Annotated in this window: 111 protein-coding genes, 2 tRNA genes and 2 pseudogenes (1 of these 115 cut by a window edge); 42 read left to right on the top strand and 73 right to left on the bottom strand. The window is 51.3% G+C overall.

Annotated features, from left to right (window positions below; genetic code table 11):
- The first annotated feature begins 772 nt into the window (after window positions 1–772).
- From HV229_RS13575 to HV229_RS13565, 3 genes are read left to right on the top strand one after another with little or no spacing between them, the layout of a single operon-like run.
- On the top strand, window positions 773–1795 hold the full coding sequence (locus HV229_RS13575) for an ATP-binding cassette domain-containing protein (RefSeq protein WP_142417868.1): 1023 nt from the start codon (window positions 773–775) through the stop codon (window positions 1793–1795).
- Window positions 1788–2456, top strand: a complete 669-nt coding sequence (locus tag HV229_RS13570; RefSeq protein WP_016152914.1) for a methionine ABC transporter permease — start codon at window positions 1788–1790, stop codon at window positions 2454–2456. Before HV229_RS13575 ends, HV229_RS13570 begins: the two co-directional genes overlap by 8 nt.
- A 21-nt stretch (window positions 2457–2477) precedes the next feature.
- The gene (locus tag HV229_RS13565; protein ID WP_003029358.1) at window positions 2478–3290 is read left to right on the top strand and encodes a MetQ/NlpA family ABC transporter substrate-binding protein; all 813 of its coding nucleotides are present in this window, start codon (window positions 2478–2480) and stop codon (window positions 3288–3290) included.
- A gap of 74 nt (window positions 3291–3364) precedes the next feature.
- On the opposite strand, the gene ttrA is transcribed toward HV229_RS13565, so the two are convergent.
- The 3 genes from ttrA to ttrB are packed head-to-tail and all read right to left on the bottom strand — an operon-like array spanning window position 3365 to window position 8186.
- Window positions 3365–6436, bottom strand: a complete 3072-nt coding sequence (ttrA, locus tag HV229_RS13560) for a tetrathionate reductase subunit TtrA (RefSeq protein ID WP_080858724.1) — start codon at window positions 6434–6436, stop codon at window positions 3365–3367.
- Window positions 6429–7451 carry a tetrathionate reductase subunit TtrC gene (ttrC, locus tag HV229_RS13555; RefSeq protein WP_080858725.1) on the bottom strand — a complete coding sequence of 341 codons (1023 nt, stop codon included), beginning with the start codon at window positions 7449–7451 and terminating at the stop codon, window positions 6429–6431. The genes ttrA and ttrC overlap by 8 nt, the downstream gene beginning before the upstream one ends.
- Complete coding sequence (gene ttrB / locus HV229_RS13550; RefSeq protein ID WP_019076686.1) at window positions 7452–8186, bottom strand: tetrathionate reductase subunit TtrB; 735 nt, start codon at window positions 8184–8186, stop codon at window positions 7452–7454. It lies immediately after the preceding gene.
- A 227-nt stretch (window positions 8187–8413) separates the two neighbouring features.
- Between ttrB and ttrS the strand changes: the two are divergent.
- The 9 genes and pseudogenes from ttrS (at window position 8414) to ydhT (ending at window position 17344) form a co-directional block, all read left to right on the top strand.
- Window positions 8414–10146: pseudogene (gene ttrS / locus HV229_RS13545) on the top strand (tetrathionate respiration histidine kinase TtrS).
- Window positions 10121–10705 (top strand): tetrathionate respiration response regulator TtrR, encoded by a 585-nt coding sequence (gene ttrR / locus HV229_RS13540; RefSeq protein WP_019076688.1) that lies wholly within the window; start codon window positions 10121–10123, stop codon window positions 10703–10705. The pseudogene ttrS and the gene ttrR overlap by 26 nt, the downstream one beginning before the upstream one ends.
- A gap of 92 nt (window positions 10706–10797) precedes the next feature.
- A complete protein-coding gene (gene fumD / locus HV229_RS13535) occupies window positions 10798–11007 on the top strand; it encodes a fumarate hydratase FumD (RefSeq protein ID WP_003029345.1) in 210 nt (69 codons plus the stop codon).
- Window positions 11008–11489: 482 nt separating this feature from the next.
- Window positions 11490–12116 (top strand): ferredoxin-like protein, encoded by a 627-nt coding sequence (locus tag HV229_RS13530; RefSeq protein WP_016152920.1) that lies wholly within the window; start codon window positions 11490–11492, stop codon window positions 12114–12116.
- Window positions 12117–12234: 118 nt separating this feature from the next.
- Window positions 12235–14337 (top strand): aldehyde ferredoxin oxidoreductase, encoded by a 2103-nt coding sequence (locus HV229_RS13525; RefSeq protein WP_019076689.1) that lies wholly within the window; start codon window positions 12235–12237, stop codon window positions 14335–14337.
- Between the two features lie 10 nt (window positions 14338–14347).
- Window positions 14348–15013 carry a YdhW family putative oxidoreductase system protein gene (locus tag HV229_RS13520; RefSeq protein WP_046274687.1) on the top strand — a complete coding sequence of 222 codons (666 nt, stop codon included), beginning with the start codon at window positions 14348–14350 and terminating at the stop codon, window positions 15011–15013.
- A 64-nt stretch (window positions 15014–15077) separates the two neighbouring features.
- Window positions 15078–15746 (top strand): 4Fe-4S dicluster domain-containing protein, encoded by a 669-nt coding sequence (locus HV229_RS13515; protein ID WP_016152923.1) that lies wholly within the window; start codon window positions 15078–15080, stop codon window positions 15744–15746.
- Entirely contained in the window at window positions 15743–16528 is a 786-nt protein-coding gene (gene phsC, locus HV229_RS13510; RefSeq protein ID WP_181545660.1) for a thiosulfate reductase cytochrome B subunit, read from the top strand. The genes HV229_RS13515 and phsC overlap by 4 nt, the downstream gene beginning before the upstream one ends.
- A gap of 3 nt (window positions 16529–16531) precedes the next feature.
- Window positions 16532–17344 (top strand): protein YdhT, encoded by an 813-nt coding sequence (ydhT, locus tag HV229_RS13505; protein WP_016152925.1) that lies wholly within the window; start codon window positions 16532–16534, stop codon window positions 17342–17344.
- 9 nt (window positions 17345–17353) lie between these two features.
- On the opposite strand, the gene HV229_RS13500 is transcribed toward ydhT, so the two are convergent.
- From HV229_RS13500 to HV229_RS13480, 5 genes are all read right to left on the bottom strand, one after another.
- The gene (locus HV229_RS13500; RefSeq protein ID WP_181545659.1) at window positions 17354–18031 is read right to left on the bottom strand and encodes an ABC transporter permease subunit; all 678 of its coding nucleotides are present in this window, start codon (window positions 18029–18031) and stop codon (window positions 17354–17356) included.
- Window positions 18021–18806, bottom strand: coding sequence for an amino acid ABC transporter permease (locus HV229_RS13495; protein WP_181545658.1), 786 nt, complete (start codon window positions 18804–18806; stop codon window positions 18021–18023). The genes HV229_RS13500 and HV229_RS13495 overlap by 11 nt, the downstream gene beginning before the upstream one ends.
- Window positions 18806–19624, bottom strand: a complete 819-nt coding sequence (locus HV229_RS13490; RefSeq protein ID WP_181545657.1) for an amino acid ABC transporter ATP-binding protein — start codon at window positions 19622–19624, stop codon at window positions 18806–18808. Before HV229_RS13490 ends, HV229_RS13495 begins: the two co-directional genes overlap by 1 nt.
- Before the next feature lies 1 nt (window position 19625).
- Window positions 19626–20459, bottom strand: coding sequence for an ABC transporter substrate-binding protein (locus HV229_RS13485; RefSeq protein WP_047417771.1), 834 nt, complete (start codon window positions 20457–20459; stop codon window positions 19626–19628).
- Between the two features lie 204 nt (window positions 20460–20663).
- Window positions 20664–20804, bottom strand: coding sequence for a hypothetical protein (locus HV229_RS13480; protein ID WP_016152930.1), 141 nt, complete (start codon window positions 20802–20804; stop codon window positions 20664–20666).
- 331 nt (window positions 20805–21135) lie between these two features.
- On the opposite strand from HV229_RS13480, the gene HV229_RS13475 reads away from it, so the two are divergent.
- Complete coding sequence (locus HV229_RS13475) at window positions 21136–22617, top strand: APC family permease (RefSeq protein WP_016152931.1); 1482 nt, start codon at window positions 21136–21138, stop codon at window positions 22615–22617.
- A gap of 21 nt (window positions 22618–22638) precedes the next feature.
- Here HV229_RS13475 and HV229_RS13470 read toward each other — a convergent pair whose 3' ends face one another.
- Together HV229_RS13470 and HV229_RS13465 are read right to left on the bottom strand one after the other, a co-directional pair.
- On the bottom strand, window positions 22639–23337 hold the full coding sequence (locus HV229_RS13470) for a cache domain-containing protein (protein WP_181545656.1): 699 nt from the start codon (window positions 23335–23337) through the stop codon (window positions 22639–22641).
- 24 nt (window positions 23338–23361) lie between these two features.
- The gene (locus HV229_RS13465) at window positions 23362–24087 is read right to left on the bottom strand and encodes a GntR family transcriptional regulator (RefSeq protein WP_016156385.1); all 726 of its coding nucleotides are present in this window, start codon (window positions 24085–24087) and stop codon (window positions 23362–23364) included.
- A gap of 314 nt (window positions 24088–24401) precedes the next feature.
- Between HV229_RS13465 and HV229_RS13460 the strand changes: the two genes are divergently transcribed.
- From HV229_RS13460 to HV229_RS13445, 4 genes are all read left to right on the top strand, one after another.
- Window positions 24402–25829, top strand: coding sequence for a gamma-aminobutyraldehyde dehydrogenase (locus HV229_RS13460; RefSeq protein ID WP_016152934.1), 1428 nt, complete (start codon window positions 24402–24404; stop codon window positions 25827–25829).
- Window positions 25830–25840: 11 nt separating this feature from the next.
- On the top strand, window positions 25841–26314 hold the full coding sequence (locus HV229_RS13455) for an ester cyclase (RefSeq protein WP_052733163.1): 474 nt from the start codon (window positions 25841–25843) through the stop codon (window positions 26312–26314).
- Window positions 26315–26402: 88 nt separating this feature from the next.
- Window positions 26403–28295 carry an NAD(P)/FAD-dependent oxidoreductase gene (locus tag HV229_RS13450; RefSeq protein ID WP_181545655.1) on the top strand — a complete coding sequence of 631 codons (1893 nt, stop codon included), beginning with the start codon at window positions 26403–26405 and terminating at the stop codon, window positions 28293–28295.
- A 3-nt stretch (window positions 28296–28298) separates the two neighbouring features.
- Window positions 28299–29507 (top strand): cytochrome c, encoded by a 1209-nt coding sequence (locus tag HV229_RS13445; protein ID WP_181545654.1) that lies wholly within the window; start codon window positions 28299–28301, stop codon window positions 29505–29507.
- A gap of 47 nt (window positions 29508–29554) precedes the next feature.
- On the opposite strand, the gene HV229_RS13440 is transcribed toward HV229_RS13445, so the two are convergent.
- The gene (locus tag HV229_RS13440; RefSeq protein ID WP_181545653.1) at window positions 29555–31030 is read right to left on the bottom strand and encodes a PLP-dependent aminotransferase family protein; all 1476 of its coding nucleotides are present in this window, start codon (window positions 31028–31030) and stop codon (window positions 29555–29557) included.
- Between the two features lie 106 nt (window positions 31031–31136).
- Between HV229_RS13440 and puuE the strand changes: the two genes are divergently transcribed.
- The 4 genes from puuE to HV229_RS13420 all read left to right on the top strand — a co-directional run bounded on the left by puuE (window position 31137) and on the right by HV229_RS13420 (window position 35370).
- Window positions 31137–32399 carry a 4-aminobutyrate transaminase gene (gene puuE / locus HV229_RS13435; RefSeq protein ID WP_019076699.1) on the top strand — a complete coding sequence of 421 codons (1263 nt, stop codon included), beginning with the start codon at window positions 31137–31139 and terminating at the stop codon, window positions 32397–32399.
- 175 nt (window positions 32400–32574) lie between these two features.
- Complete coding sequence (locus tag HV229_RS13430; RefSeq protein WP_181545652.1) at window positions 32575–33630, top strand: ABC transporter substrate-binding protein; 1056 nt, start codon at window positions 32575–32577, stop codon at window positions 33628–33630.
- Window positions 33617–34621, top strand: coding sequence for an iron ABC transporter permease (locus tag HV229_RS13425; RefSeq protein ID WP_181545651.1), 1005 nt, complete (start codon window positions 33617–33619; stop codon window positions 34619–34621). Before HV229_RS13430 ends, HV229_RS13425 begins: the two co-directional genes overlap by 14 nt.
- Window positions 34618–35370, top strand: a complete 753-nt coding sequence (locus HV229_RS13420) for an ABC transporter ATP-binding protein (RefSeq protein ID WP_181545650.1) — start codon at window positions 34618–34620, stop codon at window positions 35368–35370. Before HV229_RS13425 ends, HV229_RS13420 begins: the two co-directional genes overlap by 4 nt.
- Here HV229_RS13420 and HV229_RS13415 read toward each other — a convergent pair.
- The 6 genes from HV229_RS13415 to HV229_RS13390 form a co-directional block, all read right to left on the bottom strand.
- A complete protein-coding gene (locus tag HV229_RS13415; RefSeq protein WP_181545649.1) occupies window positions 35357–36079 on the bottom strand; it encodes a substrate-binding domain-containing protein in 723 nt (240 codons plus the stop codon). The two genes, HV229_RS13420 and HV229_RS13415, sit on opposite strands and share 14 nt — an antisense overlap.
- Window positions 36080–36280: 201 nt before the next feature.
- Window positions 36281–36357, bottom strand: a tRNA-Val gene (locus HV229_RS13410).
- A 4-nt stretch (window positions 36358–36361) separates the two neighbouring features.
- Window positions 36362–36438, bottom strand: a tRNA-Val gene (locus HV229_RS13405).
- A 199-nt stretch (window positions 36439–36637) separates the two neighbouring features.
- The gene (locus HV229_RS13400; RefSeq protein ID WP_137352083.1) at window positions 36638–37120 is read right to left on the bottom strand and encodes a glutathione peroxidase; all 483 of its coding nucleotides are present in this window, start codon (window positions 37118–37120) and stop codon (window positions 36638–36640) included.
- A gap of 267 nt (window positions 37121–37387) precedes the next feature.
- Complete coding sequence (gene gap / locus HV229_RS13395; RefSeq protein ID WP_181545648.1) at window positions 37388–38398, bottom strand: type I glyceraldehyde-3-phosphate dehydrogenase; 1011 nt, start codon at window positions 38396–38398, stop codon at window positions 37388–37390.
- Between the two features lie 78 nt (window positions 38399–38476).
- Window positions 38477–39457 (bottom strand): helix-turn-helix domain-containing protein, encoded by a 981-nt coding sequence (locus HV229_RS13390; protein WP_151222713.1) that lies wholly within the window; start codon window positions 39455–39457, stop codon window positions 38477–38479.
- A 248-nt stretch (window positions 39458–39705) separates the two neighbouring features.
- Here HV229_RS13390 and HV229_RS13385 point away from each other — a divergent pair, with 248 nt between their 5' ends.
- Window positions 39706–40176, top strand: coding sequence for a GNAT family N-acetyltransferase (locus tag HV229_RS13385; protein WP_181545647.1), 471 nt, complete (start codon window positions 39706–39708; stop codon window positions 40174–40176).
- A gap of 98 nt (window positions 40177–40274) precedes the next feature.
- On the opposite strand, the gene HV229_RS13380 is transcribed toward HV229_RS13385, so the two are convergent.
- Both HV229_RS13380 and HV229_RS13375 read right to left on the bottom strand, forming a co-directional pair.
- Window positions 40275–41468 (bottom strand): MFS transporter, encoded by a 1194-nt coding sequence (locus HV229_RS13380; RefSeq protein WP_181545646.1) that lies wholly within the window; start codon window positions 41466–41468, stop codon window positions 40275–40277.
- Between the two features lie 141 nt (window positions 41469–41609).
- On the bottom strand, window positions 41610–42746 hold the full coding sequence (locus tag HV229_RS13375) for an alpha/beta hydrolase (protein WP_181545645.1): 1137 nt from the start codon (window positions 42744–42746) through the stop codon (window positions 41610–41612).
- 172 nt (window positions 42747–42918) lie between these two features.
- Between HV229_RS13375 and HV229_RS13370 the strand changes: the two genes are divergently transcribed.
- Window positions 42919–43809: a LysR family transcriptional regulator gene (locus HV229_RS13370; protein WP_016152950.1), complete on the top strand. Its 891-nt coding sequence runs from the start codon at window positions 42919–42921 to the stop codon at window positions 43807–43809.
- 51 nt (window positions 43810–43860) lie between these two features.
- On the opposite strand, the gene HV229_RS13365 is transcribed toward HV229_RS13370, so the two are convergent.
- From HV229_RS13365 to HV229_RS13310, 12 genes are all read right to left on the bottom strand, one after another.
- Complete coding sequence (locus HV229_RS13365; protein WP_016156401.1) at window positions 43861–44373, bottom strand: GNAT family N-acetyltransferase; 513 nt, start codon at window positions 44371–44373, stop codon at window positions 43861–43863.
- Window positions 44374–44630: 257 nt separating this feature from the next.
- On the bottom strand, window positions 44631–45800 hold the full coding sequence (brnQ, locus tag HV229_RS13360) for a branched-chain amino acid transport system II carrier protein (protein ID WP_181545644.1): 1170 nt from the start codon (window positions 45798–45800) through the stop codon (window positions 44631–44633).
- A gap of 85 nt (window positions 45801–45885) precedes the next feature.
- Window positions 45886–46692 carry a PhzF family phenazine biosynthesis protein gene (locus HV229_RS13355; RefSeq protein WP_047358845.1) on the bottom strand — a complete coding sequence of 269 codons (807 nt, stop codon included), beginning with the start codon at window positions 46690–46692 and terminating at the stop codon, window positions 45886–45888.
- A complete protein-coding gene (locus HV229_RS13350; protein WP_047358844.1) occupies window positions 46679–47335 on the bottom strand; it encodes a PAS domain-containing protein in 657 nt (218 codons plus the stop codon). The genes HV229_RS13355 and HV229_RS13350 overlap by 14 nt, the downstream gene beginning before the upstream one ends.
- 13 nt (window positions 47336–47348) lie before the next feature.
- Window positions 47349–47711, bottom strand: a complete 363-nt coding sequence (locus tag HV229_RS13345) for a RidA family protein (protein WP_032947028.1) — start codon at window positions 47709–47711, stop codon at window positions 47349–47351.
- 822 nt (window positions 47712–48533) lie between these two features.
- Complete coding sequence (locus HV229_RS13340) at window positions 48534–49589, bottom strand: AbrB family transcriptional regulator (protein ID WP_047417713.1); 1056 nt, start codon at window positions 49587–49589, stop codon at window positions 48534–48536.
- 35 nt (window positions 49590–49624) lie between these two features.
- Window positions 49625–50857 (bottom strand): ATP-grasp domain-containing protein, encoded by a 1233-nt coding sequence (locus HV229_RS13335; protein ID WP_181545643.1) that lies wholly within the window; start codon window positions 50855–50857, stop codon window positions 49625–49627.
- Between the two features lie 8 nt (window positions 50858–50865).
- Window positions 50866–51495 carry a 2OG-Fe dioxygenase family protein gene (locus HV229_RS13330; protein ID WP_181545642.1) on the bottom strand — a complete coding sequence of 210 codons (630 nt, stop codon included), beginning with the start codon at window positions 51493–51495 and terminating at the stop codon, window positions 50866–50868.
- A 146-nt stretch (window positions 51496–51641) separates the two neighbouring features.
- The gene (locus tag HV229_RS13325) at window positions 51642–51845 is read right to left on the bottom strand and encodes a 4-oxalocrotonate tautomerase family protein (protein ID WP_016152960.1); all 204 of its coding nucleotides are present in this window, start codon (window positions 51843–51845) and stop codon (window positions 51642–51644) included.
- A gap of 14 nt (window positions 51846–51859) precedes the next feature.
- Window positions 51860–53200 (bottom strand): hypothetical protein, encoded by a 1341-nt coding sequence (locus tag HV229_RS13320; RefSeq protein ID WP_181545641.1) that lies wholly within the window; start codon window positions 53198–53200, stop codon window positions 51860–51862.
- Entirely contained in the window at window positions 53190–55052 is a 1863-nt protein-coding gene (locus tag HV229_RS13315) for an FAD/NAD(P)-binding domain-containing protein (protein ID WP_047417694.1), read from the bottom strand. Before HV229_RS13315 ends, HV229_RS13320 begins: the two co-directional genes overlap by 11 nt.
- On the bottom strand, window positions 55049–56239 hold the full coding sequence (locus HV229_RS13310) for an MFS transporter (protein WP_046276354.1): 1191 nt from the start codon (window positions 56237–56239) through the stop codon (window positions 55049–55051). Before HV229_RS13310 ends, HV229_RS13315 begins: the two co-directional genes overlap by 4 nt.
- Window positions 56240–56347: 108 nt before the next feature.
- On the opposite strand from HV229_RS13310, the gene HV229_RS13305 reads away from it, so the two are divergent.
- Window positions 56348–57220, top strand: coding sequence for a LysR family transcriptional regulator (locus HV229_RS13305; RefSeq protein ID WP_016152964.1), 873 nt, complete (start codon window positions 56348–56350; stop codon window positions 57218–57220).
- Between the two features lie 917 nt (window positions 57221–58137).
- Here HV229_RS13305 and HV229_RS13295 read toward each other — a convergent pair.
- The 5 genes from HV229_RS13295 to HV229_RS13275 all read right to left on the bottom strand — a co-directional run bounded on the left by HV229_RS13295 (window position 58138) and on the right by HV229_RS13275 (window position 63926).
- Entirely contained in the window at window positions 58138–58890 is a 753-nt protein-coding gene (locus tag HV229_RS13295; protein ID WP_065554499.1) for an SDR family oxidoreductase, read from the bottom strand.
- A 289-nt stretch (window positions 58891–59179) separates the two neighbouring features.
- The gene (locus tag HV229_RS13290; protein ID WP_016152967.1) at window positions 59180–59341 is read right to left on the bottom strand and encodes a hypothetical protein; all 162 of its coding nucleotides are present in this window, start codon (window positions 59339–59341) and stop codon (window positions 59180–59182) included.
- A 348-nt stretch (window positions 59342–59689) separates the two neighbouring features.
- A complete protein-coding gene (trpS, locus tag HV229_RS13285; RefSeq protein WP_181545640.1) occupies window positions 59690–60694 on the bottom strand; it encodes a tryptophan--tRNA ligase in 1005 nt (334 codons plus the stop codon).
- Window positions 60695–60912: 218 nt separating this feature from the next.
- Window positions 60913–62697, bottom strand: a complete 1785-nt coding sequence (locus HV229_RS13280; RefSeq protein ID WP_019076715.1) for a diguanylate cyclase — start codon at window positions 62695–62697, stop codon at window positions 60913–60915.
- A 119-nt stretch (window positions 62698–62816) separates the two neighbouring features.
- A complete protein-coding gene (locus tag HV229_RS13275) occupies window positions 62817–63926 on the bottom strand; it encodes an AI-2E family transporter (protein WP_181545639.1) in 1110 nt (369 codons plus the stop codon).
- Window positions 63927–64129: 203 nt separating this feature from the next.
- Here HV229_RS13275 and HV229_RS13270 point away from each other — a divergent pair, with 203 nt between their 5' ends.
- Window positions 64130–65089: a DUF523 and DUF1722 domain-containing protein gene (locus HV229_RS13270; RefSeq protein ID WP_181545638.1), complete on the top strand. Its 960-nt coding sequence runs from the start codon at window positions 64130–64132 to the stop codon at window positions 65087–65089.
- Window positions 65090–65244: 155 nt separating this feature from the next.
- Here the strand turns inward: HV229_RS13270 and HV229_RS13265 are convergent, their stop codons facing one another.
- The 7 genes from HV229_RS13265 to HV229_RS13235 form a co-directional block, all read right to left on the bottom strand.
- Window positions 65245–67173, bottom strand: coding sequence for a bifunctional diguanylate cyclase/phosphodiesterase (locus tag HV229_RS13265; protein ID WP_047500552.1), 1929 nt, complete (start codon window positions 67171–67173; stop codon window positions 65245–65247).
- Between the two features lie 17 nt (window positions 67174–67190).
- Window positions 67191–67685: a molybdopterin-dependent oxidoreductase gene (locus HV229_RS13260; protein WP_016152974.1), complete on the bottom strand. Its 495-nt coding sequence runs from the start codon at window positions 67683–67685 to the stop codon at window positions 67191–67193.
- Window positions 67686–68226: 541 nt separating this feature from the next.
- On the bottom strand, window positions 68227–68868 hold the full coding sequence (locus HV229_RS13255; protein WP_016152975.1) for a PAS domain-containing protein: 642 nt from the start codon (window positions 68866–68868) through the stop codon (window positions 68227–68229).
- Window positions 68869–68992: 124 nt separating this feature from the next.
- Window positions 68993–69961: a threo-3-hydroxy-L-aspartate ammonia-lyase gene (locus HV229_RS13250; protein WP_019076720.1), complete on the bottom strand. Its 969-nt coding sequence runs from the start codon at window positions 69959–69961 to the stop codon at window positions 68993–68995.
- A gap of 27 nt (window positions 69962–69988) precedes the next feature.
- Window positions 69989–70384 carry a RidA family protein gene (locus HV229_RS13245; RefSeq protein ID WP_019076721.1) on the bottom strand — a complete coding sequence of 132 codons (396 nt, stop codon included), beginning with the start codon at window positions 70382–70384 and terminating at the stop codon, window positions 69989–69991.
- 245 nt (window positions 70385–70629) lie between these two features.
- On the bottom strand, window positions 70630–70938 hold the full coding sequence (locus tag HV229_RS13240) for a monooxygenase (protein ID WP_065554475.1): 309 nt from the start codon (window positions 70936–70938) through the stop codon (window positions 70630–70632).
- Window positions 70939–70974: 36 nt separating this feature from the next.
- Complete coding sequence (locus HV229_RS13235) at window positions 70975–71766, bottom strand: PhzF family phenazine biosynthesis protein (protein ID WP_181545637.1); 792 nt, start codon at window positions 71764–71766, stop codon at window positions 70975–70977.
- 133 nt (window positions 71767–71899) lie between these two features.
- Between HV229_RS13235 and HV229_RS13230 the strand changes: the two genes are divergently transcribed.
- Window positions 71900–72598 carry an RluA family pseudouridine synthase gene (locus HV229_RS13230; RefSeq protein ID WP_181545636.1) on the top strand — a complete coding sequence of 233 codons (699 nt, stop codon included), beginning with the start codon at window positions 71900–71902 and terminating at the stop codon, window positions 72596–72598.
- 38 nt (window positions 72599–72636) lie between these two features.
- Here the strand turns inward: HV229_RS13230 and mdtK are convergent, their stop codons facing one another.
- Window positions 72637–74010 (bottom strand): multidrug efflux MATE transporter MdtK, encoded by a 1374-nt coding sequence (gene mdtK, locus HV229_RS13225; RefSeq protein WP_016152981.1) that lies wholly within the window; start codon window positions 74008–74010, stop codon window positions 72637–72639.
- A gap of 217 nt (window positions 74011–74227) precedes the next feature.
- Between mdtK and HV229_RS13220 the strand changes: the two genes are divergently transcribed.
- Window positions 74228–74875, top strand: coding sequence for a riboflavin synthase (locus HV229_RS13220; protein ID WP_047417658.1), 648 nt, complete (start codon window positions 74228–74230; stop codon window positions 74873–74875).
- Window positions 74876–74916: 41 nt separating this feature from the next.
- Here the strand turns inward: HV229_RS13220 and cfa are convergent, their stop codons facing one another.
- Together cfa and punC are read right to left on the bottom strand one after the other, a co-directional pair.
- Entirely contained in the window at window positions 74917–76065 is a 1149-nt protein-coding gene (cfa, locus tag HV229_RS13215) for a cyclopropane fatty acyl phospholipid synthase (RefSeq protein WP_016152983.1), read from the bottom strand.
- Between the two features lie 290 nt (window positions 76066–76355).
- Window positions 76356–77561 (bottom strand): purine nucleoside transporter PunC, encoded by a 1206-nt coding sequence (gene punC, locus HV229_RS13210; RefSeq protein ID WP_016156423.1) that lies wholly within the window; start codon window positions 77559–77561, stop codon window positions 76356–76358.
- A 113-nt stretch (window positions 77562–77674) separates the two neighbouring features.
- Here punC and punR point away from each other — a divergent pair, with 113 nt between their 5' ends.
- On the top strand, window positions 77675–78607 hold the full coding sequence (punR, locus tag HV229_RS13205) for a DNA-binding transcriptional activator PunR (protein WP_019076726.1): 933 nt from the start codon (window positions 77675–77677) through the stop codon (window positions 78605–78607).
- Here punR and purR read toward each other — a convergent pair.
- A complete protein-coding gene (gene purR / locus HV229_RS13200) occupies window positions 78604–79629 on the bottom strand; it encodes an HTH-type transcriptional repressor PurR (RefSeq protein ID WP_003832757.1) in 1026 nt (341 codons plus the stop codon). The two genes, punR and purR, sit on opposite strands and share 4 nt — an antisense overlap.
- A 297-nt stretch (window positions 79630–79926) precedes the next feature.
- On the opposite strand from purR, the gene cydH reads away from it, so the two are divergent.
- Together cydH and HV229_RS13190 are read left to right on the top strand one after the other, a co-directional pair.
- Window positions 79927–80016 carry a cytochrome bd-I accessory subunit CydH gene (gene cydH, locus HV229_RS13195; RefSeq protein ID WP_003029209.1) on the top strand — a complete coding sequence of 30 codons (90 nt, stop codon included), beginning with the start codon at window positions 79927–79929 and terminating at the stop codon, window positions 80014–80016.
- Between the two features lie 176 nt (window positions 80017–80192).
- On the top strand, window positions 80193–81362 hold the full coding sequence (locus HV229_RS13190) for an MFS transporter (RefSeq protein WP_047417654.1): 1170 nt from the start codon (window positions 80193–80195) through the stop codon (window positions 81360–81362).
- Window positions 81363–81402: 40 nt separating this feature from the next.
- Here HV229_RS13190 and sodB read toward each other — a convergent pair whose 3' ends face one another.
- Both sodB and HV229_RS13180 read right to left on the bottom strand, forming a co-directional pair.
- On the bottom strand, window positions 81403–81984 hold the full coding sequence (gene sodB, locus HV229_RS13185; RefSeq protein ID WP_016152988.1) for a superoxide dismutase [Fe]: 582 nt from the start codon (window positions 81982–81984) through the stop codon (window positions 81403–81405).
- Between the two features lie 127 nt (window positions 81985–82111).
- On the bottom strand, window positions 82112–82942 hold the full coding sequence (locus HV229_RS13180; RefSeq protein ID WP_181545635.1) for a C40 family peptidase: 831 nt from the start codon (window positions 82940–82942) through the stop codon (window positions 82112–82114).
- 333 nt (window positions 82943–83275) lie between these two features.
- Between HV229_RS13180 and grxD the strand changes: the two genes are divergently transcribed.
- Entirely contained in the window at window positions 83276–83623 is a 348-nt protein-coding gene (gene grxD / locus HV229_RS13175) for a monothiol glutaredoxin 4 (protein ID WP_003832760.1), read from the top strand.
- Between the two features lie 54 nt (window positions 83624–83677).
- Here the strand turns inward: grxD and rnt are convergent, their stop codons facing one another.
- The 4 genes from rnt to HV229_RS13155 all read right to left on the bottom strand — a co-directional run bounded on the left by rnt (window position 83678) and on the right by HV229_RS13155 (window position 86676).
- On the bottom strand, window positions 83678–84325 hold the full coding sequence (gene rnt, locus HV229_RS13170) for a ribonuclease T (RefSeq protein ID WP_181545634.1): 648 nt from the start codon (window positions 84323–84325) through the stop codon (window positions 83678–83680).
- 94 nt (window positions 84326–84419) lie between these two features.
- The gene (gene gloA, locus HV229_RS13165) at window positions 84420–84827 is read right to left on the bottom strand and encodes a lactoylglutathione lyase (protein WP_003029198.1); all 408 of its coding nucleotides are present in this window, start codon (window positions 84825–84827) and stop codon (window positions 84420–84422) included.
- Between the two features lie 97 nt (window positions 84828–84924).
- Window positions 84925–86022 carry an alkene reductase gene (locus HV229_RS13160; protein WP_003029197.1) on the bottom strand — a complete coding sequence of 366 codons (1098 nt, stop codon included), beginning with the start codon at window positions 86020–86022 and terminating at the stop codon, window positions 84925–84927.
- A 54-nt stretch (window positions 86023–86076) separates the two neighbouring features.
- The gene (locus HV229_RS13155; RefSeq protein ID WP_016152991.1) at window positions 86077–86676 is read right to left on the bottom strand and encodes a TetR/AcrR family transcriptional regulator; all 600 of its coding nucleotides are present in this window, start codon (window positions 86674–86676) and stop codon (window positions 86077–86079) included.
- 101 nt (window positions 86677–86777) lie between these two features.
- Between HV229_RS13155 and HV229_RS13150 the strand changes: the two genes are divergently transcribed.
- The 3 genes from HV229_RS13150 to sodC all read left to right on the top strand — a co-directional run bounded on the left by HV229_RS13150 (window position 86778) and on the right by sodC (window position 88569).
- Window positions 86778–87017 carry a DUF1289 domain-containing protein gene (locus HV229_RS13150; RefSeq protein ID WP_016156428.1) on the top strand — a complete coding sequence of 80 codons (240 nt, stop codon included), beginning with the start codon at window positions 86778–86780 and terminating at the stop codon, window positions 87015–87017.
- Between the two features lie 49 nt (window positions 87018–87066).
- Window positions 87067–87963, top strand: coding sequence for an aldo/keto reductase family oxidoreductase (locus HV229_RS13145; RefSeq protein ID WP_047358435.1), 897 nt, complete (start codon window positions 87067–87069; stop codon window positions 87961–87963).
- A gap of 81 nt (window positions 87964–88044) precedes the next feature.
- Complete coding sequence (sodC, locus tag HV229_RS13140) at window positions 88045–88569, top strand: superoxide dismutase [Cu-Zn] SodC (RefSeq protein ID WP_016152994.1); 525 nt, start codon at window positions 88045–88047, stop codon at window positions 88567–88569.
- On the opposite strand, the pseudogene HV229_RS13135 reads toward sodC, so the two are convergent.
- The 3 genes and pseudogenes from HV229_RS13135 to HV229_RS13125 form a co-directional block, all read right to left on the bottom strand.
- Window positions 88545–90585, bottom strand: a pseudogene (locus HV229_RS13135) (FUSC family protein). The gene sodC and the pseudogene HV229_RS13135 sit on opposite strands and share 25 nt — an antisense overlap.
- Complete coding sequence (locus HV229_RS13130) at window positions 90582–91445, bottom strand: HlyD family secretion protein (protein ID WP_080858751.1); 864 nt, start codon at window positions 91443–91445, stop codon at window positions 90582–90584. The pseudogene HV229_RS13135 and the gene HV229_RS13130 overlap by 4 nt, the downstream one beginning before the upstream one ends.
- A 2-nt stretch (window positions 91446–91447) precedes the next feature.
- Complete coding sequence (locus HV229_RS13125; protein ID WP_080858752.1) at window positions 91448–91684, bottom strand: DUF1656 domain-containing protein; 237 nt, start codon at window positions 91682–91684, stop codon at window positions 91448–91450.
- A gap of 192 nt (window positions 91685–91876) precedes the next feature.
- Between HV229_RS13125 and slyA the strand changes: the two genes are divergently transcribed.
- Window positions 91877–92317: a transcriptional regulator SlyA gene (slyA, locus tag HV229_RS13120; protein WP_019076732.1), complete on the top strand. Its 441-nt coding sequence runs from the start codon at window positions 91877–91879 to the stop codon at window positions 92315–92317.
- Between the two features lie 47 nt (window positions 92318–92364).
- Here the strand turns inward: slyA and slyB are convergent, their stop codons facing one another.
- Window positions 92365–92832 (bottom strand): outer membrane lipoprotein SlyB, encoded by a 468-nt coding sequence (gene slyB, locus HV229_RS13115; protein WP_046276343.1) that lies wholly within the window; start codon window positions 92830–92832, stop codon window positions 92365–92367.
- A gap of 274 nt (window positions 92833–93106) precedes the next feature.
- Here slyB and anmK point away from each other — a divergent pair, with 274 nt between their 5' ends.
- The 5 genes from anmK (at window position 93107) to pdxY (ending at window position 97686) form a co-directional block, all read left to right on the top strand.
- Window positions 93107–94228, top strand: coding sequence for an anhydro-N-acetylmuramic acid kinase (gene anmK, locus HV229_RS13110; RefSeq protein ID WP_016152999.1), 1122 nt, complete (start codon window positions 93107–93109; stop codon window positions 94226–94228).
- 87 nt (window positions 94229–94315) lie between these two features.
- A complete protein-coding gene (gene mliC / locus HV229_RS13105; protein ID WP_085951051.1) occupies window positions 94316–94645 on the top strand; it encodes a C-type lysozyme inhibitor in 330 nt (109 codons plus the stop codon).
- A gap of 58 nt (window positions 94646–94703) precedes the next feature.
- Window positions 94704–95360: a pyridoxamine 5'-phosphate oxidase gene (gene pdxH / locus HV229_RS13100; RefSeq protein WP_003029169.1), complete on the top strand. Its 657-nt coding sequence runs from the start codon at window positions 94704–94706 to the stop codon at window positions 95358–95360.
- A gap of 126 nt (window positions 95361–95486) precedes the next feature.
- Complete coding sequence (tyrS, locus tag HV229_RS13095; protein WP_047500530.1) at window positions 95487–96761, top strand: tyrosine--tRNA ligase; 1275 nt, start codon at window positions 95487–95489, stop codon at window positions 96759–96761.
- Between the two features lie 64 nt (window positions 96762–96825).
- Window positions 96826–97686, top strand: coding sequence for a pyridoxal kinase PdxY (gene pdxY, locus HV229_RS13090; protein WP_047358432.1), 861 nt, complete (start codon window positions 96826–96828; stop codon window positions 97684–97686).
- A gap of 87 nt (window positions 97687–97773) precedes the next feature.
- On the opposite strand, the gene gstA is transcribed toward pdxY, so the two are convergent.
- From gstA to blr, 12 genes are all read right to left on the bottom strand, one after another.
- Window positions 97774–98379: a glutathione transferase GstA gene (gstA, locus tag HV229_RS13085; protein ID WP_016153002.1), complete on the bottom strand. Its 606-nt coding sequence runs from the start codon at window positions 98377–98379 to the stop codon at window positions 97774–97776.
- 104 nt (window positions 98380–98483) lie between these two features.
- The gene (dtpA, locus tag HV229_RS13080) at window positions 98484–99989 is read right to left on the bottom strand and encodes a dipeptide/tripeptide permease DtpA (RefSeq protein ID WP_181545633.1); all 1506 of its coding nucleotides are present in this window, start codon (window positions 99987–99989) and stop codon (window positions 98484–98486) included.
- A gap of 613 nt (window positions 99990–100602) precedes the next feature.
- Window positions 100603–101238 carry an endonuclease III gene (nth, locus tag HV229_RS13075; RefSeq protein WP_016153004.1) on the bottom strand — a complete coding sequence of 212 codons (636 nt, stop codon included), beginning with the start codon at window positions 101236–101238 and terminating at the stop codon, window positions 100603–100605.
- Window positions 101238–101930, bottom strand: coding sequence for an electron transport complex subunit E (locus HV229_RS13070; RefSeq protein WP_016153005.1), 693 nt, complete (start codon window positions 101928–101930; stop codon window positions 101238–101240). Before HV229_RS13070 ends, nth begins: the two co-directional genes overlap by 1 nt.
- Window positions 101931–101933: 3 nt before the next feature.
- Window positions 101934–102554, bottom strand: a complete 621-nt coding sequence (rsxG, locus tag HV229_RS13065) for an electron transport complex subunit RsxG (RefSeq protein ID WP_016153006.1) — start codon at window positions 102552–102554, stop codon at window positions 101934–101936.
- A 9-nt stretch (window positions 102555–102563) separates the two neighbouring features.
- A complete protein-coding gene (gene rsxD / locus HV229_RS13060; protein WP_181545632.1) occupies window positions 102564–103616 on the bottom strand; it encodes an electron transport complex subunit RsxD in 1053 nt (350 codons plus the stop codon).
- Window positions 103617–105641, bottom strand: coding sequence for an electron transport complex subunit RsxC (gene rsxC / locus HV229_RS13055; RefSeq protein ID WP_181545631.1), 2025 nt, complete (start codon window positions 105639–105641; stop codon window positions 103617–103619).
- Window positions 105634–106212: an electron transport complex subunit RsxB gene (gene rsxB / locus HV229_RS13050; protein ID WP_181545630.1), complete on the bottom strand. Its 579-nt coding sequence runs from the start codon at window positions 106210–106212 to the stop codon at window positions 105634–105636. The genes rsxC and rsxB overlap by 8 nt, the downstream gene beginning before the upstream one ends.
- On the bottom strand, window positions 106212–106793 hold the full coding sequence (gene rsxA / locus HV229_RS13045) for an electron transport complex subunit RsxA (RefSeq protein ID WP_003029144.1): 582 nt from the start codon (window positions 106791–106793) through the stop codon (window positions 106212–106214). The genes rsxB and rsxA overlap by 1 nt, the downstream gene beginning before the upstream one ends.
- 76 nt (window positions 106794–106869) lie before the next feature.
- Entirely contained in the window at window positions 106870–107310 is a 441-nt protein-coding gene (locus tag HV229_RS13040; RefSeq protein ID WP_101700685.1) for a DUF2569 domain-containing protein, read from the bottom strand.
- Window positions 107311–107401: 91 nt separating this feature from the next.
- Window positions 107402–107617 carry a transcription modulator YdgT gene (ydgT, locus tag HV229_RS13035; protein ID WP_003832804.1) on the bottom strand — a complete coding sequence of 72 codons (216 nt, stop codon included), beginning with the start codon at window positions 107615–107617 and terminating at the stop codon, window positions 107402–107404.
- A gap of 293 nt (window positions 107618–107910) precedes the next feature.
- Window positions 107911–108036 (bottom strand): division septum protein Blr, encoded by a 126-nt coding sequence (gene blr / locus HV229_RS13030; RefSeq protein WP_019076739.1) that lies wholly within the window; start codon window positions 108034–108036, stop codon window positions 107911–107913.
- Between the two features lie 241 nt (window positions 108037–108277).
- On the opposite strand from blr, the gene HV229_RS13025 reads away from it, so the two are divergent.
- On the top strand, window positions 108278–109318 hold the full coding sequence (locus tag HV229_RS13025) for an oxidoreductase (protein ID WP_016153010.1): 1041 nt from the start codon (window positions 108278–108280) through the stop codon (window positions 109316–109318).
- Window positions 109319–109370: 52 nt separating this feature from the next.
- On the opposite strand, the gene add is transcribed toward HV229_RS13025, so the two are convergent.
- The 3 genes from add to malX form a co-directional block, all read right to left on the bottom strand.
- The gene (gene add, locus HV229_RS13020) at window positions 109371–110372 is read right to left on the bottom strand and encodes an adenosine deaminase (RefSeq protein ID WP_181545629.1); all 1002 of its coding nucleotides are present in this window, start codon (window positions 110370–110372) and stop codon (window positions 109371–109373) included.
- Between the two features lie 100 nt (window positions 110373–110472).
- The gene (locus tag HV229_RS13015) at window positions 110473–111645 is read right to left on the bottom strand and encodes a MalY/PatB family protein (RefSeq protein ID WP_047358427.1); all 1173 of its coding nucleotides are present in this window, start codon (window positions 111643–111645) and stop codon (window positions 110473–110475) included.
- Between the two features lie 10 nt (window positions 111646–111655).
- Complete coding sequence (gene malX, locus HV229_RS13010; protein ID WP_016153013.1) at window positions 111656–113248, bottom strand: maltose/glucose-specific PTS transporter subunit IIBC; 1593 nt, start codon at window positions 113246–113248, stop codon at window positions 111656–111658.
- Between the two features lie 169 nt (window positions 113249–113417).
- Between malX and HV229_RS13005 the strand changes: the two genes are divergently transcribed.
- A complete protein-coding gene (locus tag HV229_RS13005) occupies window positions 113418–114446 on the top strand; it encodes a Mal regulon transcriptional regulator MalI (RefSeq protein ID WP_016153014.1) in 1029 nt (342 codons plus the stop codon).
- Between the two features lie 45 nt (window positions 114447–114491).
- On the opposite strand, the gene HV229_RS13000 is transcribed toward HV229_RS13005, so the two are convergent.
- Window positions 114492–115343: the 3' portion of a YdgA family protein gene (locus HV229_RS13000; protein ID WP_181545628.1), read on the bottom strand. It continues 657 nt past the right edge of the window; only the last 852 of its 1509 coding nucleotides appear in the window; its start codon lies off the right edge, out of view — the gene reads right to left on this strand; it ends in the stop codon at window positions 114492–114494.

Raw genomic sequence — 115343 nt, 5'->3', positions numbered from 1 at the left:
GCAACAAGGTGTAATTGTCATCCCAATGCCGTTCAGCTAACACCTTAGTTTCAGAAAGCATCACCTGTGTTGGTAGAAGTTATGAATATGCTATCTCACGGTAAGGGTTCCGTTCACCTCATGTGCATCGTTTCTCTGAAACACTGATTCCTGTGAACGTGTTAAGGGTACTATCGCCGTACCCTTAACAATCCCGGCTCCCGGCGGGAAAATTGCCGCTCCGCGGTCCCCTCCGTTTATTCCTCCAGGCTACCGGGCCGGGCGCGAGGAAGCGTCCCTGCAAAACGCGCCCTGAACCCGCATCCCTGCGGGTTCTCCCGGCCTTACGGAAACACGTCGGCAATTTTCAGCCGGACCAGCCCACACCTGACCACCTGCGTTTTTATTGGAATATATCTGAACAGCAAAACAGAGTTAACTGGAAGTCAGTGCGTTGCAGCGATGACCCCGGTCAGGTTGAAAATCGATGAGCCTCCCTTGCACGTTCACGGGTATCTGCGCTTCAGAGAATTGATACCACTGAGGTGAACGGAACCCTGAGCCGAAATCATATGTTCTCAATAATGCTTAACTGACAAGCATTACATCCCAATCCCTGACTTTTTGTGTATAACGCCGACCAAACCAACATATTTCTAAAAGTTATATCAAATGCGTTTTAATTCATTTTAAAAGCCAATCTCACTGATTACACTCGTTTGGACATCCATACTGCTAAACAGCCAAAAGCGCTAGCAGCAGAACAATAAGCAGCAGCGGATACCTAAACGACATGATTGTCCTGAAAAATATTTCGAAAGTGTTTACGCCAGGCAGGTTTGCCATTACCGCTGTCGATAACGTCAACCTGACGGTTGAACAGGGACAGATTTACGGAATTATTGGTTACAGCGGGGCGGGGAAAAGCACCTTAATACGCTTACTTAATGGTCTGGAAAAACCGACTTCAGGCAGCGTAACGATTAACGGCCACGATATCTCTGCCGCCCGTGGGGAAGCGTTACGTCAGGCGCGACTGAAAATCAGCATGGTGTTTCAACACTTCAATTTGCTGTGGTCACGAACGGTTAGTGAAAATATTGCGTTCTCTATGCAAATTGCTGGAGCGCCAAAAGCATCAATTAAAGCGCGAGTTGCTGAACTGATTTCGCTGGTGGGGCTGAGCGGTCGTGAAAATGCGTATCCGTCTCAGCTGAGCGGTGGGCAAAAACAGCGGGTAGGAATTGCCCGTGCGTTGGCGAACAATCCTGACGTTCTGCTGTGTGACGAAGCCACCTCGGCGCTGGATCCGCAAACTACCGATCAGATCCTCGATTTGCTGCTCGATATTAATCGCCGCTTCAAATTAACCATTGTGCTGATCACGCATGAAATGCACGTGGTACGCAAAATCTGCGATCGCGTCGCGGTAATGGAAAACGGCAGGGTCGTTGAGGAAGGCGACGTGCTCAACGTCTTTACCCATCCCCAACAGCCGATCACCCGACAGTTCGTTCGTCAGGTGAGTCAGTACACCGAGGAAGATGAGTTTAACCCACAGTTGGCCCGCGAGCTGGGCGGTGTGGTGATCAAGCTAACGTTTACCGGGCAACGTACTCATAGGCCTGTGGTTGGCGAATTGACCCTGCGCTATGGCCTGCCGTTTAACATTTTACACGGCAAGATGACGCAAACCGCGCACGGTGTGTTTGGTCAGCTTTGGGTGCACGTTGTGGCCTCTGAGGAACAATTGAACAATATTTTGGCCGATCTGCGCCAGAGCGACATTGAAGGCGAGGTGATCAACCATGGCTGAAGAACTGTTTCCTCATCTGAAGTGGGAGCAACTGCTGGCAGCAACCCAGGAAACGCTCTACATGACGGTCCTTTCTGGCGCGGCGACCTTTGTCCTGGGCGTTGCACTTGGTCTGGCGCTGTTCCTGACCGCACGCGGCGGACTGTTTCACAATCGCGCGGTGTATAGCGTTATTTCGCTGGTGGTGAATATCTTTCGTTCCATCCCGTTCATCATTCTGATCGTGCTGCTGATCCCGTTTACCAAAGCGATGGTTGGCACCATTCTCGGCGCTAATGCCGCGTTGCCTGCGCTGATCGTAGGGGCCGCACCGTTTTATGCGCGTCTGGTCGAAATTGCCCTGCGTGAAGTCGACAAAGGCGTTATTGAAGCGACGCGTTCGATGGGCGCACGGCTAAGCACGCTTATTTTTCGGGTTTTACTGCCGGAATCCTCTCCTGCTCTGGTGTCCGGGATCACCGTGACGCTGATTGCGCTGGTCAGCTACAGCGCGATGGCAGGGGTGATTGGTGCCGGTGGTTTAGGGAATTTGGCCTATCTGGAAGGATTCCAGCGCAACCACAGCGACGTCACGCTGGTGGCGACGGTGACGATTTTGCTCATTGTCTTCATCATCCAGCTTTGCGGCGATGTGATCACCTCTCTGTTAGATAAACGCTAATAAAATACGGAAACCATTATCATGAAAAAATCACTGACGTTACTCGCCGCAGCAACCTTAAGCGCCCTGAGCTTTGCCTCCTGGGCAGATACTCTGACCGTTGGCGCCTCAAACGTGCCGCACGCGGAGATCCTTGAGCAGGCTAAGCCTATTCTGGCGAAGCAAGGGATCGATTTAGAGATTAAACCGTTCCAGGATTACATTCTGCCCAACACCGCGCTGGCTGGCCGTGAGATTGACGCTAACTACTTCCAGCATATTCCGTACCTGAACAGCGTGATTAAAGATCATGCGGGCGATAAAACCTATGATTTCGTCAGTGCCGGAGCGATTCACATCGAGCCAATTGGGATCTATTCGAAAAAAGTGAAATCGCTTAAAGATCTGCCGGAAGGCGGCAAGGTCATCATGCGCGATGCGGTATCTGAGGAAGGCCGTATTCTGTCGATTTTCGAAAAAGAGGGCGTAATCAAGCTGAAGCCGGGCGTGGATAAAGTCACCGCGCGCATTAGCGATATCGTCGAGAACCCGAAAAAACTGAAGTTTCTGCCTAACGTGGAAGCCGCGCTGTTACCGCAGATGTATAACAACGACGAAGGCGATGCGGTGGTGATTAACGCCAACTACGCCATCGACGCCGGGCTGGATCCGGTAAAAGATCCTATCGCCGTCGAAAGTGGTGAAAACAACCCGTATGCCAACATCATTACCGTGCATCGTGGCGACGAGAAGAAAAAAGATATCGTGGCGCTGGTTGATGTCCTGCACTCAAAAGAGATCCAGGACTGGATACGCACCAAATATAAAGGTGCGGTGATCCCGGTAAATAACTGATCCGCGGGCGTTGCCTTATCCGGCCTACGACGTTCTGTAGGCCGGATAAAACGCGTTGGCGTGGCCATCCGGCGCTAGAGTTTCACTCGCTCAATCCTCGCTGGTAAACCCTGGCGCACCGCTGCACCTGACACCCAGTCAAGCCAGGTATTGGCTACCTGCCGGGTAGGATCCGCAAAGCCCAAATCGTTGAGATTAATCCCCGACCTTATTTGTGCGTCAAACGCCATCGGCTTGCCGTCGAGCGTATGCTGCGCCGCGCCCATTTCTTTATGCCCATAACCGTGTTCAATGGCGATCACGCCCGGCATCACGCCATTAAGCAGGCTTATCTGCGCCTGCGCCTGACCGCCAGGCGTGGTGATACGCACCATATCGCCGTGCGCTAAACCATATCGTTGACCATCCTGCGGATTAAGCGCCACCAGATTAACCGGCTTCAGATGATGCAAACGTGGGATCACCGCCGTGGCGCTGGACATGGTATTGGATTTAAAAGAAATCAGTTTCAGCGGCCACTCTTGTTCCGGGAACAACTCCTCGACCGCACGCCCATCTGACAGGCGTGAAGGATACCAGGCCGGGCAGCCGCTGTAGCGCTCGCCGGTAATTGCATGGCGGTGCGCGGCGACGTCCGCATTCCAGATTTGTAGCGGTTTTTCCCACGCATTGCCTATCCGATTCTCAACCCGCCCGCTGTTGTCTGGCGCAAAACGCCCACCGCGGGAGTAGATAAACGCCACCCGGCTGATTTCATCGGCTTTCAGCGTTTGGGTCATCACTGGCACGATCCGCTGTACCCCAGTCAGCGCCAGGTCTTCCGGTTGCGCTTCAGCGACCGGCGCTTTGCCCATAAACGCAATATTGGCGGCGAGTCGCAGGTAGTAATCTTCCGCACGATTCAACGGATAGTGATTGCCCTGCGGATCGGTAATCGCATTGTCACCAAATCCGGGGAGCCCGATACGTTTTGCCACTGCGATACAGAAAGATTCCATCGAGGCGGGTTGACCATCAGCGGTACTGCTGGTTGCCGCTGTCACTACCGGCCAACGCGCGGTGGTGGCTTTACTGGCAACGCCGGCCCACGGGGCGCTGAATCCCCAACTTTCGAAGTTGTGGGTATCCGGCACGATGTAATCAGCCAGCGCCGTGGTTTCGTTCATAAAGGCGTCAATAGCGATAAACAGCGGCAGACGCGCAGGATCCTTGAGCTTTTCTTCCGCCACGCCGCGCAACCCTGCGATGCCGTAGAACGGGTTAGTCATGTTGGAGATCCAGGCTTTCAGTGGATAAGGGTAGCCTTCCAGCGCCGAGACGAGGAGTTCGGTAAGCTGGCCTGCGACAAACGGATACCACGGGGCTTTGGCCGGGAAGGGCGATTGTCCGGCGGCCACCTTATTGCGATACTCTTCGGAAGACTCATAAGCAGTTTTACTGCGCGCGATGCTTAATCCTTTTGGTTTTACCTTCCCGGCGAAGCTGTCCATGTTATAGCGCGGACCGTCGGTGGCGCCATTGAACTTGCCGCCGCCGACAAATACGCCGCCTTCAAGACTGAGATTGCCAATCAGCGCATTGAGCATCATCACCGCCCAGGCGTTATAAAATCCATTGCCTGCCATCATTCCACCGTGCGTAATCACCGCTGCCTGGCGGCCATGGCGGGTAAACGCGTCGGCCAGGGCGCCAATGTCAGCTTCAGACACGCCGCATTGCTGGCTGTACTGCGTCAGCGTTAGTTTCCCGGCGGACTCTTTCAGACACTGGAAGCTGCTTTTTACCGTCACCGTCTGACCGTCTGCCAGCGTGACCTGGCGGGTGACGAACAGCTGCGCGCGTGGGCAACTGCTGGCGGCGACAATTTCGCCGGCCTCGTTAATGACCACCGGCTCCTGGGCGGCGTTTGCACTCAGGTGCGCGAGGGTTAAATGCTGTCCGGCAAGGGTTGGAAGCTCATCGGTAATCACCAGATGCGTGGCGTTAGTCCAACTTTTTTCTCCGGCCTGCTGCATGGCCTGTACGCCGGGAATGGTGAGATAATCGGCGTTATAACGCTGTTTTTCGATAATCCAACGGATCATCCCCATCGCCAGCGCGGAGTCACTTCCCGGACGTACAGGCTGCCAGTGGCCGCGATTGTCAGCCTGCACCGTGGTCAATGGCAGGGCCGGTGCCACCACCACGTAACGGAAGTCGTCGCGTAAACGGGCGCTGGCCAGTTGGCGAGCCTGGCGCTTAAACGGGTTACCGGATTGCGCCGGAGACGTTCCCATAAATAGCGCGAATTTGACATTGTCCCAGTCGGGCTTCACATGGGTATTTTTATCCAGATCGCCCATTAACGCACCGGAACCGGCCCGGTATGCCAGACCACAGTAAGCGCCATGAGCGCCGAAGTTTTTACTGCCAAAACTATTTAATGCAAAGCGGCGCAAAAATGTATCACGTCCTTCATCGCTGGTATTGGTGACCAGCAGTTGATTGGATTTAGGGCCAAAGCCGGGATGCCTGGCATCAAGCGGTGTGTTGGTGTCATGGATTGCCCGCAAGCCGTCAACGTGGCCTTCACCAAACAAGTCGCCGCCTTCCACCACCTCTTTGATCAGCTGTTCAAAGCTGATGCTCTGCCATTTTCCCTCACCGCGTTTGCCGACACGTTTCATGGGCTGGAGAATGCGTAACGGGCTGTATAAACCTTCAAGTAAGGTTGCGCCACGGGCGCAGGCCGTGGAACGAGCGTCAAGACCCGTTTCGCCCGCCAGTTGTTCCATTGCGGTGGCAAAGGGGACGGAGGCGTCAATATGGTGCTCGTGAGACAATGGGTGATAGGGGTTGCCCGCAATGCGCAACACCTTGCCTTGTTCGCTGTCAACGCGCACCCGCACGCCACACTGCGTCCAGCAGCCGAAGCACTGTGTCATGGAGATAACCTGCTGCGGGTTCTGCTGCCAGCGCGGCTGGGCATTGGCTTCGGGGATGAGGGCGTTACCAAAGATGCGGTCTCGGGTAATTTTGCCCGAGGAGCCGTCCAGCAAACCGTCTATCGCGCGCTTTGCCACATCCCGATAACTCAGGCCAAAAGTCACCATGCCACCTACGGCAAGGCCTACTTTAAGCCACTGACGACGGGTTAAATTAGCCATGTTGCATTCTCCTTGCGATCGCGTTCAGGGCTTCACGAACAATAATGATCAGTGCTATCCACAGGCCGAAGGTGCCCACAATGGCCAGCCAGCCATCGGTACCACCGGGCAGGGTGTAAGGATTAAACAGCGCGTTAAATTTCGGTACGGTCTGCACCTGGATAAGTAACGTCCAGCGCATCAGCCAGCACAGCGCCATCGCGCTAAATGCAAGTAATATGCGCAGCGGCAGCGATAAGGGGTTACGGAGCACCAGCCCGCACAGGACAAGCGAAACAAGCCATAGCGTAACCCAACCGATAGCGTAGTGTCGTGCTAATGGGGCAACGTTCAGCCATTGGCGAATAGCCGAACCGGAAAGCGTGTTGCCGCTCATCCATATCACCACGACCAAAGCCAGTACTATCAGGGTGACTGTCTGCCCCCACGCCAGTTTGCGAGTCAATGTTCCCTCGCGTTTTGTCGCGGCGATGAGCAGGGCGAGAAACGTTTGCAGCGCGCTGAGGAACATCGCAACCGGAAAGGCGTAGCTGAACCAGACGGGACGCGCCTGCACTACCGACACTTCGCGGCCGGTGTATACCAGCAACCCGATGGCTGACAAGGCGCTACCTATCGCCAGCCACTTAGTGACGCTGTAACTTTTAAGCGTTAACCGTTTAACATGCTGCGCCAGAAACCACAGACCTAAGAAGCCGGTAAAGAGCGGTAAAAACAGCGCGCCCCAGGGCATCCAGGACCACGGCGTCGGCCAGGCGTAGAAATGCCAGACGCGGGCGGTTTGGTGTAAGTCAGCGGTCAGCGCCAGCGGCGCGGTAATCGCGCAGGTCAGGGCGATTAACAGCGTCAGGTTTTCCAGTTCCGGCATCTCTTGTTTACGCCAGTGAAGCACGCAGGCGAACAGCGCGGCGCAGGCGGCAATGCCGATGAAAAAGAAATATTGTACGGCCCAGGGTAACCAGCTTACGTCCTGGGGATGGGCCAGAACCTCTTCAATAACCAGTGAATGGTTCATTTAAACCTCCTGCCAGAGAGCGGGTTGAGCACGTCCCATCAACGGGGTTACAAACGCTTCGTCCAGACCCAGATAGAACACGTGCGGTGATGTCCCGTTTTCCGGTTTCAGGACTTTGATGGCGTCATGGTGTTCACGCAGCATTTGAGAAATCCGGCTGTGCGGATCTTTGATATCGCCTATGATGCGCGCGCCGCCGACGCAGGATTCCACGCAGGCCGGGAGCAGGCCAGCTTCGAGGCGATGAACGCAAAAGGTACATTTATCGGCGGTTTGTGTTTCATGGTTGATGAACCGCGCATCATAAGGGCAGGCCTGCACGCAGTAGGCGCAGCCCACGCAGCGCGTGTTGTCGACCACCACAATGCCGTCTTCGCGTTGGAAGGTAGCCTGTACCGGGCAAACGGGCACGCAGGGAGGATTATCACAATGGTTGCACAGCCGCGGCAGCAGGACGTTGGTGACGCTCTGCTGACCTTCAATCTGCACCTGGTACTGGTTAACGAGGGTGCGAAATTCACCCTGCGGCGTCTGGTTTTCAATGGCGCAACTGACAGTACAGGCCTGGCAGCCGATACAGCGTCGCAGGTCAACCAGCATGGCGTAGCGATGCTGAAGTGAGCCTTCATGGCGTTCAGGCGAGAAGGGAAATTGCGCCTGAGCCAAGGGTACCAGTGATGCGCCAGCGGTCAGGACGCCCAGTTGCTGGAGAAACTGCCGTTTACTGCTGTCCATATTTTCTCCCGTCACGATGCAACAACGAAACATTGGTCACGCCGTTGGTTTGCGTGTGATGAATAAAGAATCTTGATGATTTACAGTGTAAAAATCGTGACGGGGGGTACTCTATTGTGGTTAACCACATACCCGGCTTGTTGTTGATCTAAAACAACATAATTGACAGGGATAATTGAGTGGGACGCAACGTAGCAAAATGTCTGACGGTGCTGGTGTCGCTATGGATGCTAAGCGGTGTGGTCAGGGCTCAGACATGGAACATTGGCGTTTTGGCGATGCGTGGGGAGGTCTCCACGCGTAATCACTGGCAGCCGCTGGAAACCCTGTTGAATCAGCAAATTCCCGGCGAACAGTTTCATATTCAACCGCTGGACCTGCGGCAAATGCAGGAGGCGGTGAATCGTGGAACGGTACAATTTGTGGTCACGAATCCGGCGCAATTTGTTCAACTAAACAGCCGCGCTGCGCTACGCTGGCTGGCGTCACTCCGTTCTACTCGCGGGGGGAAAGCCACCAGTAATGTGATTGGCAGCGCGATCCTCGTCAGGCGCGATAGCGGGATAACCTCCGCACACGATCTGATCGGCAAAACGGTGGGTGCCATTGATGCTCAGGCATTTGGCGGCTATTTGCTGGGATATAAAGCGCTCAGCGATGCCGGCCTGCGCCCGGAGCGCGATTTGCGCCTGACGTTTACCGGATTTCCCGCCGATGCCTTACTCTATTTATTACGTGAAAAAGCCGTACAGGCGGTGATTGTGCCGGTGTGCCTGTTGGAAAAAATGGACGAAGAAGGGCTTATTCGTAAAACAGATTTACGGCCGTACTTAACCATCCAACGTCGATTCCCTGTTTAACCAGTACGCCGCTCTATCCTGACTGGTCATTTGCGGCACTGCCTGCGGTAAGCGACGAGCTGGCCGATCGCGTCACGCGGGCCCTGTTCAATGCGCCGCAAAACGCGACGTTTCGCTGGGGGGCGCCCGCCTCGACCCGCGAGGTGGAAGCGTTGCTGCGCGATGTCCGCCAGCATCCGCAGCAGCGCCAGTTGTGGCTGGATGTCAAAAGCTGGTTTATTCAACATCGGCTGGTGATGGGGGCCGCGGCTCTCGTACTGTTGTTGCTGACGCTCAATTACATCTGGGTGATGCTGCTGGTCCGCCGACGCGGCAGGCAATTGGAGCGAAACAACGTATTGTTGCGCAAACAGGAACAGGAGCTGGAAACCGCTCGCCAAATGAGCGTGCTTGGCGAGATGACGTCGGGTTTTGCCCACGAGCTCAATCAGCCGCTATCGGCTATCCGTCATTATGCGCAGGGCTGTCTGATCCGCCTGCGTAGTCAGGATCAACAGCATCCGCTGCTGCCCGCGCTGGAGCACATTGATACCCAGGCGCAGCGGGGGGCTGATACGCTGCACAATCTTCGCCAGTGGGTCAGCCAGGCACAGGGCAATCCGGTGATGACCGATGACTGGCAGGTCGTCAACGTTCACGATGCTATCCATCACGTCTGGCAATTATTACGCATGCCACAGCAATTCCCGGCGGTAGCGCTGCAAACGCAGATCGGTAAGGCGTTAACATTAACGTTGCCAAGTGTTCTCCTCGAACAGGTACTGGCCAATGTGGTTCTCAACGCCGCCCAGGCGGGGGCAACCACCGTGTGGTTTAGCGCTCAGCGTGAGGATGGTGATGTGAGTATTCAGGTGCAGGATAACGCCGGAGGTATTGATGAGGTGCAGCTGTACCAGGCTTTTCAACCGTTTATGACCACCCGTAAAGAGGGAATGGGGCTGGGGCTAGCCATTTGCCAGCGGCTGGTGCGCTACGCAAACGGAGACATTGAGATCAAAAATCATCAGGCTCCAGATGAAAAAGCGGGCGTGGTGGTGACATTACATTTTAAGCAAAACCCGGAGGGAGGTCGTCGTGGCAATCATTCATCTGCTGGATGACGATATTGCCGTCACCCAGGCTTGCGCGTTTTTACTGGAAAGTCTGGGATATGAGGTGTGTTGCTGGGAGCAAGGCGAAACATTCCTCACCGAGGCAAATCTGCACCAGGTGGGCGTACTTTTGCTGGATATGCGTATGCCTGTAATGGATGGGCATGCTGTGCATGAAGCCATGCGCCAGCGTGAGAGTACGCTGGCGGTGGTATTTCTCACCGGGCATGGCGATGTGCCGATGGCGGTTGAGCAAATGAAACGCGGTGCGGTCGATTTTTTGCAAAAGCCGGTTTCCGCCGCGCCTCTGCAAGCGGCGTTAGAGCATGCAGTGCAGATTTCTCACGCCGCCTTTTCGCGACAAGAGATCGTGGTTTGCTATCAGCAGCTTACGCCAAAGGAGCGAGAGCTGGCGCAACTGGTAGCAAAAGGGTTAATGAATCGGGAAATTGCTGATGCCATGAATATTGCCGTGCGCACGGTTGAGGTTCATCGGGCGCGGGTGATGGAAAAAATGCAGGCGGGGAGTCTTGCTGAACTGGTTAATCGACTGCAGAGGATTCAGTAAATTTATGACATTTATTTGATTTTCATTGAATTTTGTCTAATCCGTCAGACTGATATATGCTGTTGGTTTGAGTTAATGACGAGCGGGAAAAAATGGGAAATCAGACCAAAGACGATGAGTTGTACCGTGAAATGTGCAGAGTAGTCGGTAAAGTAGTGCTGGAAATGCGCGATCTGGGACAAGAGCCTAAGCATATCGTCATTGCGGGAGTACTGAGAACCACCCTCGCCAACCAGCGTGTGAAGCGCAGCGAGTTAGAAAAACAGGCTATTGAGACCGTCATTAAAGCATTAGCCGGTTAATCCACAAAAAGAGGATGGTGGTCTCGTTCGCCGTCCTTTTATTCTCGTCACGTTAATTTATCAATATATATAATTTAGTGCTGCAATTAGAGGAGTAACCTTCGCTGTATATTGAGTTATATTCCGAATGATATATTAAAATATATATGCGAGTAGAGTCACAAATATTTGCAAAGCATGTGAAATATTATTTCAACTTATCTTAATGATAATAAATCTCACTCCGCATTTATTATTTCCCTTCCGTTTTTTAATTGATGACGATCAAAACTATGAGCGCTGAATAACCACATTATCTTTACGCCTAACCCTAAAGGATTAGATTCATTCAGTTTAACCACCGTCATTTTACGCGATCAGGTTAGGGCAAAAATTTACGTGTTGTTGGCAACATTAACCGCCCGAAATGGCTTGAGTTGCACGGGTTTAATTTAGCCTGGAGGTGTTGCTAACACAGCGTTTGCGAAGAGGATGCGAAATAAATGAATCAGGTTGATCGTCCATTTTTAGATTGTGGTTTAACGCGGCTTGAATTTCTGCGGATATCAGGAAAAGGTTTGGCGGGATTAACCATCGCCCCTGCACTGTTATCACTTTTTGGCTGTAAGCAGGAAGATATCGACAGCGGTACCGTGGGGCTTATCAATACGCCGAAAGGGGTGCTGGTGACCCAGCGAGCGCGCTGTACTGGCTGCCACCGCTGTGAAATTTCCTGTACCAATTATAACGATGGTGCCGTGGGGACTTTCTTTTCCCGTATAAAAATCCATCGCAACTTCTTCTTTGGCGATGATGGCGTCGGGTCCGGTGGCGGACTTTATGGCGATTTAAACTATACCGCTGATACCTGCCGTCAGTGCAAAGATCCGCAATGCATGAAGGTCTGCCCCATTGGCGCTATTACCTGGAAACAGGAAGACGGCTGTATTGCGGTGGATCATAAACGTTGTATTGGCTGCAGCGCTTGTACCACCGCCTGCCCGTGGATGATGGCGACCGTGAATACCGAAACAAAAAAATCCTCAAAATGTGTGTTATGTGGGGAGTGCGCCAATGCTTGTCCGACTGGGGCATTAAAAATTATCGAGTGGAAAGATATTACTGTTTGATAGATAGCAGGTATGCCTGATACGCGTCATTAATTGCCAAAAATATCGCAGTTTTGCAAAAAAACTGCCTGAAGGATGGCGGGTATATCTATTAAACCTTCTTGCAAAGGAAAACATGATGGCTAATGGTTGGACAGGTAATATTTTACGGGTCAATCTCACCACGGGGAATATCACCCTTGAAGATTCCAGTAAATTTAAAAAATTTGTCGGCGGGATGGGCTTTGGTTATAAAATTATGTACGATGAAGTCCCGCCAGGCACCATGCCTTTCGATGAAGGGAATAAACTGGTTTTCGCCACCGGGCCATTAACGGGCTCTGGTGCCCCTTGTAGCTCCCGCGTCAATATCACCTCCTTATCGACTTTTACCAAAGGCAATTTAGTGGTGGATGCTCATATGGGCGGTTTCTTTGCTGCGCAAATGAAATTCGCCGGTTACGACGCCATTATTATCGAAGGCAAGTCCGCGACGCCTGTCTGGATCAACATTAAAGACGAAAAGGTCAGCATCGAAAAAGCCGATTTCCTGTGGGGTAAGGGAACGCGCGCCACAACCGAAGAGATTTGCCGTATTACCAGCCCGGAAACCTGCGTCGCCGCTATTGGTCAGGCGGGTGAAAATCTGGTGCCGCTCTCCTGCATGATCAACAGTCGCAACCACAGCGGAGGCGCCGGTACTGGCGCGGTAATGGGGTCGAAAAACCTGAAGGCTATTGCGGTAGAAGGGACCAAAGGGGTCAATATTGCCGATCGCAAAGAGATGAAGCGGCTCAATGATTACATGATGACCGAGCTCATCGGTGCCAACAACAACCACGTTGTGCCAAGCACCCCGCAGGCCTGGGCAGAATACTCTTCGCCAAACTCGCGCTGGACGGCCCGTAAGGGACTGTTCTGGGGCGCGGCAGAAGGGGGACCAATCGAAACCGGGGAAATCCCGCCGGGTAACCAGAATACCGTGGGTTTCCGTACCTATAAATCCGTGTTCGATCTGGGGCCAGCCGCTGAGAAATACACGGTCAAAATGAGCGGCTGCCATTCATGCCCCATTCGCTGTATGTCGCAGCTCAATGTCCCGCGGGTGAAAGATTTTGGCGTGCCAAGTACCGGCGGTAACACCTGCGTGGCGAACTTTGTCCACACCACCATTTTCCCCAATGGCCCGAAAGATTTCGACGATAAAGACGATGGGCGCGTGGTGGGAAATCTGATTGGCCTGAACCTGTTTGACGATTATGGCATCTGGTGTAACTACGGGCAGTTGCACCGTGATTTTACTTACTGCTATTCGAAAGGCGTCTTTAAGCGCGTACTGCCAGCTGAAGAGTATGCGGAGATCCGCTGGGATCAGCTGGAAGCGGGCGATCCTCATTTTATTAAGGATTTTTACTACCGGTTGGCGCATCGCGTGGGGGAACTCAGCCATCTTGCGGACGGATCGTATGCCATTGCTGAACGCTGGAATTTGGGCGAAGAGTACTGGGGTTATGCCAAAAATAAACTGTGGTCGCCGTTTGGTTTTCCTGTCCACCATGCAAACGAGGCCTCTGCACAGGTGGGGGCGATCACCAACTGTATGTTTAACCGTGACTGTATGGCGCACACCCATATCAACTTCATCGGTTCCGGTTTACCGCTGAAATTACAGCGCGAAGTGGCGGGCGAGCTATTTGGTTCGCAGGATGCATACGACGAAACCAAAAACTACACCCCGATCAATGCCGCCAAGATCAAATATGCCAAATGGACGCTGCTGAAAGTCTGCCTGCATAACGCGGTTACGCTGTGCAACTGGGTGTGGCCGATGACGGTTTCACCACTCAAGAGCCGTAACTATCGCGGCGATTTGGATCTGGAAGCAAAATTCTTCCAGGCGGTCACCGGCGATGAAACCACGCAGGAGAGTCTGGACCTGGCCGCTGAACGCATCTTTACCCTGCACCGAGCCTATACGGTCAAATTGATGCAAACCAAAGATATGCGCAATGAGCACGATCTCATCTGCTCCTGGGTGTTTGATAAAGATCCGAAGATCCCGGTCTTCACTGAAGGGACCGACAAGATGGACCGGGAAGATATGCGTCAGTCGCTGACGATGTTCTATCAGGAAATGGGCTGGGATCCAGAGCTGGGTTGCCCAACGCGTGAAACCCTGAACCGACTCGGACTTGAAGATGTAGCCGCTGATTTGGCTGCACAAGATCTGTTGCCGGCGTAAGGAATGCGAGATGACTAACGTGAGCGACGTGCTGACCCCCGTTGAGGCGTTTCCTGACGAAGTGGATAGCCGAAAGAGACAGTGGCTGCAGGCGTTTCACCCGCCTGTAGAACAGATGAATGCGCCCCAGGTTCAGGAACCTGCCAGCCCGGAGTCGATTGTGGCAGATTTTATCCGCCAGCATTCAGCATCGGGGCAACTGGTGGCGCGCAGTGTCTTTTTGCTGCCGCCTTATTCGGTTCCTGAAACCGATCTTTCCGCGCTGCTGGATGTGCTGGGCCAGGACGCGAATGGTGCGGATATCACCTGTGTGCAGGGTGCGGAAGAAGCATATTTCTATTCGACGCAAACCATGACGGCAAATTACGCCGACATGTGTGTGCAGGTGGTGGAAAACGACATCTGCCGTGCGATTGCCGAGGCGGTACGCTTCGACTGTCGAACGTATCCTCGCCCTTATAAGGTCGCCATGTTGACGCAACCGCCGTATCGCTTTGAGTCTCAACAGATTGCCGCTGCGCTCACGGCCATGGAAACGCATCCTGATTATGCAGATATACGGACTGTGGAATCGTCAAATGCGGAGCCTTATTTGTTCAGCGAACGTTTTATGAGTTATGGCAAAGCGTACGGCCTGTGCGAATGGCTTGAGGTTGAGCAGTATCAGAACCCCTGAATTATTCAGGTTGATGTCATGGAACGTGTGGACGACCACTGTCACAGTATTAGAGGATAACCCGATGTCCTTCACCCGACGAAAATTTGTCATTGGCATGGGGACGGTGATTTTTTTCACTGGCCCAGGTCAAAATCTGTTAGCGAGTACCAGGAGTTCTAAAGACGTACATTACGTCATGATTCACGATGAATCACTGTGTAACGGATGTAATATCTGCGCCCGCGCATGCAGGAAAACCAACCATGTTCCTGCGCAGGGTAGCCGTTTGTCGATAGCTCATATTCCGGTTTCGGACAACGACAACGAAACGCTGTATCACTACTTCCGTCAGTCCTGCCAGCACTGTGATGATGCCCCCTGTATTGAGGTGTGTCCGACTGGCGCCTCATGGCGAGATGACAACGGCATTGTGCGGGTAGACACGTCTTCCTGTATCGGCTGCAGTTACTGTATTGGCGCGTGTCCTTATCAGGTGCGTTATCTCAACCCGCAGACCAAAGTGGCGGATAAATGCGACTTCTGCGCTGAATCTCGTCTGGCGAAAGGTTTCCCGCCGATCTGTGTTAACGCCTGCCCGGAACATGCGCTGATTTTTGGTCGCGAAGATAGCCCGGAAATTCAGACCTGGTTGAGAGAAAATAAGTATTACGAGCATCAACTTGCAGGCGCCGGGAAACCCCATCTGTATCGTCGGTTCGGTCAACATTTGATTAAAAAGGAAAATGTATGAACGCGTCGCAGAATGCCGAACAGTTTCACGCCCAGCTTGCGCAGTTTGTTCCCCTGTTTTCACCGAACTACTGGCCTGTGTGGTTGGTCATCGCCGGGTTAATGCTGGTGGGGATGTGGCTGGTGCTGGCGCTACACGCCATGCTGCGCTTTCGGGCCGCACATAAAGCGTCGGCAGGGCACGGTGAGAAAGTCTATTTATACTCGAAGGCCGTTCGTTTGTGGCACTGGTCGAATGCGCTGCTATTTCTGCTACTTCTGGTCAGTGGCCTGGTCAATCACTTCTCCGTCGTCAGTGCGTCGGTGATGAAAAGCCTGCTTACCGTGCATGAGATCTGCGGCTTTTTGCTGCTCGCCTGCTGGATTGGATTTGTCCTGATCAATCTGATTGGCGGCAACGGGCATCACTATATTATTCAACGTCAGGGCTGGATCGGACGAGCGCAAAGACAAACGCGTTTTTACCTGTTTGGCATTATGCAGGGCGAGTCACACCCATTCCCGGCATCAAAGCGTTCTAAATTCAACCCGCTACAGCAGGCGGCCTATGTTGGCGTGATGTATGGCTTACTGCCACTGCTGCTGATCTCGGGGTTGTTATCGCTCTATCCGACGGTTGTCGGTGACCTGTTCCCCGGCGTGCGTTACTGGTTGCTCCAGGCGCACTTCGCGCTGGCAATAATCAGTCTGTTTTTCATTTTTGGGCATCTTTATCTCTGCACGACAGGTCGTACGCCGGGCGAAACTTTCAAGTGTATGGTGGATGGCTATCACCGGCATTAAGCGATGATGATTACGCGAAGTGACTTACGGGCCTGGCGCGTTGGGCCCGTAATGTATCGCTGGTTTCTACGCGCGTTTCCAACTGGCGGAAGCTATGCTGATGTCCATCGTGCGCTCCAGCGGGAAGGGTATACAGACTGGGCAAATAGCCTGGTGGAATACGGCTGGTCAAAATGGCGGGAAGAGGCGAGTTTTGCCCAGCAGGATATTCGCGCGATGGGGAATATTTCCCGTGTGCAAACGGCGGGGGAAATCAGCCGTCCGCTGGCGAGTGCAGAAGATAATGCCCGATTCAGTTGTGCAGGCGATAACGTTAAAATCACCAGCGCCGGGTATGCCGCACAGATCGCCAGCGCAGGTTACAGCGCACGTATTGGTAGCGTAGGCTATAACGCGCATATCGGCAGTTCAGGCGATCGCGGGCGAATTGCGGTTGCGGGAAATTCGGCACGTATCAGTAGCGTGGGTGACGGGACGCGTATCGCCAGTACCGGCATGCGCGTACGCATCAGTTCGCTCGGCGACAGAAACCGGATTGCCTGCGGTGGTGATTTAACTCAGTTGGCCTGTTTTGGCGCAGAGTCTAAAATCGCCAACTGCGCCGACAACATCCACATTATTGCCAGCGGAGAGAACGCCGTTGTTGCCAGTACCGGTGTTGTCGATTCGATAATACTCGGTCCCGGCGGCTGCGCGGCGCTGGCCTATCACGATGGCGAGAGAATGCGTTTTGCGCTTGCCGTTGAGGGGGAAAATAACATCCGGGCGGGCGTGAAATATCGGCTCAACGAAGACCACCAGTTTGTGGAATGTTGAGCCGTGATCTCATTTTAACGCGAAGTGGCGTTGGGTGATTTTCTCCAGACTCAGGCACAGCAGGTAATAGACCAGTCCCGTAAAAATAAAAATGGCTGCCGGATAGATTTGTACCCGGCTGTTAACCTGACCCGCAACCGTTGTGAGTTCCGGCACGTTAACTATAAACGCCAGCGACGTGTCCTTCAGTAATCCAATAAAAATCCCCGTCAGCGATGGCAGTACGTTACGCAGCACCTGCGGCAATAAGATAAGCCACAGGGCCTGATACGGGCGAAAACCCTGAACCACGGCAGCATCATATTGCCCGCCAGGCAGCGCGCTAATTCCTGCATACACTGAGTGCATGACCGAGGCAGCGGTGAACCATGCCAGCGCCAGCGTCACGGTAACGGCTCCGGGGAGATCGCTTCCGGTCAGCATGGGTAGCAAATACCACATCCAGAAAATCACAAAGATTAGCGGAATGCCGCGAATAAACTCCGCCCAGATAAACAACCCGTTGCGAACCGTGCCCGGAAAACGCCAGGCGCAGCAGGCAAGAACTATCCCACCAGGCAAGGCCAGCAGCGCCGCGCCGAGAGCCATCAACAAAGTGAGCAGAACGCCGCCGGGTTGTCCCTGGGCCACGCGTCCCCACAGGAGATAATCAAGATTGTCGGTAATGACCGAAATATTAGCGATCATGCAGTATGCTCCTGACGCTGAAGATACGCGTTTTAACCTTGGACGATTTACCCGATGCAGGTCGTGGGCCAAGACGCGTAAGCAGCATACCCAGAACGATGCCGGTGAACAGATAGAGCGCAGTGCCAACAGCAAAGGCTTCCAGCGCGTGCGCGTTGTAGCTCTCAATTTGCCGCACCTGGTAGGTGAGCTCAGCAAATCCAATACCGCTGGCAAGCGAGGAAAGTTTCATCAGGTTAAGGTATTGCCCAACAATGGGTTGCCAGGCGTTCGCCAGTCCCTGAGGAAGCAGAATGTGACGAAACGTCGCCCAGGATGAAAAACCCTGCGCCACGGCAGCCTCACGTTGTCCGGCAGAAACCGCCTGTAAACCAGAGGCGATCTCCTCGACCAAAAATGCCGAGGTAAATACGCCCAGCCCCCATGCTGAACAGATAAACTCTGGTGTTAACCACCAGACATCGCCTGGCAGAATAGACCAGGGATGCTCTGCATTGATGAAGGTAATGACGTTGCGGGGCAGCCAGTTCCATGCGGCAAAATACCAGAACATCAGTTGCACCAGTAAAGGCGTGTTGCGAAACACCGAAACCCATACACTGACCACCGCTTTGTTGAAGCGATGGCCCGTCAGACGCAGGCCGAGTAGGAAGATGGCAATGAGCGTGGCGAGTACGACACCTGCCAGTGTCACCCAGAGCGTGGTGAGAAAACCGGAAATAATCCATTGCAGAGGTTGCCCGCTCAGCACTCCCTCCCAGTCCATTGCAAGCATTATAGCGATGACTCCTGGTGTAACGGGTCGAGCACTTTTTTCAGGAAACGCTGGGTTCTCGGGTGCTGTGGCCGGGTGAAAAAATCCTCCGGTGCGGCCACTTCAAGAATTTCTCCGCCATCGATGAATACCACGCGATCGGCAATCTCACGGGCAAAATGCATTTCATGGGTCACGACGATCATGGTGATACCGCTGTGGGCCAGGTTTTTCATCACCTGTAATACTTCGCCGATCATTTCCGGATCCAGCGCGGAGGTGGGCTCATCAAACAGAAGGATTTGTGGCGATGAGGCCAGCGCGCGGGCGATGGCCACGCGCTGTTGCTGCCCACCGGACAACTGTGCGGCATAAGCGCTCGCTTTTTCTGCCAGTCCCACCTGATCCAGCAATTCGAGTGCCCGACGCTCGGCTGCCGCCTTGTTCCAGCCGTGAACATATTCCAGCGCCAGCGAGATGTTCTGATGCGCTGTCAGATGCGAATAGAGATTGAATTGCTGAAAAACGAAACCGATACGGCTGCGTAACTGGCGTAATGCTGCCCCGCGCAACTGACTAATTGGTTTGTCATCAATGAAAATCTCGCCACCGCTGAGCGACTCAAGCTGGTTGATAAGGCGTATAAGCGTGGATTTTCCCGAGCCAGAAGGGCCCAGAATAGTCACCACTTCACCGGGTTCAACTGACAGGCTGACGCCGTTAAGTACGGTGTGAGTGTCAAACTGTTTGATGACATTGCGCAGTTCGACGCTTGCCTGGCGCAAATGGGTAAAATCCGCCGCGGAAACTGCACAACGATGAAACAGGGCTGAGAGCATATTACTTCGCTTCTATTTTAAAGGCGCGGGGTTGCGGATTTTTGGTTTCAGGGCCAAACCAGACATCATAAATTTTTGCCGCCTGCCCGGTAGATTCCAGCCTCAAAAGTTCATCATTGACGGCTTTTAACAGCGCTGGCTCACCTTTTTTCACTCCCACGCCAATCTCTTCTTTGCTCAGCAGGTCTGGCAGAATTTTGAAATCTGCTTTATCCGGCGCACCGCTTAATAGACCGGCCAGAATCGTACTGTCCTGGGTGATGGCCTGAACATTGCCATTGCGTAGCGCGGTTAACGCCAGTGGAATATCGTCGTAGGCCAGCACACGCGACTGCGGGAAGCGCTGATGTAGCGCCTGCTCACCGGTAGTACCTTTTACCGCGCCGATTCGCGCTTTGCTGTATGCATCGAGCTGGTCCGGGGATTTGGCCGGTACCAGGAACTGCTGCCCGGTAACAAAATAGGGGACGGAGAAGTCAATGACCTGCGCCCGCTCAGGCGTAATCGTGATATCCGCCACGATTAAATCGGCTTTACCGGATTGTAATAACGGAATGCGGTTGGCCGGATTAGTCGCTACCAGTTCCAGTTTTACGCCGAGGGATTTCGCCAGCGCTTCAGCAAAATCAACGTCATAGCCGACAATCTTATGCGTTTTGGCATCGACGGAGCCAAACGGCGGATTCGCGTCGAATGTCGCAACTTTTACTACGCCTGCGGCTTTGATATCGGCCAATTGGTCAGCCTGAGCCTGCGAGGCGGCAATGCCGGTGGCCAGCAGCACGCCGAGTGCAAGCAGTGTTTTTTTAGCGCGGTAAGTTTTCGTTGCCATCATGATGTAAATCCCTGTCGTTTTTGGTTTGTGCTTTTTACGCTCCCATAACTTACGTTCAGGACAAAATAAGAAAAAATTCTTATCTATTTACAAAATGTTATTAGTGAAAGCGGTGTTAACAATGGGTAAACGCGATGGGATATGTAGATAAGAGGAGGGGCATAGTCTGGCGGTAAAAAAACCGGCATTGCGCCGGTTTGGAAATCAGATTTTACAGGCGTCGCCGCAGTCATTATCAGCAATAATGTCCTGCGCTTTCTTGTCAGCATCTTCCAGACGTTCAGCATTACGCTCTTGCGCTTCTTCCAGTCCATCAAAGACCAGATTATCGAGATCAATTTCCATCATTCACCTGCTCAGGTTCAGCGTTTAACATCACATTATTATATTGCAAAAATGTTGCTTAACAGCAGCGATTCTTGCTACTTAGCGTCGAACTCAATTCGGGGTGCCTGTTTATCAGCCAATTGGCTAACCGTTCGCAATTGCTAAAGAACCGTGAAGCGTAAATACCGAAAAATGCTTGTGCCCTCGACTGTTCTACTCCCACCTTTTCATTAACGTGATGCGCGATCATTTTTAACAAATTAGCGACAAAATCACTATACATATAACTTAATATCTTTTATACATTAATTGTTCAACCCTGCGACTATTCCACAAAAGAGAAAGCTATATGGAACAGACACCTGATAAGAAAAACGATAATTTTCAAAAAGATGGCAAAGAACAGTTCAATCGCTCGATCGGTCTTATTTCAAACTTTGCGTTGGGTTTTACCTACCTTTCGCCGCTTACCGCCGTCTATTCGCTGTTTGCACTGGCCGTAACGCTGGCGGGGCCGCCCGCAGTCTGGTGGATTTTAATCGTCGCATGTGGACAACTTTTGGTGGCGTTGGTGTTTGGTGAGGTGGCTTCCCAGTATCCGATAACCGGCGGGCTTTATCCGTGGGCCAGAAGGTTATGGGGCAAGAAATATGCGTGGATCGCTGCCTGGATTTACCTGTGGGCACTGGTGGTCACCATTACGTCAATCGCGGAATATACTTCAACATTTGTTGAGTCGCTCTTCCACTATGGTCAGACGCCAGCCACTATGTTGGCGACTTCCGTCCTGCTGCTGCTTTTGATGATGGCTGTTAATATGTCCGGGACTAAAAATCTGGCCCGGGTTGCAAAAATTGGCTTCTGGTGTGAAATCGTTAGCGTGATTGCGCTGGGAATTTATCTGCTGATATTCCACCGTTCGCAGCCATTCTCCGTAATTTTTGATTCGATGGGCGTGCTGGCGCATGACGGCAGCTATTCCACCGCATTTATGTCTGCCGCGCTGATGGGGCTGTTTATGTTCTTTGGCTTTGAGGCCTGCGGTAACGTTGCGGAAGAGGTACAGAATCCAAGTAAAAAGATCCCGGTTGCGATGATTTTGAGCATCGTATTTGGTGCGATTTCGGCGATTATTTCCGTCATGGGATACCTCCTGGCTTCACCAAATCTGGTCAGTATCGTGAATGGCAAAACATCTGACCCGATTCCGGCCATCCTTAATGAAGCTCTTGGTGAAACAGGCGCAACTATCTTTATCATCGTCGCGATTGTGGCGATGCTGTCGTGCATTTTGTCTCTGCAGGCTGCGTTAAGCCGCCTTATCTTTTCTTTCTCCCGCGACAGAATGCTGCCGGGAAGTGAGTGGATGTCAAAGATCTCTAAAAATGGTGTTCCGGATAATGCGATGGTTGTTAGCTGTCTGCTGCCAGTCATCATCTGCGTTTGGGTCTATTTCCAGCCAGACAACCTGTCGCGTATTACCGCGTTTGCCGTCATCGGTATTTATATCTCGTTCCAGATGGTTGTGCTTGCCGCACTGCGCCAGCGCCTGAAAGGCTGGAAACCGGCAGGGGAGTGGACCATTGGCGGTTGGGGCGTGATTGTGAACGTGCTGGCGCTAGCCTATGGATTGTGTGGGATCTGGTTGTTGGCGCAACCGGCAGACAGCAGCGATTTCATCGACCGTTGGACGGTACTGTTCGGCCTGGCGATTGTCGTTGGCTCCGGGCTTATCTATATGTTCCTGACCCGACCGTTTGGTCGCTCTGCGGCGCCGGAAAACGACGCCATTGCCTACGCTAACAAGCTGAATATGGGGCAGGATAACTAAAAACTAAGGGCCTTCGGGCCCTTAGTTTTGATAGTGATAAAGGATAAAGTAGTCGCTCTGATAAACAACGGTACTGTTTGCGGGAGAGAGTAATTCACCCACGCGAAAACGTGGCCAACTGGAAAAGATAATTCTGTTTTCCAGATTGGTCAGAATGACATAGTCAGGATGAGCGCAGGAGAGCAGTTCGGCCTCTATCTGACTGACCAGCAGATCGACGGCGGCAACGCCAAGAAACTGATCGTTGTAGTAGATCGGCACTGCCGAGGTCAGGGTGTAGGAAATATTGCAGATATAGTCGACGTAGGGGCCGTGGATATAGGCCTTTCCTGCCGGAGGTGAGTGCTTAAACCACTCGAAGGTTCTGAAATCCAGGCGTTGCTGGGTGGCCTGATCTAAATCGAGGTGCGCCTGACTCAAACCATTATCTTTCTTATACCACCATTCCTGCAGCCAATACTCTTTTGTGGTGGCAGTGCTCTCAATATGGCTGGCGAACCCGGCCCCTGAACAGTAATGATTGTTACTGAGGGTGCGCTTGATGTGTTGCTGAACGGTAGATCTCACCGATGGATCGAGGACAACTTCTGCTGAGGCCTTTTGCACCCCGGAAATCGCCTCATGGATGCTCCTCGCCAGCGCAACGGTAGAATCTACGGTAGAGGCGGTAATATCATCAATCTTACGAATTAATGCGCTTAAGGATGTCGAAGAGCTCATTGTCTGTCCTGCCTTCACTGATTGTCAGTTCGAGTTATATTTCAGCTTTTTTTCAATAAGGTAATAGGTAAACGTGTCGATGATCCGTGTGGCAAGCTGCACGGATTCTGCCTCGTTGTGAGCAGCCAGCGCATCGGCCAGTGCCGAGTAAAGCGCAATAATTTCGGCATGAATGTTGTCTGCGCGATAAAGTATCGCCACCAGCGATGCCCATTCAGCCTGGACCTGCAGCTCCTGATTGGCCAGTCGCGCCGAATGTGAACTGGCAGCTATCGCCAGTAGACAGCGCATATCGGCCTGGGTCATAAGCTCTGGTGAGTTTGCCTTGCTGAGCACCTCAACAAACTCGCGAAATTTGGCGATATCCGCGCCGGTCATCCGTCTGGAAGCCAGCCTTGCGCTATGGCTGATAATGGCGCAATGCATTTCGCCCAGGTCAGAAAGATAATCCGTACTGATCGCTTTGAACGGATGCAGGGCGCTGTTTTTGCCATCAATATTTTCGCAAACGAAGCTCCCGCCATTACGACCACGAACCGTATGGATAAGATTATTAGCCCGAAGCGTGTTTAGCGCTTCTCTGATAGTGATATGTGAGACACCCATCATCTTTGCCAAATCAGTTTCGTTGGGGAGCTGTTCTTTTGGCTCCAGCAACCCCGTGATAATGGCGTTTGACAGGCGCTGCACTATCTGGTCTGAACGACTGACCTGCCCGATAGGCGCAAATATGACCGCGTGAGTAATCATAATCTTTTCTGCACTCAATTCCCTGAAACAACGACCATTTTTAACACATGCCCGTCAGGCAAGGAAGGTAAGAATGGCCGAGTTATTTTACATGCCTATGCGCAACGTCACTGCACAAGCGGATGTGTGTCCCGATAACCTCATGATGAGCTGAGCAAACGCGTTGACTCACGATGAAAAGCCTTATCTCGAAAATGTAAAAATTAAGTTAAAAATGCGAGGCTTATCATAGTGTCAATGTTGCGCATTTGAAAATCTTTTACAATATATATATTACATAAGATTATTTATGTATTAACGGGCAGGAGACAGACATGAAAACCCTGAAGCATTTTATTAATGGGCAATATGTAGCAGGTCGTAGCGAAGATACCTTCGAACTGGTGAGTCCGGTCGACGGCGAAACGTACGCATTATCACCCAACGCCAATGCGGAAGAGGTGGAGCAGGCCTACTCGGCGGCGGAGGCGGCGTTTAGCATCTGGCGAAAATCGACGCCGGCACAGCGGCAAAAGGCGTTATTGCAGCTGGCAGATGAGATTGAACGAAACGTTGAGCGGCTGGTGAACGCGCAGAGTCAGGAGACCGGTCAGCTTCGCCATTTTATTGAGAAGGAAGAGATCGCGGCATCCTGCGATGCCATCCGCTTTTTTGCCGGTGCGGCGCGCTGTCTTGAAGGGAAAGCGGCAGGAGAATATTCCGCCGGGTTTACCTCGACTATCCGCCGTGAACCGCTGGGTATCGTTGGACAAGTCACGCCATGGAACTACCCGTTCATGATGGCGGTATGGAAGATTGCGCCAGCGCTGGCGGCAGGCAATACGGTCGTATTAAAACCCAGCGACACCACGCCGGTCAGCACGCTACTGTTGGCTGAACTGGCCGCGCCGTTGTTCCCAAGAGGGGCGTTTAACGTCGTATTAGGTAAAGCCAGCACCGGTTCGCTGGTGGTTTCAAACCCGAAGGCCTCACTGGTTTCGATTACCGGTTCGGTCCGAGCGGGCCTACAGGTTGCGGCTTCGGCAGCGGCGAACCTGACCAAGGCGCATCTGGAATTGGGCGGGAAAGCGCCTGCGGTGGTGTTTGCTGATGCAGATATGGACAAGGCGATCGCGACGATCACCACGGCAGGCTTCTTCAATGCCGGCCAGGATTGCACGGCGGCTACGCGTATTCTGGTCGAACAATCCATCTACGCTGAATTCCTGGAAAAGCTGGTTCAGAAAACGAAGAGTATTAAATTTGGACCGCCAGCGGATCAGGCTGCGCTATATGGCGCATTGAACAGTAAAAACCAACTGGAGCAGGTGAAAGGCTTTATTGCGCGTTTACCGGCACATGCAAAAATTGAAACTGGTGGGCGTGCCGGGCCGGGTCCGGGATTCTATTTTGAGCCGACGATCGTCTCCGGATTGCATCAACATGACGAAGCTATTCAGCATGAAGTATTTGGACCGGTAATGACTATTCAGCCGTTTTCGACTGATGAAGAGGGTCTACACAAAGCGAATGATGTGGAATATGGTCTGGCCGCCAGCGTCTGGACCAGTAACCATGGTCGCGCACAGCGCTTCAGCATTGACCTCGATTTTGGCACCGTGTGGATTAACAATCACATTCCTCTGTGCGCCGAAATGCCGCACGGCGGGTTCAAAAAATCGGGTTATGGCAAAGATCTCTCATCCTATTCGCTCGAAGAATATACTCGGGTGAAACATATCATGTGTGACATTTCTGAATAGAGAGGATGTCGATGAAAACATTAAACATAGCGGTGCTTTCATTCGTGATGTTCTCGGGCTATAGCCTGGCAGAAAGCACATCGCTGAATACCGTTAAAGAGTACATGGCGGCCTGGAATGCACACGATGCTTCGCGAGCCGCGCAATATCTTGCTGATGACGCAGTCTATTATGATGCCGCCGCTGGCGAACCGATAAATGGCAGAGAAAAAGCTGAAAAAGACGTTATCGGTGCCTTTATTAAGGCGGTGCCAGACCTGAGCTGGAAAATGGTCGGCAAACCCGTTTACGACGAAGATACCGTGGCGTTTCGTTGGGAATTTTCTGGCAAAAATAGTGGTGAATGGGCAGGGAGTCCGCCGACAAATAATCCGATAAAATTTGAAGGTGTCAGCTATATTCATGTTAAAGCAGGTAAAATCACCTGGCAGGGTGATTATTATGATTCTAAAAAACTGGATGAAGAGTTAAAGCCAGGGAAATAGTCGGCTGTACCCCTTTATTACTATGAAGGGGGACATCTCTTATTTGTGTCGTATTTAGGGCAGTGTGTAGCAATAAGGAAAAAAGTTAATGGCAATTACCAGACGTGATTTTCTCAACGGCGTCGCGGTGACTATTGCGGCGGGGCTTACCCCGCTGGAATGGGTCAGGGCGGCAGGAAAGGGAAACGCATTTATAGATGGAAATTATTATCCGCCAGGGCTGACGGGGCTGCGGGGTAATCATCCTGGATCGTTTGAAATGGCGCATGCAGTAGGCCGCGAGCATAAACATTTTGATTTAAACGCTCTGCCCGTTGAGGAAGAGTACGATCTGGTGATTGTGGGCGGCGGTATTAGCGGGCTGGCTGCCGGTTGTTTCTGGCGCCAGCTTGCCGGGCAAAATAGCCGGATCCTGATCCTCGATAACCATGACGATTTTGGCGGGCACGCCAAACGTAACGAATTTACGAGCTCAGGTAAGAAATTACTCGGCTATGGCGGTAGCGAAGCATTCCAGTCGCCCGCGCACAATTTCAGCCCTGAGGTGCAAAAACTGATGGAAACCGTGGGCGTCAGCGTCACGCGGTTAAAAGAGAGTTTTGACGTAAACTTCTACCCCGACTGGCAGCTCAGTCGCGGTGTTTTCTTCGACAAAAAGAATTTTGGCGAAACAAAAATCGTCAGCGGCGATCCGGGGCGCGCGGTATCTGATGATATCCCGCCGAACAGGCTCAATGGCCGTAAAATTGAAGACTTTATCAATGATTTTCCGCTAAGTGAGCACGACCGAAAGGCGTTGATCGACCTGCACGTCCATCCTGGCGACTATCTTCCGGGCATGACGGTCGATGAGAAAATGGAATGGCTGGATACCCACAGCTACAGTGAATTTTTGGCCACAAAAGTTGGTTTGAGCAAAATGGCGCTGCTCTATTTTCAGCAGCGTTCTAATGACTTCTTCGCCATCGGCATTGAAGGCATTTCCTGTAGCGATGCCAGGGCGTGCGCATTACCCGGCATGGAGGCGCTGGGAATACCGCCGTTGGACGGCGAGTCGCTGGCCGACCTCGAAGAGCCGTATGTTTACCATTTCCCTGACGGTAACGCCGGGCTGGCCCGACTGTTAGTCAGGTATATGCTGCCGAATGCGCTACCGGGTAACACGATGGAAGACTCTGTCCTTGCCAGACTGCATTACGAAAAGCTGGATCTGCCGGAAAACACCACGCGCCTGCGTCTGAACAGCACGGTGATTAATGCGGCCAACACAAAGGATGGCGTGGTGGTGACCTATCTGCGTGACGGCAAAATGCATCGCGTGCGCGGTAAAAACACCATCATGGCGGGCTATAACATGATGATCCCGTATCTGGTGCCTGAGATGCCGGAACAGCAGCAGGCGGATCTCAAACTGAACGTGAAGGCACCGCTGGTGTACACCAACGTGGTGGTCAAAAACTGGCAGGCGTTCAAACAGCTTGGCGTGCATGAATTTTACTCTCCGGCCGCACCTTACAGCCGGATTAAGCTCGACTATCCGGTCAGCATCGGCGGGTATCAACACCCGGCCTCACCGGACGATCCGATGGTCATTCACATGGTCTATGTGCCTACTTATCCGGGCAGTAATCTGTCGGCCAGAGAGCAATTTCGTCTGGGGCGAGCGTATTTACTGGGGACCACATTTGCGACGCATGAGGAGATGATTCGCTCCCAGTTACAGGAAATGTTTGGCTCAACGGGCTTTGATAATCAACGCGATATCTCCGCCATTACGGTTAACCGCTGGGCGCATGGCTATGCGTATTACGCCAACGCGTTGTTCGATGATATGGATAAAATGCCAGAAATTATCGAGCGGGCGCGTCAGCCAGTTGGTCGCATTGCCATCGCTAATTCTGATTCTGACTGGGGCGCTTATGCCCATACGGCCATCGACCAGGCATGGCGTGCGGTTAATGAACTCAAGGATATGGGGTGATCTATGCGTAATGTAACCGTTCTTGCCGCCTGTTTGTTTACCGCCTCTGTGAGTGCAGCGGAATCTAATGGCGAATATATCGCCCGTATCTCTGACTGTGTGGCCTGTCATACCACCGAAGGGGGGGCGGCGATGGCGGGTGGCAAAAAGTTTCCTACTCCGGTAGGGGATATTTATTCGACCAACATTACCCCAGACAAAGCCCAGGGTATTGGTAATTACTCATACGAGGATTTTGACAAGGCCGTACGTCAGGGAATTGCCAAAGATGGTCATCCGCTCTATCCGGCCATGCCTTATCCCTCTTACGCGAAACTTTCTGATGACGATGTACAGGCGTTGTATCGCTATTTTATGCATGATGTCACCCCCTCTGCGCAGCCCAATAAAGAGAATGCCATTCCGTGGCTACTCTCCGCCCGCTGGCCGCTGCATATCTGGAACTGGCTGTTTACCGACGCGCCAGCGACGACTGTAGAGCGTGCAAAAACGGATGACAACGCTGCGTTAGTAAAACGGGGCGCTTATCTGGTGGAAGGTCCCGGACACTGCGGTTCTTGCCATACCCCGAGAGGCATGGCGATGAACGAAAAAGCGTATACCAATGCTGATGCCGAGTACCTGAGCGGCGCGATGATCGACGGCTGGTATGCGCCCTCGCTGCGCGGCACGGGAATGTCTGAGCAGGAATTAAAATCGCTGTTGCTGACCGGTAAAAGCAAGCATGCCGCGGTTTCAGGTTCGATGGCTGAAGTCGTTACGCAGAGTACACAGTACCTGACCGATGACGATGCCACGGCGATCGTGCAATATCTGCTGAGCCTGAAAAGCGAGAAGCCTGAAACGGTGCGCGCAGCGGCAACTACGGTGTCCTGGTCGAATTCACCCGAGGCGGGCAAAGTGACCTATAACCGCTACTGCTCCACCTGTCACGGTCTGGAGGGGAAAGGTACGGATGATAACGTCCCTTCTTTGATCAACAATCCGTTGGTGATAGTTGATGACCCGACGCCGCTGTTCAGAGTGATTGCCCACGGCGCAGAAACACCGACAACGCGTGGCAGCGTCTCCTTTAAGATGCCGGCTTACGGTGGCATGTTAAGCGACAACGAAATGCGCGACGTGATTAATTACGTGCGTAAAAGTTGGGGAGAAGGGAATGGCGAAGTAAGCCAGGAGGACCTGGCAGGAATTAAAAAAGCGTCACATTAAACAGCATGTCGGCCGGACAAGGTGCTTGCAGCGCCATCCGGCAGTGTTTAAACGGTGTTTACTCTGATAATACCCACCAGTCGGGTAAACGCCGACGCCATTTCATGCTCTGCAATACTGGCAAATCCCAGCAGCAGGCCGCTGCGTTTCTCTTCATTCACGTAATAGCGAGACAGCGGGCGCACCAGCAACCCTTGCGCATTTGCCTGTTGGGCAATGACAACGTCATCGCTCCCGACGGGCAACTGTAGAATCATATGTAACCCGGCGTTGCTGCTGAAGGAGCCAAGATACTGCTCGCCCAACTGGCGACTGATAAGCTCTACCAACGTCTGGCGGCGACGACTGTACAACTGGCGCATTTTACGAATGTGCGCCGCGTAGTAACCCTCGCGGATAAACTCCGCCAGCGCTGCCTGAATCAGCAAATGTCCACCACGATAGAGGTCGTTATGAACCTTCTTCAGCGGCGCGGCGAGCGGTTTGGGCAGTACCACATAACCGAGCCGCAGTGCGGGGTAGAGTGTTTTACTGAATGTCCCGATATAGATGACCGGCGTCTCTTCTTCCAGACCCTGCAATGATGGAATTGGCTGGCCGGAAAAGCGAAACTCGCTGTCGTAGTCATCTTCCACTATCCAGCTTCGCGTTTCACGTGCGCGAAAGAGAAGTGCCCGACGGCGGTTGAGGCTCATTACCGAACCGAGCGGATATTGATGTGACGGTGTCACAAAAATCAGCTTTGGCGCAGATTCGCCAGCCTCCGGCGGCACCATACCTTGTTCATCAACCGGGATCGCCGAAAAGTTAACCGCATTGATGCGCAGAATATTTTTGATTCCCCAGTAGCCCGGCTCCTCAATCCAGGCGTTATCCCCCGGGTTGCATAGCGTCCGGGTCACCAGATCCAGCGCCTGGTGAATACCTTCAGTAATCAGAATTTGCGCCGGTGAACACCGTACCCCGCGTGCGGTGCGCAGATAGTCTGCCAGCGCTTCTTTCAGCTCAGTCACGCCGCCTGCGGCATCGTAAGTGAGAAACTCCGGGCGCAAGCGCCTCGCCAGCCGATCCTGAATTTTTTTGAGCACCCGGTGAGGGAAATGCTCCACATCAGGCACGCCTGGAATAAATGCGCCCCATTGACGGGGGCTGGCGCTGGCATGACCCAGCAGCTCAAGGCAGCGGGCAGATAAGCGGGTGTGATCCTCCAGTGTGGCGGCAACGGGCTCTTTGTGGGGACGCAGGTCGAGATTGTCCAGCACGCTGTCGGTGACAAATGTGCCGCTGCTGGTGCGCGCGGAAATATAACCTTCGGCCTGCAATTGCTCGTAAACCCGCAGGACGGTATTGCGCGATAGCGTCAGTTCGCCTGCCAGGTCACGCGACGGAGGCATTCGGGTAGCCGGTTTCAGGCTACCTTCGAGGATGCAACTGCAGATGGCGGCATACAGGCGACGATGCAGCTTTTCATCGGTCTGCTGGCTAAATGCCTGCTTGATCACATCTCCGGCAAGTGAACGCATTTGGATCCTTAAAATAAAACGATTTGGCTCTCGATTAAAGTACCAGATGGCGTCTAAATTTAAAGGGTAATTCAACCTAAATGTATTAATGGACAAGGTGTAGAGAATGAACAATAAAAACCTGCAACAACGTCGTCTGGATGCCACCCCGCGTGGCGTGGGTGTAATGTGTGATTTTTATGCCCAGTCAGCAGAAAACAGCACAATTACCGATATCGAAGGCAATCAGTACATCGATTTTGCCGCCGGGATTGCCGTGCTGAACACCGGACACCGTCATCCTCGCCTGGTGCAGGCAGTCGAAGCGCAACTGCAGGCTTTTACCCATACGGCTTATCAGATTGTCCCGTACGAAAGCTATGTGTCTTTGGCGGAGAAAATCAACGCCGTTGCGCCAATCGACGGCAAGCGCAAAACCACATTCTTCACCACCGGGGCTGAAGCGGTCGAAAATGCGGTGAAAATTGCGCGCGCACATACCGGCCGTCCTGGCGTTATTGCTTTTGGCGGCGGTTTTCATGGGCGTACCTACATGACGATGGCGTTAACCGGCAAGGTGGCGCCGTATAAAAAAGGGTTCGGCCCGTTCCCTGGCTCCGTTTACCACGCACCGTATCCTTGCGAGTTGCAGGGGATTTCTACGGCGGACTCCATCAAAGCGATTGAGCGCCTGTTTAAAGCCGATATCGATCCCACCCAGGTCGCGGCGATTATTTTCGAACCCGTCCAGGGCGAAGGGGGCTTCGTGGTGGCGCCGCCGGAGTTTGTGGCTGCCATCCGCCGTATTTGCGACGAGCATGGCATCGTGATGATTGCCGATGAGGTGCAAAGCGGGTTTGCCCGTACAGGCCAGTTGTTTGCGATGGACCACTACGCTGACAAAGCTGACCTGATGACTATGGCAAAAAGCCTTGCAGGCGGCATGCCGCTGTCTGGCGTCGTGGGCAAAGCTGAAATTATGGATGCGCCTGCGCCGGGTGGTCTGGGCGGAACCTACGCCGGAAACCCGCTGTCAATTGCGGCAGCTCATGCGGTGCTGGATATTATTCGTGATGAACAGCTGTGCCAGCGTGCGGCAGCTCTTGGCGAACAACTGCGCGCCACTCTGACTGACGCGCAAACCGGGTGTCCTGAACTGGCCGAAGTGCGCGGCTTAGGCTCTATGATCGCCGCTGAATTCTGTGATGCAGCGACGGGAGAACCCAACGCAGCCGCCGCACAACGCGTGCAGAAGAAAGCCCTTGAGCAAGGATTACTGCTGCTGACCTGTGGTCAGTATGGCAACGTTATTCGTTTCCTTTATCCGCTGACGATCCCGCAGGATCAGTTCGTCAAAGCGCTCGATATCATTAAAGCGGCAACCAAATAATCCGTTAGTCCTAGTGTTACCCACAGCCGACGGTGGTCATCACCGTCGGCTTTTTTGTCGGCATAAATTGATCTTCCTCGTGTGTCGTGCGGTGTTTATCGCGAATGGGTTGCCTGTTATATCGTTATATAATTTAATACACATCGTTTTTACTCCGCTATCCAGATGGTATCCCATGTTAACTTTCCGCTCTTTTGTGCTGGTATGCGCCAGCATGTTGTTTACGTTTTCTGCCCAGGCCGACCGTACGATCACCGACCAGCTTGGTCGTCAGGTCACGATTCCGGACCACGTCGACAAAGTGGTCGTGCTGCAACACCAGACGCTGAATATTCTGGTCCAGCTTAATGCTCAGCAGGACATTATTGGCGTGATGTCGAGCTGGAAAAAACAGCTCGGGCCTGAGTTTGCGCGCTTTATGCCGACAATTGCCACATTGCCGACGCCGGGCGATCTCACCAGCGTGAATATTGAAAGCCTACTGGCGATTCATCCGCAGGTGGTTTTTGTCGCCAACTATGCGCCAGCGGAGATGATCCAGCAGATTCAGAACGCCGGTATTCCGGTCGTGGCAATCTCATTGCGCAAGGATGCAGCCGGGCAACAGAATAAAATGAACCCGACCATGGCCGATGAAGAGCAGGTCTACAACGAAGGGTTAAAGCAGGGGATTCGCCTGATTGCGGACGTCGTGGGGCGCAAACCGCAAGCTGAGACGTTAATCGACTACGTTTTTGCGGCGCGGGCAAAATTCAATGCGCCGGTCGCAAAAATCCCGGATGCGCAAAAAGTCCGTATTTATATGGCTAACCCCGACCTGATGACTTACGGCTCCGGGAAGTACACGGGACTCATGATGCAGCACGCGGGTGGTCTAAACGTGGCGGCTGCCAGTGTGAAAGGCGCCCGTCAGGTTGCGCTGGAACAGGTATTGGCGTGGAACCCGCAGGTAATTTTTGTTCAGGATCGCTACCCGCAGGTGGTAACGGAGATCCAAAACGATCCTAACTGGCAGGGGATTGATGCGGTAAAAAATCATCGCGTCTGGTTGATGCCTGAGTACGCCAAAGCCTGGGGCTATCCGATGCCAGAAGCGTTGGCGATTGGTGAGCTGTGGATGGCCAAAAAACTGTACCCGGACGCCTATAAAGACGTGGATGTTGATGCGCAGGCGCAAGACTACTATCAGCGTTTTTATCGTGTGAACTGGCAGCCTGATGCAGTTAAGTAAGCGCATTTTACTCCAGCAACCACTCTTAATCGCAACGGTCCTGTTGCTGGGCCTTGGTTCGTTGTGCCTCGGACAATATCCGCTGTCGTTAAGCGAAGTCTTTTATCACCTGATGCACTATAGCGACGCTGAAGGGATTGCCGGTCAGGTTATCTGGACTGTCAGGCTACCGCGAATTCTGATGGCGCTGCTGGCGGGTGGTGCGTTGGGGTTATGTGGCGCGACGCTGCAAGGGGTATTTCATAATCCGCTGGTCGACCCGCATATTATTGGCGTGACGTCCGGGGCCGCTTTTGGCGGAACGCTGGCTATTCTGCTCGGCCTGTCGCCGTGGTTGATGATGGGTTCAACGTTTTTCTTCGGTCTGACGGCGCTGGTCCTGGTGTATGCCATTGCTGCGCTGCAGGGGCTGGAGAATACGCTGGTGCTGATCCTGTCGGGTATCATTTTGAGTGGTTTTTTTGCCGCGCTGGTGAGCCTGATTCAGTATCAGGCTGATACCGAAGAAACGTTACCCAATATCGTGTTCTGGCTGCTCGGCAGCTTTGCGACGGCTAACTGGCATAAAGTTCTGCTGTTGGCGATTCCAGTCGGTATCGCTGCGACAGTTTTGTATCAGCTACGCTGGCGGATAAACCTGTTATCACTCAAAGATAAAGATGCCCGTTCGCTAGGCGTCGCGGTGGTTCCTCTGCGACGCAGCGTTTTGCTGTGCTGCGCTTTTTTAGTCGCCGCTCAGGTAGCGGTCAGCGGCAGTATCGCCTGGGTTGGGTTGGTTATTCCGCATCTGGCGCGTTTGCTGGTGGGGGTTGATCATCGGCGTCTACTGCCGTGCGCCTTCTGGATGGGAGGCGGTTTTATGATTGTGGTGGATGATATTGCCCGTACCCTGATGCACGCGGAGATACCGCTTGGGATCATCACCGCATTATTCGGCGCGCCGCTGTTTGCTTTTTTACTCATCCGCTCCAGCCGCCGGGAGACATCATGAAACCTGCCGCATTGCGTGTAAATACGCTTACCTATGGGTATCGCGCGCCGCTATTTGAGCCGCTTACATTCAGTTGCCAGAAAGGTGAGATCTGGGCTGTGCTGGGACGTAACGGTCTGGGTAAAAGTACGCTGCTCGATACGCTAACCGGCACGCTACCAGCTTTGGACGGCAGCATTGAAATTGACGGCGGGATAGGGATTGTGGCGCAGCATTGCCACCTGCCATTTCCTTATACGGTGAGCGACGTGGTGCTGATGGGGCGGGCACAGCACGTGAAGCTTTTTGCGCAACCCAGCCAGCAGGATCAACTAAGAGCGACCCAGGCGCTGGAGCAGTTAAATATTGCCCAGCTTGCTTCCCACTCGTTTAGCTCACTTTCCGGGGGGCAACAGCAACTGGTGATGATAGCCCGGGCGCTGGTGACGGAGTGTCAAACGCTGCTGCTTGATGAACCGTGCTCCGCGCTGGATCTCGCCAATCAGCAGGTGGTGCTTCAGCTCATCAGCGATCTGGCCCATCTACAGGGATGCAGCATTCTTTTTTCGAGCCACGATCCGCTGCATGCGTTACAAATAGCCACCCATACTTTGCTGCTGCTCCCCGAAGGAAAATGGCGGGCAGGGCCAACGGACAGCATTGTGACGGAAGAGAATCTGTTCCAGGCCTATGGCTTACCGCTGCGAAAACTCAGTGTAGAGAACCACCCGACGCCGTTTATCGCACCGCTGTTTACTATTCGTCGTTAAGAGGTAAGAACCCGGCGGCGGTAAGAAACGCCTGACCGCCGTTGGAGAGCATGAATTTAACCAGCGCCATCACCTCGTTGGATGCGTCGAGCACCGCCAGTTGGTATTCGCAGCGAATATTGTGCTCATCAGGGATAGCTACATAATGCACGTCGGGTTGGGCGTGCAGCGTTTTCGCGTAATGCGCGTAGCCGATAAACAGATCGGCCAGTCCCTGGCGAAGGATCCAGGCGCTCGCTAGTTCACCAGACGGGATTTTCACCGTATCACGCCCACCAACCAGCGGGATGGCGCGCGCCCGAAGCTGTTGTCCGAGTCCTGGCTCCAGTACATCCATATTGTCGAAAAATGCCCAGGTATAGTCTCCGGAAGGGTCGCAGCCGGGCGTGGATGTACCTATTCGTAGCGTTGGGTCGCGGAGCAAATCCAGCCAGGCGCCGTTTCGGTTGCTGACCAGACTCAGTTGATTCCAGCTAAAGGTTTGCGTGAGGACAGCTTTTTGCAAAGCCAGCAGGCGTTGCGGGTGCTCCCGATTGGCTGAGGCAAAGAGCGCACACGGTTCACCGGCTTCAATACGCTCGCGTAATAAACCGGCCGGACCATATTCCACCTTCACGTCTATTCCGCTATGGCGCGAGAACTGGCTTATCAAAGGGGCAAATGCCAGGCGTAAACTGCCCGCGGCAAACAGAATAATGGAAGAGGGCATGGTATCCGATCTCTGACGAAAAAGGGTTTGCGAAGAGGATAAATGATACGCGCTGAGCATAGCGTTTAGAAGGTTTTGGCCTATCGCTTTGTGCCAGCATCATACGGAGTAATGATTAAGCTTAAGGTTACGAACAGGAGACAATAAAAAGAAATTATGAGGTGTAACGAAGGGAAATAGCACCAAATCATAGAAATAATTTGGTGCGTCCGAGTGGACTCGAACCACCGACCCCCACCATGTCAAGGTGGTGCTCTAACCAACTGAGCTACGGACGCAAGATGGTGCGTTCAATTGGACTCGAACCAACGACCCCCACCATGTCAAGGTGGTGCTCTAACCAACTGAGCTATGAACGCAACGTTGTAGGTGACAACGGGGACGAATATTAGCGGCACAGACCGAATGAGGCAAGAGGGAAATAGCATTTTTCTTCCTGAACTCACGCGATTGCAGAGTAATTAAGCAAGTTGATTATATTTTGTTGATTTTGCAGCGTGTTTTTTATTCAGACAGTGCGCTGGGGCATAATGGGGACGGTTTGAATGACAGGTGCGCTCAGACTTTAAGCGCAGCAAGGATCGCGGTTTCTATTTTCTCAGGGGTAGTGAACGGCGCAAAACGCTTGAGCGGTTTGCCGTCACGCCCGATGAGGAACTTAGTGAAATTCCACTTGATACGCCCACCCAGCACGCCGGGTAATTCGTTTTTCAGGTAACGAAACACCGGATGCGTAGCCGCACCGTTGACTTCCACTTTCTCAAATATCGGGAAGCTCACACCGTAGTTGATGTGACAGGTTTGCGAGATGTCGTCGGCCCCGCCGGGCTCCTGATTACCGAACTGGTTGCAGGGGAAACCAAGCACCACCAGACCCTGCGCGGCGTACTTCTTGTAAAGCGCTTCGAGGCCTGCATATTGCGGCGTGAAGCCACAATGGCTGGCAGTATTGACCACCAGAACCAGTTTGCCAGCATAGTCGGCCATAGAGACGGGCTCACCATGCAGACGGGTGGCTGTAAGTTGATAAAAGGTGATCATGCCGGAATCCTCAAATAAGATCGCATTACTCATTTTATTATGGTCGCAACTGTCTGATTAATAAACTGACCGTTAAAGTGATGCCGATTTATTATTTTGTCGGGTTATCGCTAATTTTTTTAAACGCGTCACCCCAGCAGCATCGTTAGGTGACGACTAAAAATGGGGGACGTGACGTTGTGGGCGATTGTCACTGGGACAAACACGTAACAGATATAAAAAAATCCACGCCTGGCGTGGATTTAGAGAGAGTGTGAGAGCAGGGGATTAACGTTCGTGCCTTGCCATTAGCAGTGCCAGGTCGACGAGGCGATTAGAGAATCCCCATTCGTTGTCGTACCACGCCAGAATTTTGACCATATTGCCGCCAATCACCAGCGTTGACAGGCCGTCGATGATGGATGAGCGCGGGTCACCCTGGTAATCGCTTGAGACAAGCGGTTCATCGCTGTAGCCGAGGATCCCTTTCAGTGGCCCTGTCGCGGCGGCGTCACGAAACGCATTATTGACCTCCTCTGCTGTAACATCCCGCTCAAGCGTTACGGTCAGGTCGACAATGGAGACCACCGGAACCGGTACGCGCAGCGAGTAACCGGTTAAGCGACCATCCAGCTCCGGGATGACTTTGCCAAGCGCCTTCGCGGCACCGCTGGAGTAGGGCACAATCGACAATGCAGCGGCGCGGGCACCACGAAGATCTTTTTCCGGCTGGTCGTGCAGCGCCTGGCTGTTGGTATAGGCGTGGGTGGTATTCATCAAACCATGCTTAATGCCGAAATGTTGGTGCAAAACCTGTGCGGCAGGTGCCAGACCGTTAGTGGTGCAGCTACCGTTGCTGACGACAAAGTGTTTATCCGCAGAGTAGAGGTGATCGTTAACGCCCATCACGATGGTTAAATCATCGTTCTTACCAGGGGCGGAGATAATCACTCGTTTTGCGCCACCGCTGTGGATATGCACCGCCGCCTTGTCACGTTCAGTGAAGAAGCCGGTTGCTTCAATGACAATATCGACTTCACGCTGACGCCATGGGATGTTGGCTGGGTCGCGTTCGCTGAACACGGTGATGGATTTACCGTTAACCACCAACAGCCCCTCACCGGCGGTGACGTCGGCGTCGAGTTTACCGAGCAGCGAGTCGTATTTCAGCAGATGCGCCAGCGTTTTACTGTCTGTCAGATCGTTGATTGCCACGATCTGAATCTCCGGGTTACCCAGTGCAGCACGCAATACGTTACGTCCGATACGGCCAAAACCGTTAATACCGACCTTTACCATGATGAACTCCTTATCTGTTGTCTCTGGAGTCAATTTAGGCCGGTCACGAGTTGGCGTAAATGACAAAAAAGGATCACTTTACGCCATTTTACGACAATGAAAGCGTTGGCGATATTCACCAGGCGTCAGGTGAAGCTGTTTTTCAAACAGCCGTCGCAGGTTAATGCTGCTGCCAAATCCTGTTTGTTCGGCGATACGCTCCAGTGTCTCGTTGGTCTGCTCCAGACGCTGTCGGGCAGCGGCCAGACGGGCTTCGGCCACGTAGCGTGCCGGTGATACGCCCGTTTCTCGGGTAAACACGCGGGTGAAATTACGCGGACTCATGGCGACTTTTTCCGCCAGTTTATCCACACTGAGATCGGCGGTGAGGTTCTCAAGCAGCCAGGCGAGCAGATCGTTAATCGGGCCCAGGGTGCTGGTCTGCTGAAGGTTGTAGCGGCTAAACTGGAGTTGTCCCCCGGGACGGCGCAGGTACATGACGAAATCCTGAGCGACGTCGCGCGCCAGACTGAAGCCGTAATCCTCTTCAACTAACGCTAACGTCAGGTCAAAGCCGGAACTGACGCCACCTGATGTCCAGATGTGTTCGTCCTGAATATAGAGCGGACCGCTTTCGACGCGCACCTTAGGGAATTCTGCCTGCATGGTTTCCAGTAGCTTCCAGTGGGTGGTGGCTCGTCTGCCGTCCAGCAGCCCGGTTTCTGCCAGCAGCATCGCGCCGCCGCAAATGGATGCAATGCGGCGGGCGTGGGGAGCGGCAAGGCGTAGCCAGTCAACCACCGCAATCCCTTCCTGCGGGTTTTGACCTCTGCCAGTGATGATGATGGTATCGAGAGGTTCGCGAGGATCTATCTCATGCAGGCGGTGATCTGCCAGTAGATTTAGGCCGGACTGACCATGGATCACCTGATGCGGTTGCGTTGTCGCTAACTGAACCTGGTAACACGTCTCCGTAGCGCCTTTGGGATGCAGGCGGTTGGCCTGCATCAGAATGTCGGCAATACCGGCGGACTCAAACAGCATACCGCCATCGGGAACAATAATGAGTATCTTCTTCATGTCCTGAAAAGTAATCTTTTTACACAATAAGTCAATATTACATACTCAACTGGAAAAAGCCTTACCCGTGGCGCAGCGACATTACCGCCACTGGTCGATGGTTTGATGTTGACTCAACGGCGTTGCCTGAGCATCTCCCTTGATTAAGAATAGCGTTGCATTGACCCATTAAACTCACCGCGAGGAGCTGACGCTCCGCTGCACCAAAAATGGACTTGTTCTACAAGTCACTCTCCTGACGAGGTCTTATGAAAATCAGAAGGTTTAGTAATGGAGATGAAATTTCGTTGTTCAGCGTCTTTTTATCTTCTGTACATACCCTCGCATCACATTACTACACACAGGAACAAATAGATGCGTGGGCCCCAACGGATATCGACCCGGAACAATGGGCCAATCATATGAAGGAATTACGCCCCTTTGTTGTTGAAGTGGATGGTGAAATAGCTGGATATGCAGATGTTCAGCCAAATGGGTACATTGACCATTTCTTTGTCTCGGGAACCTACCCGAGACAGGGAGTAGGGACACTACTGATGAATCGCATTCATGAAGAAGCCAGACAACGTGGAATTGGCGAACTGACTTCAAATGTCAGTAAGGCTGCGGAGGCGTTCTTTCAACGACACGGTTTTCATGTTGTGGAACGTGGGTTTCCTGCCTGTCGCGGAGTGACATTACAAAATGCACTGATGCGAAAATATTTGGTGAAAAAATAGAAGATAACTGGGCTAAAGGTCCGCGATCAGCGAGGGCGGACACTCGGCTCTCTGCCCTATGCCATGACAGAGAGCACGCCAGAAATGAATGGATAGTTCTAGTTTGCTTTGCTGTTTTGACGGGATGTGACAGTCGTCATTGCTGCCGCCGTCAGAAGTAAGAAACCACTCAAGCCAAAAGTACTGCGCCATCCCAGAGTGTCGAATACCAACCCACCTGCCGTTGAACCCAGTGCAATTGATAGCTGGATCACCGCAACCATTAAGCCACCACCCGCCTCTGCATCTTCGGGTAGTGCCCGCGCTATCCATGTCCACCATCCCGTTGGCGCAGCCGTTGCTAGTAGTCCCCACAGGCTGAGCAATACGGCAACAGCCCAGATGCTGTGTCCAACCAGCAGTAACGCCCCGGCAGTCGCTGCCATAAGCAGGGGGATCATGATTAAAGTTTTATAAAAACATGTGTTCAGGAATATTGATACGGCCAGTGTGCCGACAAAACCCGCCACGCCTATTGCGAGCAAAATCAGAGAGAGACCAGAAGGGCCTACGCGGGTTACGGTTTCAAGAAAGGGGCGCACGTAGGTAAATAAGGCAAACTGCCCCATGAAGAAGAGCCCGCAGGCCAGAAGTCCCGCAGGGACAATGGTGATGCGGAACAGACGATGCATAGATCTCTGGGATTTTTGTTTTTTATCGCTTTCCATCGATGGCAGGCTGACCCACTGCCAGATGAACGCGGCTATAGCCAGGGGAACGAGGCATAAAAATGCCCCTCGCCAGCCCACGGTCGTCCCCAGATAGCTGCCAAGCGGTGCCGCTACAACGGTAGCCAGCGCGTTCCCACCGTTAAAAATCGCCAGCGCGCGGGGAACCTGATGCTGCGGAACGAGCCGAATGGCGGTTGCAGCAGACATGGACCAGAATCCACCAATGACCACCCCAAGCAGGGCCCTCCCCAGCATATAAACCGGATAGCTGGGTGCCAGGGCGACGACTATCCCCGATATGGCCATTAAAACCGTCAGCCCCTGCAGGAGATGTTTTCGGTTCAGATCTCCGGCAATATGGGAGATAGTCAGGCTGGTAATGACCGCCAGCGCGCCAGAGATTGCAATTCCCTGGCCAGCCAGGCCTTCGGTAATGTGTAAATCACTGGCAATAAGCGTAAGCAGGCTGACCGGCATAAACTCGGAAGCGATCACCACAAACACGCACAGCGTCATGGCAAACACGCCCCCCCAATGCGCATGCTTTTTTTCGTAATGCGGTTTTAGTCTTACTGTGGACATTATCAGATCTCTTAATATCGAATCGGCCAGGTTCAGGCGCAGTCCGGACAGACGTCATTCAGGAAATCACGTCAAAACATGGATGAAAATGATCTGCAGGCGATTTACAGCCGCCTGCAAATATCAGGCGGCTTGGGGCGGTTATCTTAGGTTGGTATTGAAAAACTGCTCAAATTTAGCAAACGGAATCTTACCCGCAACGTTGTCGTACAGATCAACATGATTTGCCCCCGGCACAATCACCAGCTCTTTCTCATTGCTGCCGATCGTCCTAAAGGCATCTTCAGCAAAATAGCGTGAATGGGCTTTTTCGCCGGTCACGATAAGCGTGGGGATAGTGACTTCATTGGCGTAGCTCAGCAGCGGCATATTCATAAATGACAGCGGCATCGTCGCATTCCAGGCCCCAGTTGAGTTGACCGAACGCGCATGGAAACCACGCGGCATGCGATAATAATCAAAGAATTCTTTCAGAACCGGATTAGGATTTGCGGGTAACGTTTCTTGCAGAATACGTTTCGACGTACTGACGTTCCCCTTTTCATCAACATAAATGTCATGCCCGCCGGGCGCGAAAGCTCCGTTCTTCGCATCTTCCCAGCGCTGTGCGTTCAGATACTGTAATACGGCGCGACGATCCGCAGTGGTATAACGGTCTTTACCATCACCTACGCCATGCCCCATCGCACGGCTCATGTCATACATCACGCTGGCCGCCACCGCTTTCACGCGGGTATCCATCGCGGCGTCGTTTAAGGCCATCCCGCCCCATCCGCAGATACCCAGTAATCCGATACGATTTCGATCAACCTCATTTTGCAGGCCAAGGAAATCAACAGCCGCGCTGAAATCCTCGGTGTTGATATCCGGAGAGGCAACGTTACGCGGATAGCCACCGCTTTCCCCCGTATATGAAGGGTCAAAAGCCAGGGTAACAAATCCCTGCTCAGCCAACGTCTGCGCATACAGACCGCTGGACTGCTCTTTCACCGCGCCGAAAGGCCCGCTGATGGCAATGGCCGCCAGTTTGCGCTCGCCGCGATCCTTTGGAATGTAGAGATCACCGACCAGGGTGATCCCGAAGCGGTTCTGAAAGGTCACTTTACGGTGATTAACTTTCGTACTTTTAGCGAAGGTTTTATCCCATGTCTCGACCAGTGAAACTGGCGCGTTCGGATTGGTTGTATTGGCATAACTCATCGTTGTAACTCCACTTAATGATGCGCAGAGCAGCATGGCTGGTATCGCGGCTGTCAGTTTTTTGGTGAAGGCAGTCATCAAAATCCCCTCATAAAACGTGATAGATACAGGTTTCATACGGACAACACTGCTGTGCTTTGTTGCAATGCGAGCATTATAGTGAGCAGTAATAGTGCTTATTAGAGGGGTAAAATTGCTAGAATTAATACCATATTGTTCTAAATAGTGATGCGATAGCGAGGGAAACGTGATGGCGAAACGGGAAAACTATAATGATTTATACCTGTTCATGCAGGTGGTGCGGGAAGGGAGTTTTACCGCTGCGGCGCAACGACTCGGCCTGGCACAATCAGGTATAAGCCGTTCCGTACGCGAACTTGAAGAAAGACTGGGCGTTCAGCTTCTGGCTCGCACTACGCGTAGGCTATCGCTCACCCATGCCGGCGAACAACTCTACCGGACTATTGAGTCAGGATTCGACGCTTTAGATATGGGGCTTGCCACGCTGGCCCATTATCGCCAGTCCCCGTCAGGTACGGTACGGATTAATGCCAGTCAGCACGCTATTGATAAACTGCTCCTGCCAAAGCTTGCGGTGTTTAAGCAACGCTATCCTGACATCCGGCTGGAACTCATCAGCGAAAGTCGGTTTGTCGATATTATTGCGGAAAGATTCGATGCCGGTGTACGTCTCGGACCGGAAGTTGGCGGTGGCATGATAGCGGTCCGTATTTCCCCCGACATGGAGATGGCCATTGTTGGTACGCCAGAACACTTTCGCCGCTATGGCTTTCCACAAGTCCCGGCAGATTTGGCGGTTCATCCCTGCATCGCTTATCAATTTGGCGATGGAAGCCTCTATACATGGGAGCTTCAACAGGATGGTAAAAAAATAACTCATCAGCCGCAGGGACAATGGGCTTTTGCTGACAGTTATATGGAAGCCAAAGCCGCAAGACTGGGGCTGGGGCTGGCTTATGTTCCGGAAGAACTGGTGTCCGATGATTTAGAAGAGGGTTCGCTCATCAGAGTTTTACAACGCTACAGTCAACGCCTGGAAGGTTCATTTCTCTATTATCCGCACCGCAATGTGTCTCCCGCTCTGCGAGCAGTTATCGATACACTGAGAATTTATGAATGAAGGCCAGGCTGCACACGTGTCAGGGTAACTGATCTGAGCGAGGAGCGGGCCTTATATACACATCCCCATTAACTTGAGTATGCTCCTCTGTGAATTTGTTTCGAAAATGATGTCGCTGATGTGCTTCATTCCCTGCTTTTTATAGAATTTTTGAGCACGTTCATTTTGTTCAAGAACCTCCAGCCATAAATATTTTTTCCCCTGACTTCGGGCAAGATCTATGACTTTATTAAACATTAGTTGACCGTAATGCTGATTCGTTTTGGTTGGGGCAAGGTAGAGTTTATTAAGTAAAACACCGCTGATGTCTGTATTCGGGATAGTTGCTTGCCATGTCAGCTTCACAAAACCAATCGGCTGCTCGATTTCAACTATATACCAGCTAATGTTTTTATCATTAATACTCTGCTCAATAACAGGAAGTGAATATTCACCCTCCAAATAATTATCAAATTCTGATTCTGACTTCCACATATGCTTAAAGTGCGCAGTATAGAAGCGGTAGCCAAGCTCATTTAGTAATCCCGAATCGGCTAATGTTGCTTGTCGTATGATTAAAGACATGGGATAGGCCCTTACTTTATGAGAGAAAAATGATCTTAAATTTGTAATATATACGGCCTGTTAAGTCTATATGTCCGTTGTGACTGTCTTACCCTCAAACTTTGAATACGCAATCTAAGGTCTGAAGTTGGTGGAGCTCGACCATTAAGTTATTTTTTATCGATGTTAGCTTCTGGCTCGAAGCAGACAGGCCAACTGATTGCCTGGTCTGCTTTGAGCGAAAATGAAAAGACATCTTCGAACTTGCGGCTGTTCATTCAGGATTTTACAAACAAGCTCATTATTCCCACTGCCAGGGCGCTATAGAAAAGCAACTGATACAGATTCGTCGGCACTTCTGTCCATTTTCTAACGATGCCCAGCGCGACCACGACCAGCGCAGCCGGGTAAATGGCGCACAGCACGGGAACCGCCATTGCGGTGAGGGAATTCAGTCCCAGCACGGCAAGTGCTGCTGACACCATCAGGGAGAGCGTCACCAGCAGCCCATAAGACGCACCGGTCGTCTGGTTGAAATAGCGCGCCGTTCCGGTCGTCAGACCAATGGCCGTGACCAGACAGGCGAGGGTAATGATCGCCGCCAACAACACCCGGCCATAAACGCCAAAAACAGTCTCGACATAGGCGCTCATCACCTGCATACCGTTCGTTGCGCCCCGCACCGGGCTGTGGGACCCCATCGACAGATAGCAGATATAAATCACGGCCAGACCTGCAGCGGCAATAAAGGCTGCGGCGGTGGAATGGGTGAAGATGCCCCGCGGATGGTGGATCCCGCGCTGCTTAAGCGTGTGGGTGATAATGGCGCCAAAGCACAGCGCACTGATCACATCCAGGGTCTGATAACCGTTGACAAACCCTGTATCGAATGCGTGAGTTTGATACGCGGTTGTGGCGGTCGTGAGGTCACCAATCGGATGTAACCAGGCACATATGCCGATAAAAATCAGGGCACTAATTTTAATGGGCGAAAGGAAGAAACCGACGATTTCCAGCAGTTTTCCGGGTTTAGCCAGCGTCGCGCCAGCAAGGCCAAAGAACGCGGCGGAAAATATAATCTTCTGCATCAGGGAACTAGCTGCGCCATCGGTGATGACCTCGTAGCTAATCGTCGCGGTGCGTGGCGTACCAAATAAAACCCCCAGCGTTAAAAAGCAAATGCCAATAAAAATCAGGCTCGGCCATTTGCCTAAGGGTTTCGTTAATTCCGCGATATCACCGCCATTAATGGCAAGGGAAATAATCGCCAGCGCCGGGAACAGAACCGCTGTGATGATAAAGCCAAAGCCTGCATTAAAGGCGTTTGCGCCAGCCTGCATGCCGACCAGCGGCGGGAATATAATATTGCCTGCACCCAAAAAAAGCGCAAGGGTCATCCCGCCAAGAGCCATTGTCTCTGGCAATGAAAGTCTGGTGTTTGCTGTCATTATTAACTCTTATTTTATATAAACATCATGCTTTGGAAGGCGTGGTCATTATATGCCTGGTTACCGTTCCGGTCATACATCGTCATTACAACTGGAATATTCCTTCGATGGTCATACGAGCGAAGCCATGCAATTCCACGCGCCCGTCATCCCGAACCACGCAGCGCAACGCCCCTTTACGCTTCCCGCCTTGTTGAGCGGTCAGGACATTTTTACCCGTACGCGCCGCCCAGAACGGGGCGAGGAAAGTGTGTGCCGACCCGGTGACGGGATCTTCGTTCACGCCGACCTGCGGGCCGAACCAACGGGACACAAAATCAAACTGGTTATCAGCGGCGGTCACGATCACGCCGCGGGTGTCGAATACCGCCAGCTTGTTGAAGTCAGGATTAAGCCCGTCGATGATGGTTTTGTCATCGACCAGTACAATCAGATCGTCCGATTTCCACACCCCGATAACACCGTCGGTAATGCCGAGGGCTGCCAGCAGCCCATCAGGAGTATCAATCTTTATGGCCGATTTAGCCGGGAAGTCCATGCAGAGTTCGTCCCCGTTCTTACTCACCGTCAACAGGCCGCTGCGGGTGTGGAAGCTGATAGTTTCTTGTTGGTAGCCAAGCTTGTTGAACAGCACCCAGGATGCAGCGAGAGTGGCATGACCGCACAAATCCACTTCAACCGCAGGCGTACACCAGCGCAGTTGATAACCCTCCTCGAACGGCACAAAAAACGCGGTTTCAGAAAGATTATTCTCCGTGGCGATGGCTTGCAGAACAGCGTCAGGCAGCCACGCAGTTAACGGACAAACGCCCGCCGGGTTGCCGCCAAAAGGTTGAGAGGTGAAAGCATCAACCTGATAAAAAGGAATTACTGTGGTGTCAGACTTTGTCATTTAATTTATCCAGATAGTTGTAAACGGTGTATCGGGTGACGCCCAGCGCTTTAGCGACATGATTAACGCTGCCTTTAATCTTGAAAAAGCCCTGAGCATGTATTTCAGAAATAACCCGTTTTCTGAAATCAATTTTATTTTCTGAACCCGTGGGTCTGAATTTCGAAATAACGTCATCCAGAGATTTATCCTGAATATCACCTAGCGGATTTTCCGGCGTTTCAGCCGCGGCGGCCGGATGGAGTAAATAGTCCAGGTCGCGTTTGAGTTTTGATACCACATCCATATCGACGTTAATGCAAAAAGCCACTAACGGCACGCCGTCCTTGCTGTAATAAATCGTCGATGCGCTATTCAACGTGGTGCCAGAGAGAGTGGTGGTGGTATATCCACTGAATACCTGACTGGGAACACGCTGCGAAGCATCCAGTAAACCTAAAAATCCCGTGTCATTTTCCGGGCCGGACAACAGCGCATCACCGGGTTTCCTGCCGCTGACGTGTCCATTAATGATGTTTATCACGGACGATTCGGGGCGGGTAAGGTCATGCAGAACCGCTTCTGTGTTTAAGGGAAGCGTGGTTCTCAATGCCTCAAGCGAAGCCGTCAAAATAGTGATTAAACGTTCACGTTCGTCTTTCATTTTGCTCTCTCCATCAGACAACGGCCTGGACTTCTATTTCGACGTCTAAATCAAATGCAAGGTGGCTGGTGACGACGCTCCTTGCGGGGAAACCTTCCGGGAAGAACGCGCTGTAAGCAACATTGAATTCGCTAAAGTGCTCCATGCTGCTTAACCAAACCTGGACTTTCACAATGTGGTTCAGCGTCGTATGCGCCCGCGCCAGAGTTTCCCGGATGGCGTGCATGATATGCCGGGTCTGCTGGGTGACAGATCCATACAACGGTTCACCTTCGGGGCTCATGGCGACATGGCCTGAAAGAAAAACAAACCCGTTCACCTGCACGGCGTCTGAAAAGGGAAAAGGCTTGGTCGTGGGGTAGCGTACGATAGACATGTGTCAGATTTGCCCTAAAGAAAGTGTAGTAGCACAGTAGCATGACTTTATTTTTAATTAAACAAAATTATTATTTTAAACATTTGTTGATTTTGTGGTTTTCATGCATCGCCACTAGCTGAGCATCGACAGATGCTTTGTTGACGGGAGGGGACATGTTCTGACCCGCGTTTAAGTTCTGTAAGGACAAGCTCGTCTGTTTCTGGTACTGAACGGATAAGCTAACTGAGCGAATGTCCGTTGTGGGCGAGGAGCGGAAGTTAGTCTCGTAAGCACAAAAGCAGTCAGTCGGAAGCTCTATAAAAGTGAATGATTCGTTTTGCAGGGATACTTACACCGCCAGTTAGTTTGAAAATGGTGCAATTTCTCAACACAGGGTTTACCCAGATAGCTATGTCACCACCTCCTATTTTTGAAGGCAACGACTATTACAGCGTCTCTGAAGAATTTTTTAGCAAATTACCAGCTGATCTAAGAGCGCCTTTTGAACAAATAATGAAGAAAGGGGCGGAGATTATTAGCGGTTGCGATAAAGAGATTGAAAGTCTGATTAGACTTATAAAGGTAATACCTACTACAACAAGCCTTAGTTACATTTATCGTCGGCTTCGTACGACCAAGTTTGAAATCACTACTGAATCGATGATGGAACAGGAGATGTTAACAACCGCTTTTGTGGTCAGCTACGCACGTTTGTTCGCCAAAAGCAATGGCACTTGCGTTCTCCAGCGGAATGATCTCCCTGTCCACCTACGGGCTGTTCATGATGAGCTGTATAAAATTCGCAACGAACGTTATGCTCATAACGGAGGTCATAACCCCCTACAGCGGCCTCGTCGGCTTACTGGTTTTAGCGCTATTACCTTCTATAACCTCTCTTTTGCGGTAGATAACTATTGCAGGGATCGTTTGGATGAGCAACATGCGTATAATATGGCTTGCCATCACAAAACTCGCATTCGCGTTAAGCGCCAGTGCCGCAAAGGACATTGATTCCACGCTCCCGGGAACCCAGGAGAGCATCAATAAATAAAATGGATAATCCAGAAGATGCGCCGCTGTAAATGCCATCATGACCGTCACACCCAGTCCAATAGCAATGAGCTGTATTGAAGACCAAAGATGACGCAAAAATGCAGTCAACGTAAACGCAATAAAATGATGCCCCAGTAATATGCCCATCAGGATCATACTGAACTGATTGAAAATATCGGGAAAAAACACAGTCTGAGATGACAAAGGGTGCAGGAGTGCTGCACAAAGCAACGACGTGATCATAAAGGGCGCAGGAAAGTGGAAGCGTTCAAGGCATTTGCCCAACACATAGCCCGCAAAGACAATACCCAATAGCCAGAGCACATTAGTCGTTGCAAACAATACAGGCGGCATGGCCATATGGGTTTGCGCACCGCCGGTAATATATCCGGCAAATAAGGTCAATGTGATGAGCCGTAGCGAGTGCGAAATGATAATTTTTTGCGGCGGCGTTTTAACATGGGACGCTAGCGCTAATACCGCTGCCATTGCCCCCGGAACGGCGCCCAATAACGCCTCTTCCTTACTCCAACGTAATCGGTGAATACACCACAAGTAGCATGCGGTGAATTGCAGGGATAAGCATACTAATAACAACACCAGTAAAAATGCGATATTTCCTTGCGCCCCAAAAGAAAAATCGCGAAATAAAAGACCAATTGACGTACCAAGAGAGAGTTGAATCACCGTCAGGCTGCCCGGCAGTACTGGCACAGAAAGACCGGTACGTTTTAACACCAGCACGGTAATAAGTGGGCCAAACATCATACCTAACGGAACGTTGCAATAGGTAAAACCCAACCCAGCCAGGATACAAAGAGCAAAACCTAACAATAATTTCATACACCTTTCTCCTGGCTACCGGGAGTGTTAAATACTCAGTGAACGGTTTCGTTAACCCAAAGGGTATTTTCAGCAACCCATTGGGTCAATGCATCAAGACGTTCGTGTATTTCCCGGCTGGACTCCGCTTGAACAATAGCACTCACGATCTCGCCATTTGTTAATTTCATCGCGTCATATTGGCGGCCGACGACACCTGTTGCCCGATATTTAACCACAAAAGGCAATGGACATTTTTCCGCAATAGAGAGGAGCGTGCCCTGTGCAGGCGGCACATTTAATTGGCCAACCCGTAAAACGGGTTGTCTTTGCGATAAATCCTGCGGATAGATTTCGCATAAACTGGCTTTAAGCCAGGTCATTCGAGGATCAAGACCAAAAGCGGCCCCTAATTCTTCATTGACAAAGCAGCCACCTAATCGGCAAGCAAGCTCGCCAAAAATAATGTTGTTATCTTTATCAACAAAAACTTCAAGGTGAAGCAATGCGTTTTCTTCCGTTGGAAAAACCTCTTCAGCAAGATATTTGGTGTAGGCAATCAGTTTACGATGCAGCGGCGTGTCATCTTCCATAACCAGACCTAATGTTTTCCCGGATAGAAAATCCAGGCAGGAGACGGTTGCACGAGATGCAGAAACAAATATTGCCTTTCCTTTTAAATACAACGCATTAATTTGATAAGCTTCGCCTTCGATAAATTTTTCAATGAGCAGATTGTGATACTCTGGCGGCTTAACCTGCGCCAGATATTTATAAAGCTGGCCTTCATTTTTAAGAACCACCACGCCCTGTGATCCACGCCCATCATTAGGTTTGATGACGCAGGGATATCCCTGTTCGGCAATGAATCGCGCCATCGCAGTCGCACTGTCGACGCGTGCCATAGCAGGAACCGCTAACTGATGAGACTGAACAAGCGATTTCATCATAAATTTATCACGGAAGAACATGGCCTTTTTTTCACGGTCGTGTGTCAAACCCAGACGATCGCTGATTCGCGCGGCCCTCAGAACATCGATTTCGGCGAGGTAAAAGATACCCGTTGCTTTATTGTCCTGGGCGTAGTGGTAAATATCCATTTCCACGAAGGGATTATCATTAAAGTTTTCATAAAAAAGGAAAGAAAAACCTGCCCCCATATGATCAAGAATATTATCGATCTGGCTTGCGCACGTTACAATCAGAACCGGGGCCACTGATTGCAATGACTGCCACTCTTCACGTGAGTGCTGAAAAATAATTTTTGGTGGACACAGCAAGATATTCATTGTTTTTCTCATTCAATATCAAATGTAATGACAAATACATCCCGATAACCTTTTCCTGGCAACAAAGGAACCACTGCCGCGGTATAATGCTGATAATTCACATCATTGAATATTACTGCATCGCCCGCATGCAGTTTGAACGTAGAGGCATCATTGCCCCCATCATGATTAGGAATAAGCGTGGTTTCTCCACCAGTCACATTCTCAATTTCGCTGCAATAGATTGCAATGTACTTAAAACCATCTTTATGAATACCCTCTGGAGCGGGATATCCAGGCCTTCGGTCATCTGTCGTTATTCTTATTTGATGAATGCCAATATTGTAAGTCGTGTCTGGAAGCAATGGCAAAAGCTTACGAAACACCAGATTCATCACTTCTTCAGCAACGTCTTGTTTTATTTCTGGGTATTTTCTTGCAATACCGCCAGCGTAATTGTTCAGTTTTTCCGCTTGAAAAAACTCACCCACTGCGCACAGATCAAAATACTTTTCACATCCGGCCCTGGCCTGCATGTAACTTCTGAACCGAAAAATACCATCTTCAGCCTTAAGCCATGGATCGGGTAGTAATTCATCAAAACTATTTTTGACTTTCGCTGAAGTCTTCCCCAGTCGAATATGATGATAGGCGTGCATAGATAACGTCCTTAATACGGTAGTTTGAGCAGTCTACTTATAAGATATGAAATGCATATCCAACAATAAATAATATTGCAGACTCTTTTATACTGATAATCTATGGGCAAAAGTAAGGAGGCAGGCTCCTTACTTTTTAAATAACTCTACTTGCTTTTTTTACGTAACTCCGTCACTGGCACGCCACCAATTCCCCAGTTATCAGTCTCCACTTCATCAATGACCACGATGGTTGTGCTGGGGTTTTTATTCAGGACATCAACCAATAGTTGTGTCACTCCCTCCATTAATTTTTTCTTTTGCTGATCGGTAGCACCTTCATTAGTAATTTTAATATTTACGTAGGGCATATGAACTCCTTTTATTAGATAATTTTTGACATTGCACCAAGATAAACAAGTGCAAAGAGATTAAACGATAGAACATAACCGTAGTGCATTTTAAAACTGGTGTTACTGGGTGATACATTCAGACTGTTTGCGGCGAAAATAGCATTGATCGATACGGGAGAAATAAGCTGAGTTGCAATAAATAAGCAAATCCATATCTGATAATCAACCATCCCCCCCGTAAGATAATCAGAAAATATCGACCATGCGATACTAAAGATAATCAGTGGATGGATACCTAATAAACCAAAAAGCGGTACGATGAACAAAATAATCGCGTAGATCTGAAACGTTGTCAGCCCGCCAACATAAGCAGTGATACCCTCAGGTACATGGGAAAAAAGCAGCCAACAAACTGAGGTCAACACACTACAGCTTAAAAGCAACAATACCTCACCGGATATATTCTGTGCTGATTCAGTTAATTGCTCAGCCCAGGGTTTATCCTTTTTAACCAGATGATCGACAACAAAGAGCACGACTGCTGTAAAGGCAATACTTTGCAGTGAATTAAGATTCAGTACCGTTAATGAAAAAATGAATACTCCCCAGAACAGACCTACACATAGCAGGATATACCGCATCCCATCACAGCTGGGTGTCACCGTCTCGTTTTCAGCGATTACCGTCACTTTTGCGCTTTGGTTGAACAAGATACTGAATAAAAAGAGAGGGATACCCACCAGCATCGCCTTAAGATGCGGTACGTCAGGCATTGCCGCCCAAACGGCAGCAGCGCCGATGGTGGTTGGCATCAGTACCATCGTAATGCATACGGTGCGCGTAATAATCTTTGCCAGGTTGAATCTTGGCCCAATAACTGACTTGAGGCCATCGAGCAGCAATGATATTGCCCCCAGACTCATTGGCCATGTTAAGAACGCCGTCAATAACGTAACCCCAAAAGTCATGTTCGATGTTTTTCTACGCGAAAAATATCCTCCCAGAACAGCTGTAAAATTAAGAGAGGCCATGACTTGTCGTAATAAGGCAATACCAACAAGCAGTAAAATCACATCAAAATATCGCGAAAAAATTGCAGGGAGCACAATGCCTTTCAGGTTGTTTGTAGCAAGAAGAAACATCATCGAGCAGAGAAAAATAATCACACCACTTCTGGCGGATGATTTTTTTGACCAGAAAGCAAATGTCGATGCGAAGTAGAGCACGGCGGTAACTCCCGCAATAGCCGACATCGCCGCATGTTTATCCGTCAACGCACAAGCGAACAGAAATACCAGCAATGATGTTATCGCTAACGCAGGTTGCAATGATTGCCACGCCTTGCCACGGGCCTGGATTTGCTCAGTCTGCATTTATCGCTACCTCTGGCTGAGCCTGCCGCACCATCATTTGATGATACATATCTGCGACACAACGGCCTGCATCAACCAGGAATCTTGAATTAACCAGCGGACGTGGCAGGACGTAGGTGTAAAAATTCGCGCCTTCCGCAGGATTGCCCAGCACCCAAAAAGTCGTCTGCGCTTCCCCCATGCGATTAATAGGATGCTGGCATTGATCGATATCCAGCCCACCCGGGTGATACCCCTCATTCATAAATGGACGAACAATACCATTGGCTGTCATATTTCTGATTAACGGTGAAGCGTCATGTAGTGGCGAAAAACTGGCAATTTTCGCCTTGATTAAAACATCAGCCTGAATCTCAGTACTCTCTTCTTTAAAAGGTGAGTGAACTTCGAATTTTCCTTCGCAGTCGTTCAATACTAACCTTGAATCTTTACCACCGGCCAGACTCACCACATTCGCTTCCATTAATGCTAATAGTTGTTCATTTCTTAACTTCGGCGGGCCAACGGCAATGCGGTTAAAAATGGGATTAAAATGCTCAAGGAAATACTGATGTGACCGCGATTCAAGCCCTGAATTATCAATCGCTTCTCGTAAAATATCCCTGACATCACGAATAATGTCTGTCGCCGCTTTGATCGGGCCATGGACATTGCCCTCCTCAGACTCCTGGAGATCTTTACGCAGGAAATACATAAACCATTGAGTATAATCCTTTAAACTCAGATGTTCCTGCGATTGATGTGGATAAAGCACACTGTCAATTACCGCGATGTCTTCAGCGCTCGGTTCATAAGAGCCAGCATCTAACCACTGCCCATTTAGGGTTGAACGATAGGCATAACACATTTCTTTATGCAGTAAGGGGAAAACTTGTTCAAGAAAATCGATTTTTGAAGATCCTTTCTCAAACACATTTTTCAACCGCAATTCTCTGATAGCCATTGCCGTTAAGAAGCGTGGGGAGTACTGCCCAGAAACGCCTTTTTGATTCGCGCCGCGACTGCTAAAAGGTAGAGCCTTACGTGAATAGATAAAAATACCCGGTTCTTTTCCGGAAGGATGATAGCGAAGCTCACCATCTTCCCGGCTAAATTTTCCACCCCTGCCGATAGTGAGTTGCGAAATGACATCATAGGCAGTCAGACCAATACCCTGAACAATCACATTTGATTCCGCTGTTATTTTATTCAAATTATTTATTGGATAAGGAGTCGAATAGTAGTCCAGGCGTTCATTTTTCTTATAATTATTGGCAATAAATCGTTCAACAAGATGATCGTCAAACGTTTTGGCGTTGTCGCTGTGACCAGTGGTTAAATAGACGTAATCGGCCACCACACGCTGACTGTCTTCCAAGACAATAATAGACTTCGCATCGTCCTGAATCAGAATGTTGTTGGCCTGCTGATTTATCTGTGTAACCGAGATATTGTCAGGCAAACTTTTGATAATTTCGTGATAAAACCAATTTAAGTATTCACCTAATAATCGACGAGGTAAATAATCGTTGGCGTCAATTGGTTTGCCAGCCACGTCTTTTAAATAACGGCCATCAACATTTTTATAGCCCTGCTCATTAGCCCACTGATGAAAACATGGCCCTGAACGGAAAGATCCGGCATTTTTTACCGTCGCATCACCAAATAATGTTATCTGGCAAGCAACGGTGTTAACCAATAAATGGTCGGGCTGCGATAAACTGTGCGCACCTACACCCATCGCATTTTTATCAACGATAACAATATTAATATGTTCATTCTGTTTACGTTGTGCATGCTGAGCACAAATCCTTTCCAGAATACTAAGCCCCCGAGGCCCCATTCCTATAATAGCAACGGTTGTCTTTTTCATTCTTTACTCCAACTTTGAGAGTATTTAACTTTGCTGTGTTGAACATAGCTAATCCCTGCTGCGATAAATAACGCACAAGCGCCAGATAATATTGAAATAGTCATCCCGTTTTTATTGTTCTGAAACGCACTCACGATTAATGGCCCGGCAATTTGCCCAATGCCATATGTTAACGTCACCAGACCCAGAAGATTAATTTTCTGTGGTGCAGAAATCTTTTTCGCGAGTGGCATAACGAGAGAACTGGTTCCCATGAAAGTTGCACCAAAGCCAATACAACTCAAGGTCAATAAAAGCGGGGAATGGATAAACGAGGCCATCACAACGCAGCTCGCCTGCACAATTAAGTTAACACTCAGGCAGGACAATATGCTCCACTTGCGTGCAGCCCATAACCAACCATAGCATCCTGGGATAACGGCAAGGCCAACAATAGACCAGATATGGTTGGCCAGAAATTCATTACCCACTCCCCGGGCCATTAAAGGGAGATAAGTAGCTACAATGATATAACCGAAGCCTGCCAGTCCATATAACAATGCTAAATTCCACCACTGGATGTTCGGCTCGGATGACGAAGCTTTTTTCTGAGGAGGTAGAACGTGTTTATTTGCAGGCAGCAAGATAATCAGCGCGATGAAGAGTACAGCTGAAATGATTGACGCGCCGATCCATAGTAGCTTTGAATTTAATGCATATGCGATACCGGCTATAACATATTCATTGCCTATAAAAATACCCACCCCGACGCCGGCAAACAAAGAAGCAATGACAAACGGATTATGGGTATGCTGTAGCATAAGCATCGACCCGAATATCATCATGCCTGCGCTGGCAACACCGGCGAAAAATCGAATAACAATTACTATATCAGGGTGCGTGACTACTGCCATCGCAAAAATAAGCAGGCCGGTGACTAATGCAGCACAAATTAACATCGTTTTGATATTCTTCAGGCCACCAAAAATACCAAACGAGAACAGGAGGCTGCCAACCAGGTATCCGGCGTAATTCGCGCTTGCGATTAACGATAATTGCGAAAAATTAAAAATGCCTTCATGCAACATGACCGGCAGCATCGGAGTATATAAAAACCGACCAATTCCCATCCCCAGCGTTAAAACAATCATACCGAAGACAGCCGTGCTCAACTGGCGATGGCCAATAACATTGTGATCAAGATCCATTTTTCAGGCTCAATATGTCAATCAGATTTGATTGTTATGTTACATAAAGAAATGCTAATAAAAAGTTAATAAAAATGACGAAAACCTTCACTTTGAGTGACAGACACGATGAACAGTACCTCATTAAATTTGTTTAAAACCGTCGCGGAAACCGGCTCTATCACCGCAGCAGCCCGTAATCTGCACTGCGTTTCTTCAAACGTCACGACGCGGCTCAAGCAACTGGAGTCCAGCCTGGATGTTTCGTTGTTTGTTCGCGAGAAGAATCGTCTTCACATCACCCCTGAAGGTGAACTGCTTCTGCGTTACGCTAACAAAATCCTCGCGCTTTTAGACGAAGCCGAGTTGTCTATGCAGGGAACGAAAGCGGCTGGCCCTCTGCGCATTGGCGCAATGGAAACCACTGCCGCCGTCCGACTTCCTGCTTTGCTGGCAAACTTCCACCGTGAAATGCCCTCCGTAGAATTAAACTTAAAAACGTCACCGACAGATGTGTTAGTTCGTCAGATCCAGAATAGTGAACTTGAAATTGCCTTCGTCGCTGACCACAAGGCGTTGCACGTAGACAATTCAAGGCTACAAACGCAGGTGCTGTGTCAGGAAACCCTGGTTCTGGTTACGGCCGCAGAGCATGGTGATGTCGTGACGGGAGCCGATCTGGAGGTGACAAGGCCGCTCGTCTTTGTGAAAGGATGTAATTATCGTTCCCGGCTTGGGCAATGGTTACGGCTACAAAATGTCGATTATGACGACCCGCTGGAGTTTGGTTCTTTTCAGGCAATACTTGGTTGCGTAAGTGCCGGAATGGGCATTGCATTATTGCCTGAGAGCGTCGTCAAACAGTATGAAACGAGCTTCCCCATACGGTGCCACTCTATTACTCCTCACATTGGTAATGTCAATACTATGATGATATGGCTTAAAAATCGTGAGGTTAGCCGGGTATTGAATTGCTTTGTTTCCTTTGTTTCATCCCACTGAGGTATTCCACAACCATATTGTGCCGTTAGGGCTTTTGGGCTGGTAAATACTCTATATGGATCTATTATCGATGCAGGCTTTCAGTTTCAGGATTGACTAATGCAATTTAATAGAGTTGCTGAAGATTTCTTTCCTGGGATTGGTCAAGAAATTTGACCACTGTTTTGTAGTAAGAACGGCATCTGCTCTTTGATTCGTTCGTTGCCAGTCTGCCATTGGCACAGGGCTGCTGTTGCAGCCCTGACAACCTTAGACTTCAATCGATTCAGAGATCTCTAACGCATCATCGACTTCAATGCCCAGATAACGGCGATCCTGTTGTGCTCCAGCATCCTGCACGGCAATTTACCCTGACGGGGAATAACATGTTGATATGCAAAAATGTTCCTAACAAAATTGATTTCAGTTACATCGAGGCTAACGGCTACGATCCCTTTATGCGTGATTTCATCAAAGGTAAAACCTATCCGTATGGTGAGTGGTAGGACATAACGATCAGAAAAATCATAAGGATCTGCTTGAGATCCTTTTGAGCATCAATCTGATTGTTTGACGGGTTAGACTTCTATATTTTTTTAAATGTTTCATTTTGCAAGTTCGCTCCCACCAGGTCAGCTATGACCGATTTTGGCATGGAACGGCTACGCTGACAGACCCAAGGACTGCCACGAGTAAGACTGGCAGTAATACTTTTCGACGCTTGTCATATCGCTTGTGGTAATAGAGGCGCAAAATCCCTCAAGTCAGGGGCTAATGTGTTTTATTACTTTTGGATTTCATCATTTCATAGCCAAACTATTCTAATCATTTTCAGCTTCCTGCCAGAAAGCGGGAAAAGTACTATTGTTCAGGCTTTAACAAAACAGTTAAACGCTCTGTACTTGAGAAGAGCTCCAATGATTATTATCTTGGGGGAGTTAGCAACGCCAGCCTCTGGAACTCAGTTTCTCGCGAGTTGGACCTTGAAAGTAGATACTACCTATATGGCAACTACGCGGTTGAGCGAGCACAAAACGAATTGTTTCCCAGACTGAGCGTCCATTTAATAAACGTTCCCCCATTCTGGATTGACTATCGACAAACGTATCTAACCCTGTAAGTTCGAAATCCGGTGGATACAATCCGGTCACACGTATATTTTCTTCGGACAACTGGTGTGACAGTTTAGATGTGAATCCGCTAAGCCCGTGTTTGCTGGCAAAAAAAGCGGGATGCGCAATTGAATCCGTAAAATTCGGAATCCCACATGAAGATATTATTGAGACGACATCCGCGCTTTCTGAACGTCTTAACCCAGGCAACAATGCATGAGTCAATATAATCGCACCTGTCAGGCCTGAACTGATGGTATTGATAATTTCTGCGTCTGGTTGATCGTCTAACGTTCCTGACAGCCACTGGGCGGCATTGAGGATTAAAATGTCGATGGGCTTGTCTGAAGTTAACAACTGTGAAGAAAACTGCGAAAGGGATTCAGGCTGGGTTAAATCACAGATATATCCTTTTGCAATCCATCCTTCAGCCGCGATGATACTGCAAGTTTTTTGAATATCATCAGCACGCCGCGCGCAAAAATTCACCTCGACGCCTTCTCGCGCCAGCCACACGCACAGCGCCTGACCAAATCCTCCACCTCCACCCGTAATTACAGCTCTTTTACCTCTTAGCATCTTCATCCATCCTTTCTTTATGACTATGTGTGGATATAGATATACATGAGGAAGTGGATTGGCATCTTTCAATTAGTGCCATTTTCACATGAGGAATAGGGATAGGGGACTTGCAAAGCCAGCATCTGGCGCGGAGCGGACTGAGCGTTAGATTATTATATTCTCTGCAAGGATATGTATGCGCTATACACCAATTTTAATTGTGCTATTTAGTCAGTAAATTTGTTTAGAATACCATTCCTCTTCTGTTTATAAAGACAAGAAGAGGGATGTATTAATCATTTAGATATCAGTAGCCTGCAGCCCTGTTGGCTTCTTTGATGCGATTGTTTCTTGCGTCTTTATCATGTTGGTCTTTTGCCTGCATTATCCCACTTGCAGCATCCACCCAATCATTTGCGGTACAACCTGATAATACCATACTCAACATTAATGCAAACGCATACTTCATTTTAACTCCATCATTCATTATTGTATAAATAGCGTCTGTGTAATGCTCAATGTATTTAACGCTAATGCGGTTAATTTAACAAATAATCATATCTCAGGCAAGGTGAGGATTTCGAACCCGTACATGTAATGGGTAATTCATAATGATTAGCTGAAATAATTGAAGGGCCGGGTAGAAATAGCACTGCATAAAAAACGACATATCGTCTTGAGTGGATTATTAAACAGCGAATTAATTAGCCTCTGTGACAGAGGTTATCTTTACGCGTCAACGCAGAGCTGCGCCACTCCCGGCGATTGTCATTCGTCGGGAGCTATCTTTATTTATCGAACCAGTAGTACTTTGAGTTCAGAACACCGGCAAACCCAGCCCTTGCTTTACTTCTTTTAATGTCTGCTGCGTGACCTCGTGCGCCTCTTCGCTTCCTTTTTTGAGCATCGCCATCAGCATACCTTTATCCTGGATGTAGGTTGCCCGCCGCTCGCGCATCGGGGCGATAAGCTCCTGCAAGCACATCTCCAGCTCGTTTTTGCATGTCCGGTCACCCAGCCCGCCGCGCTGATAATGTGCTTTCATCTCCGCCACTTTCGCTTTATCCGGATGAAAAGCATCGAGGTAAGTAAATACCATATTGCCGTCAATCTGCCCCGGATCGGACACTTTTAGATGATTGGGATCGGTGTACATTGCGCTGACCGCATGATGAATGGCCTCTTCGCTGGTGGACAGGAGTAGAGTGTTGCCGAGCGATTTTGACATTTTGGCATTACCGTCGATCCCTGGAAGACGGCTGGTCTCACTCAGTAGCGCTTTACAATGCGACAAGACAGAGGTCGGTAACAGACTATTCATCTTATGCACGATCTCATTGGTCTGTTCGATCATGGGCAACTGATCGTCGCCGACGGGAACCACCTCGGCTTTGAAAGCGGTAATATCTGCTGCCTGGCTGATGGGATAAACCAGAAAGCCAACCGGTAACGAGCGGGCAAATCCTTTCTGCGCAATTTCGTTTTTGACCGTAGGATTTCGCTCCACGCGAGCCACGGTAACAATGTTCATATAAAGCGCGGTCAGCTCAGCGAGGGCGGGCAGGGCCGACTGCAGACAAATGGTGGTGAGTGACGGGTCGATTCCTGCGGCGAGGTAATCAGCCAGCACTTCGGGAATATTGTTGCGGATCTTTTGTGGTGTGCTGCCGTTATCGGTTAGCCCTTGCAGGTCAGCAACCAATATAAACTGCTGATAATCATGTTGCAGCGTGGCGCGCTGGCGCAGAGAGCCAACATAGTGGCCGAGATGCAGCGGGCCAGTGGGACGATCGCCAGTGAGGATGATAGTTTTGTTGTTCATGTAAGACTCCTTAATCAAAAAACCGAAAGGGGTCTTTAAATGCAAATAACCGCCTTTCGGCGGTTATTTAAAATGGGGAAAACACATTCTGACCGCCTTTAAGAAGGCAGCCACCACAGGTTGTGATTAAACGCGGTGATATCGTGTTTTGTGTTCATCCAGTCAACATATCACCGCCTGGCGCAGAGGTAAAGCAATGCGCGGCGTACTGACGTATCTTAGCTCGCTTCCAGCATGCCAAAGCTCACGATGCGCGAACGGCCTAACTCTTTCGCGCGATACAGCGCCACGTCTGCGGCGCGCAGAAGATTGTCGCTCTGGGCGTGCTGCGGATAGCTGGCAACGCCGATAGAGACATCAACGTGACCAATCTCTGAGAGTCCAAAGCGCAGCGACAGTTCGCGTACACCATTATAAATATCTGTCGCAAAGCGGTTGGCGGCCTGCTCATCCGTATTGGCCAGCAACACCAGAAACTCTTCACCGCCGTAGCGGAAGGCCATGCCACTGTCATGGACAACGCGCTGAATAGTGGTGGCGATACTTTTTATCACGCTATCGCCCGCCTCATGGCCAAAGCGGTCGTTAATATTTTTGAAATGATCGATATCGATCATCAGACAACTGATTGGCTCTTTGTTACGCACTGCCTGGCTCATCTGGGTGCGCAGCGTATCTTCCAGATGGTGACGGTTGCGCAGGCCGGTTAGCGGGTCGTAGAGCGCTTTCTCCAGCAGCGCATCACGCAGGCGCTGGTTGGCTAACGCCAGCCCTAGTGCTTCCGCCATCAGTTCCAGATACGCGCGAGAGGGAGCGGAATCATTGCTGAGGTTCTGGAATGAGAGCAGGCCGATGGCTTCACCCTGGGCAATCAGTGGCACGCACAGGGTATGCTGCTGGCATGATTCCGGTAGATGGTAGCAGGCGATATCGGGTTCGCCTTGCACCGGTGGATGGCTCTGACCGCGGCGCACTGCCCAGCATTCGTCCGGGTGGAAAGCATCCGCTTTGCCCTGCGGTGAAAGCCATTGCGCAACGCAGCGCATCTGCCAGGGCTCTCGATCCAGTATGTAAAGTCGCCCGGCAATACCGGGAGCAACATTCGGCGCAAACAGCTCTGCCACATTAATGACATCGGCAAAATTCTCGCAGCCTTGCAAACGTTGAGTCATACGTGCGAGCAGCTCGCGGATTGCCCAGTCGGCGTCTCGTTCTTTCTCCAGTCGCTGACGTGCCAGGCCGTTCTCGCGAAAAATGCGGATCGCCTGCGCCATATCGCCGATTTCGTCGATCTGATTAAAGCTGGGTGTCTCAACGGCGTAATCCTGCGACGCCAGACGGTTAACCACATCGCTCAAACGCACCACGGGACGCAGTACGCGGCGTTTTAAAATAAAGCCGAGAACGAACAAAAATAGCAGAGCCGTCAGCCCGACCATCACTTCCGAAGCCGTACGTAGCGTGCGCGAAGTCTGAGTGGCATCTTCAATGGTGTTGCGTACGCGGCTGTCGAGTAACTGACGGAAATGATCTATCCGGTCCTGGGCTCGCTCCAGTTCCTGTTCATAGGATTTGCCATACAGCAGGGCGATGGCCTGCGACTCTTCTCCGCGCGCGACGCTGGCAAGCGCCGCAGCTTGCTCATCCTGCAGGGCATCAACAATCTGTAGCCCTTCATGCAATAGCGCCAGCTCTTCATCCGTCGCCCCAATGTCTTTTAGTTTCGACAGTCGCTGTTCAACGGCTTTCAGCGACGCTTCTTTCTGGCGGTAGGCGTTAAGCGCTTCCGGGTCTTTTGCAATAACATATTCGCGTGCCAGACTGGACAGCGACCAGGCATCGAGCTCGACTTCTTCGGTCAGTTGATCGAATTGATAACGCTGCTCCACCACCTGGCGTTCGGTGTTATCGGCGCTGGAGGCCATCAACATGACAACGCCGGAGGCAATGGTCAGACATACCGTCGCGCTGTAGGCCCAGTTGGTGATTGTGGCAATTCGCACTGATTAGTTCCTTCTGCGACGATTAATGAATAAGCATGATTGAAATTATAGGAAACGTATGATTTTGCGTGAAAATAAAAAAGGCGGTCTCAGGACCGCCTTCTGTTATCGTCCTGCCATCATAAATCTGGAGGATTTTTTCCTTCTTCCATAAAGGTTTCGTCAATTCCTTCCACGTTACCTTCATGATCGCGCCCGGAAAACAGGTTCCAGCAGGTAATGAACAGTGCGGCAATCAGGGGGCCAATCACAAAGCCGTTAATGCCGTAGATCTCCATTCCGCCGAGAGTGGAAATCAGAATCAGATAATCCGGCATTTTGGTGTCTTTACCCACCAGTAGCGGGCGCAGGATATTGTCCACCAGCCCGACGATAATCACGAAGAAGCCAACGATAAACAGCCCTTGCCACAGCTGGTGCGTGGCGAAGAGGAAGATTGCCGCAGGTACCCAGACGATCGCTGAGCCGACCGCGGGCACGAGGGAGAGAAACGCCATCAGCGCGCCCCACAGGACGCTGCCGTCGATGTCGACAATTGCAAACGCGATGCCGCCAAGAATACCCTGAACCAACGCCACGACCGCTGTGCCCTTGACCGTTGCCCGCGTCACGCCGACGAATTTGGCAAACAGGTGCTGTTTGGCAAAATCAGAAAGCGGTAATGAGTCCAGAATCTGGCGCACCAGGTACGGCCCGTCCTTCAGTAAGAAAAACAGCAGATACAACATGATCCCAAAGCTAATAGCAAAGCCGAATGTCCCTTTACCAATCAGGAACGCGCTGCCGGCGAGGTACTGTCCACCCTGCAGTACAACGTCGGACAGTTTTTTCTGGATCTGCGCGACGTTATCCAGATTATGTTCTGCGAGGAATCCTCTGGCCCAGTCAGGAAGATACGAAATAATGGCGGTGACCACTTCCGGGAACTGAGTGTCGTTTTGTTGTAATTTGGCATACACCACGTTCAGCTCAATAGCCAACGAGGAGAAGATCACCATCAGTGGGATAAAAACAATCAGACAGATGATGCCGATGGTGAGCAGTGACGCCAGCCCGTTACGTTCGCCAAGCGCGCTGCGCAGTCTGTTTTTCACCGGGTTAAAGATGGTGGTTAAGATTGCGGCCCACAAAATGGCAGAGAAATAGGGAGACAACACATCGAAGAACGCCCAGGTCACAAGGGCAAGTATGAAAATGAAGAAACCTTTAGTCAGTCCGTTAAATCGCATTAGTGAACCCTGTAATGAGAAGCAGTCCCGACTATAGAACCGTTCAGGGGAATTACCAACTTTCGCTGCGCATATTTACTTAAATTGGTTAACCTGTTTTTCGTAGGGAGCCTGCGACAGATAAATAACGTACGCTATGATTTATTAGTGAAACAGTCATACTTTTCTTCCCGAAAAAGGGCGTCAAAAAAAGAGGGGGCGTTATGAACACTCAACCTGTCATCGGGATTAGTGGATGTTTAACCGGCTCAGCCGTGCGATTTGACGGCGGGCATAAACGGATGGGGTTTGTGATGGACGAGCTGGCTCAGTGGGTGACTTTTAAACCTGTCTGCCCGGAGATGTCCATCGGTTTGCCTGTACCACGCCCCGCGTTGCGTTTGGTTCAAACCACCCAAGGGAATATCCGCATGTGTTTTAGCCATGCACCTGGTGAGGATGTAACCGATAAAATGTCCGATTTCACCGCTTCATATATCAATGGGCTTGGCGGTCTGTCGGGTTTTATCGTCTGTGCTAAATCACCGAGCTGCGGAATGGAGAGAGTGAGGCTGTATGACGATAAGGGAAATCGCGGGCGAAAAGAGGGAACCGGTCTGTTTACTGGCACATTAATGGAAACCTACCCGTGGTTGCCGGTCGAAGAAGATGGCCGCTTGCACGATCCGGTGCTGAGGGAGAACTTTGTCGAGCGAGTGTTCGCGTTACATGAGCTTAATATGCTGCGAGCCTCTGGTCTTACTCGCCACGGTTTACTCAACTTCCACAGCCGCTATAAGCTCCAGCTTTTGGCTCATCACCAGGCGGGTTACCGGGATATTGGCCCTTTCGTGGCCTCGCTCCATCAGTGGGATGATTTGGATGCTTTTTTCGTGGTATATCGCGAAAAGCTAATGGCGATCCTCAAAAAGCCCGCCTCACGGAAAAATCACACCAACGTACTGATGCATATTCAGGGCTACTTCCGCGATCGGTTGAACACCCGCCAGCGCGGAGAGTTGCGTGACGTTATCCTCAACTATAGCGGCGGACTGCTGCCAATATTGGCGCCACTGACTCTGCTCAAGCACTACCTTGCTGAATACCCAGACAGCTATTTACTTACCCAGAACTATTTTGATCCTTATCCGAAGGATTTAGCCCTACGGTTAATGATTAATTAGCCTGATAGCGAGTAAATCTGGGGCAAAAATATCCGTTGTTCGCGAAGGTTATCCCTGCTGTTTTCTGATGCGTTTAAGCAGGGATAACTTTCACGGTGTGTAATCTATGATAAAAATGCGGCCCTGCACCCACGGGCAAATGTGCCGGCCGCGATTTAACCGTTTCTGATTTCTTCATCGATACAAGGCTGAGGTTTGCCAAACAGATATCCTTGCGCGAAATCGCAGCCCAGAGCCTGAAGTCTTGTCAGTTGCTCCTGCGTTTCAACACCTTCTGCAACAGCCTTCATATTGAGAGATTTCGCCATGCCCGTGATCAGTTTGATGATAGTCAGGGCGTCTTCCTGCGTAGATATCGAATGCACAAAGGACTTGTCTATTTTGATTTTATCGAAGGCAAGTCTGCTGAGGCGCGAAAGAGAAGAGTATCCGGTACCAAAATCATCGATGGAGATTTTTACCCCCAGGGCCCGGAGCTTATTAAGCGTATTTATCGGCGTAGCACTCTCGGTAAAGAGAGAGGATTCAGTCACTTCCAGTTCGAGGCGGTCAGGTGGAAGTCCAGTTTCTTTCAGAATGGTTAACACGATTCCTGCAAAGGCCTTGCTGCTTAGCTGGACAGGGGAGACATTGACTGAAATTTTAGCCGGAACCGCCCAACCCGCGGCTTCCCTGCAGGCAATTTCCAGCACCGCTTTCCCCATCTCATTAATCATCCCTGTTTTTTCAGCAACAGGAATAAAGCTATCCGGCGACAAGAGGCCCTTGAGAGGATGGACCCAACGAATAAGCGCCTCATAGCTGTATATTTTCTGACTGAAAGAATCGACAATAGGCTGGTAATACACCACGAACTCTTTGTTCACTATTGCTAATGCCATATCATGCTCAAGCGTTCTGCTTTCCTGCAGTTTTTCTAACATTCGTTGCCGGAAGACTTTTATTTTGCCAGAGCCTTCATTTTTGGCTTCATAAAGGGCCAGATCGGCAAATTTATAAAGATAGTCAGAGCGACGCTCATTTTCTGAGATAACAATGCCAACACAGGTGGTTATGTTGATAATTGTGTTGTAAATGGTGTAGGGCTGGCTGATAAACTCACATATTTTCTGGGCTCGCGAAACGGCCCGACTTTCTGTCAGACCACTTGAGAGAAACGCAAACTCATCCCCGCCTAAGCGATACAACGTATCCGACGTAAGGCTTGTCGAAATCAGACGATCGGATATCTGGCGCAGTAACATATCACCGGCATCATGACCATATGTATCATTGACCTCTTTGAATCGATCTAAATCAAACAACATCACCGTCACAGCATCGTTATTTTTCTCTGCCATTTCGATTGTTTTATTTAAATCGCTCCAGAATAGCTGACGGTTATTCATCTCGGTGAGCGAGTCATGGTAGACGTCATATTCCAGTTTGGCATTCTGAATTTGTAGCTTTTCCTTCGATTTCTGCAGTTCTTCGGCAAGACTCTTGACCTGAAGGTGCGCCCGCAGAATATTTCTGTTTTGATAAAAAATGAGTACACCCAGAATCGCACTCAGTATTATTAGCAGTACAGATGTCGTTGAGTAAATATAGTAGAGCGTTTGAATTTTTTGGTTGGCGTTATTAATCGAGTTAACATCTTTGTTTAATGCGCCGGATGAAAGACGCCCAAGTTGTGCATCCAGGGTATGCATTTTTTTCAGATACGCCTGGAGTGCTGGACGGTTCATTTTCTCGAGATTATCATCCAGATAACTAAGGATATTTTCAAGTGTTACCGCTAGCTCACGGTGGGCTATATTGCTTTCTATGTAGCGCCCCAAATCACCTTCTTTTATCAAATCACTCTGGCTGAGCATAATGTCGAGACGCATGCGTACATCATCAAGATTCATCGTATCATCGATAGTGTAAAGACCAAGCAACGATTCAAATCGGTAATATTGTGATACCAACTGAGCGGCAGACCAGGAATCGGTGTAGTGAGTCAGTTTCTGTAGCTCTTGTTGCCTTTCATGCACGAGGAAAGAGATATATCCGGTCGATATAAAAAGAAAAAAGATGATGCCAGCCAGTATTCTGTTCATGATGTTCCTCTGAACGCTTACTCAATATCCATACTGCTGACCTGCCATGCAGACCTTGAATAATAAATCTGATTATTTAGTTCCGGCATGCTGTCATAGGGGTACACAATGAATAATGGGCCTTTATCACGGATGCGCATATATTTTCCGTTGATTTTTAAAGCAAGGATGGCATTGTATTTTTTGAAATCACTGAGAGGGATAACGGTGGTGTAGTCATTAAGCGCAGTAACCTTTACAACGGAGCCGCTCGCCCCAACATAATCCATGAGTTTTTGTAGTGGAATACCCGTAAAGGTCGTACGTCCATTATACCAGGGGGAGGTAGTCTGAAAACTTACCATGCCCAGCTTCTCAAGGCTGGCGGTATCAAAAACCGCTTTCCCGTCTTCATTTGTATTTTCAATATTACCGGATAACGTTAAAAGAACTTTACCGGTGGGCCTGGAAAGTTCACCCGCCCAAAGCTGGGTGGAGAGCACAACGCTTACCAACATGACTATTAACCGCATTCTAACCTCACCAATCAGCCGGATGTAAAAGAATTATAATTTAGATATCACGCTATTTATATATTCCGCCTGTCTATTATTGATGATGTGAAGTTATTTGTATTTTAATTCATTTAAATCAATGGGTTACCATGTTTAATGGTTATGAATATTTATTAAATCAGGCGAAGTCTGTTATTAACGGACGGTGATTTTTGTTGTGTCTGTACAAAAAACACTCACTCTGTGGTTGTTAAAAAATCACACGATCATAAAGGTTTATTTTTTTGTGCAGCGACAGGGAATCGTTGTTTTATCGGCGGGTAACCTTGTTGAATAAATCAAACTTTTGCCTATTCCCGGGATTAGATTACACAGGCGTAGCAGACGTTCAAAAATAGTCAATTATCAGGAATTCAAAATATGCAAAATCACCTACGGGATCGTCAGCAACTTAATGAACTTATCAATGGCTGGATGCACCGCGATTGGGGGAATATGCCGCGCTGGCTTGCTGCCTGAGCCAGGCGGATATACCTTGCTGAGCGCCGCATAACCGGGTTTATTCGCCAGCCTGAGCCGACTGGCGGGCATACAGATACGCGGTTGCTCTGGAGACGCCCAGATGCTGCGCCACTGTGTCCATAGATTTTCGTACGTTCAGCAAACCGTCTTTGCGTAATTGTTGAATCAGTCGTTTACGGTCTTCAGGTTTCAGGGCGCGGGCCGTCGTTGCGCATTTAGCGGCAAAGTCATCGATACGCTGGCGGATGACTTCGTTACTGCCGGGATCGATATGTTCCTTAATGGGAGAGTCCGCGGTTTCAGTAAAACGCGCAAGAGCACTCTGCATGCCACGAAACAGCGTCATATCCACGTTCAGACAGAGTGCTGCTACGTATTTGCCTTCGTCATCCTTGATGCCGATGGAGGTACTTTTCACCGGGCGGCCATCGGCAAACTGGTTGCTGTAGTTGGCAATAATGCTGGGAAATTCAGGCGATGCGATTCGCGCCAGACCCAGTTCTGTTGCCGGTTGACCGGGTTCTCGCCCGGACAGGTTATTATGGATGGATAAAATGGCATGTTCAGGATTTTTGAGATCATGAACCACCACTTCGCAAAACGGAGAGAAGGTCTCGCTCAAGCCCCTGGCGATAGTGTCAATTTGGCTGAGAAGTGAGTTGTTATCGGTTTTTGGCATGCCAGTCTCCTGCGGTGATGCCTGTTGCCATGATTGCGGGCAGTTTACAGTGAGCAGGGTTCGCTTTTCCAGACGCGAGTGTTCAGACGGTAATAAGGTATCCGCATGGCAGATACCTTCTTGATTACCCGGCAAGGAATTCACTGTAGCGGCTGATATCCACGTTCCCACCGCTGATGATAATGCCGATTTTTTTGCCGCGAAGTTCAGCTTTGCGCGCTCTGGCGGCGGCAAAACCCAGACAGCCAGTCGGCTCCACGACAATTTTCATTCGCTCAGCGATAAATTTCATCGAGGCGACTAATTCATCGTCTGAGACAGTCAGAATATCGTGCACATTTCGCTGGATAATCGGAAACGTAATATTCCCGAGATGTTGGGTCTGAGCACCGTCAGCAATGGTTTTCGGCGTATCGATATGAACAATCTTTCCGCTGCGAAACGATTGTTGACCATCGTTTCCTGCCTCCGGCTCGACACCATAGATGATGCAGTCAGGTGACAGATGTCTGGCTGCCAGTGCGGAGCCCGAAAGCAGGCCGCCGCCGCCCAGACACACGAAAAGAACGTCTAGCTGACCCACTTCTTCAATCAGCTCTTTTGTGGCGGTACCCTGGCCCGCAATCACGTGCGGATGGTCGTATGGCGGGATCAGCGTCAATCCTTGTTTCTCTGCCAGCTCCCGTCCGATTTTTTCACGATCTTCGGTATAGCGATCGTAAATCACCACATTTCCACCATAGCCTTTTGTGGCTGCAACTTTAGCCGCCGGGGCATCATGCGGCATGATAATCGTCGCCGGGATCCCCAACAATTTTGCCGACAGGGCAATGGCCTGCGCATGGTTGCCGGACGAAAAGGTGACGACGCCCGCAGCGCGTTGTTCTGGCGTGAACTGGCGTAACGCATTCATGGCTCCGCGAAATTTAAACGCGCCCATTCTCTGGAAGTTTTCGCACTTGAAGAAAACTTCAGCACCAAATTCGTCATTAACCGTTCGGGAGGTCATCACCGGCGTTTTGTTGGCATAGTCGGCGATGCGCTCTGCCGCGGCGGCAACATCGTTATAATCAGGCAGTGTCATCTCAGTCATTGTTGTTCACCTGTATGTCGTTAAACGTCATGCTTGTGGGGCCAGGGCTATAGCTTCAACTTCCAGCGCGAAACCATAATGAAGTTCTGCAACGCCCGCTACCGCGCGGGAGGGCCGGAAATCACCGATCCACTCCCCATAGATTTTGTTAAACGTTGGCCATTGGTTGATATCTGTTACATAGACGCGTACTGACACCAGGTGCTGTCGAGAAACCCCAGCGCCAGCCAGGCAGGCATCAATATTCTGCAGTACCAGCCGCGTCTGCTCTTCAAAAGAGGCCTCGGTTTTTTTTTCGCCATCACTTGTGACCGGCAACTGACCAGAAATGAAGACGAATCCGCCAGCCGTTGTACTGTGTGAGTAATGACCTGCAGGCGGAAAACCTCCTGCAGATGAGTTCAATGTAATGTCCACGGACATAAGAGAATCTCCTGTAGTTAGTGGTAATTCATTTTGTATAAAATAATACTGTTTGTATTATTTTATACGCTTTCAAACCGCGTTCGGCTAGTGATAGTTTTCACAGATGATGATTTTGTGAACTATGGCAAACGTGACCCACGTTATATAGCTATCCTGGCGCGGTGAAAGAGGGGGAACGCTTTTGATGAGGGTAAAGCAAGGGAGTGAAGAAGCGCCCCGGGGCGGGGCGTTAAAGCCAAAAATTAGCCGATATGGCCGTGGTTAATCTTACTTAACGGTTCATTGATATCGAAGATTTTGCACGTCACGTCTTCCACACCCAGGTGCTTCAGGCGGGCCGTGTGTTTTTTGATATAGGCCAGAGCGCTGTCTTCATCCTGAAACAGGTAGATGCCACCCGCTTCGTGTTTTGCTGCGTTCTCGGTCCAGATTTTCCAGATGAAACCCGGCTCCTGGTTGATGGATTCTGCCAGTTCAACAAGCTGATGTGACATCTCAGCGCCAAACGGACCAGGAAAATCAAAGTGTATCTGCACGAGTTTGTTCGCCATAAATCCTCCATGGATTGGTTAATTCGGGTAAGGCTGCTAGCGTAACAGCACTTTACCCGTCAGATAAGTTACTGCTTGTCCACCGATATAAACACGCGTTCCTGTCAGCTGGCAGCGTAAATCGCCGCCGCGTTCAGAGACCTGGCGCGCCAGCATCTTCGTTTTATTCATTTTTGCAGCCCAGTAAGGAATCAGCATGCTATGCGTCGAACCTGTAACCGGGTCTTCTGCGACTGCTTCACCCGGGCAGAAGAAACGGCTGACGAAATCGTATTCCCCGTCACCCGGCGCGGTGATACATACCATTTTCCCGAGGGGAATCATGGCGTGGATATTCGGGCGCACAGCCTCAACCTGCTGTTGATTCTCCATCACGACCATGTAATCGCGCGCGACGCGCACTTCTTTATATTCGGTGATGCCCAATGTTTCCAGCAATAAGGCGGGCGGTTCGGCAGGTTCGCTTTGCCAGGCAGGAAAATCAAGCGTCAGCCAATCACCGCTGCGCGTGACCGTCAGTGGCCCCACAAAACGGGTGGCAAAATGAATGGTCGCTTCCGGGTAATCCAGATGTTCAAAGATGACATGTGCGGCGGCAAGCGTGGCATGCCCACACAGATTAATTTCGCCTTGCGTGGTAAACCAACGCAGCTCGAAGCCATTCTCACTAACGACAAAAAAAGCGGTTTCCGACTGGTTATGCTGCTGCGACATTTTTAATAATATTTCATCGGGCAACCAGTCATCGAGCGGGCATACTGCTGCGGCATTACCGCCAAACGTCGTAGTGGTAAAGGCATCTACCATGTAGAAATCGATTTGTTGCACGGTGTAACCCTCACATCGCACTCAGGATATCCCACACTCTATCATGCAATGATTGTCATTGGTTAAGCGCCCTGATTCGCTAGTGTGGTAAAAATTCGCTATCATCCGTTTCCACACTTCATCCTGGCCGCTCATGTCTACGATCCTCGATACCTTTATTGCCCCGCCTTGTCATGAGGAGATAGCGATCCTCTATCAGGACGAGCATCTGGTGCTTATCAATAAACCCACCGGACTGCTTAGCTTGTCGGGGAAAAACCCGCAGAATTTCGATTCGGTACATCACCGGCTGGTACAAATTTATCCCGGCTGTACGCTGGTACATCGGCTTGATTTTGGGACGTCAGGGCTGATGGTGATTGCCCGTAACAAGGCTATCAACGCCGCGCTTTGCCAGCAGTTCAGTCAGCGCGCGGTAAGCAAGGTGTATAGTGCGTTGTTGTGCGGGCATCTGAAAAACGATGAAGGCGTTATAGACGCAGCGATTGCCAAGGACCCGGCGCTGTTTCCACGGATGTCGATTTGCGCCATTAACGGTAAACCCGCGCGCTCGCGCTATCAGGTTATTGAGCGTTTTCATCATCGCCAGCAAGATGGGATGTTACTCGCTTTGACGCGGGTACGGCTGACGCCTGAAACCGGGCGTACCCACCAGTTGCGGATCCACTGTCAGCAGTTGGGGCATCCCATTTTGGGGTGCGATTTATATGGTGGGCGTCTGCTGCCAGGCACCGAACGGACGTCGAGACTGATGCTGCATGCCAGTGAACTGCATTTCAGGCATCCGGTCAGTCAGGAATGGATGACGGCCCAAAACGCCAGCCCGTTTTGAGGATATAAAAAAGCCGCCAGATGGCGGCTATTTGGGGATTATCGTGCAGCGCGTTGTAAAATAACCGCTGACGGCTGGCGCTGCAGAAAACGCATCCGCAACATCATCAACACTGCCGCAGAGGTCAGGCCGATAATAAAGCCCATCCAGAATCCTGCCGGTCCCATCCGGTCAACCACCAGATCGGTCAGCGCCAGAATATAGCCGCTCGGCAGACCCAGTACCCAGTATGCCGTAAAGGTAATAAAGAAAATGGAACGCGTATCTTTATAACCACGTAGGATACCGCTGCCAATAACCTGGATAGAGTCCGATATTTGATACACCGCGGCCAGTAACATGAGCTGCGCTGCCAGAGCGACAACTTCCGGGTTATTGTTGTAGAGCAGGGCAATGTGCTCACGGAATGTCACGGTGAAAATCGCCGTCACAACCGCCATGCAGACGCCGACGCCCAGACCTGTTCTGGCTGCGGTTTGCGCATCCAGCGTGGAACCCTGGCCCAGACGATAACCGACTCGAATGGTGACGGCCGCAGCCAGAGACATCGGCAGGACGAACATTAACGAGCTGAAGTTGAGCGCGATCTGGTGTCCGGCCACGTCGACAATCCCCAGCGGGGAAACCAGCAGCGCCACCACAGCAAACAGCGTCACTTCGAAAAATAACGCCAGCGCGATAGGTAAACCCAGCTGTACCAGGCGCTTCATTACGGCGGTGTCCGGTTTCTGGAAACCACGCTCATTACGGATATCACGCATCGAGCGTGCGCGTTTAACGTATGACAGCATGGCGATAAACATCACCCAGTAAACCGCCGCTGTTGCCACGCCGCAGCCCACGCCGCCAAGTTCCGGCATGCCAAAATGCCCATAAATGAAAACATAGTTAACAGGAATGTTCACCAGCAGGCCAAGAAATCCCATCACCATCGCCGGTTTGGTTTTGGCCAGACCTTCACACTGGTTACGGGCTACCTGGAAGAACAAATACCCCGGCGCGCCCCACAGCAACGCACGGAGGTAGCCGACGGCTTTATCCGCCAGTGCCGGGTCGATGTTATGCATGGAGCGAATAATGTATCCCGCGTTCCAGAGCACGATCATAATCAGAATGGAGACGCTGCCCGCCAGCCAGAAACCCTGGCGTATTTGATGGGCAATACGATCGCGGCGCCCGGAACCATTGAGTTGCGCAATCACCGGCGTCAAGGCCAGCAGCAGTCCGTGACCAAACAGAATGGCCGGCAGCCAGATAGATGTGCCAATGGCGACGGCCGCCATGTCCGTGGCGCTGTATCCGCCCGCCATGACGGTATCAACGAATCCCATTGCGGTTTGAGCGATTTGCGCAAGAATCACCGGAATTGCCAGAGCTAATAACTGACGCGCTTCACTTACATACTTTTGCACGTGTACACCACTATATTGTTGTTATTTGAGAGACTAAAAAAGCCGCCTTATATGGCAGCAAGGAGAAAAAGCAGGGGAAATTTCAGTCTATTGTAGCGAGGAATACGTAATTCTCCAGTGAAAAAACAGGCAGTAGCGGCGCATTGCTGGCAACCTGAATTTCCACCTGCTATTGTGCTGTGCAGAGATGTCTTAATTCAGTTCAGGAGTTAGAAGTATGTTTACGGGTATTGTGCAGGGCACCGCGAAATTGGTGTCCATTGATGAAAAACCAAATTTTCGTACGCATGTTGTGGAGTTACCTGAATATATGTTGGATGCGCTGGAGACCGGCGCATCGGTTGCCCACAATGGGTGCTGCCTGACGGTAACCGAAATCAACGGTAACCAGATAAGCTTTGATCTGATGAAAGAAACGCTGCGTATCACCAATCTGGGTGACCTGAAGGTTGGGGATTTGGTCAACGTTGAGCGTGCGGCAAAATTCAGTGATGAAATTGGCGGACATTTAATGTCGGGCCATATTATGACGACCGCCGAAGTGTCGAAAATTCTGACCTCGGAGAACAACCGCCAGGTGTGGTTTAAAGTTCAGGATCCGTCGCTGATGAAATACATCTTGTACAAAGGATTTATCGGAATTGATGGCATCAGTCTGACGGTCGGCGAGGTGACACCGACGCGTTTCTGTGTGCATTTGATCCCGGAAACGCTGGAACGTACGACGCTGGGTAAGAAAAAGTTAGGCGCGCGGGTCAATATCGAAATCGATCCTCAAACCCAGGCGGTGGTTGATACCGTTGAGCGCGTACTGGCGGCGCGTGAAAACGCCATCAGTAACGTAACGGGTGAGGCGGGAGCCTAAGCCAGAGTGTAAAACCCCCGTTGGCACGGGGGTGATAACGATTAGCGGGGAACGCGCAGGCCGTGTTCAACGCCGCGGGAAAAAACCACCTGCCACAGCTGAATGTCGCGAGCACGAAACGCACCGGCGCAGGCGTTCAGGTAATAGCTGAACATCCGTTTAAAGCGTTCGGTATAGTTATCGGCGATTTCAGGCCAGGATCTCATGAAACGCTCGTGCCAGGCCATCAACGTTGTATCGTAATCCGCGCCAAAATTATGCCAGTCTTCCATCACAAAATGCGGCTCGCTGGCGTTGGCAATCTGGCGAACTGACGGTAAACAGCCGTTCGGGAAGATATATTTATTGATCCACGGATCAACGTTATTGTCGGTCTTTTTGGAACCGATGCTATGCAGCAAAAAGAGACCGTCGGGTTTTAAATTACGATCAACCACTTCAAAATAAGTCGCGTAGTTCTTCGGCCCCACATGCTCAAACATGCCGACGGAGACAATGCGATCAAATTTGTCGTTAAGGTCGCGATAATCCTGCAGCAAAATTGTGACATCCAGCCCCGCACAACGCGCCTGCGCCATTTTCTGCTGTTCTGCCGAAACGGTCACGCCCACCACGCTAACGCCATATTGTGACGCCATAAACTGGGATAAGCCGCCCCAGCCGCAGCCAATATCGAGCACCCGCATGCCTGGCTTCAACTGCAGTTTTTCGGCAATCATTTTTAGCTTCGCCTGTTGGGCAGATTCCAGGGTATCGGCATCTTTCCAGTAGGCGCAGGAATACTGCATATAAGGGTCCAGCATGCGGGTAAAGAGATCGTTGCCCAAATCGTAGTGTTCTTTGCCGACGACCCACGCACGTTTTTTGGTCTGTAAATTGAACAGGCGAGCCGTGGCGATACGGAGCGTATCTTTAAAGTGGCGGGGGAGTTGGTTTTCAAGACCGGCGCGCAGGACTTTACAAAAAAACATGTCCAGCCGGTCGCATTCCCACCAGCCATCCATATAACTTTCGCCCAACCCTAACGATCCTTCCTGCAATACGCGTTTGAAAAAATCGGGGTTCGTTACGCGAATATCTGCCGGTGCCGGACCATTAATGGTAATACCTGCACGGCTCAATAATTCATTGGTGATGCGGTACCAGTCATCATCCGGTACGCTGACGTCTTCTATACACGATGAACTCATAGCTTCTCCATCACTGGTCGGTGATCAGAACCTTAAAATAGCGTAGACGCTTTTTTGGGCTTTGTGAGAACTCTCACGGAATTAATCCGCGAATCTATAATCCGACGTAGAACAGAGGAAGGGAGGAACCCTTGCCGAAAAGACCATCCATGGGAAAACGGGAACGTTCTTGTCCCCGTTAACACATAACAATTATCGTTTTTTTAACAACCGGAAATCAGTATAGGCCTGAATTTTTGACGATTCAACCAATAAATATTAGCAGGCTAATCAATTATCAAAGGTGATTACTAGTGAGACTCACCGTGGGCAATTTGCGCCCGATCATCTGTGTGCGGGGCATTAGCCTTCTGCGACTGCATTTTGTAACCCGCGGCCGCCAGCAGCACCGTTGTCAGCATCACGCTGGTGGTGGTGAGCAGCGGGGTGGCGATCAACCAGGAAACCACAAGACTTGCCAGGAAGCATAAACCCAGTTGCAGTGTGTTCTGCAATGCCGCTGCGCGTCCCGTAGCTTGTGGGAAAGGACGTAACGCCTGAGCCACAACAATTGGGTAGATTGCTCCATTGGCAATCGCCATAACGCAGAATGGGATGAGGATTTCAGCCAGCGCAACATGGTGAATAAAGCCGGTTGCCCAGGTGGCCACTACGCTAAAGGCATACAGAATGAGTAACCAGGGCAGCAACTGACGGCCCTGCCATTTTTGCAGCGCAGCGCGGCAGCCGTAACCACCAATTAAGAAAGCGATGGTTTGCGGAACATAACTCAGGCCAATCACCGCTGGACTGTAGCCCATTTCGCTGAGGATGAACGGGGAACCCGTCAGCCAAGCGAAGAAGCTCGCGGAGCAGGCGGCATAAATCAGCACGTTTCCGCGGTAAACTTTTGAGCGCAACAGGGTAGCGAAAGTCAGTTTATCCTGGCTGTCGTCGCGTGCTTTAGCTGTTGGTTTTAAGCGCAGAGCCGGAAGCATCAGGATTAGAGTAATGGCAAACAGGGTGGCGAAAATGGCCTGCCAGGAAAAATGTACCAGGATCCAACTGCCTAATAACGGCGCTAATGCCGGGGATAACCCGACCAATGGCATAATGGTGGCAAAGATGCGGTTTACTTTTTGTGAAGGATAATAATCGGTGACCAGCGCCTGCCAGATAACCGATGCCGCACAAACGCCAACGGCCTGAACAAAGCGCAGTACCAGCAGACCGGTGGCATTTTCAACCCACAGCATGCCCAGACTGCCCAGCGCGAAGATGGATAAACCCAGCAGCAAAACAGGCTTGCGACCATAATGGTCAGAGAGCGGCCCCCACAGAAGTTGCGCGACGGCAAAACCCGCTAAGAATAAGCTAAGGCTGGCGCTGACGGCAGATGCAGGCGTCTGCAGATCGGACTGAATTGCTGCAAAGGCGGGCAGATACATATCCGTTGCCAGAAAGCCGAGTACGCTAAGACCCGCCAGCCAGACTAAAAATCCTTTCCCAGGTTGCATCATCATTTCTCTTTTTTTAGCAGTAGAACAATGCCGCTGAGTGTAGTGAGTGTAATTCTTGCTGTGAAACGCTAATATTTGCTTACTGATTTTAAATTTTTTGTAGGCAGAATATGTGGTCGGAATATTCACTTGAAGTTGTGGATGCGGTTGCGCGTAACGGTAGCTTTAGTTCGGCCGCGCAGGAGTTGCACCGCGTACCCTCGGCGGTAAGCTACACCGTGCGTCAACTGGAAGAGTGGCTGGCGGTACCGCTTTTTGAGCGACGCCATCGGGACGTGGAATTGACGCCTGCCGGTGCATGGTTTCTCAAGGAAGGCCGCTCTGTTATCAAAAAAATGCAGATCACCCGCCAGCAATGTCAGCAAATTGCCAACGGCTGGCGCGGGCAGTTGGCGATCGCGGTAGATAACATTGTCCGCCCGGATCGTACCCGACAGATGATCGTGGATTTCTATCGTCATTTTGATGATGTGGAACTGCTGGTTTTCCAGGAGGTGTTTAACGGTGTCTGGGATGCGCTGTCCGATGGGCGCGTTGAGCTGGCAATCGGCGCCACGCAGGCGATTCCGGTGGGGGGGCGCTATACCTTCCGCGACATGGGAATGCTGAGCTGGAGCTGCGTGGTGGCAAGCCATCATCCATTGGCGTCAATGCCCGGACCGCTAAGCGACGACACGTTGCGCAACTGGCCGTCGCTGGTGCGTGAAGACACGTCGCGTACGCTTCCCAAGCGTATTACCTGGCTGCTGGATAACCAAAAGCGCGTTGTGGTGCCTGACTGGGAATCTTCTGCTACCTGTTTATCTGCAGGTCTGTGCGTGGGCATGGTACCGACGCATTTTGCCAAACCGTGGATTGATAGCGGCAAATGGGTCGCGCTACAGCTGGAGAATCCATTTCCTGATGCCGCATGCTGCCTGACATGGCAACAGAACGATACGTCGCCGGCATTGAGCTGGCTGCTGGACTATTTAGGGGATAGTGAAACGCTGAATAAGGAATGGCTGCGGGAGCCCGATGAGGCTCCCGCACAACAGTCTTAACGACGGTAATCGCGGAACGGGCCGTCGGCAACGGAGCGGCGTTCTACCAGGCGCGGATGAACCTCGATAGACTGCGACTCTTCACGTTTATTCACAATACGGTCTAACAGCATGTTGAAGGCCGTTTCCCCCAGTGAATCTTTAGGCTGGTGAATGGTCGTCAGAGCCGGCGTGAAGAAGCGGGCATTGCGCACGTTGTCGTAACCGATGAGCGAAACATCCTGCGGTACGCGCAGTCCCATCTCGTCAGCGGCGCACAGCGCACCCATCGCCATAATATCGCCACCGCAAAAGACGGCGGTCGGACGATGCGACTGTGACAGAATTTGCTGCATGGCGCGATAGCCCGATTCAGGCTCAAAATCGCCCTGCACAATCCAGTTTTCAGGAACTTTAATCAGCGCTTCTTCCATCGCTTTCATAAAGCCTGCCAGACGCCCGGCTCCGGTATTACGCTCCATTGGGCCTGGGATCACGCCAATCTCACGATGACCGCGTTCTACCAGATACCGACCCGCCATGTAACCGCCTTCGAAGGCGTTATCAATGACCGTATCGGTAAAGTCGGCTTTAGCTTCGCCCCAGTCCATGACGACCATCGGAATATGGCGGTACTCTTCGAGCATCGAAAGCAGCGACTCCGGATACTCTGAACACATCACCAGCAGACCATCAACGCGCTTTTGCGCCATCATTGACAGATAAGCCTGCTGTTTTTCGAGACTGTTCCATGCGTTACCCAGAATCAGGGTATAGCCTTTCTGGAAACAGTTTTTCTCAACGGCTTCGATAATTTCAGCGAAATAGGCCGCTTCGCTGCTGGTGGCCAGCAAGCCAATAGACTTGGTGTGATTCACCTTCAGGCTGCGCGCCACGGCGCTCGGAGAATAGTGCAGCTCTTTGATCGCCGCCCAGACAGCATTACGCGTTTCTTCCGCGACAAAGCGCGTCTTGTTAATTACGTGTGATACGGTTGTAGTGGAAACGTTTGCTCGCTTCGCTACATCTTTAATTGTTGCCATTACATCTCACTCCAGACCATATCCTAAGCTCCTGAGAATACTCCAGGTAAACGTTTGCCTTAACACACCCTTAGCGCAACGTAAGGGTTGCGGCACGCCGGGAAAACGACACGGAACGTCAGGAAGGGGTCAATGGCCGGTACGCTAATCAAGTAAGCGTGGAATTTTGTCTGATCTTAACGAAAAGGGGAAGAGTTAAAAGCAGTTATCAATATAAATCGTGAGAGATTTTTGCTTTCAAGTGTGTAAAAATGCGCAATATCACTTTTTGTGTGGGAATAAAAAGGAGAAAACTTGATGAGCACCGATCTGAAATTTTCGTTAGTGACTACCATTATTGTTCTGGGTTTGATCGTCGCGGGTGGCCTGACCGCAGCGCTGCATTGATTTCCCCCGAGGGAGTTCGCTCTCCCTCATCCTTTCCGCTTGCCTTTCCCGTCGATTGTTTGCGAATAAGCAAAAGTCTTTTGCAATTTTGTTAACTTTATTAATTTTGCGATCAATGTCATGCTTTTGACTCTTATTTTATGTCGCGCCCCGGCTCGACGTTACGGAGTCGAAATATGAAACTCAATTATCCTTTACTGGCGCTGGCGATCGGCGCGTTTGGTATTGGCACCACTGAATTTTCGCCAATGGGATTATTGCCCGTCATTGCCAAAGGTGTGGATGTCTCGATTCCCGCGGCCGGAATGTTAATCAGCGCGTATGCGGTTGGGGTGATGGTGGGTGCTCCGCTGATGACATTACTGCTGTCCCATCGTGCGCGACGTAATGCGTTGATATTCCTGATGGCGATTTTCACGCTGGGCAACGTGCTTTCGGCTATTTCGCCGGATTACACCACCCTGATGTTATCGCGTATTTTGACCAGTCTGAACCATGGGGCATTTTTTGGTCTTGGCTCCGTTGTCGCTGCAAGCGTAGTACCCAAACATAAGCAGGCCAGCGCCGTGGCAACCATGTTTATGGGGTTGACCATTGCCAATATCGGCGGTGTTCCTGCGGCGACCTGGCTTGGTGAAACCATCGGTTGGCGTATGTCGTTTATGGCAACGGCGGGTCTGGGCGTCATTGCCATGGTCAGCCTGTTCTTCTCATTACCCAAAGGTGGGGCGGGAGAGCGCCCGGATGTCCGTAGCGAACTGGCGGTACTTATGCGTCCGCAGGTGCTGTCGGCGCTGCTGACGACCGTTCTGGGAGCCGGGGCGATGTTCACGCTTTATACCTATATCTCGCCAGTGTTACATACGATTACCCATGCCACACCGGCGTTTGTGACCGGTATGCTGGTGCTGATTGGCGTTGGCTTCTCAATCGGTAACTATCTTGGTGGCAAACTGGCTGACCGTTCCGTTAACGGTACGCTGAAAGGCTTTTTACTGCTGCTGATGATTATTATGCTGGCCATTCCTTTCCTGGCGCGTAATGAGCTGGGTGCGGCAGTTAGTATGGTGGTCTGGGGGGCAGCGACGTTTGCGGTCGTTCCGCCGTTGCAGATGCGCGTGATGCGCGTTGCCAGCGAAGCGCCTGGATTATCATCGTCAGTCAACATTGGCGCGTTTAATCTGGGGAATGCTCTGGGTGCCGCAGCCGGTGGGGCGGTGATTTCCGGTGGGTTGGGCTATAGCTTTGTTCCGGTGATGGGGGCAATTGTGGCGGGGCTTGCGCTGCTGCTGGTCTTTATCTCGGCGCGCAAACAGCCTGAAGAGGCTTTCACTACCGCGAATTAATGCTAAAACGCAGAAGGGTTCTCCTTCTGCGTCATCTTTTTTATGCTGCGAAGTTCTTCGCAACAAATTCCCAGTTCACCAGCGCCCAGAAGTTTTCCAGGTAGCCAGGACGGGCATTGCGATAATCGATGTAGTAGGCGTGTTCCCATACGTCAACGGTCATCAGCGGCGTCGCGTCGGTGGTCAGCGGTGTACCTGCATTGGAGGTGGAAACGATAGCCAGTTTGCCATCTGTTCCTTTTACCAGCCAGGTCCAGCCAGAACCGAAGTTTTTAATAGCGGCATCGGTGAACTGCGCTTTGAAATCCGCAAAGCTGCCAAAGGAGGCGGCAATTGCTTCGGCCAGTTTACCGGTAGGTTCGCCACCTGCGTTCGGTGCCAGGCAGTTCCAGTAGAACGTGTGGTTCCATACCTGTGCTGCGTTATTGAATACACCGCCTTCAGAGCTACGTACGATCTCTTCCAGTGATTTGCCTTCAAACGCCGTGCCTTTAATCAGGTTGTTCAGATTAGTCACGTAAGTTTGATGGTGTTTGCCATAGTGATATTCCAGCGTTTCGGCAGAAATGTGCGGTGCCAGAGCATCTTTGGCATACGGTAATGCAGGTAATTCAAACGACATTGCTTCTCTCCTTATTATTTGTATTGAGTACACACAATAGCCTCATTGTGAGTAAGGATAGGGTAGCAAATTGAAAGGTTATGCAAAAGAAGAACTTACCCTACAGCAGGTACTGTAGGGTAAGTTTTTAACGAATTGTTTTTGGCGTCATTACCCGACGAGCGCCCACATAGTGGCGCTGCCAGTAATCTTCACTCAGAGAGGTGATTTGAATTTCCTGGCCGCTGCGCGGTGACTGAATAAACTTACCGTTGCCAACATAAACGCCAACGTGATCGGCAGTTCCACGCCCCTGGGTACGGAAAAATACCAGATCGCCATTTTTCAGTTCGCCACGTTCAATCGGCGCAGCATCGCGCAGATGATACATTTCGTTCGCTGTACGTGGAATGCGGAATTTCACCAGATCTTTATAGGCGTAATAGACCAGACCGCTGCAGTCAAACCCGGTTCTTGGTGAGGTGCCGCCCCAGCGATAAGGCTTGCCGATTTGATTCATCAGCGTGGACATGGCGGTTTTAGTGGCTTTCTGCACTTTCACTTTATGCGCGTCAGCCAGCGTCGTTGGTGCGGTGGTTTTCACTTTTACACAGCGCGGCTTATGGCCTTTGCGCGGCGTGCATTTTTCAGTCCAGGTAACGGCAGCGGTTTGTGCTGCGGTGTTTTTACCACGACGGTTTGCTGTTTTAGTCGACTTTGCCGGAGCGGCAGTACGATGTTTAGAAGAGGAAGCGGTTTTGGTGCTGGTTTTGCTGGTGGTCTTTGTCGACGTTTTCTTGCTGGTCTTTGTTGTTTTTTGGCTGGTTGTTGCGCTTTTCTTTTTATCTACCGTTTTGATGGTGTGGGAATGGGTAGGTGTCGTCCTGGCCTGCTTGGAAGCATGAGCCATGGGCGTAAAGGGCAGTGTAGTAAAAAGTAAAGCACAGAGCGTGATCGAGATTCGGTTTATCCGCGCCACTGAGCAATCCTCTGGTAAGGCAGGTCTATCATGCCTGCGTGTGATTTTCAAAACTTGATGATTCTAATCTATAGAAAGAGGGAAAGTTAATAGCTTTTTTGTTTAAAACTACGTTTCGTAACCGACCGCAAAAAAAATCAGCAATTAAAGTTGGCGTTGGTGAACGAATAATCAAATCCACAGGCTTTAAGGGGATAAATGAGATTGTGAATGCAACTTTTGGCGTCAGGGGATAAAATAATAACGCGTAATGAAAATGTTATTTTCCGTTGCCTGTCTGACCCGCTACAATGTCAGACTACTGCCGTAAAAGAAGTTTAAGGAAGCAAGATAATGAGCACCACTATCGAAAAAATCCAGCGCCAGATCGCTGAAAACCCGATTCTCCTGTACATGAAAGGTTCCCCTAAACTGCCAAGCTGCGGTTTCTCCGCTCAGGCTGTGCAGGCGCTGTCCGCCTGTGGTGAACGCTTTGCTTATGTTGATATTCTGCAGAACCCGGATATTCGCGCCGAGCTGCCGAAATACGCAAATTGGCCAACCTTCCCGCAGCTGTGGGTTGATGGCGAGCTGGTTGGCGGCTGTGACATTTTGATCGAAATGTACCAGCGCGGTGAGTTGCAGCAGCTGATTAAAGAAACAGCGGCGAAATACAAAACCGAAGAGCCGGACGCTGAATAATATCAGCGTAAATAAAAAAGCGACCTCGTGATGGTCGCTTTTTTTATCGGTCCGTTATGCCTCTTCAGGTACGGGAAGAGGCCAGCCGCCGAGACGTTTCCAGCGGTTAACAATTTCGCAAAACAGCACGGCCGTCCGTTCGGTGTCATACAGCGCCGAGTGCGCTTGAGTCCCGTCAAATTCCATTCCCGCCGCCAGGCACGCTTTCGATAACACAGTTTGCCCCAGAGACAGGCCGCTTAAGGCCGCAGTATCAAAGGTAACGAACGGATGAAATGGATTACGTTTGAGCGAGGCGCGTTCTGCAGCGGCCATCATAAAACTGTGGTCGAACGTAGCGTTATGCGCCACCATGATCGCCCGATTGCAGCCGCTGTCTTTAATGCCTTTACGCACCAGTTTAAAGATGGCATGCAGAGCGTCATATTCGCTGACCGCTCCGCGTAGCGGATTGTTAGGGTCAATTCCGTTAAAGGCGAGGGCTTCCGGCTGCAAATTCGCGCCTTCAAATGGCTCTACGTGGAAATGTAACGTCGTGTCCGGCATCAGCCAGCCTTGTTCATCCATTTTCAGTGTGATGGCTGCGATCTCAAGCAGCGCATCGGTTTTGGCATTGAACCCTGCGGTTTCGACATCAATGACGACAGGATAAAAACCACGAAAACGGTCACACAGACCGGAAAGTTGAGCGTTATCGGACATCTGGGTCTCTTAATACGGGAAAATTGCAGCGCGTATTATGGCAAAATGATGAGTATAAAACTACGGGCACAGACGATCTGCGCCCGTGGGGAGGTTAGTCGCCCAGGCCGCGCCCGGCGTCTTTCTCTTCGATCAGTTCAATTTTGTAACCGTCTGGATCTTCAACGAACGCGATTACGGTGGTGCCGCCTTTTACCGGACCGGCTTCACGCGTGACGTTACCGCCATTCTGACGAATACGTTCACAGGCTTCGGCTGCGTTATCTACGCTCAGGGCGATATGGCCGTAGGCAGTGCCCAGCTCATACTTGTCGACACCCCAGTTATAGGTCAGTTCGATCACGGCTTCGCTGGTTTCAGGGCCGTAGCCGACAAAGGCCAGGGAGTATTTGTATTCAGGGTTTTCGCTGGTACGCAGCAGCTTCATGCCCAGCACGTTGGTATAAAACTCGATGGAACGCTGCAGGTCACCCACGCGCAGCATGGTATGAAGTAAACGCATCTTTTTCCCCTTCGAAAATGGCTAATACATTCAAAATGTTGTTTTAGTATAGCGGCGTTGTTACGCCGCTATCAATGGCAGAACGGAGTTTGTGACGTTAGAGGGTAGGATAATCGGTGTAACCTTCCGCGCCGCCGCCGTAGAAGCTTTCGGCACGTTGCGGATTCAGCTCCGCTTTACGCTGCAGGCGCGCAACCAGATCCGGGTTAGCGATATAGGCGCGACCAAAAGCAACGGCGTCGATCAGGCCTTTCTCGATCAGTGCTTCTGCTTTTTCAGGTGTGTAGGCACCCGCACCAATGATCGGACCGTGGAAACGTGCACGAACTTTTTCGCGAAACGCATCGGAATACGGCTCGCCGCCAGCCCAGTCCGGCTCAGACATATGCAGGTAAGCGATTCCGCGCTTGCCCAGTTGTTCAATCAGATACAGCGCATCGGCTTCTTCGTTCGGGCCGTTGTCAACGTTCTGGAATGAACCAATCGGAGAGACGCGAATACCAATGCGATCGGCACCCCATTCTTTAATACCGGCATCGACAACTTCCAGCACCAGACGTGCACGATTTTCGACGCTGCCGCCGTATTGATCGGTACGCTGGTTAGACGTTGGCGACAGGAACTGGTGCAGCAGATAGCCGTGAGCGGAGTGCAGTTCAACCATGTCGAAACCCGCTTCGCGCGCGTTGGCAATCGCCTGACGGAAGTCATTAACGATGCCGGGAATTTCTTCAGTTTCCAGCGCACGCGGCATTGAGGTATCCGCACGTGTTGCCAGACCATTTTCATCACGAAGCGAGGTCCGGGTACCGGCGCTAATCGCGGAAGGTGCGACCGGTGCCTGACCGTTGGGCTGCAGACTGGCGTGAGAGATGCGCCCGGTATGCCACAACTGGACCGCAATATGACCTTGCTCCGCATGTACGGCAGCGGTGATTTTTTTCCATGCGGCAATTTGCGCTTCGCTGTGTAAGCCGGGTGCCCCCGCATAGCCTTTCGCCTGTGCGGAAATCTGTGTAGCTTCACTGATGATAAGACCCGCGCTGGCGCGTTGACGGTAATACTCGGCCATCAGCGGAGTAGGGATGTCGCCAGGCTCAATGCTGCGCAGACGCGTCAGTGGCGCCATGAATACGCGGTTTGCTGCCGTAATAGCACCCACTTTCAGTGGGGAAAAAAGTTTTTCAGATGACATATGGCACTCCTGAATAGACCGGTCGTCTAGTAATAAAAGAAATAAAAACGCCTGTTAAACGGCAGGCGTAGTAATGATGGTTTTAACGTGCGCCAGCGCATTTTCCAGCGGGGTGGCGCTACGAGAAATCTTGGCCTGCAGGTTGGCGCCCAGCCACAGAGCATACAATACCTGCGCCTGTTGTAACGGCTCGCCAACAAAGGACAGACAATGATTTGCCTGACCTTTCTCCAGCGCCTGCGCTAACAGCGCAATAATGTGCCGCGCGCCTTTATCCATCGCCGTGCGCATATCTTCTGACAGATCGCACACTTCGGCAGACAGTTTTACGGTTAAACAACCGCTGATAATGCCGTGCTGGCTAAACTGGTTCAGGGTTTCCTGATAGTAGGCCAGAATGCGGTCGCGATAGTTTCCTGCCCCCGTATCAAAGTGCGTAGCCAGTCGCTGATGATAGGCCGCATAGTGGCGTTCCAGCATCGCGACACCGAACGCTTCTTTAGAGCGAAAATAGTGATAAAACGAACCTTTGGGGACTTCAGCGGTTTTCAGTAGTTCGCTTAAGCCCATACCGGTGAAACCGCGCTGCATACACAGCAGTTCGCCAGTCGCCAGCAGATGTTCGCGTGTATCGTGTTCAGTGATTTTGTTCATGGAAAGGAGTGTAATAGACCAGTCGGTCTAATGCAATAGCGCTTGCGAGAAATTCAGTTAACGTCTTCAATAGGTATATCAATCTTACGAAAGGAGGGGATGTGGCCGAACAGCTGGAGTTTTTCCCCGTCCAGAGCCCATGCCGTGGAATATGTCAGTCTGACGAGCGCGGTTTTTGCCGTGGCTGTTTTCGCAGTCGGGATGAGCGTTTTAACTGGCAAAAGATGAGCGATGCCGAAAAGCAGGAAGTGCTACGGCTTTGTCGTCAGCGCCTGATGCGTAAATTACGAGCAAACAAAGCCAACCCTTCGGAAGAACCGCAACAACCTTCACTCTTTTAAAAGCGTAATTGCGTATACTCGATGCACATTCACTTATAAGGAAGCTGCTATGGTTCAGCGTATTACTATTGCGCCGCAAGGTCCGGAATTTTCTCGCTTTGTAATGGGGTATTGGCGCCTGATGGACTGGAATATGTCCGCGCGCCAGCTAGTCAGCTTTATTGAAGAACATCTGGATCTGGGTGTTACCACCGTCGATCACGCCGATATTTACGGCGGATACCAGTGTGAAGCGGCGTTTGGTGAGGCACTGAAGCTGGCCCCGCATCTGCGTGAAAAAATGCAGATTGTTACCAAGTGCGGGATCGCCACGACGGCGCGCACGGAAAATGCGCTGGGTCATTACATCACCGACAGCGCGCATATTATTGCCAGTGCGGAAGCATCGTTGAAGTTACTGGCGACCGATCATATTGATTTGCTGCTCATCCACCGTCCCGATCCGCTCATGGATGCGGACGACGTCGCCGACGCGTTCAAAAAATTGCACCATAGCGGAAAAGTGCGTCACTTTGGCGTATCTAACTTCACCCCGGCACAGTTCTCACTGCTGCAATCGCGTCTGCCGTTCACGCTGGCGACTAACCAGGTTGAGATCTCACCGGTACATCAGCCGCTCCTGCTGGATGGTACTTTAGATCAACTGCAACAACTACGCATTCGTCCGATGGCCTGGTCCTGCCTCGGCGGTGGTCGTCTGTTTAATGACGATGCGTTCCAGCCATTACGTAATGAACTTGCCACAATCGCAGAAGAGTTAAACGCGCAGTTCATTGAGCAGGTGGTGTACGCCTGGATTTTACGTCTGCCGTCTCAGCCGCTGCCGATTATTGGCTCAGGGAAGATAGAGCGTGTACGTGCTGCCGTTGAGTCTGAGTCATTGAACATGTCTCGCCAGCAGTGGTTCCGTATTCGCAAAGCCGCGCTGGGTTACGACGTACCGTAATCGCGTTTTTGACGCTTCTCCGTTCAAATTTGTGTCACTGGTTTACACTTATCAATCAGACACCTTTTGGACGGAGGTCTTATGAAGCGTTTGAGTTTGGCCATTATTACTCTACTCGCCTGTGCAGGTGCGCAGGCTGCCAGTGAAGAAAAAGTGACGATGAATCTGGTAACGTCGCAAGGCGTCGGCCAGGCGATTGGTACGGTCACTATTGTTGAAACCGGGAAAGGGCTGGAGTTTACGCCCGATCTGAAAGCGCTACCGCCGGGTGAACATGGCTTCCATGTGCATGCGAATGGCAGTTGCCAACCGGCGATTAAAGAAGGAAAAGCCTCAGCCGCGGAATCGGCTGGAGGCCATTATGATCCGCACCAAACCGGCAAGCACGAAGGTCCGGAAGGCGCAGGCCACATGGGCGACCTGCCGCTGCTGGTGGTGAATAACGACGGTAACGCCACAACACCGGTCATTGCGCCGCGGCTGAAAACGCTCGATGAGGTTAAAGGCAAAGCGCTGATGATCCATGTCGGTGGCGATAATATGTCCGATCAACCAAAACCGCTTGGCGGTGGCGGAGCGCGCTACGCTTGTGGCGTTATCAAATAATCAATTGCCTAGCGTACCCGGCGGAGGCGCCTGTTCGAGCTGAGAAAGCGAGCAGTGTAGTCGCCAGATAAGCGCCGACAGTTCCTGCGCCGCAGGTTGATGATGGTGGGCGAGCGTGTCGCAAATACGCTGTAGCTCACTCAGCGTGGCATTCAGCGGCCGTTGCTGAACGCCGCGCTCACTCATTACGTCGCGAAGCAGCGATATACACACGTCTCTGACGCGAGCCAGAGGATCTGAACGCACCTCCCAGGTGCGCAGTTGCCACACCACGTGCGAGCAGTTCAGCAAGACAACCCCCCAACGCAATAGCCAGCGTCGCGCCAGGGCATCCTGACTGTTGCTGAGCTGGCTGACGTGGTGATAGGTCAGCGACTCAAATTCGTTTTCACTGAGCGAGGGATGTCGGCTGAGCTGATCGACAAAATCCCGGCGCAGGGCGCGAATATGGCGGCGACCTTTCCGCGCATCCGATCCAGGCCGCAGAATGGCGAATGCCAGCCACGATAGCGCCACGCCGGTGATTTTCGCCATATTGTCATTCAGGAAATCAGCAAAATCATAAACCGGCGGATTAGTCACCGCGATAAACGATCCCATAAACACGATTAGCTGTCCCCAAAGACCCGCCAGCGCAGGCATTTGCAGCTTCAGGAGTTGCATGGTAGCGAGTAGCGGGAAGAGAAACAGAATGAATTGCCAGAGGTCAGAGATTTGCACCATCAGGCCAAACTTAACCACAAAGCTAAACAGCGACAGCAGAACCAACGTGCGCATCAGCAAAGAAAGTGACTTGAACGGCGTGGCTACGGCGGAATAGAGCACGCTGCTGATGGCCGCGAGCGTTAGTGCGCCAGAGCCTGATTCCCATTGCGCGCCAATGCTCCATGCGCCGATAAGCATCAGGGTACAGAACGTACGCAATCCGCTCCAGAGGGCTTCCGCATTATCGGTATGACGGGCAAGTCCTGGCGTGCGGGCGATAGTAATACGCTCGGCGGTAACGCCATTTTCCAGTAAATGCAGATAATGACTGCTGCGTAAGTATAGCCGACAAAAATAACGCAGTCGTTGCCAGAAGGCGACGTGCCGATAGTCGCGCGCATCGAGGGGACGCAGGGGGGCGATAATACGCGCCACGGTGTAGGTGTCGGTATTGGATTTGACCAGCTCGCTGAGCAGTTGTTCGATGATTTGCCGGGTATTAGCCGGGGGATTGGGCCAGTTCAGGAGCATCCTGCGCAGACTGGATATCACGCTGGTCATACGTAACTGCTGATGCAACAGCGAATTGAGCAACGCATTTTGACGGCGAAAACGGTAGTGACTCCAGAACGCCTGAATACGCAGCAGGTTCATGGTCAGAATCTGACCGATAACACCTTCATGGGCTGTGCGAATTGCATCCGTTGTCTCCGGTTGCCAGAGTAAGCTGGCATGCTCCAGTAAACGCGAATGCATGTTTTTCAGCGCGGTAAGCAATGTGGTGCCATCGGAGGTGCTGGGGAGGATCATCATCATCATGCCGCCGCACAGGATACCGACGATGACCTCGCATACGCGGGCCTGAGCGATATCCCACAACTGCGTAATCTCTATGGTATTGACCATGGGAAAAGCAATGATCGCCGCCGTATAACCGGCCAGTTGAAAGGCGTAGGCGACGTTATTGGTGAAGTGCGCGCAGGCCCAGGTACAAAAACCGATCCACACTGACATGCTCAGCAAAAACAACCACGGCTCATTGAGGGTATGACCGGCAATAATCAACGCGGCGGTGGCGCCCAGTAAGCTACCCGCAACACGACCCAGACTTTTGCTGATAACCCCGCCGACGGTGGGAAAGCTGACCACTGCCGCCGAGGTCATCGCCCAGTAGGGCTCATCCAGATTCAGGTAATAGGCGAACGTTAACGCCAGACACATCGCAATGGTATTTCGCAACGCATAACGCCACTGCGCTACCGTGGCTTTAAACCACGGCCAATGGCCTGGCATCAGGTGGGACAGTTTCATTTACGCTGGCCGATAGACACGCTGCAGGTCGTACCAGAAACCAGAGTGACATCCTGCGGCAGAGCGTCGAATTCGATGCGGACCGGAACGCGTTGGGCCAGACGCACCCACGGCACATTGGGTTTGATGTCGGGAATCAGGCCGGAATCGCTTTCCACACTTTGGTCGTAGATGGCGCGACCAATACTGGATACGTGACCCTGTAACTTTATGTTGTCGCTGTAGAGCGTGATAACCGCAGGAGCACCTTCACGAATGTGGCGCAACTTGGTTTCTTCAAAATACCCCATCACATAGAAAGAGTGGCTGTCGACAAGGGCAAACAGGGGCTTACCGGTTGAGGCGTAGTCTCCAGTACGAGTTGAAAGGTTGGTGACCCAGCCCGCTACGGGCGCTTTGACCACCGTCTGCGTCAGTTGCCACTGTGCCTGGCGCATACTGGCCTCGGCTGCTTCAACGCTGGCCTGCATGGCTTTCACGTTGAGGTTAGCAGTATCCAGATCTTCGGCTGAGATATAATTTTGCGATAAATGACGGCGGCGGTTGGCTTCGTTATTGGCTTTCGCCAGATCGGACTGTGCCTTCGCCAGCTGCGCTTGCGCATTCAGTTCAGCAATGTGAAACGGCGTCTTGTCGATGATAAAAAGGACATCGCCTTTGTTCACAAACTGGTTATCTTTTATATTGAGTTCGCTAATGCTGCCTGAGACCTGCGGCGTGATGCTGACCTGCTCAGCACGCACTTTGCCATCACGTGTCCAGGGCGATTGCATATAGTAATTCCACATCCACCATCCGGCGAAAACTGCGATTGCAGCGACTATAATGGTGGAGAAGTATTTAATGGTTTTAAGCGACATAATCACCACACAATCAGCATTACAAAGGCCAGACATACGCAAAGCGTAAAGAGTGACAGATCCATTAACAGGGGATGCCAGATTTCGCCGGAGTAAATCCAGTCGCGTAGCAGGCGATGAAAAATCAGCCAGAGAATAAATCCTGCTACAAACGCCTTGAAAACAGGAGGGAAGTAGACAGATGCTCCGATCATTAAATCTTGTAGGGGCAATCCTGTTGCATTAAACATAAACTTCACGGGCAAAATCCTTGGCGGAAGAGAGCATTGCTATAGGTTTAGCAAAAAAGAGACAATGAGTCTCTGTAACGCATAATGTCTGAAAAAATGTCAGCCGGTAAGCAAATTTGGCAATACATTTGTTTTGGGAATACAAATGCTGCACACTATTCTAAAATCAGCATAATAACTTAGCAAGCTAATTATAAGGAGATGAAATTGGAATCGCCATTAGGTTCTGATCTGGCACGGTTGGTGCGCATTTGGCGTGCTCTGATTGACCATCGCCTGAAACCTCTGGAGTTGACGCAGACGCATTGGGTTACGCTGCACAACATTCATCAATTGCCGCCTGATCAATCGCAGATTCAGTTGGCTAAAGCGATTGGCATCGAGCAGCCTTCGTTGGTACGCACGCTTGACCAGCTGGAAGAAAAGGGACTCATTTCACGACAGACTTGCGCCAGCGATCGTCGGGCAAAGAGAATTAAACTGACAGAAAAAGCAGAGCCGCTGATTGCAGATATGGAAGCGGTTATCAATAAGACGCGTGGAGAAATTTTGGAAGGGATTTCAGCTGAGGAAATTGATCTGCTGATTAAACTGGTCGCCAGACTGGAACACAATATTATTGAACTGCAGTCACAGGGCTGAAACGATAAGATGACGTGTGGCCAGAGCCTGACCACACGTGTATTCGATTAGCGTGGAGACACGGTAACCTGGCTGCCGTTGTTAGCCATAACAACGCGCTGGCCAGCTGAGAACTTGGTTGCACCCTGTTTCTGAACCACCATGATGGTATTACCGTCGTCCTTACGGATTTCCAGTTCTACACCCTGGGTTTTATTCATCGCACCTTGTACGCCTTGACCCGCTACGCCACCGGCAACTGCGCCAGCCGCCGTGGCTAATGAACGACCCGTACCGCCGCCGACGGTGTTACCCAGGAACCCGCCGAGTACCGCACCACCAATGGCGCCAATCACGTTTGCGTCATCGCCACCCTGGATTTGCACCGGACGAACATGAACAATTGTACCGTAGGTAACGTTCTGAACTTGTTTCGCTTCGGATGCGGTGTATACGTCGCCTGAAAGGCTATCATTGTTAACGCAGCCCGCCAAAGACACACCCATTAATGCAACAATCAGCACACGTTTAATCATTTACAAATCTCCTTTAACACCACGAAACGCTAATAAAGCACCCTTCATGGCTAAATTATATGGCACTTGTGAGCCTAAGGTCACATGTTCTACTGGAACAATATGAAAATCTTAACCGAAATCGGATATACCGAGTATAAACGAATCATTCATATAATTGATGTAATAAAGCGTCCATTGTAATGATTAGCCCTCAAAAATCATTAAGGAAGCATGGCATTAGTCGGCACTTTATGGTTGAGTGTCAAGGCTAATTTGCTTAAAAGGATGACATATGAAATCGGGCCGTTTTATCGGTGTAATGTCTGGAACCAGCCTTGATGGCGTCGATGTTGTGCTGGCGACAATAGATGAAACGATGGTTGCGCAACAGGCGAGTCTGACCTGGCCTATCCCTCTCCATATAAAGCAGGCGATCCTGGATATCTGCCAGGGGCAGCAGCTTACGCTATCGCAGTTTGGCCAACTCGACGCACAGCTCGGTTATCTGTTTGCCGAGGCGGTGAATGCACTGTTGGCACAGGAAAAATTGAAACCGCAGGAGATCGTTGCGATTGGCTGTCATGGGCAAACCGTGTGGCATGAACCGACGGGAATCGCGCCGCACACGCTGCAAATTGGCGACAACAATCAAATCGTTGCGCGTACCGGGATAACGGTGATCGGCGATTTTCGTCGCCGCGATATCGCTCTCGGCGGGCAGGGCGCGCCGTTGGTTCCCGCTTTTCATCAGGCGCTGTTGGCTCATCCAACGGAGCGGCGGATGGTGCTAAACATCGGCGGAATTGCCAATCTGTCTCTGCTTATCCCACAGCAACCCGTTCGCGGTTACGACACCGGGCCGGGCAATATGCTGATGGATGCCTGGATCTGGCGGCAATGCGGCCAACCCTACGACAAAGATGCGCAGTGGGCCACATCGGGAACGGTGATCCTGCCTTTACTGCAAAATATGCTTAACGATCCTTATTTTTCTGCGCCTGCGCCGAAAAGCACTGGCCGCGAGTATTTCAATTATGGCTGGATAGAACGTCATATGGCGCAGTTCCCGGGAATAAGCCCGCGGGATGTGCAGGCGACGCTTGCCGAACTGACGGCCGTGACCATTTCCGAGCAGGTCTTGCTAAGCGGAGGCTGTGAACGGCTAATGGTATGCGGCGGCGGCAGCCGTAATCCGCTGCTGATGATGCGTCTGGCGGCGTTATTGCCAGGGACAGAGGTCACCTCAACCGATGAGGCTGGGATCAGCGGCGATGATATGGAGGCCCTGGCTTTTGCCTGGCTGGCGTGGCGAACGCTGGCGGGATTACCGGGAAATCTGCCTTCCGTGACCGGCGCATCAGAACCGAGCGTTTTAGGGGCGATTTATCCCGCTAACCCACGAACTCAGAGTTAACTGAAATTATTCAGCGCCATATGTCGATAAACTAGGGATATTAGGGAGGGTGCCATTACCCTCCAGGACCAGGAAAGTCTTCAGGATATGGCTATGAAAAAACTGTTGTTAGTGTGTCTGCCGGTACTACTTAGCGGGTGCAGCGTGTACAACCAATTTGTCGAGCGTATGCAAACGGATACGCTTGAATACCGCTGTGACGAAAAACCGCTTACCGTGAAGCTGAACAATACCCGTCAGATGGCGAGTTTTGTTTATGATAATCAGCTATTGAACCTCAAACAGGGCGTGTCGGCATCAGGTGCTCGCTATACCGATGGTATTTACGTCTTCTGGTCTAAAGGCGACGAGGCAACGGTCTATAAACGAGACAGAATTGTGCTAAATAACTGTCAGTTACAGAACCCGAAGCGTTGAGATTTTCACCTGGGCGGCGCACAATAGCGTCACCCACTGACAATCCGTAGCCAACATCATGTCTGATAACGACGAATTGCAGCAAATCGCGCATTTGCGCCGTGAATACACGAAAGGCGGTCTCCGCCGCCGCGATCTTCCCGCCGAACCCCTTGCGCTGTTCGAGCGCTGGCTGGGGCAAGCCTGTGACGCCAAACTGGCCGATCCCACTGCGATGGTCGTTGCTACCGTCGATGAAAACGGTCAGCCTTATCAGCGTATCGTGTTGCTCAAACATTATGATGACAAAGGGCTGGTGTTCTATACCAACCTCGGTAGCCGTAAGGCACATCAGATTGAGAAAAACCCACGCATCAGCCTCCTGTTTCCCTGGCATACGCTGGAACGGCAGGTGATGGTGATCGGCAAGGCTGAGCGCCTTTCCACGCTGGAAGTGGTGAAATACTTCCACAGTCGCCCACGTGATAGTCAGATTGGCGCCTGGGTCTCTAAGCAATCCAGTCGGATCTCCGCGCGCGGTATTCTGGAAAGCAAATTCCTCGAACTGAAGCAGAAGTTTCAGCAAGGAGAAGTTCCACTGCCCAGTTTCTGGGGAGGCTTTCGCGTAAGTATTGAGCAGATGGAGTTCTGGCAGGGTGGCGAAAACCGTCTGCACGATCGTTTTTTATACCAACGCGAAGATAACGCGTGGAAAATTGATCGCCTGGCCCCCTAAAGATGCAAAATTCTTGTTTTAAGCGCTGGTGCTGAACAATCCGGCGCTTTATTCTATGTTTCTTTCGCATCAGGCGAAAAGTCGTGTACCGGCTAAGGTGCAGTCGTTTTATACATGGAGATTTTGATGGCAAGCAGTAACTTGATTAAACAATTGCAAGAGCGGGGGCTGGTGGCCCAGGTGACGGACGAGGAAGCGTTAGCAGAGCGACTGGCGCAAGGCCCGATCGCGCTCTATTGCGGCTTCGATCCTACCGCTGACAGCTTGCATTTGGGGCATCTGGTTCCATTGTTATGCCTGAAACGCTTCCAGCAGGCAGGCCATAAGCCTGTCGCACTGGTGGGTGGCGCAACCGGTCTGATTGGTGACCCGAGCTTTAAAGCCGCCGAGCGTAAACTGAATACCGAAGACACCGTGCAGCAGTGGGTGGATAAAATCCGCAAACAGGTTGCGCCGTTCCTCGATTTCGACTGTGGCGACAACTCGGCGATTGCTGCGAACAACTATGACTGGTTTGGCAGTATGAATGTACTGACTTTCCTGCGTGATATCGGCAAACACTTCTCCGTTAACCAGATGATCAACAAAGAAGCGGTGAAGCAGCGTCTGAACCGTGACGATCAGGGGATCTCGTTTACCGAGTTTTCTTACAACCTGCTGCAGGGTTATGACTTTGCCTGCCTGAACAAACTGCACGGTGTTGCGCTGCAGATTGGCGGTTCTGACCAGTGGGGCAATATTACTTCGGGTATCGATTTGACCCGTCGCCTGCACCAGAACCAGGTGTTTGGTCTGACCGTTCCGTTGATCACTAAAGCTGACGGCACGAAATTCGGTAAGACGGAAGGCGGCGCTGTGTGGCTGGATCCGAAGAAAACCAGTCCGTACAAATTCTACCAGTTCTGGATCAATACCGCCGATGCGGATGTTTATCGCTTCCTGAAATTCTTCACCTTCATGGACATTGAAGAGATCAATGCGCTGGAAGAAGAAGATAAAAATAGCGGTAAAGCGCCGCGCGCCCAGTATGTTCTGGCTGAGCAAGTAACGCGTCTGGTTCACGGCGAAGAAGGGCTGGTAGCGGCAAAACGTATTACCGAAAGCTTGTTCAACGGTAATCTGAGCGATTTGAGCGAAGCGGATTTCGAACAGCTCGCGCAAGATGGCGTGCCGATGATCGAGATGGACAAAGGTGCCGATCTGATGCAGGCGCTGGTGGACTCCGAGCTGCAACCTTCTCGCGGCCAGGCACGTAAGACTATCGCGTCTAATGCGGTGACCATCAACGGTGAGAAGCAATCCGATCCGGAATATTTCTTCCAGGAGAGTGATATCCTGTTCGGGCGCTACACCTTACTGCGCCGTGGCAAGAAGAACTATTGTCTGATTTGCTGGAAGTAAGATTTAGTTAGCAGGGGCGTGGGAAACTACGCCCCTTTATTTTTTCAGGGTTGTGGTAAGTAAAATGAAGAATATCCTCGCCATCCAGTCCCACGTTGTTTTTGGTCATGCGGGCAACAGTGCAGCAGAATTTCCAATGCGTCGTCTTGGCGCAAATGTCTGGCCGCTGAATACCGTTCAGTTTTCTAACCACACACAGTACGGCAAATGGACCGGTTGCGTTATGCCGCCGAGTCATCTGACTGACGTTGTCCAGGGCATTGCCGATATCGATAAACTCCAGACTTGTGACGCAGTACTGAGCGGCTATCTTGGCTCGGCTGAACAGGGCGAGCATATTCTGGGTATTGTACGCAAAGTAAAAGCGGCCAATCCGCAGGCGAAATATTTTTGTGACCCGGTGATGGGCCATCCAGAAAAAGGGTGTATCGTCGCGCCGGGCGTAGCGGAGTTTCATGTACGCCATGCGCTTCCGGCCAGCGATATTATCGCCCCGAATTTAGTTGAGCTCGAAATTCTGTGCGAGCATGCGGTGAACAATGTTAATGAGGCCGTGGCGGCAGCGCGTGAACTCATCGCTCAGGGACCAGAGATTGTGCTGGTGAAGCACCTGGCTCGCGCGGGTATTAGCGCAGATCGTTTCGAGATGCTGTTAGTTACTGCTGAACAGGCATGGCATATCAGCCGACCGTTAGTCGATTTTGGCGCACGTCAACCGGTTGGCGTAGGTGATGTCACCAGCGGCTTATTGTTGGTTAAACTGCTGCAGGGCGCGTCTTTACAGCAGGCGCTGGAGCACGTGACGGCGGCGGTGTACGAAGTGATGATTGCTACCAAAAAAATGCACGAGTATGAGCTGCAGGTTGTGGCTGCGCAGGATTGTATCGCGAAGCCTGAACACTACTTCAGCGCGACGCAGCTGTAAGCAATGCCCGATGGCGCTCACGCTTATCGGGCCTGCGTTTGTTAGGCTGAAAGCCGGGTAAGCGCAAGCGCTTCCCGGCAACAACAATTAATTTAACCCTTCTGCTTTCAACGCCGCGGCAACCGCCGGACGTTCAGCCATACGCGCCATATACGCATCGATATTACTTAACCCTGCCATATTCAGCTTAACCGCATACGCCCAACGCAGCACGGTGAACAGATAGGCGTCCGCAATGCTGAAGCGCGAACCGCAGATCCATTGGTTATCTTGCAGCGCGTCGTTCACATACTGCATTTTTTTCTCCAGCAGCGCGCGAACGGTTGGCTTGAAGTCTTCCGGCGTATCGGGACGGAACAGTGGGGTAAAGCCTTTATGCAGTTCTGTCGCAATGTAGTTAAGCCATTCAATGGTTTTGTAACGGGAGAGGCTGCTGGTCGGGGCAAGGAGTTGACGGTCTGGAACGGTGTCCGCCAGGTATTGCATGATGGCGACGCCTTCGGTCAGTAGCGTACCGTCATCCAGCAGCAGCGCGGGAACTTGCCCTTTTGGGTTTACCGCGAAAAAATCATCGCCGTTTTCCAGACGCTTCTTCATCAGGTCAACACCATCCAGCGTGAAATCTTTACCGCTCTCACGAAGTGTGATGTGGGAAGCAAGAGAACAAGCGCCCGGTTTGTAGAACAGTTTCATCGGTAACTCCTTTTGGCTGAGGTATATCGTATGGTAGTGCTAGCTCAGGCAAAAAAAAAGCCGCTAACACCAGTTAGCGGCCTGAAAAAGAGTTTCCCTGAGAATTACGCAGTCGCGGCCTTAGAGGCTTTCTCATTGACGTCATCGTCCTGAGTCATACGATTCAGTTTCGGTGCCGTCAGCAGCATCAGAACAGCGATAACAGCCGTAGCAACACCAATCTGCAGGAACACACGACCGTAGACTTCAAGGGACATCAGCGGGTCAGTGACGTTCTCTGGTACAGCCATCATGTTGGCTACGTAACCACCGATGATGTTTGCACCGGCAGTGGTCAGGAACCAGCTACCCATGATGAAGCCCATCAGGCGTTGCGGAACCAACTGAGCCACCATTGCCAGACCCAGACCGGAGATCATCAGTTCACCGATACTTTGCAGACCGTAGCAGATGATCAGCCAGTTAACGGAAACGATGCCCGCATCGGTAGCGAATTTAGCACCCAGCGGCAGGATCAGGAACGCACCGGAACACAGCACCATACCAATCGCAAACTTGGTTGGCATCGGCAGGGTATCGCCCATCTTGTTATAGATAGCGGCGAGGATTGGGCTACCAATGATGATCCAGAACGGGTTCAGTGCCTGGTACTGCTCAGGTTCGAAAGCAATGCCAAGAATAGAGTGCTCAACGTTACGAATCGCGAAGAAGTTCAGTGAGGTCGGCATCTGGCTGTACAGCACGAAGAAGATAATCGCTTCCAGCATCAGAATGAAGGCGACGATCATTTTACGACGCGCAGCACCGTGCATGGTGAATGCTTCTTTACCGAAGATAAACACGATACCCAGAGCAATGACGCCCAGAACCATACGTGCGATCTGCTGGTTGTGCAGCAACCAGGTTGCAATCGCGACCAGTACCACGACGCCAACAATAGTCAGCAACAGGTTACGGAAGTTGATCGGCTCAAAGTCAGGTTTAGAACCGTACTGTTTAACCCAGCGCTGACAGAATGCGAAGTTAACAACGGTAATCAGCATACCCACGACGCTCAGAGCGAACGCGGTGCTCCAGCCGTAATGCGCAGCCAACCACGGTGTTGCCAGCATAGAGAAGAATGAACCGATGTTGACGGACATGTAGTACATGGTAAATGCACCATCAAGACGCGGGTCATCTTTGGCATAGCAGGTAGAGAGCAGGGATGATGGGTTTGCTTTAAACAGGCCGTTACCGACCGCGATGGCCGCCATGCCCATATAAACGATACCCGCATCGTGACCAGACCATGCTACCAACGCATAACCGATGGCCAGGACAACGGCACCCAGCATAATGACACGTTTTGTACCCAGAACTTTATCACCTAACCAGCCGCCAATGGCAACCAGACCGTACACCAGGGCGCTAAAGGACGAGAAAAGGGTGATGGAATCCGCTTCTGACATACCCAGTTGTTTAACCAGGTAGACGGCCATAATTCCTTGCAGGCCGTAATAACCAAAACGCTCCCACAGCTCAATAGAGAAAATGAGATAGAACGCTTTTGGTTGTTTGAAGGCGTTTAAACTCACGCTTTCTGTTGGTTTATTGTTTGCAGTAGACACTTTTACCTCTTTTTTTACATCCCATATCAACGGGGGTGTTCAGGCACGTGATGAGTCAAGTTCATCCGTCCGATTGTTATAGTGGGAGGGGAAACGGCAAGTAATGTTCACTATCTTGACCATTCAGACAAGTGGTTTGTAATAATCTGTTACATATATCATGGCTGGTGAAATCGTCGGGACTGTGAAATGTTATCTAGCGTTAAATTTCTTCATTTGAAAAATGGCAGATTTTTACACTGTTTAATCAGGGTAAAAATCGCAATGTGGCGATATGTTCTGCTATTTGCGCTTGAATCCAGTGATATAGGCCATTATCTGAAAAATAGCCAGTGTAATGTTTTGTTTAGAAACTGTTCAGTTAGGTCATCTGATTGTCACTTTAACTAAAAAATAAATATTTTTTAACATTATGTTATCTGGATGATCTGGATCACGTATAGATAGAAATTTCTTTTACTAAAAAAACGATTAACCTGCTCAGGTGTTAATTAACAAGAATATTGCATTAGCTATGCGCGGTTGAACGGCATCATTGTCGGGAAAATAAACTCAAGGGAGTGCATAACTAATCGTTATGTTAGCGAGGGGCAAGCAGTATGCCCCGGCAGCATCAGATATCGACTTTCTCTTTGAATTCGCAAAGATCTTCGATAATGCAGGAACCGCAGCGTGGCTTTCTGGCTATACAGGTGTAGCGGCCATGAAGAATTAACCAGTGATGGCAATCGACTTTAAATTCACTGGGTACGACTTTCAGCAGCTTCTCTTCAACCTGCTCGACGTTTTTACCCGGGGCGAACTGGGTACGATTACAAACGCGAAAAATATGGGTATCTACGGCAATAGTGGGCCAGCCAAAGGCGGTATTTAACACCACATTAGCCGTCTTTCGCCCAACCCCGGGCAGGGCTTCTAATGCGGCGCGGTCTTCAGGCACTTCACCATTATGTTGCTCCAGCAGAATGCGGCAGGTTTTAATCACGTTCTCCGCTTTGCTGTTAAACAAACCGATTGTCTTGATGTAGGACTTAACCCCTTCAACGCCAAGCTCCAGCATCGCGGCTGGCGTATTGGCGATGGGGTAGAGCTTGGCCGTCGCTTTATTGACGCTGACATCGGTGGCCTGCGCGGAGAGCAAGACTGAAATCAGCAGTTCGAACGGCGATGTAAAATTTAGCTCGGTTGTCGGATGCGGATTGTTCTCACGCAGGCGCGTCAGTATTTCCAGCCGTTTTGCTTTGTTCATTACACATTCCCTGTTTCACCGGCCGGACTGTCCGTGACAGCCGCCTCGGCACGACGTTTCTTCATTTTCTCATCAATCAGATACTTAACAGCCAGCATCAGACCCAGGCCAATAAACGCGCCTGGTGGCAGCATGGCCAGCAGAAACGGCGTATCGGTATGGAAGATCTCAACGCGCAATACTTTGGCCCAGCTACCCAACAAACCGTCTGCGCCATCAAAGAGTGTACCGTTACCAATTATTTCACGTAGCGAGCCCAGAACAAACATGGCGCCAGTTGCGCCCATGCCGATGGAAAAACCATCGAGTGCGGATAGCGCAGGGCCCTTTTTGGCTGCGAAGGCTTCAGCGCGGCCAACAACAATACAGTTGGTCACAATCAGCGGGATAAAAATGCCCAGAGACTGATACAGGCCAAAAGCGTAGGCATTGATCAACATTTGCACCGCGCTCACCACGGAGGCGATGATCATGACATAAATCGGAATACGTATTTCAGGCGGTGTCCAGCGACGAAGGGCAGAAATCGTCAGGTTCGTCAGCGTCAGGACGAGCGTAGTCGCGAGTCCCAGGCCCAGCGCGTTAGTGGCGGTCGAGGTGACGGCCAACAGCGGACACATCCCGAGTAACTGCACAAGCGCGGAGTTATTTTTCCATAACCCTTGGACAATAACGTCTTTAATTTCGCTCATGGTTTATTCTCCACAGGCGCTAAGTTGAGGAAGTTGCGCGGGCAGCGTCTGCGCATACAAACCGGCGCGTTTTACTGCATTAACTACCGCACGTGGCGTAATGGTTGCGCCAGTAAACTGGTCAAAGTCGCCGCCGTCTTTTTTCACCGCCCAGTGAGCGTCGTTACCCGCAGCGATCGTTTTGCCGCTAAAGTGGGTGATCCAGTCGGACAGTCGCAGTTCGATTTTATCACCCAGCCCTGGCGTTTCATGATGTTCGGTCACCCGCGTACCCAACACGGTACCCGAAAAATCGACACCAACCAGCAGTTGAATAGCCCCGGAATAACCATCTGGCGCCGTAGCTTCAAGAATTGCTGCAACAGGACGATCGTCCTGGCGGGCAATATACACTCGGTGAGTGCCTTTACCCAACGCCTGCGCATCGACCAGATAACAACTTTCGGACAAGTTATTATTGTAGCGATCGCCTGGCAGAACCTGATCGAACAGCGTTTTTTGCTGCAGCGCGGCCTGTTCATCAATGGTGGACTTGGTTAATTGATTGATTGCCGCGGTTAACCCCGTCGAGCCCGCTGCAAACAGCGCCAGAGTAATACCGTGTTTACGAATCGTTTTCAGCATAGGGAGTCCTTAGCGATGTCCGTACACGCGAGGGCGGGTGTAATAATCAATCAGGGGAACCGTGATATTTGCCAGCAATACGGCAAAAGCCACGCCATCAGGATAACCGCCAAAACTGCGAATCAACCACACTAACAGGCCCGCAAGTGCGCCAAAAATCAGGCGGCCACGGTTGGTTGTTGATGCTGTAACGGGATCGGTAAGAATAAAGAATGCACCCAGCATGGTCGCGCCGGAAAGTAGGTGCAACTGAGGCGAGGCCAGCGAATCTGGCGAGAAAATCCAGCCTAAAGTGGCACAAACGGCGAGCGACAGCAGGAAGCTAACCGGGATATGCCAGCGAATTGCTTTCTGCCATAGCAACACGACGCCACCCACCAGCCAGGCAAGGTTAACCCACTGCCAGCCAGCGCCTGCAAGCATGCCGCTGTAGATTGGGTATTGCATCACCTGCTCAGCAGTACGTCCCGCATGCAGCGAAGTCTTAAAGGTATCGAGAGGCGTTGCCTGACTGATACCATCAATACCCATACGCAGCGTGTTCATATCCCCGCCACTGGCGGTATGTCCGCTAAAGATAACGTTCAGGGCGTCAAAAAAACCAGGCACAGTCGCCGCAATTTCATGCGGCGGCAGCCAGCTTGTCATCTGTACCGGGAATGAAATCAGCAGCACCACGTAACCAATCATGGCGGGGTTAAACGGGTTCTGACCGAGGCCGCCATACAGCTGTTTAGCAATGATAACGGCGAATACCGTGCCTAAAACTACCATCCACCAGGGGGCGAGCGGGGGAATACTCACGGCCAGCAGTAACCCGGTGAGCAACGCGGAGTTGTCTTTTAGAATCGCGACAATGGGTTGTTTGCGCAGTTTAAGCACGCCCGCTTCGGCGGCGATAGCGCTGATGGCGGCCAGAACTATCTGGAACAACGTACCCCAGCCAAAGAACCACAGCTGAGCGGCGATCCCCGGCAATGCAGCCAGTAACACCAGCATCATGATACGCGATGTCTGGCGCTGGTTATGGGTATAAGGGGAGCTTGCTATTCTGAATACCATTTATTCCTCGTTTACAACCTGCTGCTGGGCGGCTTTCTTTGCCTGAGCGCGTGCAATAGCGGCCGCGACGGCGGCTTTACGCGGATCCACCGGTTCGACTGTTTCCGTAACCGTCTGCTGCTCGAGCTTGCGAGCTTTGGCGCGGGCGATAGCCGCTTCCACGGCGGCTTTACGCGGATCCACCGGTTCGGCTGTTTCCGTTACGGTTTCCTGTTCGAGCTTGCGGGCTTTGGCGCGGGCGATAGCCGCTTCCACGGCGGCTTTACGCGGATCCACCGGTTCGGCTGTTTCCGTTACGGTTTCCTGCTCGAGTTTGCGGGCTTTGGCGCGAGCGATTGCCGCTTCCACTGCAGCTTTACGCGGATCGACCTCTGTGCTGTTGCCTCCTGTTTGGGGAGGGTTTTCCATCCGGGTTGCGCGAGCTTGCGCCTTACGCGCCTCGCGTGCGGCAATCACGGCACTATTGTCAGGCTTTTCGCCAGCCTGAATGACTACCGGCTGCATTGCCTGAGCCTGCTTTTCTTTTACGCGAGCCAGTGCGGCGGCAATGGCATCATGATCTTTAGCCGCAGGCTGAACGGCAGCGCTTTTGTGACGTTCAAGACGTGCTGCTTTTTCACGTTCGAGTCGCGCCTGTCGGGCTTCAAATCGCGCTTTCGCTTCAGCGGCACGTTTTTCTTCCTGACTAATGGCATAAATCTCGGCTTTTTCCTGACGGAAATACTGCACCAGTGGAATATTGCTTGGGCATACCCAGGCGCAGGCACCGCATTCAATGCAGTCCGCGATATTGTGTGCCGTTGCTTTGTCGTGCTGCTGCCCTTTACTGAACCAATAAAGCTGTTGCGGCAGGAGATCGGCCGGACAGGCATCGGCGCATGCGCTACAGCGAATGCAGCCTTTCTCTTCCGGCGTTTCTCCCATTTCACTGGCAGAGGGCGCCAGAAGACAGTTGGTTATCTTCACCACCGGTACATCCAGCCACGGCAGCGTAAAGCCCATCAGCGGCCCGCCCATAATCACCATCTGGTCGGCGGAAGGGCAGAAGCCCGCGTCGTTGAGCAGATGACGAACCGGCGTGCCTAAACGCGCCCAGACGTTGCCCGGACGGCTGACGGCTTCGCCGGTCAGCGTCACGACACGCTCGGTAATCGGTTCTCCGTCAATCACCGCACGTTTAATCGCGTAGGCGGTTCCAACGTTTTGCATCAGCACGCCGATATCTGAAGAGCGTCCCCCGTGGGGAACCTGCTTGCCGGTCAGGATTTGCGTTAACTGCTTGGCCCCGCCTGACGGGTACTTGGTGGGGATCACGCGTAAGCTGATATCGTGTGAATCAGCCAGCACCGCGCGCAGCATGGAAATTGCCTGTGGCTTGTTATCTTCAATGCCCAGTAGAATTTCGCGTGGCTGAAGAATATGCGCCAGGATGCGGATACCTTCGACGACCTGCGCCGCGCAGTCCTGCATCAGGCGGTCATCAGCCGTAATGTACGGCTCGCATTCAGCAGCGTTAATGATCAGCGTTTCAATTTTATCTCCGCCGCCCTGCAGCTTAACGCCGGTGGGAAAACCCGCGCCACCCAGTCCGGCGACGCCGAACTGGTGAATACGTGCGATCAGCTCTTCCCGGCTGCGGGAACGGTAATCGGCCCAGCCGTCTCGCTCAATCCAGCGATCTTCGCCATCGGCATCAATAATAACGCTCAGCTCAGCTAATGCCGATGGATGTGCAGTAGAATGCGGCGCAATAGCAACAACGGTGCCTGAAGTTGGCGCATGTACCGGAAGCATTTTACCACGCCCAAGGGTTAACGCCTGACCACGCAGCACGGTGTCGCCTACGTTTACGCACAGCTCACCCTCCGCGCCAATATGTTGTTTCAGCGGAATAACAAAGCGTGGCGCCAGCGGAACCTGTCGCAGCGGCGTACCGTTCGACTGGGTCTTCATTTCTGGTGGATGAATGCCGCCATCAAAGTCCCAGATTTTGTTTTTTCTGAATGCAGAGAATAACTTAAACATGTTGTTCCACGGGAATGATGCGCACAGGGATGGTGTTTAAATCCCACTTCCAGGTATCAGGTGTCTCGGCCACCGGGCGTAATTCGATACATTGCGTCGGGCACGGATCAACGCACAGGTTGCACCCGGTGCAGAGATCGCTCATCACCGTGTGCATGGCGCGGGTCGCGCCCACGATCGCATCAACCGGGCAGGCCTGAATGCACTTTGTACAACCGATACAGTTATTTTCATCAATGACCGCCAGCATACGCACGGGGGTAACATCGTGTTCATCACCATCAATCGGCTGCGGGTCGACGTTCAGCAGGGCGGCAATTTTTAACATCACCGCTTCGCCTCCGGGTGCGCAACGGTTGATTTTTTCGCCCTGGGAGCCGATCGCTTCAGCGTAAGGATGACAGCCCGGATAGCCGCATTGTCCACACTGGCTTTGCGGGAGAATTTCATCAATTTTCTCCACGACAGGATCATCTTCGACGGCAAAACGTCGTGAGGCGTAACCCAAAATAGCGCCGAACGCCAGACCCAGTAGACTCACTGCGGCAACGGCAATCCAGATAGCATTCATTACAACTTCACCAAACCACTAAAGCCCATAAAGGCCAATGACATTAAACCAGCGGTAATCAGCGCAATCGCATTACCGCGAAACGGAGCAGGCACGTCCGCCACGGCGAGGCGTTCGCGGATCGCGGCGAACAGTACCATTACCAGTGAGAAGCCGACGGCGGCGGAAAAACCGTATAGCGCCGACTGTAAAAAGTTATGGCCGAGGTTGATGTTCAGTAACGCCACGCCTAATACCGCGCAGTTAGTGGTGATCAACGGTAGGAAGATCCCCAGCAGGCGGTAAAGTGCAGGGCTGGTTTTGCGTACAACCATCTCGGTAAATTGCACGACGACGGCGATGACCAGAATAAAAGCCAACGTGCGCAGATAGATGAGATTGAGTGGAATGAGGATCCAGGTGTCAATCAGCCATGCGCAGATGGATGCCAGTGTCATGACAAACGTCGTGGCAAGGCCCATACCCATTGCGGTTTCCAGTTTTTTGGAAACGCCCATAAACGGGCAGAGCCCCAGAAACTTGACCAGTACAAAGTTATTGACCAGAACAGTTCCGACAAACAGCAGCAGGTAATCAGTCATTTTTCGGCCTGAAATAAAAAAGCCGCCTATTATCTGACAATCTACAACAGGCGACAACAGGTTAACTGTAGGGTTATTACGGATTCACAAACGTCGATTTAACGCGTTGCGAGCGTTTGAAATAGGGCACCAGCAGTGCTGCAGCCAGCAATGGGAACAGCAGTTGGCGCACGGCAAAGGCGTCCGGAACCGGTGAAAACGCAAACGCTTTAACCGCCAGTAACACGGAGATCAGCAGCCATAGAATATAATGCTTAGGCACACAGGCTCTGCGTTTGAAAAACGCAATCGTCAGCCACAGCGTGTAATACCACATGGCAATCGCGGTAATAAAAGAGACGCCCCATAACAGCAAATTTGCCGTACTTTGCGCACCCAGCGTTTGGAAGGTTTGCGGTGTAGCCAGCGCAGTGACATAAAGTAATAACGCCAGCGAAGCGCTCAACAATGCGACTAACAGCCAGGCCAGTGGCCCAAGTAGCCAGCCCCCGATACGTTGTGCCGGTGTGGTAGTCATCTCTTCTCCAGGTTTACGCGCGCAATCAAACATGCCATTCATTTTGGGGCAATTATTATAAAGCTTTTAACGTTGAGCGCTACTTTCTTCTTTATTGCACGTAATGCCAGACTGATTTGGGTACCTGACCAACATCAAACAGACGACCTCCTGAGATAAGCTCCGCACGGCGATGGTCTGCAGCGCGATACATATTGATAATGTCGCTATCGTCGGTGAGCGTGTAGTTAAGATGGTCGAACAGTTTTTCCAGACTTTCGAGTGAACTGATTTTGCGGAATTTTAATAAGTAATCCTGAACAGTCATAAATGGAAATCCATATTAATAAAATAATACCAACGGAGTAGTAAATATAAATAATAAACAACATGCACAGGTAAAAGCGGATTGACGCGCAAATGTGAGAAGAGTGTTCATACCTGTGGAAAAGCAGGCGCTATGCGCACCTGCGGTAAGGGTAACGCGCTTCGCTACAGCAGGCAATATGCACCGGAGTGGGATGCGGCATTATTCTCTTTTTTTGACAAAATTCGATCTTTTGCAGCCAAACCCTGCCGTTACTCGATGTTAATTGCCGGGTTATAAGGGACTGCAGATGCTTATTTCTTCTGCACAGCAGCAACGGGCTCCGGTGGCTGGTAATTGTCAATATGATTGGCAACACCCAGCAGGATCACAGAGACGGTGAGAACAATCCAACCTGCTAATTCAATAAGACGATTCATTACTGATGACATTTGCTTTGATTTATCCATAAACACAGGCTGCAAATGTTACTAATCTCTCAATAATACAGCAAGATAATTGGGAACGATTTCTCCCTCTTTTTCGCTGCAAGTTAAGCATAAGTGGCATATGTTTGACTTAAGTTAATAAACAACCTTTGTAGCGCAATGGTTATTAAACTATTGAGACGTTGCAGGGTATGGTGTGAAATAGGTCAGTCCTGAATTGAGAGGCTATAACATGAGTGACAACATCCGCGTTGGGCTAATTGGCTATGGTTACGCCAGTAAAACCTTCCATGCCCCCCTGATTGTGGGCACACCGGGCCTCGAACTGGCTGCGGTTTCCAGTAGTGATGAAGCAAAAGTGAAGGCAGACTGGCCAACGGTGGCGGTTGTTGCTGAGCCTAAACACCTTTTTAACGATCCGAATATCGACCTGATTGTGATCCCCACGCCTAATGACACTCACTTCCCGTTAGCGAAGGCTGCGCTGGAAGCGGGCAAACATGTGGTTGTTGATAAGCCTTTCACCGTGACACTGTCACAAGCACGCGAACTGGATGCGTTGGCGCGTAGCCTTGGCCGCGTGCTGTCCGTTTTCCATAACCGCCGCTGGGACAGTGATTTTCTGACGTTGAAAGCCCTGCTGGCGGATGGCGTTTTGGGGGAGGTGGCGTATTTCGAATCCCATTTCGATCGATTCCGCCCGCAGGTTCGTGACCGCTGGCGTGAACAGGGGGGGCCGGGAAGCGGCATCTGGTATGATTTAGCACCGCATCTTCTGGATCAGGCGATTAACCTGTTTGGTTTGCCCGTCAGCATGACGGTAGACCTGGCTCAGCTCCGCCCAGGTGCGCAAGCGACGGATTACTTCCATGCCATCCTGACTTACCCGCAGCGTCGTGTGATTCTGCACGGCACCATGCTCGCTGCCGCTGAGTCGGCCCGTTATATCGTGCACGGATCGCGTGGCAGCTATGTGAAGTATGGTCTTGACCCGCAGGAAGAGCGCCTGAAAAATGGCGAGCGACTGCCTCAGGAAGACTGGGGTTACGACATGCGCGATGGCGTGTTGACGCGAATAGAAGGTGAAGAGCAGGTTGAAGAGACCTGGCTGACTGTACCGGGTAATTACCCGGCGTACTATGCTGGCATTCGTGATGCGCTAAATGGTCATGGTGAAAACCCGGTACCGGCGAGACAAGCTATTCAAATCATGGAGCTGATTGAGCTGGGTCTTGAATCTGCGAAACATCGCTCGACGCTGTGCCTTGCCTGATTAGGCAAATGCCGGATGGTGATGCTCAGCATCTCATCCGGCACTTTAACCGTCACGCTGCGGCGACTTTCTCGCGCAGGGCACGTTTTTCTTCGTTACTCAGAAATGCCATTTCCAGGCCGTTGATTTGCGCCTGACGGATCTGTTCGCGCGTGAGTCCTGCCGCTGGCGCGGCAATGGTGTACTCGTGAATAATATCCACACCCTGTACCGCCGGATCGTCCGTATTCAAGCTGGTTAAAACGCCATGCTCAAGGAATGTTTTCAGCGGGTGGGTTGCCAGAGAGGCGACGGTGCTGGTCTGAATGTTCGATGTCAGGCAGGATTCGATGCCGATACGGTGTTCGGCGAGGTAATCCATCAATGCACGATCTTCAACGGCTTTTACGCCGTGACCAATACGTTCTGCGCCCAGCTCTTTAATAGCCTGCCAGATACTTTCTGGTCCCGCGGCTTCGCCCGCATGCACGGTAATACGCCAGCCGGCGTCGCGCGCCTGATTGAAATGCGACAGGAACAGACTGCCCGGGAAACCGAGTTCGTCACCCGCCAGATCCAGTGCCGTAATATGGTCACGGTGGGCTAACAGCGCATCCAGTTCCTGCAGGCAGGCGGCTTCGCCAAAGGTACGGCTCATAATGCCAATTAAGCGAGCTTCGACGCCAAAGGTCTTGCAGCCCTCGCGAACGCCGGCAATGACGGCTTCAACCACGCCCGCAACGGGGAGTTGATGTGCCATCGCCATATAGCCGGGTGAAAAACGTAATTCTACATAGTGCAGGCCGTTACGTGCTGCATCCTCAATATTCTCAAATGCCACGCGGCGACACGCATCCAGCGAGGCCAGTACCTTCACGCCCCAGTCGAGCTTGGATAAAAAGCTCACTAAATCCGGCTCAGTTGATGTGACTTGCACATGAGGGATCAGCGTTTCCAGCGTTTGTGCCGGAAGCGTTAAATTGAACTGACGACCCAGATCCAAGATCGTTTGGGCACGGATGTTACCATCAAGGTGGCGATGGACGTCGGTCAGGGGGAGGGAAGTATCAATCATGGTCGCACTCGTGTATTTAGGTAAAGTGCGTCGTATTATATGAAAAAATCGGGATAAAAAGCTATGTTGCGCAATGAATAATTTCATTGCGCAAACTTAATTAGCGTACAGAACGGATGGCGTTAATCAGCCCCTGAACGCCTTTTTCAAGCTTGGATCTTGGGCATCCGGCATTGAGACGTACAAAACCGCGACCTTCTTCTCCGTAGGTGTATCCCGGCATGATAGCCACTTTCTGCTGGTGGATGAGAACATCCTGCAAGGCATGGTCATCAATATTGAGCGGACGCAGGTCAATCCATGCCAGATAGGTGGATTGAGGAATCTGCCAGTTGAGTTCGGGGAATGCGGCATTAAGCTCACGCGCAACGTAATGCAGATTGCTGGCAAGATAATCGCGCAGCGCATCAAGCCAGCTTGCACCCTGTTGATAAGCGGCAATATGTGCGCTAAGCGCCAGCACCGCAGGCGAGGAAAGACCATCGCGGCCTTTTAACGCGCTGAGGTAATCGTTGCGGCTTTGAGCATCTTCAATGAGTCCGTAAGCCCCGGTTAATGCCGGAATATTAAAACTCTTTGAGCCGGAAGTGAGCAGTGCCCAACTGCCGCGCGCGACGTTACTCCACGGGATGTGCGGCCGGTCTGACCATACCATATCCATATGAATCTCATCGGAGATAACTTTTACACCATGGCGCTGACACAGTTCTGCCATGGTTTCCAGCTCGTCGCGCGTCCACACTTTGCCCGTTGGGTTTTGTGGGCTGCAAAGCAGAAGAATTTTGCTTTCAGGTCGAGACAGGGCTTTCTCCAGCGCAACCATGTCGCAAAACCAGCCGTCGGCGCGTTTTTCCAGTCCGACTGCGTGTACCTGGCGCTGATTACCTTCAATCGCTTTGTAAAACGCATCGTAAGCCGGAGTATGGATAACCACCGCATCGCCCACGGATGACCATTGGCGGATCAACTCCGACACCATATAGATGACCGAGGGGCCATATACCAGCGACTGAGGATCTATTTGAGTGTTATGTCGCGAAAGAAACCAATGGCTTATCGCCGCCAGAAACTCATCGTTTTTCCAGCGGCTGTAACCCAACACGCCATGTGACAGGCGCTGAGTCAGCGCCTCCAGAATGCAAGGTGCGGTGGCAAAATCCATATCGGAGATGGTGAATGGCAGCAGGTCGGCTGAACCAAAACGGTCGGCAACGTAATCCCACTGAGTACACCAGGTACCGTGCCTGTCCACAACCTTTGAAAAATCAAACATATTGTTGTCCTTAAGCCTGTACGGTGTTCATCAGAACCGCGATCTCGTCTTTCACTGACTGGACCTGCGGACCGATAACGACCTGAAGGTTATGCTGATTGAGTTGTACTACGCCAATGGCACGATTGTCCTTCAGAGCCTGTACGTTAACAAGCGACATATCTTTCACTGACAAGCGCAGACGGGTGATGCAATTATCCAGGCTGACAATGTTTTCCGCGCCGCCCAGCGCCGCCAGAATAGCAGGGACGTTGTAACCTGATTTACCAGGCGCTCCGGCCATTACTTTTTCGATATTGCTGGCAATTTCGACTTCACGGCCCGGCGTCTTCAAATTGAAACGCGTGATGGCGAAGCGGAAGATCACGTAGTACACCGCAAACCAGATAGCCGCGACAACAGGGACCAGGTACCACTTGGTGGACAATCCGTGCAGGATGCCGAACACCACGAAGTCAATCAGGTTACCGTCAGTGTTACCGATAGTGACGCCAAGCACTGCCATCACGGTGAAGCCAAGACCGGTTAGCAGGGCGTGGATTACATACAGAACCGGAGCGACGAACAGGAATAAGAACTCGAGTGGTTCAGTTGTACCGCCGATGACACAGGCAATCAGACCAGAAATTAATAACCCTTTAATTTTATGACGATTTTCAGGACGTGCGCAGTGGTACATGGCTAATGCTGCACCCGGTAAACCGCCGAGGAACGCCGGCATTTTACCCTGGGACAGGAAGCGTGTTGCGCTTTCAGAGAAACCTTGCGTTGTCGGGCAGCTCAGTTGAGCCTGGAAAATAGTCAGTGCGCCGCTCACGCTATGGCCGCAGACTTCCTGTGTGCCGCCAGCTTCGGTGAAGCGAATGAGTGCCACCAGAATATGGTGCAGGCCAAAAGGCAGCAACAGACGTTCACCGGTACCAAACAGCATAGGACCAAATTCCCCCGCGCTATTGATGATGTGACCGAGTCCGGTAATGCCCATGGCGAAAACCGGCCAAATCAGGGGAATGACCAGCCCGACCAATCCCATCACCACCGAGGAGATGATAGGCACAAAGCGCGTACCACCGAAAAACGCCAGCGCATCCGGCAGACGAATGTTGTGGAAGCGTTCATGCAGCATCCAGACAATGATCCCGGCAATAACGGCACCGAGGATCCCGGTGTCGATCGACTGGATCCCCAGAATGTTTTGCACGTTGTTGGCTTTCAGGATCGCCGCATCTGTGGTGGGTAAGATACCTTTGGCGGTTAACCAGAAATTGACGGCGAGGTTCATGACCGCATAACCGACAAAACCGGCAAACGCCGCAACGCCTTTGTTCTCGCGCGCCAGGCCCAGAGGAATGGCAATACAGAACATGACTGGCAGGAAGCTAAACGCAAATGAGCCAACTTTACTCATCCAGGTAAAGATGGCCTGAAGCACCGGATTCCCCAACGCCGGGATCAGCGTTAAGACATCATGGCTGCTCAACGAGCTGCCGATCCCCAACATGATCCCGCAAAATGAAAGCAGCGCTACAGGCAGCATAAAGGTTTTGCCCAACTGCTGGAAAAATTCCCATAACGTTATTTTTGGTGTGGTTCTCGCCGTCATCAAACGACTCCTTGTAAAGGCTAGCTGACTAATGATGGCGAGAAGATAAAACGTTTTACCTAATTTTAGTGCGGTATAAATCACATTATCGAACGATAATAGGGGGTATAAATATAAGTGATTGATAAAACGTTTTATCCGTCACGTTATCAGGGAGTTTTCTGTTTTTATGGCTATAGCCAAAAAAATAACCATCCATGATGTTGCGCTGGCTGCGGGGGTTTCGGTCAGCACCGTCTCATTGGTGCTCAGTGGAAAAGGGCGAATTTCATCAGCGACCGGGGAGCGGGTGAATGCTGCTATTGAGCAACTGGGGTTTGTGCGTAACCGCCAGGCATCAGCGCTGCGCGGCGGGCAGAGCGGAGTAGTTGGTTTGATTGTACGTGATCTTTCAACGCCGTTTTACGCCGAGCTGACGGCGGGTCTGACGGAAGCGTTGGAAGCGCAGGGGCGCATGGTCTTCTTACTGCACGGCGGTAAAGATGGGGAGCAGCTGGCGCAGCGTTTCGCGATGCTACTCAACCAAGGGGTGGATGGCGTGGTCATTGCCGGGGCCGCTGGCAGCAGTGATGCGCTGCAACAGTTGGCCGCTGATAAAGGGATCCCGGTGGTATTTGCATCACGCGCCAGCTACATGGATGACGCAGACACCGTCAGGCCCGATAACATGCAGGCTGCACAGTTACTGGTTGAACATCTTATCCGCCACGGACACCAGCGTATTGCCTGGCTGGGCGGGCAGAGTTCTTCATTGACTCGCGCAGAGCGCGTCGGCGGTTATTGTGCAACCTTATTAAAATATGGTTTACCGTTTCATAGCGACTGGGTGCTGGAGTGTTCATCCAGCCAGAAGCAGGCCGCAGAAGAGGTAACGGCGCTGTTACGCCGCAATCCCACGATCAGCGCGGTGGTGTGCTACAACGAAATAATCGCCATAGGCGCCTGGTTTGGCCTGATGAGAGCAGGACGTCAGAGTGGTGAAATTGGTGTCGATCGCTATTTCGAACAGCAAATATCGTTGGCCGGATTCGCTGATGTGGCGGAAAACGCGTTGGACGATATCCCGATTACCTGGGCCTGTTCGCCCGCGCGTGAAATGGGATACACCCTTGCTGAACGTATGCTACAACGCATTGCCCACGATGAAGGTCATTCACGCAATCTGACGCTTTCCGCTCGTCTGGTGGCGGCGAAATAAAAAAGCCCGATAAACACTGTTATCGGGCATGTCACTGACGAGTGATTATTGTTGCGGGATGGCAGGGGTATCCGGCTGTGTAAGAGAAGGCATACCGAACATACCAACAAACTCATCCAGCGGCATTTTTTGTCCGTTCAGCGTCACCTGGCCGTTTGCGTATTGCAGGCTGGTACCGATAACGTTGTCCTGCAAAGTCGTAATGCGGAACATCTGCCCCATCGCCGCCAGGCCATTAACCTGTTGCTTCGCCAGACCAGCCGCTTCTTCCTGCTGATATCCTTCCAGTTTGGCAATTTGCGTCATGAACTCAGTCGCCATATCGACAGGGATGGTCAGTTTCGCATCCAGCGATTTGACGGAACGATCCACTTCCTGGGCCAGCGTTTGCGGCTCCACCGTGTTTGCGGTCGGATCTTTTAGCAGCAGTGACAGATTAAATGTGGTTTCACCTTTTGCATTCTTCCAGCTCAGTGGAGCAATGGTGACAACCGGTTCGCCTTTCATCAAAATCGGTAGCGCATTAAAGAAGGCTTCGGTGACTTTCTGCTGATAAAGCTCAGGATTTTGGACCACATCAATCTGCGCCATCAGCGCTTTGGTTTGGGCGCTGTACTGCTGGCTGAACTGGTGCAGTGCTTCACCGTCAATCTGGCCAACTTTTAACGTCAGCTTACCGCTCCCCATATCCTGGCCCTGCAATTTAAGGCTGTTCAGGGTGTAATCCAACTGGCTGTTGACGGTTTTGCCATCGTTAATCAGATCGGATTTGCCATCGATACCCATGCCTTCCAGCACCGCCAGCTCTTTGCCCTCGACTGAAATCGACAGTTTTTCGAGGGACAATTTCTGATCGCCGATGCGCTCACCAAAGCTTGCGATACTGCTGGAACCTTC

The sequence above is a fragment of the Citrobacter sp. RHBSTW-00524 genome (assembly GCF_013747755.1).
Classification (GTDB): Bacteria; Pseudomonadota; Gammaproteobacteria; order Enterobacterales; family Enterobacteriaceae; genus Citrobacter; species Citrobacter braakii.
This window is presented reverse-complemented; position numbering and strand designations above follow the sequence as displayed.

Bases quoted from the DNA above. Each gene is read 5' to 3' on its own strand.
- HV229_RS13575 (WP_142417868.1), top strand. From the start codon at position 773: ATGATTGTCCTGAAAAATATTTCGAAAGTGTTTACGCCAGGCAGGTTT.
- HV229_RS13570 (WP_016152914.1), top strand. From the start codon at position 1,788: ATGGCTGAAGAACTGTTTCCTCATCTGAAGTGGGAGCAACTGCTGGCA.
- HV229_RS13565 (WP_003029358.1), top strand. From the start codon at position 2,478: ATGAAAAAATCACTGACGTTACTCGCCGCAGCAACCTTAAGCGCCCTG.
- ttrA (WP_080858724.1), bottom strand. From the start codon at position 6,436: ATGGCTAATTTAACCCGTCGTCAGTGGCTTAAAGTAGGCCTTGCCGTA.
- ttrC (WP_080858725.1), bottom strand. From the start codon at position 7,451: ATGAACCATTCACTGGTTATTGAAGAGGTTCTGGCCCATCCCCAGGAC.
- ttrB (WP_019076686.1), bottom strand. From the start codon at position 8,186: ATGGACAGCAGTAAACGGCAGTTTCTCCAGCAACTGGGCGTCCTGACC.
- fumD (WP_003029345.1), top strand. From the start codon at position 10,798: ATGGGAAATCAGACCAAAGACGATGAGTTGTACCGTGAAATGTGCAGA.
- HV229_RS13530 (WP_016152920.1), top strand. From the start codon at position 11,490: ATGAATCAGGTTGATCGTCCATTTTTAGATTGTGGTTTAACGCGGCTT.
- HV229_RS13525 (WP_019076689.1), top strand. From the start codon at position 12,235: ATGGCTAATGGTTGGACAGGTAATATTTTACGGGTCAATCTCACCACG.
- HV229_RS13520 (WP_046274687.1), top strand. From the start codon at position 14,348: ATGACTAACGTGAGCGACGTGCTGACCCCCGTTGAGGCGTTTCCTGAC.
- HV229_RS13515 (WP_016152923.1), top strand. From the start codon at position 15,078: ATGTCCTTCACCCGACGAAAATTTGTCATTGGCATGGGGACGGTGATT.
- phsC (WP_181545660.1), top strand. From the start codon at position 15,743: ATGAACGCGTCGCAGAATGCCGAACAGTTTCACGCCCAGCTTGCGCAG.
- ydhT (WP_016152925.1), top strand. From the start codon at position 16,532: ATGATGATTACGCGAAGTGACTTACGGGCCTGGCGCGTTGGGCCCGTA.
- HV229_RS13500 (WP_181545659.1), bottom strand. From the start codon at position 18,031: ATGATCGCTAATATTTCGGTCATTACCGACAATCTTGATTATCTCCTG.
- HV229_RS13495 (WP_181545658.1), bottom strand. From the start codon at position 18,806: ATGCTTGCAATGGACTGGGAGGGAGTGCTGAGCGGGCAACCTCTGCAA.
- HV229_RS13490 (WP_181545657.1), bottom strand. From the start codon at position 19,624: ATGCTCTCAGCCCTGTTTCATCGTTGTGCAGTTTCCGCGGCGGATTTT.
- HV229_RS13485 (WP_047417771.1), bottom strand. From the start codon at position 20,459: ATGATGGCAACGAAAACTTACCGCGCTAAAAAAACACTGCTTGCACTC.
- HV229_RS13480 (WP_016152930.1), bottom strand. From the start codon at position 20,804: ATGGAAATTGATCTCGATAATCTGGTCTTTGATGGACTGGAAGAAGCG.
- HV229_RS13475 (WP_016152931.1), top strand. From the start codon at position 21,136: ATGGAACAGACACCTGATAAGAAAAACGATAATTTTCAAAAAGATGGC.
- HV229_RS13470 (WP_181545656.1), bottom strand. From the start codon at position 23,337: ATGAGCTCTTCGACATCCTTAAGCGCATTAATTCGTAAGATTGATGAT.
- HV229_RS13465 (WP_016156385.1), bottom strand. From the start codon at position 24,087: ATGATTACTCACGCGGTCATATTTGCGCCTATCGGGCAGGTCAGTCGT.
- HV229_RS13460 (WP_016152934.1), top strand. From the start codon at position 24,402: ATGAAAACCCTGAAGCATTTTATTAATGGGCAATATGTAGCAGGTCGT.
- HV229_RS13455 (WP_052733163.1), top strand. From the start codon at position 25,841: ATGAAAACATTAAACATAGCGGTGCTTTCATTCGTGATGTTCTCGGGC.
- HV229_RS13450 (WP_181545655.1), top strand. From the start codon at position 26,403: ATGGCAATTACCAGACGTGATTTTCTCAACGGCGTCGCGGTGACTATT.
- HV229_RS13445 (WP_181545654.1), top strand. From the start codon at position 28,299: ATGCGTAATGTAACCGTTCTTGCCGCCTGTTTGTTTACCGCCTCTGTG.
- HV229_RS13440 (WP_181545653.1), bottom strand. From the start codon at position 31,030: ATGCGTTCACTTGCCGGAGATGTGATCAAGCAGGCATTTAGCCAGCAG.
- puuE (WP_019076699.1), top strand. From the start codon at position 31,137: ATGAACAATAAAAACCTGCAACAACGTCGTCTGGATGCCACCCCGCGT.
- HV229_RS13430 (WP_181545652.1), top strand. From the start codon at position 32,575: ATGTTAACTTTCCGCTCTTTTGTGCTGGTATGCGCCAGCATGTTGTTT.
- HV229_RS13425 (WP_181545651.1), top strand. From the start codon at position 33,617: ATGCAGTTAAGTAAGCGCATTTTACTCCAGCAACCACTCTTAATCGCA.
- HV229_RS13420 (WP_181545650.1), top strand. From the start codon at position 34,618: ATGAAACCTGCCGCATTGCGTGTAAATACGCTTACCTATGGGTATCGC.
- HV229_RS13415 (WP_181545649.1), bottom strand. From the start codon at position 36,079: ATGCCCTCTTCCATTATTCTGTTTGCCGCGGGCAGTTTACGCCTGGCA.
- HV229_RS13400 (WP_137352083.1), bottom strand. From the start codon at position 37,120: ATGATCACCTTTTATCAACTTACAGCCACCCGTCTGCATGGTGAGCCC.
- gap (WP_181545648.1), bottom strand. From the start codon at position 38,398: ATGGTAAAGGTCGGTATTAACGGTTTTGGCCGTATCGGACGTAACGTA.
- HV229_RS13390 (WP_151222713.1), bottom strand. From the start codon at position 39,457: ATGAAGAAGATACTCATTATTGTTCCCGATGGCGGTATGCTGTTTGAG.
- HV229_RS13385 (WP_181545647.1), top strand. From the start codon at position 39,706: ATGAAAATCAGAAGGTTTAGTAATGGAGATGAAATTTCGTTGTTCAGC.
- HV229_RS13380 (WP_181545646.1), bottom strand. From the start codon at position 41,468: ATGTCCACAGTAAGACTAAAACCGCATTACGAAAAAAAGCATGCGCAT.
- HV229_RS13375 (WP_181545645.1), bottom strand. From the start codon at position 42,746: ATGACTGCCTTCACCAAAAAACTGACAGCCGCGATACCAGCCATGCTG.
- HV229_RS13370 (WP_016152950.1), top strand. From the start codon at position 42,919: ATGGCGAAACGGGAAAACTATAATGATTTATACCTGTTCATGCAGGTG.
- HV229_RS13365 (WP_016156401.1), bottom strand. From the start codon at position 44,373: ATGTCTTTAATCATACGACAAGCAACATTAGCCGATTCGGGATTACTA.
- brnQ (WP_181545644.1), bottom strand. From the start codon at position 45,800: ATGACAGCAAACACCAGACTTTCATTGCCAGAGACAATGGCTCTTGGC.
- HV229_RS13355 (WP_047358845.1), bottom strand. From the start codon at position 46,692: ATGACAAAGTCTGACACCACAGTAATTCCTTTTTATCAGGTTGATGCT.
- HV229_RS13350 (WP_047358844.1), bottom strand. From the start codon at position 47,335: ATGAAAGACGAACGTGAACGTTTAATCACTATTTTGACGGCTTCGCTT.
- HV229_RS13345 (WP_032947028.1), bottom strand. From the start codon at position 47,711: ATGTCTATCGTACGCTACCCCACGACCAAGCCTTTTCCCTTTTCAGAC.
- HV229_RS13340 (WP_047417713.1), bottom strand. From the start codon at position 49,589: ATGAAATTATTGTTAGGTTTTGCTCTTTGTATCCTGGCTGGGTTGGGT.
- HV229_RS13335 (WP_181545643.1), bottom strand. From the start codon at position 50,857: ATGAATATCTTGCTGTGTCCACCAAAAATTATTTTTCAGCACTCACGT.
- HV229_RS13330 (WP_181545642.1), bottom strand. From the start codon at position 51,495: ATGCACGCCTATCATCATATTCGACTGGGGAAGACTTCAGCGAAAGTC.
- HV229_RS13325 (WP_016152960.1), bottom strand. From the start codon at position 51,845: ATGCCCTACGTAAATATTAAAATTACTAATGAAGGTGCTACCGATCAG.
- HV229_RS13320 (WP_181545641.1), bottom strand. From the start codon at position 53,200: ATGCAGACTGAGCAAATCCAGGCCCGTGGCAAGGCGTGGCAATCATTG.
- HV229_RS13315 (WP_047417694.1), bottom strand. From the start codon at position 55,052: ATGAAAAAGACAACCGTTGCTATTATAGGAATGGGGCCTCGGGGGCTT.
- HV229_RS13310 (WP_046276354.1), bottom strand. From the start codon at position 56,239: ATGGATCTTGATCACAATGTTATTGGCCATCGCCAGTTGAGCACGGCT.
- HV229_RS13305 (WP_016152964.1), top strand. From the start codon at position 56,348: ATGAACAGTACCTCATTAAATTTGTTTAAAACCGTCGCGGAAACCGGC.
- HV229_RS13295 (WP_065554499.1), bottom strand. From the start codon at position 58,890: ATGCTAAGAGGTAAAAGAGCTGTAATTACGGGTGGAGGTGGAGGATTT.
- HV229_RS13290 (WP_016152967.1), bottom strand. From the start codon at position 59,341: ATGAAGTATGCGTTTGCATTAATGTTGAGTATGGTATTATCAGGTTGT.
- trpS (WP_181545640.1), bottom strand. From the start codon at position 60,694: ATGAACAACAAAACTATCATCCTCACTGGCGATCGTCCCACTGGCCCG.
- HV229_RS13275 (WP_181545639.1), bottom strand. From the start codon at position 63,926: ATGCGATTTAACGGACTGACTAAAGGTTTCTTCATTTTCATACTTGCC.
- HV229_RS13270 (WP_181545638.1), top strand. From the start codon at position 64,130: ATGAACACTCAACCTGTCATCGGGATTAGTGGATGTTTAACCGGCTCA.
- HV229_RS13265 (WP_047500552.1), bottom strand. From the start codon at position 67,173: ATGAACAGAATACTGGCTGGCATCATCTTTTTTCTTTTTATATCGACC.
- HV229_RS13260 (WP_016152974.1), bottom strand. From the start codon at position 67,685: ATGCGGTTAATAGTCATGTTGGTAAGCGTTGTGCTCTCCACCCAGCTT.
- HV229_RS13255 (WP_016152975.1), bottom strand. From the start codon at position 68,868: ATGCCAAAAACCGATAACAACTCACTTCTCAGCCAAATTGACACTATC.
- HV229_RS13250 (WP_019076720.1), bottom strand. From the start codon at position 69,961: ATGACTGAGATGACACTGCCTGATTATAACGATGTTGCCGCCGCGGCA.
- HV229_RS13245 (WP_019076721.1), bottom strand. From the start codon at position 70,384: ATGTCCGTGGACATTACATTGAACTCATCTGCAGGAGGTTTTCCGCCT.
- HV229_RS13240 (WP_065554475.1), bottom strand. From the start codon at position 70,938: ATGGCGAACAAACTCGTGCAGATACACTTTGATTTTCCTGGTCCGTTT.
- HV229_RS13230 (WP_181545636.1), top strand. From the start codon at position 71,900: ATGTCTACGATCCTCGATACCTTTATTGCCCCGCCTTGTCATGAGGAG.
- HV229_RS13220 (WP_047417658.1), top strand. From the start codon at position 74,228: ATGTTTACGGGTATTGTGCAGGGCACCGCGAAATTGGTGTCCATTGAT.
- cfa (WP_016152983.1), bottom strand. From the start codon at position 76,065: ATGAGTTCATCGTGTATAGAAGACGTCAGCGTACCGGATGATGACTGG.
- punC (WP_016156423.1), bottom strand. From the start codon at position 77,561: ATGCAACCTGGGAAAGGATTTTTAGTCTGGCTGGCGGGTCTTAGCGTA.
- punR (WP_019076726.1), top strand. From the start codon at position 77,675: ATGTGGTCGGAATATTCACTTGAAGTTGTGGATGCGGTTGCGCGTAAC.
- purR (WP_003832757.1), bottom strand. From the start codon at position 79,629: ATGGCAACAATTAAAGATGTAGCGAAGCGAGCAAACGTTTCCACTACA.
- cydH (WP_003029209.1), top strand. From the start codon at position 79,927: ATGAGCACCGATCTGAAATTTTCGTTAGTGACTACCATTATTGTTCTG.
- HV229_RS13190 (WP_047417654.1), top strand. From the start codon at position 80,193: ATGAAACTCAATTATCCTTTACTGGCGCTGGCGATCGGCGCGTTTGGT.
- sodB (WP_016152988.1), bottom strand. From the start codon at position 81,984: ATGTCGTTTGAATTACCTGCATTACCGTATGCCAAAGATGCTCTGGCA.
- grxD (WP_003832760.1), top strand. From the start codon at position 83,276: ATGAGCACCACTATCGAAAAAATCCAGCGCCAGATCGCTGAAAACCCG.
- rnt (WP_181545634.1), bottom strand. From the start codon at position 84,325: ATGTCCGATAACGCTCAACTTTCCGGTCTGTGTGACCGTTTTCGTGGT.
- gloA (WP_003029198.1), bottom strand. From the start codon at position 84,827: ATGCGTTTACTTCATACCATGCTGCGCGTGGGTGACCTGCAGCGTTCC.
- HV229_RS13160 (WP_003029197.1), bottom strand. From the start codon at position 86,022: ATGTCATCTGAAAAACTTTTTTCCCCACTGAAAGTGGGTGCTATTACG.
- HV229_RS13155 (WP_016152991.1), bottom strand. From the start codon at position 86,676: ATGAACAAAATCACTGAACACGATACACGCGAACATCTGCTGGCGACT.
- HV229_RS13145 (WP_047358435.1), top strand. From the start codon at position 87,067: ATGGTTCAGCGTATTACTATTGCGCCGCAAGGTCCGGAATTTTCTCGC.
- sodC (WP_016152994.1), top strand. From the start codon at position 88,045: ATGAAGCGTTTGAGTTTGGCCATTATTACTCTACTCGCCTGTGCAGGT.
- HV229_RS13130 (WP_080858751.1), bottom strand. From the start codon at position 91,445: ATGTCGCTTAAAACCATTAAATACTTCTCCACCATTATAGTCGCTGCA.
- slyA (WP_019076732.1), top strand. From the start codon at position 91,877: ATGAAATTGGAATCGCCATTAGGTTCTGATCTGGCACGGTTGGTGCGC.
- slyB (WP_046276343.1), bottom strand. From the start codon at position 92,832: ATGATTAAACGTGTGCTGATTGTTGCATTAATGGGTGTGTCTTTGGCG.
- anmK (WP_016152999.1), top strand. From the start codon at position 93,107: ATGAAATCGGGCCGTTTTATCGGTGTAATGTCTGGAACCAGCCTTGAT.
- mliC (WP_085951051.1), top strand. From the start codon at position 94,316: ATGGCTATGAAAAAACTGTTGTTAGTGTGTCTGCCGGTACTACTTAGC.
- pdxH (WP_003029169.1), top strand. From the start codon at position 94,704: ATGTCTGATAACGACGAATTGCAGCAAATCGCGCATTTGCGCCGTGAA.
- tyrS (WP_047500530.1), top strand. From the start codon at position 95,487: ATGGCAAGCAGTAACTTGATTAAACAATTGCAAGAGCGGGGGCTGGTG.
- pdxY (WP_047358432.1), top strand. From the start codon at position 96,826: ATGAAGAATATCCTCGCCATCCAGTCCCACGTTGTTTTTGGTCATGCG.
- gstA (WP_016153002.1), bottom strand. From the start codon at position 98,379: ATGAAACTGTTCTACAAACCGGGCGCTTGTTCTCTTGCTTCCCACATC.
- nth (WP_016153004.1), bottom strand. From the start codon at position 101,238: ATGAACAAAGCAAAACGGCTGGAAATACTGACGCGCCTGCGTGAGAAC.
- HV229_RS13070 (WP_016153005.1), bottom strand. From the start codon at position 101,930: ATGAGCGAAATTAAAGACGTTATTGTCCAAGGGTTATGGAAAAATAAC.
- rsxG (WP_016153006.1), bottom strand. From the start codon at position 102,554: ATGCTGAAAACGATTCGTAAACACGGTATTACTCTGGCGCTGTTTGCA.
- rsxD (WP_181545632.1), bottom strand. From the start codon at position 103,616: ATGGTATTCAGAATAGCAAGCTCCCCTTATACCCATAACCAGCGCCAG.
- rsxC (WP_181545631.1), bottom strand. From the start codon at position 105,641: ATGTTTAAGTTATTCTCTGCATTCAGAAAAAACAAAATCTGGGACTTT.
- rsxB (WP_181545630.1), bottom strand. From the start codon at position 106,212: ATGAATGCTATCTGGATTGCCGTTGCCGCAGTGAGTCTACTGGGTCTG.
- rsxA (WP_003029144.1), bottom strand. From the start codon at position 106,793: ATGACTGATTACCTGCTGCTGTTTGTCGGAACTGTTCTGGTCAATAAC.
- HV229_RS13040 (WP_101700685.1), bottom strand. From the start codon at position 107,310: ATGACTACCACACCGGCACAACGTATCGGGGGCTGGCTACTTGGGCCA.
- ydgT (WP_003832804.1), bottom strand. From the start codon at position 107,617: ATGACTGTTCAGGATTACTTATTAAAATTCCGCAAAATCAGTTCACTC.
- blr (WP_019076739.1), bottom strand. From the start codon at position 108,036: ATGAATCGTCTTATTGAATTAGCAGGTTGGATTGTTCTCACCGTCTCT.
- HV229_RS13025 (WP_016153010.1), top strand. From the start codon at position 108,278: ATGAGTGACAACATCCGCGTTGGGCTAATTGGCTATGGTTACGCCAGT.
- add (WP_181545629.1), bottom strand. From the start codon at position 110,372: ATGATTGATACTTCCCTCCCCCTGACCGACGTCCATCGCCACCTTGAT.
- HV229_RS13015 (WP_047358427.1), bottom strand. From the start codon at position 111,645: ATGTTTGATTTTTCAAAGGTTGTGGACAGGCACGGTACCTGGTGTACT.
- malX (WP_016153013.1), bottom strand. From the start codon at position 113,248: ATGACGGCGAGAACCACACCAAAAATAACGTTATGGGAATTTTTCCAG.
- HV229_RS13005 (WP_016153014.1), top strand. From the start codon at position 113,418: ATGGCTATAGCCAAAAAAATAACCATCCATGATGTTGCGCTGGCTGCG.